This window comes from Clostridium subterminale (assembly GCF_039521425.1).
In the GTDB taxonomy this organism is placed as follows: Bacteria; Bacillota; Clostridia; order Clostridiales; family Clostridiaceae; genus Clostridium_J; species Clostridium_J subterminale.
Genome location: NZ_BAAACI010000006.1, coordinates 376,722 through 492,064, shown reverse-complemented (window position 1 = coordinate 492,064; position 115,343 = coordinate 376,722). Strand labels below are relative to the sequence as shown.

Below are 115,343 nucleotides of genomic sequence, written 5' to 3'. Positions count from 1 at the left end.
ACTTCCTCTATTTGAAGTTCAGCTTTATTTTGATCTGTAAGAACCATATCTTTATGTGCTGAATCAACACCAGTATCAATAACTGCTACTACTGTACCTTCCCCATTATATCCACTAGCCCAAGTTTGCTCTGTTTTTATAATTTCACCACTATTATTCATCATAGGCTCTGGTCTTTTATATTCATTTGCAATAGTAACAGACTTAACCCCATCCATACCTTCAAGTTTTTTAGCTTGTCCTAGTGTAGTTTCCATACTAAATCCATTAGCTACATTAGTGAAGCTGTTTATTATCTCAAATTTAATTCCGTTAGAATTCATCTTGCTTTGTATTGAGCTCTGTTCTTTCAAAATTTGATTTTGAAGTTTACCAACTTCTGATTTACTCATTTCATCAAGTTTTATACCCTTTTTAGTAGCCTTTTCAAGTACAGCCTCACTGTCTAGTTCTACTATAACTCTAACTTGATCAGAATCTTTAACTGTTTGAAGATTTGTGTCTTGTTGTATCTGAGCCTGCAACACCATTTGTTTTTCTTTGTTTTCTCCTAAAGACTTAATTAATTCATTAGGAGATGCGAAAGCTGTCATGTTTGAACCTAACACTAAAGATAGAGCTAGTCCAACAGATATACCCTTTTTAAAGTTCATTAAATTACCCCCTTAGTATATAATTCTTTTAATTATACATGCATACAAATTTCTTAGCTTATGCTAATTTATCTATATACTTTTAAGAATATATTAACAATTTAACAATATATTTCAAGGGAAAAATTAACTTATTTTTCGCTACACTATCTTATCTTATGTCAACTTTCATGATATTTACATTTTATTGCATAGAAATTTTTTATTATTTCAACCTTTTTAGTCATAGTACCTTTAAAAATTACATTTTTTTCATCATATAATTTTAAAAATTTTTTCTAATTTTTTTTATTTTATATTTAATTTATTAATAATTTAAATATATGTATATACTTTATTAATCTGTGCAATCACTAATCTCATAACTTCTATGTTATATATCTTATTGCTGCATCTCACAATACTTTCTTACTTAAAAAAGTGATTAGAATTTCTTCTAATCACTTTTTATTTCAGAATTTGTACGGTTTATTAAAATATATACTTAAATTAAACCTATTTAATATTTAAAATTGATATTACCTCTTCTACAGATATTAGCTGTTGATCTCCGCTTTCCATATTCTTTAAAAGTACTCTATTAGTTGCCTTCTCATCTTCTCCAATTATAATAACATATGGTATAGCTAATTTATTTGCATATTTCATCTTCTTAGCAAACTTTCCACCTTCCAGATAAATATCAACTTTGATCTCTGATTGTCTTAATTTATTACAAACCTGAATTCCATAATCAAAGTCTTCATCCATTGGTATCACTAAAACATCTATTAATGAGTTACTATCTAAGTCTATGATATTACTTTCCATAAAACTCCAGAACAATCTTGTTAGCCCAATAGATATTCCAACTCCAGGAAGCTTTTTATCAGTATAGAACTGGGCTAAATCATCATATCTTCCACCTGAACACACTGAACCAAATTCTTGATAATCATCTAGGAATGTTTCATAAACCGTTCCAGTGTAATAATCTAATCCTCTAGTTATTTTAAAGTCAATTACATAATTTTTATCTGGAATTCCAAAGGCTTTTATATATTTATTTACAGTTTCTAATTCTTCAACACCTTCTAAAAATCTTTCGTGAGCCACTGTACTATTTTTTAAGAACTGAATTTTCTCCTCATTGCTACCTTCTACGGTTATAAATTTAATAACCTTATCTATTCCTTCGCTAGTTTTTATATATTCCTCTAGTTCTTCTCTGACCTTTGCCTCTCCAATTTTTTCAATTTTATCTACAACTCTTAATACCTCAATATAATTATCTATATCTAAGCTTCTTAAAAACCCATCTAGGATTTTTCTATTATTAATTCTTATTTTAAAATTATCAAAACCTAACTCTTTAAATATTTTATATATAGTACTAGGAATTTGAGCATCATTGACTATACTTAATGCTCCATTACCAATGACATCTACATCACATTGATAAAATTCTCTAAATCTACCCCTTTGATTCCTCTCACCTCTATAAACTTTTCCAATTTGATATCTTTTAAAGGGAAAAGCTATTTCTTCCATGTGTTGAGCTACATAACGTGCCAGAGGTACTGTTAAGTCAAATCTTAATGCCATCTCTGTGCTACCCTTAGTTAAAGTATAAATTTGTTTTTCTGTATCTCCACCAGTTTTAGCAAGTAATACTTCACTTTTTTCAATTATAGGAGTGTCAATAGGTAGAAATCCAAAGGACTCATAATTTCTTCTAATGACATCATAAACATTATTAAAGGCTACTTGCTCTCTTGGAGTAAGCTCCATAAATCCTGGCAATATACTAGGCTTTGTTATTTTTGTACTCATATCAATCTCTCCTTAATTTATATAACTTATATGATATTCATCCGAAAATCTGAAACTTTCATATTATAAAAAAATCTCTAAAGACAACTAGTATCCTTAGAGATATAAAACTCAATAACTCCATAGATACATTTGCCTTCGCGCAAATAGGCCTTATCTATGGCTTAATTTTAAAACCATAATTATAAGACCTTGCATCTATGATGATGTTCATATTTTCTATTTGATAAGTATTTCACTACAACCATCTCCTGTATAAATAAATCTTATTATAAACAATTTATCATTTTATATATTTCATGTCAATAATTTTAGATGACTTATACTTTGATTCTAATCTGATCCCCTCATTATAATCCTAATGACTTGGATAATCCTTCTATTCTATTTCCCTTTCTACCAACAACAGTTTCAGCAGTAATTAGAGAGTTTAGAACTGACTCCTCTACGGCTTCTGCAGATGCTCTAAAAAAGAAATCAATATAATTTTCATTAATCATTTTAACTTCACTAGCTACACTTTCCTCATAATGTTTAATTTTATTTGCTGTACTAAAAGCAATTACTACATCCCCGCTTCCATTGCCAAGATAAGATCCTAATCTAGTTATTCCTACAACACTTCTCTTAGCTACTCTTTTTAACTGTCTTGGGGATAGTGGAGCATCTGTAGCTAAAATCATCATAATAGATCCTTTTTCTAAATTGTCTATATCACAGCTTTTATTATTTATACTTAAACTTTTGCTATTCTCATATAACATAGCTTTAATATCATTGTTATTAAGTATAAAATCTTCCTTTATTCCAAAATTCGATAGTACCAATGCACCTAATGTATATTCTTCATCTTTAATATTTATCTTTCTAGAAGAAGATCCTATACCGCCCTTATACCCAAAGCAACTCATTCCAGTTCCAGCTCCTACTGCTCCTTCCAAAAAATCTACAGATGCATTATTAATACTTTCAAATACGTGTTCTTCTTTAACATGAAGTCCTCTAATATCATTTAAAAATCCATCATTACATTCTCCAACTATAGGGTTAATAGTTCCAGTTTCGACACCTATATCAGTATTTAATGAAAGCATATATCTAACTAATCCTTGACTTACTATTCCTACATTTAAAGTATTTGTAAGCATAATTGGTGTTTCGATTGTTCCAAGCTCCTCTAATTGCATGGTTCCTACAGTTTTTCCAAACCCATTTATTACATGAACAGCTCCATATACTTTATCTTTGAACATATTTCCATCATGAGGTAATATGGCTGTTACTCCTGTGTTTACGTCTCCATCTCTTAATGTGACATGACCTACCTTTACTCCTTTTACATCAGTAATTTTATTCCTTTCGCCTGTTTGTAATTTTCCTACAGTGACTCCATAATCTCTAATTCTCTTCATTATTTCCTCCTAAATTTAAACAACTTACAATTAATAAATCTCTATACTTATCTATATATTTTTAGATTGTGGCTTATAAAATATTCATCTTCTTAATCTTACTATAATATCTTCTTAAATTTCAAAAACTTTATAAATATTTTCCACTTTTATCTTCAATAATATATATGTTCTTTGAAAGGGGTTGATACTATGGCAATAACAAATACTAAAAATAATACAACCTTAGTTATTAAATATATAAAGGGTCAAAACCAGGATGGTAGTCCTAAAATTCAAAGTCAAAAGTTTTCAAAAGTAAGTGGAACTGCTACTGATGAAGAAATCTATAATTTAGGTGTAGTTATTGGATCTGTACTAATAAGTGAACCTACAGAAATTAAAAAACTAAATGATTATACTTTAAATGAAGGCTAAGGATAAAAATTGTCTATTCACTTATAATTATAATTCTAAAAAATAAGGAGGACTAATAATGGAAAAGAAATTAGTTATGACATTTAAAGATGAAACAGAAAATAAATTTAACCTTACAGTAAACTCTGTTAAGAATAGCATATCACTTACAGAAATTAACGATATAATGGACTATATTATATCAACTGGAATATTTAAAAGTAAAAATGGAAAATTAGTTTCTAAAACCGCTGCTATAACTGTAGATACTAACACCACTGAACACGAAATAGGAAACTAGAAAGGGAGTGATAAACACTCCCTTTTTATATTTTCCTTTCACCTATATATCTTTTTATAAGCTAAAATTTATTACTATATAATATATAAATCTAATTCATTTCTTAACATATCTTCGTAGGTTTCTCTTTTACATATGAGCCTTGGTCCTAATTTTCCTACTAATACTACTGGTGCTTTGGGAATTTTATTATAATTACTACTCATAGAATAGCAATAAGCTCCCGTAGAAAGCACTGCTAATATATCACCTTTTTTAACCATTGGAAGACTTATATCATTTATTAGTACATCCCCAGATTCACAGCATTTACCAGAAATCGTAACTAAAGTTTCTTCGTTATTTTCTACATTATTAGCTATTAACCCCTGATACTGTGCACTATATAGTGATGGTCTTATATTATCTGTCATTCCCCCATCTACAGATACATATTTTTTTATATTAGGAATTTCTTTGACTCCTCCAATAGTATATAAAGTAATTCCACTATTTCCCACCACGCTTCTACCTGGTTCTATTATTATATTTGGAGTTTTCATTTGTAGTTTTCTACTACAAATTTCTACTTCATTTAAAATTCCATAGCAGTATTCCTCTATAGTTTTTGGATCGTCACCTTCACCATAATATATACCAAAACCTCCACCTAGGTTAAGTTCTGTCATATTGATTTCAAAATGATTATTAATGCTATTCATTAAATTCATCATAACCCTTACAGCTTCTTTATACGGTTCTATATCAAATATTTGTGAACCTATATGACAATGAAGTCCTTTTAAATTAATATTTTCAAGTTCACTTATTGTCTTTACTACTCTAAATATATTGTCTTCTAAAAGAGTAAATCCAAACTTAGAATCAATCTGTCCAGTTTTGATATATTCATGAGTATGTGCCTCAATTCCTGGAATTATTCTAAGTAATATATCTTGAGTTTTTCCATAAACTTCACATATATTATTAATATTCTCTAACTCTATCATATTATCCACAATAAAGGTCCCAACCCCTGCTTTTATTCCTAGTTTTATCTCTTCAATAGTTTTATTATTTCCATGAAAATATACCTTATCCATAGGGAATTCACTGACTATAGCAGTGTAAACTTCTCCTCCTGATACTACATCAAGGCATAAACCTTCATTCTTCATAATTTGAACGATAGCCTTAGTTAAAAATGCCTTTCCAGCATAGGCTACTTTGTTATTGCTTCCTTTAGTCTCCATAGCTTTCATATATCTTCTACAGTTATCTCTAATTTGCTCTTCATCCATGACATAAAGAGGAGTTCCAAATTTCTTAACTAGCTCTAAAGTATTAATTTCACCCACAAAAAGATTGTTTTCTCTAACGTTTATTGTTCCAAATAAGTTCATAGTAAATTCTCCTTTCAGCTCCCCACTATAAGTTTATGAGAGTAATATTTATTTGGGTACTTATGTACCAAAATAAAAAAGGCGGACAAAGGAACACCCTTGTCACGCCCAGATTAATTCACTATGAACATAACAGGTGTTACTTTGTAGCTCTCCACTATTTTTCATAGTGGCAGTATAGCACATATTTTGTACTATCCCAGAGAATATCCTTGCCAGGTTATTCTCTTCGGCTTTTCTCCCCTTTCTTCTTGTATCAACGTGTACCCACTACTCAAGAATACTATTGGTAAAAGCTCCTCTACCCTAAATAACATCTCTAAATTATCTAAATTTAATTTTAATACTTATTGGGATAAATATTTTGATTTTCTTAATGATATAATACTAAACAAACATAGTCAATATTTATTTGATATATTTTTATAATGTAACGTATACATCTAAAATACTAAAACTTGTTTCTAGTATACTTCTTTATTTTTGTAATTATTACTTTATTTTCTTGATAAAATTCATAACTAATCATATAATTTGTATATAATATTATATAGCCTATATTAAAATTAGGAGGTATCTCTATGGGAATAAATATTGTCCTTTTAATTATTGCATCTTTATTCTTTGCTGTTGGAATATGCATTAATAAGTTAAAATGGTATTGGTTAATCTCAGGATACAACACTATGAGTAAAGAGGAAAAATCAAATGTAGAAATTGAATCCTTAGGAAAGTATATGAGCAAAATATTCTTCTTAATATCAATTATAAACATTATAGGATTTCTATTAAATTGTTTTTTTAATATTTCTTTAGCTATTTTTATAGTTCTAACTGTAATTATACTGCTGTATTCTATTCATTATTGCCAACGCTTTGACCATAATCCTGGCTCTAGCAAAGAAACAAAAATCGTATTAGCAGTAGTAATATTTATTATGCTTATAACTACTATACCTATAATATCTATTAGCTACTCACCTACTAAAATTACCATAACTGATACTTCTATAAAAATCTCTAGTGGAGCTAACGCTTCCATTTCGAGAGATAAGGTAAAAAGTATTTCCTTAGTAGATAAAATGCCTAAAATTCTTATCAGGACTGGTGGCATAGGTATGGGAAGAATTCAAAAGGGAAATTATAATCTAGAAGGAGATATAGGTGCTAAATTATTTTTAGCTAGTAAAGAAGGTCCTTTCATTGAAATTACTGTAGACTCAAAGCCTTCTATTTACTATATTAATTATAAAGATAAAGAAATCACTAAAACAACCTATGAGGATATCATAAAAAAATTGGATTTAGATAAATAAAAGGAGGTCTTTCAACGAACCTCCTTTTCTATGTCATATTAAACTATTTATAGCCTCTTCAATATTTATAGATTCTCCTTTAATTCTTGACTCTTCTGCTAACAAGGCTATAACATGACTTTCTATAGATACTCTTCCTGTAGTATATCTTTTTTCTACCTTATCAGTTTTAACCAAGTCTAAGAAATCTCTCATTATACCACTATCTCCACCGCCATGTCCACTGCCTGGCTCCTTTACATCAATTACTTTTATACTATCATTTCTAAAATCATAGATTTCAATTTTATTAGTTTCAGTGTTAGCTCTAACTTCTCCATGGGTTCCCATAAATCTTGTAATTCTAGAAACCTTTCCTGTGAAAGCAGTCATAGTAAAGGCTACTGTAACACCATTTTTAAAATTCAAACTAATTACTTGATTATCTACTACATTATTATCACAGTAGTAAACGCATCTTCCATAAGGACCTTCCTTTAATGCTCTTGTGATGCCTTCTCTTGATAAGTCTTCTGTTATAGTACTAGCTGGCCAATGTCTTGTAGATGTAGTATTAGCGTCTTGTTTAGCTGTATCTTGGATACATTTAAAATAAATCTTTCTTGCATCGTATGGACAATCTTCAATATCACAGTCTAAACATTTCTTAGCTGCTCCCTTTGGTGCACACTCTGATTTAAAGTGTTTTATACTACCATAAGATACAAGAGATTCACAGGTGCTATTTGCATACCAATACATAAGGTCTAAATCATGACAACATTTAGCAAGAATCATTGGAGCAGATTCTTCTTTATTTCTCCAATTTCCTCTTACAAAACTATGAGCTTGATGGTAATATCCAACATTTTCTATATGCTGAATTGTAACAAGTTCGCCTATTTCTTTACTATCTAGAATTCTTTTTAATTCATTAAAAAACTCAGTATATCTAAGGACATGACATACTAACAGATGACAGTTCTTTTCCTTTGATTTATTTACCATATCTATACATTCTTTTAAATCTGGTGACATAGGCTTTTCTAAAAGAACATGATATCCAAGTTCTAAAGCCTTCATCGTTGGTTCATAATGCATTCTATCCTGTGTTGAAACAATTGCCACATCTCCAACTTTACCAATATTTAAAGCTTGTTCCCATGATAGAAATACGAGTTCGTCTTCTAGTGCAAACATTCTTTTAATATTTTCTCTTCTCTCTTTAATAGGCTCTGCTATAGCAACAATTTCTACTTCATCTTTATGATTTTTTATGTAGTTAGCATAAATTGTTCCCCTATCTCCCGCACCTAATAACACAACTTTAATCTTTTCTTTCATTGACATATCCCCCTTATGTATAATTAAAGAAATTATTATATATAACAATAATAAATCAACTTCTTACTACTGTCTACAAGTAGCAATATCTAATATTTATACCTAATATTAGATATTATTATTTAACATTTTATTATGTATTTTTATAAATATTAAACTTGATTGAGTTAGAAATCTAATTTTAAATTTATTTGTTTAAAAATTAAGTATTAGGTAATAATACCAGTCTACTCGATTAATAGCTCCATATTAATTAACTCTCTCCCCCCCTCCAAATATAAGAAAGATAGACTAGGTATCACATTGTATAACCTAGTCTATTTATTGTTATAATACTTATTAATAAATATAGAGTATATTACCAGTATTATTTTATATACTCCTACAAATAATAATATTACTTATATTAAGGAGGTATAATTATGTCTAAAAATTGTTATAAAACTAAAAATAAGAAAACCACTTCCCTTAAATCTGATGCAACATCTTCTAAATATCAAGAAGGTGTTAAAAATAAAGCTAATGAACATTCTCCATATGGAGAAAATGAACCTTCTACTCATACTACATATAGATAGTTTTAAAGAAACTATCTATAAATAATTTAATATATTTTATAAAATGTTGAGCATGCACTTATAAGTGTATGCTCAACATTAATTCTTAGCTTATTTTAAAATAGTTTCTACTTTATAAATAAAAAAATTTATATATTATTTTCTTCTACTTCATTATTTGATAAAAGATTATTATTTAAAGTCCTCTTGTAGAATATAGTAAAACATATTATAGTAGTTACTGATGCAATTATATCTGCTACAGGCTCTGCTGTAAGTACTCCTTGAAGCTTGCCTGCGTCCCCTTCAAAAAACATAGGAAGTATAAATATTAATGGTATTAGCAAAATTATCTTTCTAAGTAAAGCAAGAACAAGAGATATTTTTGCTTTACCAAGAGCAAGGAATGTTTGTTGACAAGCACTTTGTGCACCAAAAATAAATATCCCAGCAAAAAATATTCTAATACTCCATGCAGTAATGGCTACAAGTTCGGGTTTATTGTTAAATATACCTACAAAAACTGTAGGGAATAGTAGTAAAGACGCCCACATTATTGTAGTATATGTTAGACAGCTAGTAATCAGTAATTTAAATGTTTTTTTAACTCTATCCATTTGTTTACTACCATAATTATAGCTTATAATTGGTTGCGCACCTTGAGTTAATCCCATAAGTGGCAAAAATATAATTTGCATTATACTACTCATTATAGTCATAGCTCCTACCGCTAAATCTCCACCATAAATTTTAAGTTTATTATTTAAGGATATTAAAACTAAGCTTTCCGTAGCTTGCATTATAAATGGAGATACTCCAAGTGCCATTATTCCAAGAACCACTTTAATATCTGGAACTATATACTTCTTTCTTATTTTAAGAATGCTTTTCTTACCAAATAAAAAGTATAATACCCATATTGCTGATACTGCTTGGGCAAGTATCGTAGCAAGAGCTGCTCCCTCAACTCCCATATTAAAACCAAATATTAATATGGGGTCAAGAACAATATTTATTACTGCACCTACCATTACTGTAATCATACCAGTTTTAGCAAAACCTTGGGTATTTATAAAAGGATTCATTCCAAGAGCTATTTGCACACATACAGTTCCTATAAGATATATAGTTAAATAGTCATTGGCAAACCCAATAGTATTTTTACTCGCACCAAAGGCCCAAAGTATAGGTTCTTTAAATATTAAAAATCCAATAGTTAAAATGATACCAATTATGACTAGAGTAGAAAAACTATTACTTAATATTTTTTCAGCACCCTCATTATCTTTCTCTCCCATTTTAATAGCAGCTATAGGTGCTCCTCCCATTCCTATAAGAGCGCTGAATGCTGATATAATCATAATTATAGGAAATGCAACTCCAACACCAGCCATAGCTAAATCTCCATTTGGAATTCTTCCAATAAAAATTCTATCTACCATGTTATATAAAACATTCACAAGTTGAGCAATGATAGCTGGGAGTGCTAGCTTAAATAACAAACTTCCAACCTTATCTTTTCCTAAATCTACATTGTTTTTTGACATCTAATCATCCCTTCTTGACTCATTAAACTTTAGCTCTTAATTCTCTAACACTTTATTCAAAATAAGTTATTATACCTCTTTGTACTTGTAATTATTTTTAGTCCCTTAATGCAATATAATACTACTTTCCTACATAATTATTAAAGTTTAATTAAGTATTTTAATACTTTTTTAAAATCTAACTATGTATTTATGACACATATAATAAATAAGCTACCTAAGAATATTTTTACGAAATTTTATTCTTAGGTAACCTTAAATCTATAATTACACTATATTATTTTTCATTATTAAATATGGTAAATAAATCTTTTATTTTAAGTCTATTTCCTGTATGAAGTATTACTACAGAGTAAACTCTAGCTGTAAATAGAGTCAATACTACGATTGTTGCTATTAATATTAATAATGAGACTCCCATCTGTACTATTCCAACAGTCTCTGATAAAATCATGGACGGTATATAAAATGGTGCTGCGAACGGTACATAGGTTGCAATTTTTGCTATCACTGAGTCTGGAGACATTATTGCTGCATATGCTAAGTAAAAACCTATTATCGAAATAAATGATACTGGCATTATAGCTGTATTTAAATCTTCTAACTTACTTATGGTTGCACCAACTAAAGCATTTATAACAGCATATAGTACATATCCTAATATAAAGAATAAAATTATTAATATCACTTGCAATACTGGAATTTTTCCAAGCACTGCTGATATATCAAATATATTTGCAGAAGTATCTATAAATTTCTTAACTATAGCTCCACTTCCTACAAAGGATATATACGCAGTTAGTAATATAGATGCAAACTGAGTTATTGCTAAGAATCCCATACCAACACACTTACCTACAACAAGTTCCATTGGTTTAGTTGAAGTAAGTAATAATTCCATTACTCTTGAAGTTTTTTCTGCGACTATAGAACTGGCAACCCAATATCCATAAAAATAAATTATATAGAATAATAGCATACATGCTACCATAGGAAATACCATTTTTACTATCATATCTTCTAAGGTATCTTCCTCATCTCCAGCAGTAAATACTTGAGTGTTTATAGGTGTAGATAATTTCCCTAGCTCTTCTTGTGATACTCCAGCATTAATTAATCTACTATTATTTAAAACACTAGATATAGTTTCTGCTAGTATTTGTCCATCCTCTGAAGATACAGCATCACCAGTTGGTGTAATTACCTCCACGTAATACCCTACACTTTCATTACTAATGGATACTAAAACCATCTTATCTTCTGAAGTTTTAAGTTTTTCTAATATAGCCCCTCTACTTTCTGTAGCCTTCTTTAAATTCAAATTTGGAAAAGCTATTTTTAAACCTGACTCTAAATCTACTTTTAGGTCAGAATCATCCATATAATAGGCAGTCTCTATTCCAATTTCTTTGCCACCATTATCTGTTTTTTTACTATCATCATTCTTACCCCAAATAGCAGGAATAAAGTTTATTAATGATGTTAATATAAGCACCGCAATTAGTATAATAGTGGTAGAAATCTTAAATGCCTTTCCTTTAACTTGTTGAGCTACAGTAAATTTAGTAACTTTCCAAAAATTATCCATATTCATTCTACTCACCTACCTTTTCAATAAATATTTCATGAAGAGTTGGTTCTCTAAGTTCAAATCTTATAACTTGAATATCTCTACTTAATATTTCTTTAAGTAAACTTGTAGCTTCATCTTCACTACTAACACTTAACTCTATATAATCTTGATTTGCATTCAAAATTTTCATATTAGACTTTTCTAGCAGTTCTTTTACATCTCCATCACATTTTAAAATTAAGTGATTTCTTCCATAAGATTTTTTAATATCTTTTAAGTTACCACTTAACACAGTTTTGCCTTTATTAAGTATAACAAGATTCTCACAAAATTCTTCTATAGTACTCATTTGGTGACTTGACATTATTATATATTTACCTCTTGATATTTCTTCCTTAATTACCTCTTTAAATAAATCCGTATTTACTGGATCTAATCCACTCAAAGGTTCATCTAAAATTAGTACTTCTGGATTAGATATTAAGGCTGCAATAAATTGTATCTTTTGCTGATTCCCCTTAGATAATTGCTCCGCTCTTTTATTTTTATATTCAGTAGCCTCTAATCTTTCAAGCCAAAAATCAATACTTTTTAGAGCCTCATTACGAGTCATTCCTTTTAACTCTCCAAAATATATTAATTGATCTAACACAGTAAATTTTGAATATATACCACGTTCTTCCGCTAAGTATCCTGTTGAAACTTTATTTGAATTATAGGTACTCTCATTCCAAGTAATTGTTCCACTATCTTTTTTCAACATACCTAGCATCATTCTTATAGTAGTAGTTTTTCCAGCTCCATTAGTTCCTAATAGCCCGAAAACTCCAGGCTCTTCTATGGAAAAACTCAAATTATCAACTACCAATTTATCACCATAGCTCTTAGCCAGATTATTTACCTTTAACGCCATATTTCCTACCCCTTATCAATTTTTTAATTAAATTATGTATAATTTTATTTAGAGCCTTTAAACCCTTGGTATAAATATATATTATTGTTAATTTATAGTCAATACACTTCCTTATTTAAGGCTAACTCAAATTACCCTTAAATCTATTATAAACTTATACATAATTTTATTCTTCAATAATTATATTTTATTACTTTATGTAATATGTAAAAAACACCTCAAAGGTGTTCTCTAAACATTAAATATATGATTTTCAATGTATACTTATTTTTAATCTACTCTAAGCTTCATTCCCTTTACTATAATACCAATTACACCTATAGCTAATATGATATCTCCAATACTAGCTATCCCACCATATTTCCATAGCTTATATGGTATTATATCTGCTAGAAATTTAAACCTTGTTTCTGTACTAAGAATAGAATATAGACCTTTAGTTTCAACTGATCCACTTACATTTAATATATTCATAGCCTTCGTGCTAATAGGCATAACACATCCATTTCCAAATATGACTACCATATTTAATAAAAAGCCTAAACCAATCACTAAAATCATCTTATATTTTCTATTGATATATATAAATGCCATTATGCAACTATACATTATTATATTTAAAACATAGGTTAAATTTCCAATTTGAAGGTGCCCTGATTTAAGAAAAACTTTCATTATAAATTCCACTAAAAACCCTAGGACTATAAGCCACCATCCTTTTATTTCTAGATTATTTAAGTTTTCTAAATTTCCTTTTAATAAATATCCTAATACAACTCCAAGAATTACTGAAAATAAGAACATGGCTATCCCCCACATATGTGAAATCTTTTTAAGTTAATTTATTTTTTAATTATTATATTAAGGCAACTTTCCATCATTTTTTTCTACAATCCTTAAATAAGTTTCCGCCACCTTCGGATGAAATTGAGTACCTGAATACTTATTAATTTCCTCCAAAATAACACTTTCCGAAAGTCCTTTCCTATAAGGTCTATCAGAAGCCATAGCATCCACCGTATCTGCCAGCTGCACTATATAAACATTTAGAGGTAATTCATCACCCTTTTTACCATCTGGATATCCTTTTCCATCATATCTTTCATGATGATTTCTAACTACAGGATAAACATAGTCAATATTTTTAATATCCTTAATTATTTTAATTCCTATCTCTGGATGCCCTTTTATTGCATCAAACTCTTCATCTGTTAATTTTCCTGGTTTATTTAATATAGCATCACTAACTCCAATTTTACCCACATCATGAAGCATAGCTGCAATACCTAATTGTTCAATATTCCATTGATTATATTTCAATTCCTTTGCAATAGCTACAGATATCTCTGCAACTCTCCTAGAATGTCCTTCTGTATATTGATCCCTTGCATCAATGGCGTTCATTAAGGCTTCTACAGTGTCTATAAATTGTGATTTTGAACTTGTATATAATAATAGAGTATATCTAATTAATAATAATGGAAATGCTATGAATACTATACCTAAATACCCATACTTTATAAATACTAGTGCTAACAAAATTCCTATCGGAATCATAACTACAGAATTTAATATTCCCATTCTTATATTCCCAATAAAACAGAATAATATATTCTTATTTGTAACTATAGACATTAATATAGACATTATTAAACTATTTACTATTATGAAAGCAAAACAAAATACTATCAATGGCCCTATATTGCTAAATATAAAGCTTAGACTAAATTGTCCTCCTAAAAGCTTATAAAAAAAACTCCCAGCTACAACTGGTAATATTAATGCACAACAATTGAATAATGTTCCATATAAGGGAGTATTAAATATATGTTTATATTTACCGTTATCTATTTTCATAACTCTAAATAAAAATCCTAATACTAATATTATAATGCATTGAAAAGGGCCAAATAATATATAAGATGCTATAGTTACAGCAAAACTTGTACTAAAAGACATATTTCTAAAATATACAGTAAACGATTCTGTAATTGCTGTTAGAATTATAAATACTATGATGTTTGCATAATTACTAACTTGTATCTTTATTTGTCCTTCAATTATAGGTACTATAAAAGAGATTATAGTGACTATATAAATCAAAATAAAAAATCTTTTTTGTTTTGAAGGTATACTATTCATCTTATTCCTCCGTTATATATTTAAGGCCGATTATTTACTTATTTTAACTATTAGAATACCCAAGTAATAGTTGATCCACCAGCCATTGCTAAAGCTAGTAAAGCTACTAGAGCAGGCATAACTTTTTTCATGTTTTTCATTATAAAATCCCCCTTATATGCAAATTAACAAAGATCCGCTAAAAATCTGTCATAATTTCCACTCCGCTAAGGAAAGATAAATAAATTAAAATTAAATAAAATATAAATATAATCGGCCATTAAACCAGTTTAACTATTTTTCTATTCTTCTGTTTATCGCATCAAGAGTAGCCTTTGCTATTGCTTCATTCATATCATTTCTTACAATGGCAGTTCCTATTAGAACCTCTTCTGCAATGTCATTTATCATATTTACAATAACGGTTACATAGGATATATCTCGAATTGAATTTATAACTATATCTTCTACATCAAATGCATAGACTTGTCCAATCATTTCTTCTACAGCTGATACAGTAGCTTTAGCTACTACTCTACGTCTATTAATACTTGTTCCAATTGCAGTTTCTGTAGACATATAAACATCATCATCCATAGTCAATCTAACTTCACATCTTACATTATTATCTTTAACTTCTAAAGAAATACCTTCATATCTAATTCTTTTTATAGACTTTGTTTCTCCAGTATCTATTTGAGCTATACTAATTAATTTTCTATCTATTCTATAATCAAATATTGCAAGAAGTGCTGATTCGATGTCTCTTACAATTTGTTTAGGTGATCTTATAGTATTAGCAATAATATGAACCTCTTCTACTTCTTCATCATTGTACAATACTTTACTATGAGTTACACCTTGAATTTTCGTTATAACATCTTCAAAGGATATAAAATCCATAATTAACACCTCATTCTTATATTTTCAGTTAAATTATACATCATATTTCCTTTATTAACAATATTAATATCTGTAATTATTTTGAAATATGTTGCTTTATATCAAATTATCTTAAAATAAAGATAATTTTATACAATATATGTAATAAATCCATATTTATAATATAAATCTACTTACATATTAAAATATATTGAGCTATAGATTTATCCTATACCTCAATATATATTGTACATTATCTAAAATTTTATTTCATTTTCTGGAGCTGCGTATTCCTTAGTTTCTACAGGCAAACACTTTTCCTTAAGTGCATTGTTAACTACACTTACTATAATTGAGTAAATTACAGCAAATGTTGGAACACCTAATATCATTCCTACAAAACCAAATAATCCATTTCCTAGAAGTATAGCAAACATTACCCAAAATGCAGTTAACCCTGTGGAGTTTCCTAAAATCTTAGGTCCTAATATATTTCCATCAAACTGTTGAAGTACTAAAATAAATAATATAAACCATAGTGCCTCAATTGGACTAGCAATAAATATAATTATGACGCTAGGAATTGCTCCTATAAATGGTCCAAATACTGGAACAATATTAGTTATTCCTATGATAAAGCTCACAAGCAGTGGATATGGCATTTTAAATATCTTCATGCCTCCAAAGCATATTATACCTATAATTAATGAATCTAACAGCTTTCCACCTAAGAACCCTATAAAGGTTTTATGACTAGACCTAGTAAGTTCTATTATATATTTTACAGGCTTTTCTGGTAATATAGCATATAAGAATTTTTTAATCTGTGCAAAAAACTTTTCTTTTGATGCTAACAAGTAAATAGATATAATGGTTCCTATAAATATGTTTAGTATATATTGTGTAATGTTAGCAGAGAATTGAAATAAATCTAACACTGCTGTTCCTGCAATACTTGTTATATGTTTAGATATACTACTAAAATCTTTTACTAACTCTTCCACCAGATTAGCATCTAAATTTAAAGTTACAACTAGGTTATTTATATATTTTTCTAAAGCACTAATGTATCCTGGTATATTTTCTAGTAGTGTATATATACTACGACTTAGTTCTGGAATCAGTATAGAAAATATAATACTAATTAATATAGCTGCAACTATATATGTAATAGTTATTGAAATAAATCTTTTTGCTTTATATTGCTTTTTCTTGTCCATAAAGTTAAGAACCTTATCTTCTAAAAACTTTAATGGTATAGCTAATAAATAAGCTATAGAAAAACCATATATAAATGGCATTAATAGATTAATAATTTCTCCTACTTTATTAAAAATACCACTTAGATTTTTTATTGTAAAAAATAGTATAATGCCTACTGAAACTACAATAACGTTAGATATGGTTCTTTTAGCAATACTGGAGTTTAGCTTTACTTTCATAATCTTCCCCTTATTTACACTATAAATTTAACTAAGTTCTAAATTATAATCAATATTACTTAGGCAACATAATTATACTATTTTTAAATCTAAATTACTACAATAAACACAAGAGCAAAAGAAGTTCTTACATATTACAATAAATAAGAACTTCTTTATAATATATTTATCTATAAAGTTAATCTACCTTATACTAGAAATAGCCCATTTATTATCATTGTACATTATAGTTAACGTATTATATGCTGGCTTCTCCTGGCCCTCTTCAGTAGCTAAGTTAAATTTTATCTTATACAATTTAACCTTGCTACTCACATCAATTTCGTCTATCATTTCATAGCTAGTAATCCATGGACTTGAAGTCCCTGTCACCCATGATGTAATATTTGCATTAGAAAGATGTTTTTTAAATTCTTTCTGAAGTTCCTTATTCATAACAGAATATTGAAGTACTCCATTTCTAGTCATAATTCCCTTTGCCCAAAGATTTGCAGCTTCTTCGCTACTTGTAGCACCGAACTCCTTTAAAGCCTCTTCTGCTAATCCCATATGTTCAATGATTCTATTATTAATTAATAAATTGTTATTTACTGTAGCTTCTACAAAGGGTTCATTTTCTTTTCTTTCAATAATATTAAAAAAACATACCATAGACATAGTTGAAATAATTAAACTCCAACTTACCACTGTTATCATAGATCTTTTCATTTACCATATCCCTACCTTTATGAGTATTAATAAAAGATTAAGAATATGATACCCATGTTTTAAGTAATAAATACCTCATATTGAAACATATTATTTACCTGTACTACCAAAGCCTCCAACTCTTTCCTCTTCAGTATTACAGTTATCACTTACTAAAAAAGGTATAAACATAGCTTGAGCTATTCTATCACCTTTTTTAATTATATAAGGTTCTTTTCCTAGATTTAAAAGATTTATTCCCAAATTTCCATCATTCTTAGGATTATTATAATAGTCACACTCTACCCACCCTTGAGCATTAGCCATTAAAACTGGATGACTTCCCATAGAACTTCTAACATTAATAATCAAAGCTTCTCCTGGTTGAAAATATGACTTTACATCTGTCCATATTAACTGCTTCTCCATAGGCCCTATTACAACATCTATAGGTGAATATAAATCATAAGCTATAGCATGCTTACTACCTCTTGTTGGCAACTGTATATCTACCTGTGGATGTTTTCTTTTTTCATTTATAACTATTTCAAATCCTCTTGTTCTCATTATATATCTCCTCTTCCTAATGCATTATATTAACTTTAAACTCTTTAACCTTATTTTCCTTGAGGCTTTCTTTAACATCTATAATTCTTTGAGATTTACTTCCTCTAAATTTAAGAGTTACATCTCTTTCATCTATTTCAAATCTTCCATCTACCATTACATCTACATAATTTAAAACTTCCGATTTGTTTAATTGAAATAATTGCTCCCAAGTATATCCTGTATATAACCATATATTCTTATTAGATTTTTCTTTTATTCTCTTAAGTAGTTCTAATGTGTTTTTGTATTGAACAGTTAACCCATCTCCACCACTTATAGTTATATCTGTAATTGGATTTTTTGTAAGCTTATCTACAACCTCATCTATTTTATATAAATCCCCTTTTTCATACCAATACTTTTCGTTATGACATCCGTGACATTTATGAGTACACTCTGCTATATAACATACTTCCCTAAGACCTATTCCTTCATTTAAAGAACAAGGATTATATCCTATTAATCTTATAGTATCAATCACTTTTATTTTCCTTCCTATAGCTTAGTTATAGTACTATGCTTAAATCTTTCTTTAACTTCAGCTTGTTTAGCCTTATTAAAGTTACGATAATCTGTAGTTAAATATCCTGTAACTCTTCTAAGTTGCTCTATTTCTTCACTATCACAAATTGGACATCTATCATTAAATTCTCCCTGATATCCACACTTTAAGCAAGTATCTATAGGGAAGTTAAATGCTAAGTAAGGAATATCTAAGCTAAAGGCATAATCTATGATTTGCTCTATTGCTTTAGGATTTTCTACTACAGAACTATCTAACTCTACATAAGTTATACATCCAGAAGTAGGATACTGAGTAAATGGAGCCTCAAGTTGTAACTTAGTAAATACATCCACATTTTTCCAAACCGGTATATGATGTGAATTAGTTATCCACTCTCTGTCAGTTACATTCTTTATAATTCCAAATTCATCTCGTAATCCTTTAATTTCTCTATTTCCGGTTATTATAGTTCCACAAGTAGACTCAATTGGTGCTGCATAACAACCAAAGTTTAAATCATATCTTTCTGAAGCTTCCTCTGCAAACTTTGAAATTCTTTCTACCACTGATAAAGCAAACTTATGAACATCTTTATCATCACCATGATCTTTTCCAAATAGAGCTTGGCACATTTCCGCAATACCTGCATATCCTATAGCTTGGCTTCCATGTTTCATTACATCATAAATGCAAGTGTCTGAATCATATTCTCCACCTAACATACTTTTATTTCTATACATAAAAGGAGCTGATTTAGCACTTTGTGAACATATGTATTTAAATCTATCTACTAAAGCTGTAGCTGAAAGTTCTAAAAGCTCATTAAGTTCATTCCAGAAACCTTCAAGATCAGCTTCTTCTCTTTCGCCTAAACATATTCCATGTTTTATACCTATTTTGACTAAATTAATTGTTACTGGAGTAACATTTCCTCTTCCTACCTTTGAATATCCCATACCATGTCTATCAAATCCAACTAAAGTTCTACATCCCATAGTTGCCATAGCTGTATCTGGGTTACTTAAGTCTTCTACATTCTTGCTCCAATCACAATTTACCCAGTTAGGATATATTCTTTTAGACATAGATTCTATAGCTAACTTCTTTAAGTCATAGTTTGGAGTTTCCTCTGTATCGTTCACCCCTTTTTTGTATTGGAATATAGCTATTGGGAATATACTTGTTTTATGATGTTTTCCTATTCCATCTATACTAGCAAGCATAAGCCATCTAGTAAGCATTCTACCAGCCACTGTAGTTCTTCTTCCTAAATTTATAGATGTAAATGGAACTTGAGACCCTGGTCTTGATTCTAGTGTATTTAGATTATGGTATAAACCTTGTGCTGATTGCATACCCTCTCTATCTAACTCTCTTAATGCAAAGGCTGTTAGCTTAGAGTATTTTTTCTTTAGCTCTTCTTTATTTTCCACGCAAATTTCAGCATCTAACTCTCTCCAACTTACTTCTTTATCTTCAAAATAAAAAAGTGCATCAGAAAAATGCTTTTTGAAAGATATATCTACCTGCTCTTCTAAATCATAATCTATGTGACAGCTTCCTGTACCTCCAAATTGCTCTTGACTTTGTATTTGAAATATTACTGCTACTAATTGAAATGCTGTAGATAATCCATTAGCTCCTCTTACATCGCCATTTCTAGTAATAAATCCATTGTTAACTAATTTCTTTATATCCGGAAAACTACAATTATGCATTCCTGTAGCATAGCTATCTAAGTCATGAATGTATAATCTATTTTCTATATGTGCCTTCGCTATTTCAGGTTTTATCACCTTATCTAAGGTATATCTTTTTAATATCACATTTGCACTTTCAAATTTACGACCACCAAAACTGTGCTCGTCCACATTAGCATTGGAGTTCATAATATCAGAACATTGAAGTACCTTATCTAATTTTTTATATGTATCTCCATTCGTATCTCTTGCAATTCTACGCTTTTCACGATAATCTTCATAAGCCTTTGATACAGTTTTATCTTTATTATTTAAAGCCTTAACGACTATATCTTGAATTTCTTCAATTAACAACTCTTCTTTTCCTAACTCTAAAATAGTTTTTTCTATGCTAGTTTCTAAGTCACTCCAATGACACTTAAACACAACATCATTACCATGGACTTCTTCATAAGCCTTTTTAATAGCTATATGTATTCTCTCCATATCAAAGTCTTTGACTCTTGAATCCCTTTTAATAATACTTAATTTCATATTATTCCTACCTTCCCTGAAATCTTTAATTACTACTTTTGTCCCCCCAGTAGTAAATTTTTCATATTTTCATGGGCTATGAAAATATAAAACCACAGATAGATTTATTATATCTTTCACTCTATTTTAAATCAATGTCTATAAATTGAAGTAATCTACATGTACCTACTGTATTAACATTTAATTCTACCTCATACTCATTTTATCTTTATTAGATTCTTAGTACATATTATTTCAATTTATATAATATAGCTCCATCAATTTTCTCGTATCAATTTAACTATTGCTTTAATCTACTTTTAAAAGTTATGAATAAAATTACTTTGTTTTTGGGAACTTAATAATAAGATTTAAAAATTTGGAGGTAATAGAAATGAATTTTAAAGATAGTGAAACCCGCGTTAATCTAATGAGATCCTTTGCTGGTGAAAGTCAAGCGAGAAATAGATATACCATTGCTGCAAGTGTTGCAAAAAAAGAGGGTCTTTATATAGTTGAGCAAGTATTTAATTATACTGCAAATCAAGAAATGGCTCACGCTAACCAATTCTATCAAAGACTAAAAGAAGAGGCTGGAAATAATATTGAAATAGGAAATGGTGCATACCCCGTAGACTTATATGATTCAACTGCCAAACTTTTAAAAGCTGCTCATCACAATGAGTACGAAGAATATGATGATGTTTATAGTAATTTTTCAAAAATTGCTAAGGAAGAAGGATTTAATGCTATTTCTACATTATTTGGTAACATAGCTTCTGTAGAAAAAATCCATGGAGATAGATTTAATTACTTTGCCAAGCAACTAGAAGAAGAAACCTTATTTAGACGTGATGAATCAATTCAATGGTTTTGTACTAATTGTGGATATATCTATGAAGGAAAAGAGGCTTCTAAAGCTTGTCCTGTATGCCAACATCCTCAAGGTTACTTCATAGAATTCTCTCGTTCACAATTTGGTTCTAACTACTTTACAAAGTAATTTTTTATAGTTTTAAAAAAACTTACAATGAATAATTATAACTATTAGAGCCATACTAATTTTGTAGTTAATACAATATAAAATTTTAAGGAGTGAATTGAAATGGAAAAAAATGAATCTATTAAATGTACAATTAATAGTTGCAAGTACAACAACTCTAACGAAAGTTACTGTACATTAAACCAAATTAAGGTAGGAACTCATGAACAAAATCCTACAGTAGTTGAATGTACTGACTGTGAATCTTTTGAACTTAAATAGAATGTAACTAATATAACCCCTTACTAATGAAATACTCTAAGCAATATAACTTTATATCGCTTAGAGCATTTCTACGTTATACATTGATTTAAGTTTAATCTATTAGTGATTTAATTAATGTTTATGCTAGTTTTTATTCATAAGGTTTAATATGAACCATACAGTGCTTCACATATTCATTTTCTTCTACACCTTCATGTATATTCATTGCTATGTCGTGACCTTCCTTCACTGTAAGCTTTGAATCTACAGATACCTCTACATCTACATATATCCTATTAGCATGTTGTCTAGTCTTTATACTGTCAATATGTCTTATTCCCTCAATTATATGAATCCTTTCATTGATATCACTTATAATTTTTTCATCTGCCGAAGCATCTATTAATTGGTTTATACTTTGTTTTAATACCTCATAGGCTACCTTCATAATTACAATGCAAATAATTATAGCAGCTACCGAATCTAAAACTGGCAATCCCATTCTTGCTCCAACTATTCCAATTAAAGCTCCAATAGATGAAAAAGAGTCAGATCTATGATGCCAAGCATCTGCCTTTAAGGAAGAGCTATTTATCTTATTCGCATATTTCATAGTATAAAAATACATCCATTCTTTAACTACAATAGATAATATAGCAGCCCAAACAGCAAGAACTCCAGGATTTTTGATTTGTCCTACAACAATATTTCTAACTCCTGAATATCCTATAACTATGGCAACTCCAAAGAGCATTATAGCTAGGAAAAGAGAAGACATACTTTCGAATTTCTCGTGGCCATAAGGATGACATTTGTCTTCTGGTTTATTAGAAAGTTTTAATCCTATTATTACTCCTATAGTAGTAATTACGTCAGAAAAAGAATGAATACCATCTGCAATCATGGCATTACTACTAGCTACAATGCCAGCTATCACCTTAATTGCTCCCAAAATAGTATTGACTACAATTGTGTTTTTACTAACTTCTACACCTATGCTTGTTCTTTCTTCCATAAACTTCCTCCATTATCAATTGACTTTAATTTTATAATTAATAATAAAATATATTATTATAATACGTTGTTATTTTGACTTTGTGAGTTTTCTCAATAATTTACTCATACAATGTATTATCAATTGATAATAGATATTATATTTGTATTCATTGTAAAAGGGCTTTCAAAAAATATTTCACTAATTTTTACCCAATATTGAGTTTGCACTTTATTTCAAACCGACTGAACGGTAATAATATAAGTGAAGACTCAACATTAATTTAAAATTGGATCACTTTTCCAAAAGCCTACAAATTTCTCTATTCCTTATTTAATTTTTAAATAAATTCCATCTTCCAATTAGAGTAACCAGTTTCTTCATTTTTCTCATATCTAAAATAGGCAGCAAAGGTATTTCCTTTTTTACTTCTTAAATTTCTAAAGCCTACCTTACCATTTTTAAGAAGTATTTCCACCATATCTTTTGTTACTTTCTTTCCATAGGATTCAATGTACTTATCATTCTTCCAGATGGTGAATTTGCAACCATTCTTCCAATTACTACAGCCAAAACTTTTTTCACTTTCTACTACAGGATTTCCGCATATAGGACAACTTCCCAAACTAGTAGCACCTGGTGGCAGTTCAACCTTTATTTTAGATAGCATAGATGTATCCTTTTTTATAATCTCAACAGATTCACTAGTAAAGTCACAAATATGCTTTATAAATACGTCTTTTTCTACAGTACCCTTTTCTATATCTGATAGAGTTTTTTCTAGCTTACCTGTGTATTCCAAGTCAAATAAATCTCTAACGGGAAACATCTCTACCATTGTACTACCTAACTCTGTGCAAGTTAAGTTTTTTCCCTTAGTAGTAATATACCCTATATCTTTAAGCTTTTTAATTGTTTCTGCTCTAGTAGCTGGTGTTCCAATACTAAAACCACTTAATATAGATTTCATTAATTCTTCTGAAGTTTCCTCTAAATTATCTTCTGTAGAGTTTTCATCCTCATCATTATTTTCTTCTTTCCCCAAACTCTTACCACAGGTTTCCATAACTCTTAGCAGGGTTTTTTCTGTATGATTTTTAGGTGGCTTCTTTGTCACCGTATTAACCTTATTTCCTACAACGTCTACTATCTCATTTTCCATCACTAATGGAAGGATAGTATCCTTAGTTTCTATCTTTTCTACAACACGCCAGCCTTCAACAATTTGAACTTTACCCTTTGAAATAAATACACCCTTTATATTTTCATCATAGACCTTAGCAGTAATTTTTGTTTCCTCAAATTCAGCTATAGGCATAAATTGCATTATAAATCTATTTTTCACTGCATTATAAACAATGGCTTCATCGGCACTAAGATTGCTTGGTTTTATATAAGTAGGAACTATAGCACTATGGCTTTCTACCTTAGAATTATCAAAGACTCTTTTAGTTTTAGTAAACTTTATTTGATTTTCATAAGGCAGTCCCTTTTTAAGACTCTCTAAAACCTTTCTAGTTCTATCCTCTAAGCTTTCTTCTAGCACAACACTAGCAGTTCTAGGATAGGTAATAAACTTTTTCTCATATAGAGATTGTGCTACCTTTAAAACCTTGTCTGAAGTCCATCCTTTAAATTTACTAGTAACATGACCTTGAAGATTTGATAAATTAAATAGATAAGGTGGATATTCCCTTTTCTTCTCTGTTTGCTTATCAACTATCTCTGTAGCTTTATCTTGTAGTAATTTTCCTATATTATTTAAGTAAGATTTCTCTTCAAATTTCTCTGAATCATTCTCATAATATATTCCTTCATACTCTTCATTTTTCTTAGTCTTAAAGGTAGCTGATAATTTATAATAAGTTGTAGCCACAAAGTTTTCAATTTCCTTATCTCTATCGTAGATTATCTTTAAGGTTGGTAATAATACTCTTCCTATGTTTAGCATCTTAACATCCTCAAATTTATATCTTAAAGTTGCTACAGAGGTAAGGTTTATTCCTATAACCCAATCTGCCCATTGCCTTCCTATTCCAGCATCTTGTAAGGACTTCATTTCTTCATTAGGCTTTAAAGCTTCCATACCTTTTTTAACTTCATCTGGAGTCCACTCATTTAAAAGAAGTCTATATACAGGTTTTTCTTCGTTGAAATATATAAATAGCTCATCTGCTATTACCTGCCCTTCTCTATCAAAGTCTGTAGCAGATATTATTCCATCTACATTTTCTCTATCTATAAGAGATTTAATAATACTAAGTTGCTTCTCAGCCCCCTTATCCGCGATATTTCTATTAATGGAGTCGCTCTTTATCTTGTATTTAAACTTACCAGGTATAAATGGAAATTTAGAAAATTCCCATCCCTTCATACTCTCATCATAATCCTTAGCATCATATAGTTGTAGCAAGTGACCAAATGCCCATGTAACTAAATAATCTTCACCCTCAAAGTATCCATCTTTTCTAGTTTTTATATTTAAAGCTTCTGCAATATTTTTTGCTACGGATGGCTTTTCCGCAATAATAACTTTAGCCACTTCTCTCACACCTTACTTGTTTTATACTAATTAATAACTTTTCTTATACTATAATCTCATTTAATTCTTTGAACTTTACTTCTAATTATACAATAAAATAAAAATTTATTAAAACTAGACATTTATTTTACAATATAAACTTTTTCTTGACTAGTCCCTAAGGGATTATTCAATATGATTTATATAATATATACCGTGATTCTAGCTATATAGTGCTTAAGCCACCGTTTCTTCAGTCATTTCAACTTTATCAGAATTTTATCTATGAAAATATATAAATATTTATATAGATAAATATTTAACTTTTTTTAATTTTAAATAGTCCTCTAGAAAACTTTTTAACATTTTAAAAAGTTCCTTTGTTTATGAATATTTGAAGGTTATTTCCATTGAAATAATCTATTTAAGTATTAATAAATATTGTTAATATTTTCAACTAACCTCCTAAGTCAGGGCTAATCAAAATAATTCTCTAATCTTTGTAAAATATTGAGATTGAAATTGTTTTGAGGTATTCACTCTAAATCTATATTAAGCAACTAGGTTCTAAATCAAGTAAGAACCCAAACTTCTGTGATGCTGTAAAAAAGCAAATTAGAGCAAATAGCTCAGAGATTTCTTTCGCACTAAATAATTCATTTAAATCTCTAAAAGTCCCCTCTGATAAAGATATATTCTTTGAAATCATATCTGCAACCTTAGTTGCCATTATTATCTTTCTATCTTCTATATCTTCTGAAGGCTTTCCCTTTGCCATACAGTATTTGCATCCATTGTTATGGGCAAGAGTTCGTCTTACCTCTTCTTTTAACTTATAATCAAAGGTGGTAGATTGTAAAAAATCTATCTCTAGGTTACTCCAACTTTTCATGATTTCCTTATTATATCCAAGTAATTGTTCAAAGGGTGTTGTTCCTTCATTTGAAAAATTTATTTTTGCCATATTAATTCTCCTTTATTAATCAAGTTTTATCTACTACATATTATATATAGGTAAAAGTGGATTTTGTATTTCATATGATATATAATAAAAGTTAAGTATATATTATATACAATAATAAAAAGGAGAAAACATTTCAAATGAAATTTGATGAAATTGATGTAACGATTCTATCTGAATTAGAAAAAAATAGTAGATTATCCATAAGAGAATTATCAAAAAGAATTAATCTATCTCCCCCCTCTGTCACAGAGAGAGTAAAAAGGCTTGAAGATAACGGAGTCATAGAAGGCTACACTATTTCCATAAATAAAAAGAAGCTTGGAATATCTATTGATTGTATAATAAAAGTTACCATGAGAAATGGTGAATATGAAAAATTTAAAAATTTCATAAAAACCTATAACCGTAGTGAATGGTGTTATAGAATTGCTGGAGATGGTTGCTTTCTAGTTAAGCTTTCAGTTAAAGATTTAAGTGAGATTGAAGAATTTATTAATGAAGTATCTCCCTATGCAATAACTAATACTAATATTGTATTCTCAGAAGTAGCCATAGACAATTCTATAAATAAGTTTTTATTATAAATTAAATTTTACTCTATCTATAGTTTTCATGTTAAAATAATAGTAAGTTATTTATTTTAAGGAGGCTTATATGGGAAAAAAGATATTTAAAGTATCAATATCTATAATTTTAACCCTTGTAGTTATAGTTGCTGCATATATAAGTTTTATGATAGTTGCTGATTATAAACCCAAAGAAAAAATCGTTATTGATATAGAAAATAACAAAGATGAAATTATTAAAGCTAATTCATCTCTAAGTATAACTACCTTTAATATCGGATATGGTACTATGGACGATACAGTGGATTTCTTTATGGATGGTGGAGTTATGTCTAGAGGAGCAAGTGAAGAAAAGGTTTTACAAAATCTAGATGGTATAGAAAGTATAATTAAAGATTTAAATTCTGACATAGTATTTTTACAAGAAGTAGACGTAAAAGCTACTAGGAGCTACAAAATTAATCAGCTAGAAAGAATCAAGAAAAGTTTTAGTGATTATAGTACAAACTTTGCTATAAACTTTAAAGTTCCATGGGTGCCTATACCTCTATTTAAGCCTCATGGACAAGTTCTTGCTGGACTTACAACACTTTCTAAATTCAACATAGAATCTGCTACTAGACATGATTTGCCTGGTAAGTCTTCATTCTTTGTTCAATTAGCTGATTTAGATAGATCTATGGTAATAAACAGATTTACCGTAGATAATGGTAAGGAGTTAGTTGCTATAAATGCTCATCTTTCTGCCTATGACAAAGGTGGTGCTATACGTAAAGTACAACTTGGATATATTAAATCTATTTTAGAAGAAGAATATTTAAAAGGGAACTATGTAATCATAGGTGGCGATTGGAACCAACAAATTCCAGGTACTAATGCCTTTAATTTTCCTACTACTGAAGAATGGCCTGATTGGTTACAAGATATTCCCGAAGATTTTGTTCCTAAAGGATACTCTTGGGCCTATGACTCTACCGTAGCTACTTCTAGAACTGTGGCTACTCCTTATATTAAGGGTGAAAATCTAACTTCCATTATTGATGGTTTTCTAGTATCTGATAATATTGAAGTTGTTTCTACTAAAGGTACTGATCAAGATTTTAAATACTCTGATCATAATCCTGTTACCTTAGAGTTTAGGTTAAAATAAGAAAAGAAAACTTACATGAACTACATATAATTCATGTAAGTTTCCTTTTTGTAGTGTTAATTGTAATTTATATCTTTTTAAAGAATTCAGATTTTAAACTCATAGCTCCAAAACCATCAATTTTACAATCAATCTTTCCAATACTTGATTACAGAAATCTCATCTCCAGATTCTATCCATCCTTCTTCTAATACTATAGCAAAAATTCCTTCTCTAGGCATAACACATTCCCCTGTGGTCTTCATTATTTCACAGTCCTTGTTACATTCTTTCCCAATCTGTGTCACCTCCATAATAACTTCTCCTATGGAAAGCTTTGTTCCTATAGGTAGTTCATATAAAGTTATTCCTTCTGTGGTTATATTTTCTGCAAATATTCCTGGCACAAGTTCCTTACTTACTTTTCCTCTAAGCTTATCTATACTTTCATCTCCTAGCAAGCTAACTTGTCTATGCCAATTTCCACCATGAGCATCTCCTTTTAATCCAAAGTCTACATTAAAGAATCCTCTTTCTATGGGTGTTTTTATGACACCCTTCTCCTTACTGATATTTATACTAATAACCTTTGCCATAGCCATATTCTCCTAACTTTAAAAATTATTAATCTCTCCAGATTTCCCACCAATCTTTCTAAGTAGCCTAATATCACTTATAACCATTGATTTATCTAGTGCCTTACACATATCATATATAGTTAATGCGGTTATAGATACTGCTGTTAAAGCTTCCATTTCTATTCCCGTTTCCCCTATTGTTTTAGTTGTAACTATTATGTCTACCTTACTTTTCTCATAATCTAGCTGAAAGGTAATATCACATCCTGTCATCATGATTTGATGGCACATAGGAATTATATCGGCTGTTTTCTTTGCACCCATAATCCCACCAACTTGAGCTACTGAAAGTACATCCCCTTTTATAATTTCTCCTTTATCTATTTTCTCTAAAGTAGATTTCTTCATATAAATAGATCCGCAAGCGATTGCTTCTCTAACAGTCTTTTTTTTTTCACTAACATCTACCATTTTAGCTCTACCTTGCCGATTTATATGTGTAAACCTTCCATCAATTTGACTATCTTTAATCATAAGTTATCCTCCTATTTGAAACATACTTTTATTAGCTTTGCTTTTTCCATCCTTAGATAAACTGTGTTCTAATGGCTTTTCGTACATTGTATTTAAAATTTTATTCTTAACTCGTTTATAGTCTAAAGTTTCTTTAAAGCTTGCATTCAGCGAACTGTATTTTCTTAATAACTCTCGTATATCTGATAATATATTAGTCTCTTCTTCACCATGTAAACAAGGTTTAATACTTCCTTCATTAGTTAACCTAACTCTATTGCACTCATCACAAAACTTACAACTTAGAGGTGTAATAAATCCAACATTGCCTTTACCTTTATTAGTTTTATAAAGCTCCGCTGTTGAAGATATTCCATGATCTTGAGGTATAAGATTAGGATGTGATGCTATTATATCCTTAGAAGATATAAAATGATTTTGAAATAGCTCTATACCTGCTCCTATAGGCATCAATTCTATAAATCGTATATCTACAGGGATTTCTTCTGTCATTCTAATAAATTCATCCACTTCATCGAAGTTGATATCCTTCATTAATACCACATTTATTTTTACTGGAACAATTCCCTCATTTAAACATTCTACAATACCACTCTGCACCTTTTTAAGATATGGTTTTCCTGTTATAGCTTGATATTTATCTTGTTTTAATGTGTCCATACTTATATTTACTCTATTCAATCCAGCTTTCTTTAATTCTTTTACTTTATCCTCTAAAAACACTCCATTAGTAGTTAATGATATATCTTTAATGCCCTTAATCTGCGATGTATTATATATAATCTTTGAAATATTTTCTACTATTAATGGTTCGCCACCTGTAAATCGAACTTTTTCTACTCCAATTTCAGCGAATATTCTAATAATTAATTCTATCTCTTCTATAGACATTTTTGAACTAACAAAATTTTGATTACACTTTCCTTCTGGCATACAATACGTACATCTCAAATTGCATTTATCCGTAAGAGAAACCCTCAAATAATTTATGTTACGTCCATGGGAATCTTCCATAAATACTCCTCCCTTTTATACTTCCTATAAATCAACTCCACTCCTAGCACATTCTGAAGTTTCTCCAGATAAAATCTTTAGTCCATGATCTAAAGATGGTAAAATAAATTCTATATTTTCTTTAGCACCTCTAGGACTGCCTGGTAGATTTATAATTAAAGAATTCTTTCTGATACCTGCAATTCCCCTAGACAGCATAGCTCTTGGTGTAATTTCCATAGACTTCATTCTCATAAATTCTCCAATACCAGGTACATGCTTTTCTATAACTTGTAAAGTTACTTCTGGAGTGACATCCCTCTTTGAAAATCCAGTTCCTCCATTAGTTATTACCAAAGGTATAGTTAATTCATCACATATATATATAAGCTCTTTTTTTATATCTTCAACTTCATCTGGTATAACTTTATAATAATGGACTATATATTTATTTTTTTCTAAATACTCCTTTAATACTTGTCCTGTTTCATCTATACGTTGTCCCTTAGAGCCTTTATCGCTTATGGTTAAAATTGCAGCTTTTTTCATATTTTGGCCTCCATAAAGTTATTGGGTAATTCAAATATTTAGATAAACATAATTTTTTATATTAAACACAAAATCATATCCTGACTATCTTATCAGTTTTGTATTAATATAAATTATATCACATTTATCCTATTTTATGTAAAAATAGTAAATTATTTTTACATTATATAATCTAAAAATAATTAAATTGACAGCTTTTATTTTCTATAACACATCTTTTAATTCATAAATTCAATTCTGCCTTTGATAAAGGTATAACCGTTAGGTAGTATACATGTTTTATGATGAAAAAATAATACTTGGGTTGCAGAGGAACTTATGTCTGGTAGTAAACCAGATGAAAGCTGGTGTAATACTATTTATGGTTGTTAATACTAATATTATAAAGCCAATAAGTAGAGACTAATCTCTACTTATTGGCTCATTTGCTTTCTCGTATAAAGTTATAACATCCTCACTATTTTTTCCTTCAGTAATATTATAATCTTCATCAACTTCATCTTCTTTTTCTTTTTTCATAAACCTTATTCTCCACTTTGTATCTTTTTGTATAACTCTATCAGCTTTTTTAAATAAACTTAGTATTATAAATACAATGAAAGCTCCTGTCAAAGACAATGCAAAAAGTCCTCTTCCTACAGCTAAACCTAAACATGCTACTGTCCAAAGAGTTGCAGCAGTAGTTAAACCTCGTACTGATCCTTTATCCCTTAAGATAGTACCTGCACCTAAAAATCCCACACCACTTACGACCTGAGCTCCTAATCTAGCTATATCAACTTTTATAACTTCTGCATACATAGGATTTTGAGCTATAATCATCATTTTTTGTATATCATACTCTGTTATTAAAGAAATAATTGTAGCTCCTAAGCATACTAATATGTGGGTTCTAAATCCTGCTGGACTATTTTTGAATTCCCTTTCATATCCAACAAGACCACCTACTATAACGCCTACTATAAGTCTTTCTAACACTACTATATAATCCATATTTCACTCCCCATTTTAGTATAATTACTTATATTATATTCATAGGTTTAATATTGTTTTAAAAAATGTTATAATTATTTTACAACTAAAGGCAAGGAGGATTTTAGATAATAATTTAAATTTATCTAAATAATCGTTACATGAAAAGAAAAGAAAAGTTAATTCGTATAATTACCGGAATAATCTGCGGTTTATCTGTATTATCTCTAATAGTTACCATTGTCTCATCTATTTCTATGCTTTTAGGATTTGATGTTAATATTCAATCGAAATTATTAACTCTAATAAGCACCTCTGATATTGTATCTACTGAGATATCCTCTTTACTCATACTAATCTGTATGTCCATCGGAATTATTGTATGCCTGAATATAAATAAAAATTCAACTAATTAGAACATTATATAAAAAGTTAATCCCAATTAAGAACTTCTATATCTTCATTGGGATTATATATTTTTTACTATCTAAAATAAATATCTATTAATTCTGGAAACTTACCTATCTTATAATCATAATCTTCTACTTTTCCAAATCCATAAGCTGCATATACAAAAGGGATTCCTGCTATCCTAGCTGCATTTCTATCACCTTGTGTATCTCCAACATACATGGGATTCTTTAAATTATTTCTATTAATTATGAGTTTTATATTTTCACCCTTTGTAAGTCCCGTTCTTCCTGGATGTTCAAAATCTATAAAATACTTTTTCATGTTATGAGCATGAAAAAAAGCTTCTATATAACCATGGTGACAGTTGCTAACTATAAACAACTTATATTTCTGTGAAAGCTTCTTTAAGGTTTCTTCTAACTCCGAAAAAAGTATACCTCCTCTAATAGGTAAATACTCATTTTCCTTCTTACAACAATAATTCATAAATTCAATAGCTCTTTCTTCTTTTAAATACGGAAAAAGTGTTTTCACTATCTCTATAACTGGTACTCCTACTACCGCTTTTAACTCTTCCTTAGTGATAGACTTATCTATGTCTTTAAATTCCCTTATGGCTTCATTCCATATTTCCACAATTGCATCTGATGAATCCCACATAGTCCCATCTAAATCAAATATAATGCTATCTACCGTTTCTGATAACATAAAACCACCCCTTATACTTAATTATTAATTATTCTCAGTAATTATTTATCTATTATTTGGCTCTAAGTAAACTATTTCCTTACCATGTTGCTTTGCATATTCAATTTCACTTCTTGTGCTAGAACCTATATATCCATCCTTATTTATAACAAATATTCCATCTGCCATATCAATTTTTCTTTTATGAATATCATCCAGCATGATTTTCACCTCATCCGTAATTATAGTTCCAAATTCCCCATCAGCATGACCAAATAATCCTACTGATATCACAATTTTCCCCTGAAGAGTTAATTCTTTTTGAGCTTTTATAAAATCATTCTTAAACTTTGTACTTCCACAAAGAGTTACCACTTTATATTTATCAACCATTTTATCCTCCATTTACCAACTATAAAATATAAGATTCTTAAAAATTATAAGTGACACATTCTTACACAAAGAATGTGTCATTAAACTTTAATAATTGACTAATATCTCAATTATATCACAAGTATATAATTTATTTTTAAAATATTTTATTTATGGAAATTAATTCAATTTAACATCTTTGCTATCTTTCTCTAATTTACTTAATTCTTCATCAATAATACTCTTATCTAATCTTTCAAATAAAACATGAAAATCCCCTATATTTACTCCTGAATTTAATTGAATCTCTCTCCATCTATTTTCTTTGCAAAAAAACCAGCTTTTAATCCTCTCTGAGGATTCTGGCAAAAATGGATTTAGAAGATTTGCTATGTTTACAATGGCATATAAACAATTATAAATAGTGTTGCCACACTTTTCATTATCTTCTTTTATAGTGATCCACGGAGTTTCTTCATCAAAATACTTATTTATACTTCGTATAAAAGTAAATATTCTCTCTATAGCAACTTTCAAATTTCCTTCTTCAATATTTTTTCCAGTACTTTTATATAATTCTTCTATATCAGCTTTAATTGATTCTTCCACTTTTCCTTTTGGGACATTACTATTAAAATATTTCTTAGCAAATACTAATGTTCTATTAACTAGATTTCCATAGGCTCCTAATAACTCTCCATTATTTTTATTTATAAACTCTCTCCATGAAAAGTCACTATCTCTTTTTTCAGGCCCATTTGCAATAAAGAAATATCTTATTAAATCGCTATTATATCTCTCTACTATATCAGGTATCCATACTGCCCAATTATTACTAGTAGATATCTTCTTTCCTTCTAAAGTCACGTATTCACTAGAAATAACCTTATCTGGATTTCTTTCTGGTCCTGTTCCTCTTAATAATGCTGGAAGTATAATGGTATGAAATGGTATATTATCTTTTCCATGAATATAATAGGAAATACTGCTACTATTCCAATAATCGCTACACTTTTTATTATTTTCTTCTCCCCATTTCTCACTTACAGTTAGATATCCTAATACTGCATCAATCCACACATATACTTTCTTATCTTCGAACCCTTTAATTGGTATATCTATCCCTATATCTAAGTCCCTAGAAATAGCTCTATCCTTTAAGCCTTCATTTAAGTATCTTTCTGTACTATTTACTGCATTTATTCTCCAATTTTTTCTAGACTTCTCTAAATGTTTTCTAAGTCCTTTTTCAAAAGTAGATAATGCAAAGTATAATTGTTTAGTAGATTTTACTACTGGCTTACTACCACATAATTTACAATGTCGATCCTTTAGCTCTAAAGGATCTAAAAGCGTTGAACAATTTTCACATTGATCTCCTCTTGCAATACTATTACAATGTGGACATCCTCCCTCTACATATCTGTCAGGTAAAAATTGCTTACACTCCTCACAGTAAACTTGTTTTACTTTTTTTTCATATACTAATCCTTTTTCATATAAAGTTGTAATTATCCTTCTTACTTCTTCTTTATGCTGATTATCATCAGTTCTTGAATAACAATCATAGCTGAAATTTAACTTATTGAAACAATACTTAAATTCCTCATGATATCTATTAGCTATAACTTCTGATAAGACACCTTCTTTTTTCGCTCTAATAGAAATAGGTGTTCCGTGACAATCACTTCCCGAAATATATAGTACATCATCCCCTTTTGCTCTATAGTACCTAGCTATAACATCTCCTGGCAATAGTGCTGCAATATGCCCTATGTGCAATGAGCCATTGGCATATGGCCATGCTCCTCCAATTAAAACATTCATTCTTTTCTCCTCCTCTTATACTACTTAATTTTATCTACTTCGCTAAATCATAGATTTAGAGTCATGTTGCTAAAGCAACTTTTCGCTTTGCTCTCGAGGAAACTCCTTTTCACATACGCTCTAAGGAGTAAGTTCACATGATTAAATCATAGATTTAGATATTCACTTAAGTTTCACTTAACCAAATATAAAATTTGGAGTGAAATTTAAAAACTCTCGCTCCTAAGAAATTAATCTTAGGAACGAGAGTTAAAACTTCGTGTTACCATCCTACTTCATTTATATTTCACAATATAAACCTCTTCAAGTACGCTATAATTCAAATTACTTATATAGAATTTACTCCATGACTAGTACATAGATAAAACTTCTCATCATAATTCTGTTTATAGTTATACTCCATCACTATTACGGGTGAACCCGTTGCAGCCTTAATCTTAAAATCTCGGTGCACTGCTCCAAGGCCATTTTCTCTTTAATATCCTTTGCTTCTTCTCACCAATGAAAGCTCTCTGTATAAGTATTCTTAAAGTTACTTTCCTTTTCTTTGCATTTAACTATTATACTTCTAATTATATGTGTATTTATTAGATTGTCAATTAAACTTTTAAAATATTAATACTTAATAGTTTTTATTCTAAAGAAGAAATAATAATATTTAACTATTATAATAATAACAATCATTCCCTTTACAACTAAACTATCTATAATTATCAATGGAAAAACCATCATAAAATCTGCAAATAATAATATAGTAATCTTTTGTTTTAATGTCATTGCTTTTTTCTTTATAAAACTATCTAAGTGTCTTTTATATATCTTTGTACTCTTAAACCAAGCATCAAATCTCTCAGACCCTTTTACAAAGAAAAAGGATGCTAAGAGCAAAAATGGTGTTGTAGGGAGTATAGGCAATATAATTCCTATAGCCCCTAATGTAAAACATATCAACCCTATAGATACACATATGAACTTTTTACACTTATTCATAGTAACACCCTCTCTAACTCCTAATACAGATAATACTTTTCATATGTATACTCTATAATAACCAACAATTATTTTCGATATACCTCATTTATTAACTTCTTCTATTTCAATGATTTAAATCTTTATCTTTTATAACAAATATATGAGCAGAAAAAGCCTACCATCTTTATGGTAGACTTTTTCTGTCTGCGTCTTTGTTTAATGTCTAGTTCTTTTAAAATTATAGGGAAATTTTAAATGAAACTAATTATATATATTAAATTGTTAATATATAGCATAAAAAATTTGTTCTATAATGTTATTATAATACAAAATACTAAAATTTCAAATTATATTTTTCTACAAAATTTTATTATTTTTTTAATTATCGTTTTTTATTCAGACTCACTAGAATATACACTATTAATATCGTCTTTAGACATATTGAAATTAATTTCAGTATATTCTTTGATATGTTACTACTTTCAAATAGAAGCTTATCTCTTATAAGTGTAAACGTTTATGGAGGATGTTAATTAAAGTATATCATTATTACATTCTATGTCAATTCATTATAATAAAGTGAAATGTTAATTTTATTTGTACTAATATATACTAATTTAAAATTAGATATGGTATATTTAATTTTGTTATCAATATAGTTATAGGAGAATTATTATGGAAAATAAATTTAAAATAACAAGTCCTAGATATCAACAAATAGCTGCCGATGTTGCAGCAAAAATCGTTGATGGTCATTATAAAGTTGGTGATAAGATTTATGCAAGATCTTCTCTTGCAAGTCAATATGGTGTCTCATCTGAAACAGCGAGACGTGCTATTTGTGTATTATCAGACTTAAATATTGTGGATACTTCAAAGGGTAGTGGAGTTACTATAAAGTCCTACGAAAATGCTATAAAATTTATTAAACAATATAATGATATTAGTACTATAAGTAATTTAAAGCAAGATATTATTGATAGTGTTGACAGACAAAAAAAAGAAATAAAGTTTCTATATGGATGTCTTTCTGATTTAATAGATAAAACTGATAGATTTCGCTCTGTAAATCCATTTACACCATTTCAAATAGAAATAACATCTGCTACACCTTATATTAACAAATCTGTGTCAGATATAAACTTTTGGCATAACACTTCAGCAACAATAATTGCAATCAGAAGAAATGATTCTTTACTTATGTCGCCTGGTCCATATGCAACCTTTCAAGAAAATGATATATTTTATTTTGTTGGAGATGAAAATTGTATGGAGCGTGTTAAAAAATATTTATATCCATAAATTAAATTGTTTGTATAAACTTAATAGAAATTACTTAGGCTATTTCAAAATAATTCATTAATCTTTGTCAGAATGTAAACTAAGATTAATGTAATTTTGAGATAGTCTTTTTTATATTTACTCTTCAAATTTGACAAAGTAACAACTTAACATTATAATTAAGTTGTTACTTTTACAAAGGAGGATTCGTTTTGATAAAATTTAAGAACATTTCAAAAAAGTTTAAAAACACTACTGTTCTTTCAGATATCTCTTTTGAGATTGAAAAAGGACAATTAGTAGCCATTATAGGTGAAAGTGGTTGTGGAAAAACAACTACACTTAAAATGATTAATAGACTTATAAAACCAACATCAGGTAAAATTCACATTAATGGTGAAGATATTAGTATGAAAAATGTAATAGATCTTCGAAGAAACATTGGTTATGTTATTCAACAAACAGGTCTATTTCCACATATGACCATAAGAGAAAATATTGAACTAATCCCTAAAGTTCAAAACAAAAGTGCTGAAGATATAACTCAAAGAACTTATGATTTGATGGATATGGTAGGTCTTGACTGCAATGAATTTCTTGATAGATACCCAACAGAACTTAGTGGTGGTCAACAACAAAGAGTAGGTGTTGCAAGAGCATTCGCTACAAATCCAGATATAATATTAATGGACGAACCATTTTCAGCTTTAGACCCAATTACTCGTTCAAGTTTACAAGATGAACTTGTTAGTTTGCAATCAAAGTTAAAAAAGACAATTGTGTTTGTAACTCATGATATGGACGAGGCTGTAAAAATATCTGATAAAATATGTATAATGGATAAAGGTGAGATTATTCAATATGACACTCCTGAAAATATACTAAAAAATCCTGTGAACGATTTTGTTTCAGAGTTTGTTGGTAAAAAAAGAATATGGACATCCCCTGAATTTATTAAAGCTGAAGATATTATGATAGAAAACCCTATAACTTGCTCTGAGGACCTATCAATATTTAAATGCATAGAAAAGATGCGTTCATATAAAGTTGACAGTTTAATGGTTATTGACAACAAATCTAAAAAACTACGTGGTGTTGCAAAGGGAAAACAAATACGATTAATTGATGATAAGTCAATTAAGGTTAGTTCTGTTCTTAAGGATAATTATACTTATGTTTCTCCCAATGATACTATCATCGATGTTTTAAAAAGCGTAAATGAAAATAACATTTCAACAATCCCCGTTTTAAATGATAAGGGTGGCCTTATTGGATTAATCACAGAAAGTAGTCTTGTTACAACGCTTAGCCAGCAATATATAGAAGTGGAGGCGTAGTGATATGAATATTTTTGAATACTTTTTACAAAACAAAACTCAAATTATCTCATTATTGATTGAACATATCGAACTTACTACAATTTCAGTTGGACTAGCTATTTTAATCGGTGTTCCCTTAGGAATTCTTATTTCTTATGTAAAAAAGCTAAATAAACCTATTCTTGGAATAACAAATATTATTCAAGCTATTCCTAGCATGGCTTTATTAGGACTCTTCATACCACTTTTAGGTATAGGAACTATTCCCGCAGTTGCAACTGTAGTTCTATATTCTTTATTACCTATAATTAAAAACACATATACCGGGATTTCTAACATTAATCCACAGACCATTGAAGCAGCAAAAGGAATTGGGTTAACCAAATTTCAAATACTAACAAAGATTCAAATTCCACTAGCACTACCTATTATAATGGCTGGAGTTCGTATTTCTTCCGTTACTGCTGTAGGATTAATGACAATTGCTGCCTTTATAGGTGCAGGTGGTTTAGGATATCTTGTGTTCTCAGGAATAAGAACTGTAAATAATAATCAAATCCTAGCCGGTGCAATCCCAGCCTGTTTACTTGCTTTAGTTGTAGACTTTTTAGCTGGAGTTGTTGAAAAACTAGTAACTCCTATAAGCTTGCAAAAGGTTAAATCCACTACTAAAAAAGATTTGATTAAAACTCGTAAATTTCAAAAAAGATTATTAGTAATTTCAAGTATTTTCATTATTTTAGTATTTGTATTTTCTTCAATTACCAAAGTTAATACTAACTCAAAATCTATTACTATAGGAAGTAAAGATTATAGTGAACAAATTATATTAGGTCACATGGTTGCTGATTTAATAGAAGAAAAAACTGATATTTCAGTAAATCGTAAAGTAAATCTTGGTGGAACTCAAGTATGCTTTTCTGCTTTAAAATCTGGTGATATAGATTTATACATTGAATATAGTGGGACAGCTTATGGAGATACTTTAGGATATCCACCTATAAGTGATATGGAAAAAGTCTATGATACTGTAAAAAATGATTTCAAAGAAAAATATAATATTGAAGTTTTAAACCAAATGGGATTCAACAATACTTATGCTCTAGCTGTTAAAAAAGAAACAGCTAAGAAATATAATTTAGAAAGCATCAGTGATCTCGCACTTGTTGCAAGTAATTTAAAGTCTGGAACTACTCTTGAATTTTTAAATCGTGATGATGGACTTCCTGGATTAACTAAAGAATATAATTTTACATTTAATGATTCCATAGGGCTTGATGGCTCCTCTCGATATACTGCTCTTGTCAATGACAAAGTAGATGTAGCAGACGCCTTTGCAACAGATGGTTTATTGAAAAAGTTTGAATTAAAAACATTAAAGGATGATAAAAACTTTTTCCCACCTTATTATGCAATGCCTATAGTTAGAGGTGAAATTGTTAAAGAGTTTCCAGAAATAGTTCCTATATTAGAAGAACTATCAACTGTTCTTAACAATGATATTATGATGGAACTTAATTATAAAGTTGACGAACTGCAGATGAAACCTGAGGATGTAGCAAGTGAATTCTTAGAGGCACAAGGACTAATATAAATATAATAACTTCTAATTATATTTATATATTATTTAATGAGCTATAGATTAGATTTCAAATACAAGAGACTGTGCAGAATAGATTAAAAATCACTCAGCAACAGTCTCTTTTTCTCATTAAAGTTATTTTACTTTATCTAATCTTCAATATTTGGCCTGGATATATTAAATTGGGATTAGATATATTGTTAAGCCTAACTATAGTTGAAGTTGTAGTACCATATCGCTGTGCTATCTCACTTAAAGTATCCCCTGATTTTACTGTATAGTATGACGAACTACTAGTATTGCCTTCTGATGAAGAACTACCTGATGGCAATATTATTTTTTGTCCTGGATATATTAAGTTTGGATTTGATATATTATTAGTACTAGCTAAAACTTGAGTTGTAGTTCCATATCTTTGTGCTATACCACTTAAAGTATCTCCTGACTTTACAATATAATATGATGAACTACTGGTACTACCCCCTGTTGAAGATCCACTTAATGGCAATATTATTTTCTGTCCTAGATATATTAAATTAGGATTTGTTATACCATTAATAGATGCCAATACTTGATAGGTTGTACTATACTTTTCAGCTATTCCACTTAAAGTATCTCCTGACTGTACGATATAATATTTATCGTCTTTCCTATCTTCATCTGTACTTGGACTTTCTGGTACACTTTGTCCATTTAATAATATCCCCATATTGAACTCGTTTAAGTCACAATTTCCACTTATACCCGGAACTTGTCCAGTACTTGAAAATTGGAAACCGACCCATTGATTCCATATTTGATTACTAGCAGGTCTACTTACCCCATATTCAGCAATCCATAAAGGATATATCCCTAACCTGCTATCTAAACTAGTTCTTGCAAAATTAGTATAGGTATAAACTACAATACCTTTACTAGTTAATTTCTTAACCTCTTCTAAAAAGATTATTGCTGCACTTGTTAAAGATGTCTTATCTAAACCATTAGTCTGCTCTATATCTATAGCTAGTCTACAATCAAATTCTCTATTTCCAATGGTATTTACAAAATGTCTAGCTTGAGATTTAGGATCTATTCCCCCTAGAAAGAAGTGATAAAATCCAACCTTCAAACCCTGAGCTTTAGCATTTTCATAGGATGATAAAAAATAATTATTAACATAGCTTATACCTTCCGTTACTTTAATATAAACTATTTCTATTCCACTATCTTTTACCTTTTTAAAATTCACATTTCCTTGCCAACTACTTATATCAATCCCCTTATAATTACTACTATTTCTACTTTCCATAGAAACACCCCCTCTCTATATAAATATGTAGTTTATGAATTTTTTCTACTATGAAATTACAATATTATATAACTAATTTTAATAAGCTCAGAGTGTTCTAGTAAATAGTAATACTATGGAAAATAGCTATTTGACCTTTAAGATGTCAAATAGCTATTTCTATTTTTATAATTTATTATTTTGTGATAACTTCCATATCAGTTATCATTAAATCTGCTGCTTGAAGCCCAGCTCCACCAACATACCAAGCTTGGGCATTTAAATATACTATATTCCCATTCTTGTATGTTTCAGCAGTCTTAACCAGATCATTTTCTATTACTTCTTTAGCTGCTGAATAATCTTCTGATCCACTTGTTCCTGCTGCTTTATCAACTACTAAAAGATAGTTTGGATTTTTAGCTAATAAATATTCATAAGTTATATTTTGGCCATGGTTTGACACTTCTATATTATCATCTGTTGGTACAAATCCAAATTCATTAAATATAATTGAAAATCTTGATCCTGCACCATATACACTCATAGATCCATCTGTCACGATAGTCGCTAAAGCATTTAATCCTTTATCCTTTACTTTTTTTCCGACAACTTCAACTCTTTCATTAAGTTCTTTTAATTTAGATGTTGCTACATCTTCTTTATCAAATATTTTTCCTATTCTATTTACATTTGATTCTAAAGATTTTAAGTAGTTTTCAGAATCTGTTCCCAATTGTATTGTTGGAGCTATAGCAGAAAGCTCATCATAATAATCAGCTTGTCTACCTTCTATAATTATTAAATCTGGATCTAACTCATTAATTTTTTCTAAATTAAATTCCTTTAAGCCTCCTAAGTCCTCATATTTATCACTTTTATAATCTGATAAATATGTTGGTAAGCTCTTTAGTGGTAATCCTACTACTCCTTCTATCTCCATTGAATCCATAATATCTAAAGATGCATAATCTAATACTACTACCTTCTTTGGATTTTTAGGTACTTCTGTTTTTCCTGCTGTATGAGTTATTGTTATAGTTTCTCCTTTCTTTTCTCCTGTTTCCTTACTTCCTAGCTTTGTAGCTGCAAATACACCAATCAATGCAACTATTGCAATCCCAACTATTATACCAACTTTTTTCTTGTTCATTTATTTCACCTATCCCTTTCATTTATACCTAATTACTACTTTTCCTTATATCCTAAATATTTATTTTTATTTATAAATAAATTTCCTTAATTACTTAATTATAAGAAATTATATTTTTACTATGTCATGATTTCACACTTTCTTCTCAATGATATTCCTTCTCACCTTGTTTAAAAAAGTAATTTCACTGAATTGAACAAACTAAATCCTAGATTTTATTTTTTCGCTTTGCTCGCGATAACACTACTTCTCACATACCTGTGTGAAATGAAGCTCTTTTTCCCTACATTTTTAAAATGAAACTCCTTTTCACTTCGTTCAAACGAGTAAGTTCGACCAACCAAATCATAGATTTTATTTTTCTCGCTTTGCTCGTAGGGACACTCCTTGTCACATACGTTCCAATGAGTAAGTTCTACTAACAAAATATAAAATTTTGAGTATCACTTAGAAATATACACAGATGTTGTTTCCGTTTATATTTTTAATATCAAAGTCAATTTCGTATACATCTTCTAAAACATCCTTTGAAATTATAGCTTCAGTAACATCATCCTTAACTATCTTTCCATCCTTAAGAATAACTATTTTATCTGAGTAAACTGACGCAAAGTTTATATCGTGCATAACTATTACTACAGTTTTCCCAAGATCATCAGCTAGACCTCTTAGAACTTTCATCATTTGAACTGAATGTTTCATATCTAGGTTGTTTAGTGGTTCATCCAGTAATACATATTCAGTATTTTGGGAAATTACCATGGCTATATACGCTCTTTGTCTTTGACCACCACTAAGCTCATCCAAATATCTATTTTCTATATCTTTAAGTTGCATATATTCTATAGCTTCATCTACATACTTCATATCTTCCTTTGTAAGTCTGCCTTCACAGTGAGGATAGCGTCCGAAGCTAACTATTTCCTTTATAGTCAGTCTTACATTTATATTGTTGGACTGTTTAAGTATAGATATTTTTTTAGCAAGTTCCTTAGTGTCCCACTTTTCTAATTCTGTACCATCTATTATGACTTGACCTTCATCTTTTTTCATAATACGAGATATCATTGATAATAAGGTACTCTTCCCTGCTCCATTAGGCCCTATGAAAGAAGTAATTTTTCCTTTTTCTATATTTAAAGACACCTTGTCTACTACTGCCTTATCTCCGTATTTTTTAACTATCTCTCTAACTTCTATCATCTATTTCCCCTCCTTCATTAAAAGATATATAAAGTATATTCCACCAATAAAATTAATTATTATGCTCACTGTACTTCCAAAGTTTAGTATTCTCTCTACTACAAATTGCCCTCCTACTAAAGCAATTATGCTTATCAATATGCTTCCTATTATTTGATAACTATGCTTATATGTATTAAATAACTGATAAGATAGATTTACTACTAGTAGTCCAAGGAAAGTTATTTGACCAACTAAAGCTGTAGAAATAGATACTAATATAGCAACAATTAGTAATATTTTTCTAGAGAACTTATCAAAATCTATTCCTAAGTTTATTGCTTGATCTCTTCCTAGAAGCATCACATCTAACTTTTTAATATCATCATAAACTAATACAAAAATTACAAGTATAGCTATTATAGATATTAATAATATGTCTGTATTAACATTAGCAAAGCTAGCAAACATTTTGCTCTGTAACGCTTCAAATTCGTTAGGATCAATCATAACCTGTATAAAGGATGTCATACTCTTGAATAAAGTCCCTAAAACTGTTCCAACTAGTAATAAAAAGAAGATATTATTTCTTCCATTCTTTTTAAACAGCAATTTATATAAGATTAGAGTTCCAATTAACATTACTCCTACAGATAATAAGAAGTTTACATTTTTATTTGTCATAAATATGCTTGATACACCAAATAAAAATACTGATATTGTTTGAACAAACATATATAGTGAATCAAGTCCTAATATGCTTGGTGTTAAAATCCTATTGTTGGTTACAGTTTGAAATATCATAGATGAAAATGCAATGGATCCTCCAGTAATTGCTATAGCTATAACTTTAGGAATTCTCTTTGATAAGTTATAATCCCAATTTCGTGCATTTAATCCTTGGAATAAAAATAATCCGATAACAGCTATTGCAATTGCTCCAAGTATGTACAGTTTCTTTTTATCTCTATTATCTTTCATTTCTATTCCTCCTAAATATCAGGTAAAGGAATATGACACTTCCTATAACTCCAACTGTAAGACTTATAGGTACTTCATATGGATAAATAATAAGTCTACCTATAATGTCGCAAGCTAGTACAAATATAGCTCCAAATAAAGCTGTCTCCCATATATTTTTACTAAGGTTGTCCCCTTTAAATATTGATACTATATTAGGAACTATAAGTCCTATAAACGGTATATTTCCAACTGTTATTACTACTAAAGCTGAAATTAACGCAACTATTACAACTCCAATATTAGAAACTCTATTATAGTTAAGCCCTAAATTAGAAGAAATATCTTCTCCCATTCCTATAATTGTAAACTTATTAGCATATAATAAAGCTATTATTAGTAGAGGTATTGTTAAATACAATAGTTCATAATTCCCTTTTATAATCATAGAGAAATCTCCCTGCAGGAAAGTTCCCATACTTTGTACTAGGTTGTTTTTATATGCAAAGAAATCAGTCATAGAACCTATAACATTTCCTACCATTATTCCTACTAAAGGAATAAATATAACATTTTTCATTTTTATAGTTTTAAGTATTTTCATGAAAACAAAAGTTCCAAGAAGAGCAAATATAAATGCTGTTATCATCTTTTGCATTAAAGTCGCTGATGAAAATAGTAACATAGATACTAGTACTCCTAACTTTGCAGAGTCCACCGTAGCTGCTGTGCCTGGAGAAACAAATTTATTATTACTAATTTGTTGCATTATAACTCCACCAACACTCATTCCAACTCCTGCTACGACTATACTTATAAGACGTGGTAATCTAGCTAAAATTATTATATTCATTTCATCTTGATTCCATTGTAGTATATCCGTAAATGCTATATTTTGAACTCCTATAAATATTGAAGCTATTGTCAGTATTATAAATATAGGAATTAAGTATTTCTTTTTCATAGTTCCTCCAAAAACTTTATTATGTATTCTTAAGTCTCTATATGTATAAAAATTTTATGGCATTCTCAAACACTTATACACACTTGACGTAATAATTAATTTTATTATCAATTAAATTTACATTTCAATTGATAATATTTATCGCCATTTCATAGTAACTTAATTGATAATCATTTTCAACCTCTTCAAACTTGAATACACTCGATTAAATTACTCAAAATTCTCCGTTCTTCACTTTTCTGTACTTTCCTTATATACTTGTATTGAATTTTTATACTATAATTTAACTTTTAATTTTAGATAAGATGAATTTTATTGCTAAAAACAATAAATAATAAAGCTCATTTACATTGGTTGCATATAATAGTAAAATTCTAATTGAGATAATTAGATATTTTAAAATACATTCACAAGAAATATAAATTAATTTGTAATTATTTAAGTTTTAAATGTATAAAGGGGATTATTTAAATTATGAGTAAAAAAGATATTTTTCAAAAAAATGGTGTGATTTTATTATTAGCTTTACTATGTACCTTACTTTGGGGAAGTGCCTATCCATCTATAAAGATTGGCTATTCTTTATTTTCTATAGGTGAAAATGATATTTTTGGCAAGCTTCTCTTTGCAGGCAATCGATTTGCTTTAGCAGGTATTCTAGTAATTTTATTGATTTGGATAATTCAAAAGAAATTTCCTACTCCTAAAAAGGAGGCCTTAAGTCATATTGCACTACTTGGATTTGTTCAAACTACTTTGGAATATTTGTTTTTTTACATAGGACTTTCTCATACTACCGGCGTTAAGGGGTCCATACTAAATGGTACTGCAACCTTTATGGCTGTAATTCTTGCTCATTTTATATATTTAGATGATAAATTAAATTCTCAAAAAGTTTTAGGATGTATTGTTGGATTTATGGGAGTAGTTATAATTAACTTAGGTGGTGAAATTGGAAGTGGTTTTACCCTTACTGGTGAAGGATTTATTATTCTTGCTGCTGCTTCCTTTGCAATAGGTTCTCTTATAAGTAAAGAAGCTGCTAAAAGAGAAGATAGTATGATAGTCACAGGATGGCAACTTCTCTTTGGAGGGGCTTTACTTATAATTGTAGGTGTCCTTGGAGGTGCCCGAGCTTCTATACCTTCTACTGAAGCTATGCTATTACTTTTATATCTCGCCCTTCTTTCTTCAGTGGCTTTTACAATATGGACTATCCTATTAAAGCATAATAATGTTGGTAAAGTTTCTATATACAACTTTTTAACTCCTGTGTTTGGTGTTTTTCTTTCTGCAATATTCTTAAAAGAATCTATTTGGCATTGGAAAAATCTTTTAGCTCTTGTATTAGTATGCATTGGAATTTATATTGTAAATAAGCCTAAAGTTAAAAATAGTTAACTAAAATTAATAGACTCTACGAACTAATTATTCATAGAGTCTATATTATTAATAATTTCCCATTTACATTAATATTGTATTTAATCATAATAAAAATAAGAAGATTGTTAATCCCAATCTTCTTTATCCGTTTTCCAATTATAAAATTTTAAATATTTTTATTGTAATACTCCCTTTTAGTTATAGAGTAACAAACATCATCATATATTCTTCCATCATAAATTTCACTAGCCATCCTTAATGTTCCCTCATATTTAAATCCACACTTTTCTATAACCCTTTTGGACTTCTTGTTAACATCATAATGATAACAAGATATTAATTCATATTCCATTTCTTCAAATAAATATTTTATTACTCTTCTCACCGCTTCAGCCATAATTCCTTTTCCCCAATATTCTTCAGAAAGTACATATCCTATCATTCTTGCCCTTAACAAATTTCTTTTCACATCTCTATGATTGCCAATTGAACCAATTACCCTATTATTTTTCTTATATACAATTGCCCATACCTCGTCATTCTTTATAAATGACTGAAGTATCCCCTTAGATATTTCTTTATTCTTATGTGGTTTCCACCCTGCCATAGGACCAACATTTGGATTTTTAGAATACTCATAAAAATCATCTAAATCTGTGATTTTCCAACTTCTTAAAATTAATCTTTCTGTTTCTAACAACTTCATATTCACACCTCTTAACTATTTTAATTTATTCTTTACCCTTACCATCTTATTATTATATGTAAATAATAGGTTTTGGTAGTTATTTCTTAAAATAAATATACCATAAGTGGATCTTAATTCCTCTAACTTATGCACCTAATTCCTTAATACCTTCCTAAAAATAAAAGAGAACTTTGAAATCTCAAAGTTCTCTTTTATATTGATAAAACTATATACCTTCAAAATTTAGTTCCTAAATTATATTTTGCTACTAAATTCTTCAATAAATTATATACCCTTTTTCCAAGCATTAACATAATAAAATAATTACCTACCATATGAATTAAATCATAGGGTATTCCATTTATCCAATAAGTTAAAGCAAAGGTTGTAGACACTGTAAAGATATATGGAATTGAATACAGTGCACCAAATAACATTCCAAACACACCAGATACAATACTCCACCCTAAAAAATTTTCTTTAATTATTTTTCTAAATAACAGCACTACTAGTACTAACACAGGCCAAACAACCCAGTATCCAAACCACCAAGTTCCCATTCCACTAACAAGTCCTAATAAAAAGTTAAATACTACTACAACTACCAATGCTCTTCTACCTAGTACTAAAGTATATATTATAAGTAAAAAAGATACTGGTTCTATATTAGGTATTCCACTCATCATAACTTGTAACACAAGCATTAGCGCTCCAAGTAATGCCAATATTATCAAATCCTTAGTTTTATACATATTACCAACCTATTGTAAGTATAAGTTCTATCTTATCGCCATCTTTTATAGCAGTATCATCTATACCAGTTTGAGAATTTTCTCCATTTATTTTTAGATTCCACCACTCTTGCTTACTTGCATCCGCATTTAGACCATCTACTCCTGTTATAAATCTAGTAGCTTGAGATGCATCAGTTACAACTATCTTCATTTCATCTAATGCTTTTCCTAGAGTTTCTGAACTAGTAGCATGTGTATAGGTTTTTTCATGCTTATCCTTTTCACTTATAACAGTAATTTCTATAGTTTTATCTCCTTCAACTTTTTGTTTTGCATTAAAGTTTTTGTAGATAAAAAATCCACTAATTGCAATAATTATGACTATTAAAGAAATTATTATTGACTTCATATTCTTTTTCATAGCTTCTCCTCCTAATAAATAAAATAACTCTCCTTCATTAGAGAAAGAGAGGTTTCCGTGACTACTATTAGCCTTATCTCTATGTAAAAACTCCATTTCCATGCTATCATATATATTTTATAAAATCAATGTATTCTAATTCAAATTCTATTATGCACATAAAATATTTAATATGCATAATAGAATTTGATATTTTATAATTCCTTCATATTCTTAAAACTTTTCATAAATATACATGTATCACTTAATTAAGTACTTTATTATTCCATTCAGATTACATAATTATTATGATAAAAGCTTTATTATAATTATACTTTTATATTTTTTTAAAATAGTTTTTAACAGAAACTTAACATTTATCATATCTTATACATACCTGAGTAAACTGAACAATTATAAATTTGCTTAGGCATCTGAAAATAAATAATAAGTCAAATATACGAGCATTCTGACTTATTTATTTTTTGAAGATGCCTTATACTAAATTCTGTTCTATATTATTTAATATATTTTTACATAACCACATGATTATAAAAGATATAAATATATTCCATATGAACGTAGTTATTATAGAGATTGTGCCTAGCTCCAATACTATAGCTAAGACTACCGCGCCTATAACTCCTGGCAAGGCAAGTATTATTAATGCCAATATGGTTAAAAGCATTAGTAAGCCTTTACCTGTAACCTGTTTGAATATTTTTTGAGACAATACATCTCCTGCTATAAATAACATTCCAAACCCAAATCTTGCTACTATACATACTAATATTTCTATAGGTGATGAACCTAATATTATTCCTGCAATAATAAATATTATAATTCCATCTATGACACATTTTATTAAGCTTTCAGAAACTATATATAGAAGTTTTTTAAGTGGACTTTCAGGAATTAAATAAATATAGTGCATTTTTAGTTCCCTTACCCATCGACCTGTAAAAGTCAAAAATAATTGAATATATGTGGCCATAGCAAAGGTAGCTACTATGCTTCCTACTTCCTTCATAGTTAGTGTAAATATAGCCACAATTACTATTTGAATTAAAGTAGTATTATCTAAAAATAATTTTCCCGCTCTCTTATTTTCCAACATATGCTTAAAGAAGAATACTGAAGCTCCTCTTCCTTTATTTATTCCAACATTTTTTAATTTTATTTTCTTAGTATCTTTAGCATCTACTATTCTACCTTCTTTTGCATCTTCTTTACGTTTATACATAGTTTCTGTGGCCTCAAGTACATCTTCATAATATTCATTCTTACTTTTCATAAGAATAAATATAGTTAAACCTATACCTAGAATTGTTAATATTATATATATTAGCGCATTAGAATTTTCCCCTATCAAAAATCCATAAATTAAAGCCTTTAGCCATCCTACAAATGGAATATACTCTAGATAGCCCTCATTTATTCCATTAGCTATAGCCTCTATTCCTCTTCCACCGCCTTTTATGTTAAGTAAAATAGATATTACTACAGGTAACACTAGAAGATAAATTAGTACCTTTACTATTTTCTTTTTCTTTTCACTACCACTAGTAATTGAATAAATAGCCATAGACATAATGCTACTTATAAAAGTTAATACAAAGTAACCTATAAATATCATTATTACACCTATAATATTTACCCCATACGTCTGATTAAGTATACTGGCTTGGAAAAGTATAAATATAGAAATAAGTAAAGACATTCCTAGCTGTCTTACAAGTCCATATATCAATATTTTTTTAGATGATATAGGAGAAACAAAAAGTAAGTTCACATCAGCCATTTTAAAAAATGTAGCTCCTGAAGATAAACCTTGGATAATTTGACTTATAAACAAGAACATAAATAGTGCATATATAATTGCTCCTAATTCTGACATTGATCTTAAACTTTTTCCATCAGCACTATTAGAAGTCTTAGCTGAACTTATAAGCACAAAGGCCATTAAAGCTATTATAATTATATATCCTATTAATTTACCAGGATGATTCTTTAAGTCCTTTATTTGATTTTTTAAGGTTGTTCTCCATAGATAAATAATTCCCTTCACTACTGATCACCCTTTCCTTCAGTGATGTGAAAGAATAATTCTTCTAATCCTTCATTAGATTTCTCAGCATCTTCTTTTATCTTTGTCGCAGCAATCTTTCCATTCATCATGATATGTGCCACATCCCAAAATTCTTTCACACTGTCAATCATATGAGTACTTATTATCATTGCTATTCCTTGGCTTTTTAATTCCATTATTAGTCCTTTTAATGCCTTAATTCCATGAGGATCAAGACCTACTAAGGGTTCATCAAAAATTATGACCTTAGGCTTTGGAAGTAGTGCACAACATATACTTACCTTCTGCTGCATTCCTTTAGAAAGCTCTTTGCCAAATTTTTTTCTTTTATCATCTAGTTCAAATATCCTTAACAGTTCTTCAGCATATTCCTTCCAATCTGTAAGCTTGTATCCTCTAGCAATAAACTCTAAATGTTCTTCAACAGTTAACATGTCATAAAGTACAGGGACTTCTGGTATATATCCAATTCTTTTCTTAGCTTCTATGGATTTATTCTCAAAACCTTCTATAGATATATCTCCTTGAAATCTTAAAAGCCCACATATACATTTAATAATAGTAGATTTTCCAGCACCATTAGGTCCTAAGAGTACTGCTATCTCGCCATCTCCAACTTGAAAATTTATATTGTCATTAGCAATAAATTTTCCATATTTCTTCGTTACATTATTTACAACTAACACTTAAATCACCGTCCCCTAAAGTTTTAAAATAATACCAGTATTATTACCAAGAAGAATTGTCCACATTTCTCCCCTAATTTAATTACTAATATTAACATTTTATACATAAACATTTATAATTACAAGGATAAATGATAAAATACTAACAATTTAAAATAGTATTATCTTAATAAAATAAGAGGTTTTAAGAACAAAGCTCCTAAAGCCTCTTATTTATAAATATTATATTGATATAGTTAAATATGTTACATAGCTAACCACTATGGCCATACTAGCTAATACATATGGTAAAGGACTTGATGTCTTATGTATCTCTTTGCCTTGTTCTTTTTTTATCTTTAACATACCATAAGCAACTACAGTAGATATAAATCCAAATATTATTAATAAGTATCCTTGGTTTGATGGTTGATAAATAGATCCTTTTATGTATAGTATATCAGCTAAGAATAGTATGCAGAAATTAAATAAATTACTTCCTACAATGTTTCCAATCATAGCATTAAAATTACCTTTTTTAGCTAAAGATATAGAAGATGTTAATTCTGGAAGAGAAGTTGCAACTCCAAGGAACAACGCTCCCGCTAAGGTAACCCCTAGGTTTAACTCCTTTGCAATCATATCTGTTACTATAGTTATACCTATACTAAACACAATTAATCCTATACTCAAAAATACAAATCTCACATATATTTGCTTTACTGTAAGATTACAATTACTTTCTCCACTATCTTCTGCAGATTCATCCCCTGACATAGCCTTAACTCCAAAAACATATAATAGCATAATTACTATAGAAAATATGCTTACACTAAAAAATGAAAAATCTCTTCCAATATAATTAGCAACAAACACTATTACATAAATTACCATTAAAAGTTTCAATGTATTCCTATGACTTGATGTAACTACAGAGTTTTGAAATTTCTTAACTCCTACTAAAACTAATACTGCTAAAATAGTTAAGTTAAATACATTACTACCAAGAATATTACCTGAAACTAATTGTACCTCATTCAAAAATATAGTAGATGAAATACTTGTAAATAATTCTGGGAGTGAAGTTACTGCTGCTAACATAACACCCCCAATAAAAGCTCCCGATAAATTTGTTTTTTTATCAAGCTCGTCTACATAATAAGACAATTTAATGGAAAAACCAATTACAAATGCAGCAAAAATTGCGTATAAAGTGTATATCATTTTTATTCCTCCTATGTATTTAAACAAAATTAAAAAGACTTATATTCTAATATCAGAATATAAGTCTCGTCTTTTAATATTAAACCAGAATATTCAATATCCAGTATGTTGACCTAATCCCATGATGTCTATTATACTTCCTGCTAACTATTCCATTAATATATAAATTATTATATATTAATCTATATAATGCCTTAATCATACCATCTTTTTAATGTTATATCAATAAAATAATTTTATTGATTTTGTAAATTAAATTAAAATATAAATTAAATTTAACCTTTCATAAATATTTTTATTGAATTAAGTAGTAAATTACTTCTTCTAATGCAACGCCATTATAAGACTTTTTAATATTTTCAAATTTTTTTCTTAGATTTCCCTTCATATTTTCAATATATTGTATGGTGAAAGGTAGATACTTAGAAACTTCTTTTACATATTTCTTTGAAAAATAATTTTTGTTCATGACAACTGCAAAAATTATCATTAAAATACAGTTATCTTTTATTAATTTTTTTAACTCCCTAATATTTTCCCCTTTAAAACAAGTTGCATCATCTAATACATTTATAGTTAGATTTATAAGCTTATTAACAATATTATCCAAGCTATACTTTTCTGCTAGTTGAGACATTATAGTCATATGTTTATTCTCATAATCTATCCCTACATCTTGCAAATCATCACATAACTGAAGTAAAAATCCATACCCATATGTGAAAATCTCCTCATCCTTAGTTAAGTTTCCATTGATAAGATATCCATCCACAATAACAGATGCTCCACCCTTTTCGATAGATATATCTAGCATATCTCTTTCATAAGGATTACTTATTCCTTCTTGTTGGGAAAGACTTTTTACTTGACCTTCATGGATTAGTAATAATCCTTGAAAAACCTTTAGATAATCATTTCTATTAAAAACAGATTCTATACATTCAACTAACTTAAACACTTGCTTTTCATGAATATTTCTACCATCTATCTCTTCACCACATAGTCTTTTATAAAACCTGTCATTGAATTCATTCTTTTCTTCTATGGATATATCTATATTATCTAAATAATTGTCAGTATATGGATATAACATACTGTAGCCAAAAACAGCCATATTAAATGAAATATCTATATCCTTCATCTTCTGAAGAAGACTTACAATCCACACATTTCTCATAGCTTGCCCAATATCTTCATAATTCATTTTTCTATCAAAAGCTTTACACTGATTTATAAATACTTTAGTGCTGGCAAAAAATTGATTCTTCATTTTTGCATCTATGGTTCCTAGCTTAAATAATTCTTCTCCTAATATCATATTTTCAAGATAAGAGTTACTATTTTTCTTCCATAATTCTCTATTTTCTTCTTCTAGAGGAAACATTTCAATAATTTTAATAAATTCATCAATAAATTTCTCAAACTTTTTTTCATACTTTTTCTTCTTAATATATCCATTAGCTTCTAAGGGAATATCCACACATGTAGGCATACTCCACCAAATTTCTCTATATAAATTTTTTAAAGCTTTAATGTTTTCCATATAGCTTTCACCTGCATTACTATTCATGATAATCATCTCCTTAGAAACCATTTACTCTATAAATACTACACTATAGTACCTATGATTGTTAAGTTTATAATATTCTTTAAATCAATCTCATAGGGACTAATTTTATTATTGTATTCATCCTTCACAATTCTTACTACAGGTCTATCTGGGAACCCATTATTTTGACTTACCACGTAACCAAATAGATTATTTGATAGATATACGGGACATCCTAATGGATAAACTGCAAATGTATCTCTAAATAACTTAATTATTTCGGGGTCAAAACTTGTATATGTCTCTGCTAAAATTAATTCATAAGCTTCTCTAGGATCAAATTTTTTTCTATAGCATCTATCTGATGTAATAGCCGTATACACATCGCATATAGATATAATTTTTGCAAATTCTGATATTTCATTTTCCTTTAATCCATAAGGATAGCCTGTACCATTGTATTTTTCATGATGTTCTATTACTCCACCTATTATCTCTTCATTTATTATAGGATTACCAAGTAATATATCTCTTCCGTATAACGGATGCATTTTTATTTGCTTGAATTCATCCTCAGTTAATTTATCTGGTTTATTTATGATTTTACTAGATATTTTTGTTTTTCCTATATCATGAAATAAAGATGATATAGCTAAATCACGTAATCTTGATTTTGAAAGGTTCATATTTACTCCTAGAAAAATTGCCATAATACTAGTATCCACAGAATGTATATATGTATAATCATCATATAATTTTACTTCATACAAATTTAGATTTATGTAGTTTTCACTCTGTATATATTCAACTAAATCATCAACCATAGTTATAGATTTACTTAAAGATTTATTATCATAATTTATTAAGTCATTAAACATATTAGGTATGGTTTGAAGTATATTCTTTTTTAAATTTATAAGTTCACTATTATCTTTTATGTCTTTTAAGTCATCATCTTGTACGTATACAAAGAATATTCCCTGCTGCTCAATACTATTTTTTACTTGATCAGTAATTATAATACCTTTTTTTAACAAAGTCTTACCCGAGCCTGTAATAATGTCTTTAGCAAGGATTTCACTTCCTTGCAAATCCTTAAGCAATGTTAATTTCATATAATCCCTCTCCATAAACATAATTATATGTATTTTCTTACCTTATCATATCATATCAATAAATTATATGATACTAAAATTTGATTATTTATACATATACTATATATTATGGAATAACTTCATAAATCGACCTTATTAGCATAAAAATAAATAAGACTACATCATAAAATTTTGACATAGTCTTAATCTCTATTATATTTAATCATATATTCTTTCAATTATAGGGTTATAGGATGTAACCACTACAAATTATAGTGGTTACATCCCTGTGTGAAACTAGTTGGTTTTATAAAAACCACTAAGAGGGACATAAGTAGAAAAATTTTTTATATATTGACTAAAGTTTTGAGAGCAAAACTTTAAGTTAATAACTAAAGTAAAAATTAAAATATAGTTATTATATTTGTATATTTTATATAGGAGAAAGCCACTCCTTTGTAGCTTCATAGTTTATATTAAAACTTTAAAACAGCTTATATAAGCTACAATCTACTTCCTTGTAGATTCTCCTAGACATATAAACAGAATTCTTAGTATCAGTATTTTGATACTTAGAAGTCGTTGTCCTTTAGGGAAAATCGTTATCCAGGGACGTAGCAGCTCTTTACTCCCATTTTGAAGAAGATGGGAGTATTAGAGCTGGTAGTCATCGGATAAAATGAAATAAAAAAAGATAGATATCATTGATACCTATCTTGGAATATACTAAATTTAAATAAGTGAAGGTTTTTACAATTTAGTTCATAGTTAAGATTTAAACCTATGAATATAAATACTACTTTTTACCTAAGACCATCACTGGATAAATTTTTTAACTCTTCCTCAGAAAGCATCAAATTTCATAATCCAATGGCAGGTCTCCTGGCTTGTGAATCATACTCCTTAGCGCCTTCCCAAAATAAATTAGTGGCTTTTGCTAAGTCGTCCTCACTTACAGTTACTGGGATAGCTTTGGATTTTTACCAAATTCCCTATTAAGTACTTAGTACACCTATCGGACTCTATATATTAAATTGTATTTTTAATCTAATAATTTTAGAATGTAAGTATTTAATCCTTTTACCAAGTTAACTTTCCATTCCCTTTACAACTATTATTCTACTGAACTAGCTTAATATTGTCAACCCCACCTTTTTTAAAATTAATCTAAAAATCTTTTTAATTAAAATTTCATAATATAAATTAATTCTTTACATCCCTTTTTTGGAACACTATAAATGAGGCTATAATTAATATAGCAGCAAAGACAAGCAATTGAATTGCTCCCATAGTCGGATTTAATACTATATTATATTCACTTTTAAACATCTCAGCATAATGAGGTCTTGTAACGAAAGTTGATAAATTCATATATGGTAATATAGTTTTTCCTACCCACTTCATGCCTAAGCTTGCCATAATCATTGTAGCTACTGAGCTTCCTAAATATGCAACAGTAGTAAGACCAACTGCTAAAGCTGTATTTTTTATAATAGTAGATATTGCAAATACTAACGCTATTATAAATATTAAACTAATGCTTGAAAATAAAAGCTTAGGTATAATAGAAATTATAAAGTTTTGTTCAACAATCTTATCCCCACTAAATGCTATAACATTTGTAGCAAGGCCTTCAAATCCATTTATAATACCGCTAGAAATGATATTTAATGCAACTGTAGTTAGCAGTACTCCATATCCTATAATAAATACTGATATTAATTTTGAAAGTAGAATTTTCCATCTAGATACAGGTCTTATCATAAGCAGTCTAACAGTACCTGTAGAATATTCTGAAGAAACTATTCCTCCACCAATGATTATGCATAGTATAATTGCAATACTTACATATATTAAATATGTAGTATCCACAGAATTTCTAATGTTTTGTTGAAACTCAACTTGAGGAATATTATTTTCAAGGCTATACCAATCGAGAGCTATAGCTTGTTCTACAGATTTGATTTTCTTATCATAATCTTTTTTATACTCCTCATAAGTATATCCTTTTGCAGCCTTTTCACTATTGTATTGTGTAAATTCGGTTTCGCTAAGTAGTCTCTCACCCTTCTCATCAATCTTATATGCAATGTCCCTTATAGTATTGTTTTTCCAATTCTTATTGTCATAAGGAATTTTATTATTATACCTATATTCGGTAGCTGCAAGTCTTTCCTCTAAAGCCTTTAGTTGAACTTTTGAATTTTCTAATTCTGTAACTAAATTTTTGTTATTAGAATTTTTCTTAACTTCTTCTTCTGAAGTCTTAATAGTTGACTTTAAATTTTTGATCTCTTCCTTAGAGGTTTTAATATTTTTTTCTAAATAAACTAAATAATCATTTTTTATAACAGAATCATATAATTCCTTACTTTCTTTATTTTTAGAATCTATAGCTTTTTGACGCTCTTCTTTACTCATCTCCATATATTTATTAAACATACTTACATCAAATTCATTTAGATTAAAAAATAATTCTTCACCGGATAACCCTTCAACTATCCCTGACAATATAATTGCCTCTTTTGATTTAGTAGCAGCTTGTCTAGCCACTTCAAGTCTCCAATCATCCCAAGAAACATTATTATCTATTAAAGTCTGTGACATCTTAATGTCTTCTTCATACAATTTTTTCTGAATATCTTTATTTTTCTTACTTGTATCAATATTAGTTATTTCTGTTTGCTTCCACTGAATATCTTGGTTGTAGTTATCTATATACCACTTTTCCTGATCTCTATTCCTTAAAAAGTTTAAAGCAACAGGCAGCATTATACTAGCTAAAAGTATTAAAACAACTATTACCTTAACACTAATTTTTTTATACTGCTTTATTAATTCATTTTTTATTAGTCCACATACTTTCCTCATTAAAACCTTCTCCTTTTCTAAGATATTACACTATTTGTGTTTTAGAACCTTTTGTAATCTTCATAAATTCATCTTCAAGTGTGTTATTAATAGGAGTAATAGTGTAAACTAATATATTCTCCATAATTAAGGCTTTATTAACATTAGCAATTTCATCACGGCAACAAGAAATTAATATTTTATTTCCTTTAAAGTCTACAGTAATCTCTTCAGATATTTTCTTGTAATCATTCTCTATAATCTTTCTCGCTAAGTTAAAATTACTTACTTCTACTTCGTAAGTTATCAAACTTTTCATATCTTGCTTTTTAATATCCTTTAAGGTTTTCATATCTATAATTTTTCCGTTATCTATTATTCCAACTCTATCACACATAAGCTCCATCTCACTAAGTAGATGACTTGACACTAGAACTGCTAGTCCATCCTTTTCTGCCAAATCTCTTAGTGTATCACGTAACTCTTTAATCCCCATAGGGTCTAATCCATTGGTAGGTTCATCTAAAATCAAAAGCTTGGGATTGTGTAGTAATGCTTGAGCAACTCCAAGTCTTTGACGCATTCCAAGAGAATATTTTTTTACTTTATCATCAATTCGATTTTCAAGTTTCACTAATTTAATAATTTCATCAATTCGTTCTTTAGAAATATTTCCATGCATTCTACCATATATCTCCAAATTAGTACGTCCTGTAAGATATCCATACATCTCTGGATTTTCAATAATTCCACCTACTTGAGAAAGAGCTTTTTCAAAATTTTTCTTTACATCATTATTACTAATTAAAATATCTCCCTCATCAATTTTTAAAAGTCCTGTAATCATTTTAATAGTAGTAGTTTTACCTGCTCCATTTGGCCCTAAAAATCCAAATATTTCTCCTGAGTTTATTTCAAAGCTGATACTGTCAACTATTTTACGATTACCCATAACCTTAGTAACATTTTTTAATTCTAGAACTTTAGACATTTCCTCACCTCATAATCTTTGATGATGTTAGCATACAATACCTTTAATCATTTGAATATAATTTCTATCCAATTGTAATAAATATGTAATAATCACCTTAATTTTTCAATTAAAAGTAATAATTTCTTAAGAATTTAGTTCTTATATAATGAACATTTAACATTGAAAATAGAGCATTTCATAAAATGTTAAAAATCTTTCCTGATAAATCTCTTTAAATAAGTTGTCCTTTTGTACTATAATATAGTACAAGAGGTATGTAGAACTTATGTATTAAAAACATATTTAAAATTTTATTGTTCCAGTAAATATTTAGTTATAATCATATTTTAAGAGGTGATCAAATGAATTTTTTCAATGAATCCTATGGAATTGACTTGTTTTCAATATTTCTTATTCTAGTATCATCTATATTAAATTTATTTTCTATTACTCGTCTTTTAGCAGGAGTTATTATATTTTATGCACTATATAGAGTTTTCTCAAGAAATGTCGAAAAACGCGAGCAAGAACATAGAAGATTTTGTATGTATGCCAATAGAATTTTAAGTAAATTTAATAAGGCAATTCCTAGCAATCTCCCTGTGTTTCACTTTGGTGATTGTGCTCCTATTTTTAGTAATATCAAAAGATGGTTTAATGAAAAGAAAAAATATAAAATAGTAAAATGTCCAAAATGTGGACAAAAACTTAGATTACCTAGAGGTAAAGGAAAAATAACTGTTACTTGTAAGCGATGTTTGCATGAGTTTAAAATGAAAAGTTAAAACTAAATACAATTATGTAGACTACTAGCATCATTATGTGCTGGTAGTTTTTTCTTATGCTTAAACTTCTATACATATATATTTAATTAAATTTAATTTTTTAACAAACCTTATTGATTTTTTTTGCAATTCCATATAATATATAAATAATACGCTAAATTATTCAGAATCTTGATTCCCTACTATCTTTACATTTCAAGAATTATCGTAATTTTTTATTACTTTTTAAATTAAATAAAAAATCAATTAGATAAGGAGATGAGTTATGGATTTTTTAACTTCTATAAAAAACGTATTAATTGCTTTTATGAACTTTTTAGCTGATAAAGTTAATGTTATTAACACCCTTATGTGGTCTCGCGTACTTATTGTTTTGCTGATTGGAGTAGGTATCTACTTCTCATTTAGAACAAAATTTGTTCAATTTAGATTTTTCAAAGAAATGTTTAGACTTTTAATGCCTGATGATAAAAAGAATAAAGATGGTGTTTCATCCTTTCAAGCCTTTTGTATAAGTACAGCTTCTAGAGTTGGTACTGGTAATATTGCTGGAGTTGCCATGGCTGTTGCCGCTGGTGGTCCTGGTTCAGTATTCTGGATGTGGCTTATTGCCTTAATTGGTGGTGCCTCTAGTTTTGTAGAAAGTACCCTTGCTCAGATTTATAAAACTAAAGACAAAGATGGAAACTTTTTAGGAGGACCTGCCTACTACATCGAAAGAGGACTTGGTAAGCGCTGGCTTGGTATAATTTTTGCTATCTTAACCACTTTATGCTTTGGACTAGTATTTAATGCAGCTCAATCTAATACAACAACTTTAGCCTTTACAAATGCCTTTGGTATTAACCCTGCGGTAATGGGTATAATTTTATCAGTTTTAACTGCCTTAGTAATTTTTGGTGGAGTTAAGAGAATTGCAAAGGTTTCAGAAGTTATAGTTCCAATATTTGCCACCGCATATATTTTAATTGCAATTATAGTAATAGTACTTAATTTCAAAACTATTCCTAGTATATTTGTATTAATATTTGAAAATGCTTTTGGCATAAAAGAATTTGCGGCTGGTGGCCTTGGATTCACTATAATGCAAGGTATTAAAAGAGGACTATTCTCTAATGAGGCCGGTATGGGTAGTGCTCCTAATGCAGCAGCTACAGCAACAGTTTCTCACCCTGTAAAGCAAGGACTTACTCAGACCCTAGGTGTTTTTACTGATACAATAGTAATTTGCACCTGTACAGCCTTTATTGTATTAATTTCTGGTGATTATGCTGGAACTACTTTAACAGGTATTGAGCTTACTCAAACTGCACTTACCTCTCAAATTGGAGTAGTTGGAACTTACTTTTTAGCTATTTGTACTTTCTTATTTGCTTTTAGTTCTATAGTTGGTAACTATTACTATGGACAAACTAACATTGAATTTATAAGTGATAATAAAGCTATCCTTAATATATTTAGATCCTTTGTTGTTTTTACTGTATTTATTGGTTCTTTAGCTTCTATAGACTTGGTTTGGAATCTAGCTGATCTATTCATGGCTTTCATGGCAGTTATAAATCTAATAGCTATATTATTCCTTGGAAAATATGCCTTTGCTGCTCTTGAAGACTACTCCCGTCAGAAAAAAGCTGGCAAAGATCCTATTTTTAAAGCATCAACAATTCCAGGACTTGAAAATACTGAGGCTTGGGAAGATAACAATGATCATACTGAAGAAATAGCTTAATATAAATTTAATATATTCTTTAATTAGAAAAAATTAGACCTTGATAGTTCTTTTAAGGGAATTTAAAAGAATTATCAAGGTATTTTTATATATTATTTAAAACTTGGAACTCTTATTGTCTTTTCAGCTGTCTTTAGTACACTATATAAAACTATAGTTTCTATAGGTAACAGAATAAGACTTTTTACTATACGTACTGAGTAGGCTACAAATATTCCTTTTCCATATATAATGGATAACCATATTGGTGTAAGTACTAGGTTTATTATAATCATTATTACTAATCTAGTAATAAAAATTCGCTTTATACTTACAGGCTTTTTATATAATATTAACCCTGTTATAAAACCACCTAAGAATTCATTGAATGTAAATCCAATAAAAAACGGACCATTAGGACGTATCATATACTTAATTACATCTGTAACTATTCCTACAAATCCAGTAGCAACAGGTCCATAAAGTAAAGCACTTATACCTACTGCAATAAAGGAAAATCCAATCTTAAGAGTAGGACTTAATTGAATAGATAATGATCCAAGAATAATGTTAAGGGCTGCAATCAATGCTAGTCCAGTTAGCGATGAAGTCTTTTTTAAATGTGCTGAGGACTCCTTTAACAAACTCAGCATTCCATCTTTTTTTTCTGAAAAAATCATAAAAAACCTCCTTTTTATAATAGCTACATAAAAAAGGAGAAATCCTATTAATATGTAGCAGTGGGAATCAAAGTAAGTACCGCAAGTTTCCTTTTCGTCTGTTGACAATTCCCTGTTCACCCAGCACTTAACGCACAAACTTCTAATCTGCCTCATAGTCATAGTATATCATACTTAAATTCTTTTTCACATATATAAATCAAATTAATATATACAAATATACAAATATTATCCATATAAATATATAGTTCTAACTTTAACTACTCAACCTAAATAAAGCCGAGATTAACTCTCGGCACTTTTGTTCTCATAAGCTATTAGAACTATTTTACTACTTTCATCCTTTGACATACTTTGTTCAAGATTAGTTAGCATTTGTCTTTCTTCATCTGTTACATTTGCAAATTTATATTCATTAAATGATTGCATAATATCACCTCCTGTGCAGATAGTATTAGCATTTGTATAAGAAATATGTGTACCTTGTTTAACATTTTCTATAATTAAATTAAGTTCTATTGGTAATTGTAATACTTTTCTATAACTGTTTTATTTTTTGAAATTTACGACTATAATAATCTTATATTTAATGAGAATTTTATTCCCAACTAAGTTATTTTATAGGGGTATCGCCAAGCGGTAAGGCACTGGACTCTGACTCCTGTATCGTAGGTTCGAATCCTACTACCCCTGCCACTAAAATTTTAATTTATTTATTTAACCTCCATTTTTTCTTTAGTATTCACACTAATATCAATTTATAATATATTAACTATATATCAATAATAGGATAGATGTAAAATGCCAACTGAATTATTTGCACCAATATATCTAAATCAAGATGCAATTCAAGATCTATCCTCAATATTAATTGATGGATATTTTGAAAGTATTACCATTAAACAAATTAGTGACAATACTGTTACTGGAAGATATCAAAATAATAATAAAAGTCAATGTACTAATGACTATAAGAATACTAAAGGTGATAAAGATGATAACACTGTTATAGGAAATAGCTGCTACAATTATGGAGATATTTGTAGGTATTTAGAGGGTAGAAATTTTGATAGGAATGATATAACTCTAAAAAGAGTATATGCTTCCTTTAGCATTTATAATAATTTAAGAAATAAAATGAACAGTCTAGGACTAATAAAGTATATTAATGATTCTAATCCTTCAATTAGTAATGTTTATCCTGGAGATTATGTAGATATAACAGGATGTTTAGAAGTAAATACTATTTCTAACTGCATAGATAACTGTATACTTATATTAAATAATTATGGAACCTCAAATTTGGATAAGCTATTCGATAATAAACATATAGGACCTTTATCTTATACAATAATATGTGAATTACTTAAAACTATACAGAAAGAATTAAATAAAGGATCTACCTTTGATATAACAATTAATAGCTTAGGAGTTACTTGTATTTTGCCTATAAACTCCACATATATATCGAAACATTCTTATATATACGATGATGCCTCTTGTGATTGTTGTATTCTTGGTAAAGTATCTAATGTTGCCTATACTCCTACTGAAAGTATCGGAATGCTTAGAAAAACAGGATTAGATTCCTATTATACAAAGCTTCTTAATTCATTTATTCCATATTTTCAAGTCTTAAATGATAATGGTTTTTTAATTCCCGGGGAATTTATAACTAGTTTCAATGGTCCTGCTCTCGAAATCATTCCATTAAGCATTTGCATGTAAAAGTGTGATATTACTACAAATAGAGTTCTTAATGTTTTGATAATATTAACAAATTTTCTTAGACTCTTGATCCTTGAAGATTGTTGTCTTTTATAACAAATATAATAGTATTTCACGCTATACATAATTATTGTATAAATTCTACTAAAATAAAATCTCATGTATATATACATGAGATTTTTGCATTAAATACTATTTATTTTTTATAAAAAATATGGCTAAAGCACCTTCACCTGAATGTGTCCCTACTGCTGTTCCAATTTCATTAATAAGTATTTTATTTATACCTAGTTCAATTTCCATTAACTTTGCTGTTTGGATGGCAGCTTCAAAATTATTTGCATGGGAGACAACTATTTGATATTTAGGATCTAGCTCTCTAGTTTTCATTATGTCTATTACATGCTTTAAAGCCTTATTCATTCCTCTTGCCTTTCCATAAGGTTCAAGCGCTCCATCTATCACTGTTATAATTGGTTTAATGCCAAGAACATGACTTACAATAGCTTTTCCTGAAGATATTCTTCCTCCCCGCTTTAGCATGTCTACTGTTTCCATTACAATTAAAGTTTCTAATCTTCTTACTAAATCATTTATTTCATATAATATTTTCTCAACTGTATAGCCCTTATCTCTCATTTCTGCTGCTGCAGTGGCTAAGCATCCAAAACCTCCAGACGCTACAAGAGTATCTACAATGAAAATATTTTCGCTTCCCTCTTCTAAATGCATCTTTGCTATATTAGCAGAACTATTTGTACCAGATAACTTTCCAGAACAAGTAAGACAAATAACTTTATTTCCCCATTCTAATTCTTTCTTAAAAAACTTTTCAAACTCATAAGGAGTAACTTGTGAAGTTTTAACTGTAGTGTCCTTATGTTTTATAGCCTCATAAAATTCCTTATTTGATAAATCTATCTTATCCTTATATACATGTCCATTTAAATCAACCAACAATGGTAGAAATTCTATATTTCTTTCTCTCATAAATTCTACAGTTAGATCTACAGAACTATCGCATACTATTGTTATATTATTTTTCATGCTATCCCCCTCCTGAATGCACTTTAATAATAAAAGTGTATTCGGATTATATCATCTATTTTATCCTAATACAACAAAAATATTTAAAACTTATGAACATAATTATCATGTAATTTATGGCTATATATCCTTAAAAAATTCTTTTTTTAATAGCCTCAACGCATCTTCAAAATTTTCCTCTGCAACTCCCGAGCAGGATAGCAATAATCGAGGATAATTCTCTTCATCTGTTTCAAAGGTACGTAATAAAACCCCTACTTCTACACCTCGTTTTGCTAGTTCTTCAGAAGACAAGCTACTTTTCACTTCTAGTTGTAATAAAACTCCTCCTGAACCTGGTATGGCTGTTGCTTTCTCTTCAAATACATTATTAATTGCTATACAAAGTTGTTGACTTTTAGCCATATACAACTTTCTAGCTTTCCTAATTTGTCTATAAAGATGACCATCACTAATAAATTTACCTAAAGCAATTTGTTCAGTTTTTGATGCTGTTTGATTGTAAACTCTCCCTCTTCTTTCATATGCTTCTGTCAATTCTTTAGAAAGTACCATAAAACTAATTCTTAAGGAAGGCATTAGTAATCGTGAAAAAGTTCCCATATATACTACCTTATCACCTCCGTCTAAGCCTTGTAGAGATGGCACTGGACGAGTATAATATCTAAACTCACTATCATAATCATCTTCAATTATTAAGCAATCTTCGCTTTGTGCAAAGGCTAATAGTGCTAATCTAGTCTGTATTGGCATTACATCTCCCCAAGGTGTTATATGAGAAGGTGATGTATAAATCATTTTAATTTTATCCTTTTTAAATTTAGATAAATCTCTATTTATATTCTTATAGGTTAAAGTTTTAAATCCTCTATCTTCAAATACAGCTTTTCCCTGTTCAAAACTAGCACCTGTAAAAGATACAGGTGACCTTAATCCTGTTAAAGAACATAATATTTGTAATAAGCTTTGCACACCTGCTCCAACTACTATCTGCTCCGGAGTACAGATTACTCCTCTTCTCTCCGCTACATATTTAGATAATGATACTCTTAAATCATATTCTCCTTGTGGATCACCATATGATAAAAGCCTTTCTTCATTACGAAGTGCACTTTTTATGTACCTACTCCATAAATCGAAATCAAAACTCTTATAATCTACTGCATAGGTAGCAAAGTCGTATAGTGGTTTCTTTTGTACAATGAATTTATTATTATGTAATGTCTCTACTTTCTGGATATCCTTATAATTTAATTCACTTACATAAAACCCACTGCCCGGACGAGATGTAACATAACCTTCAGCTACTAATTGTAAATAAGCAGCTTCAACTGTTGTCCGACTTATCATTCGCTCTTTTGCACATCTACGTATAGATGGAAGTTTACCTTCAGCCTTTAACGTCCCTGAAGAAATAAGATTTTTATAATGGTTATATAGCTGAATATATAAAGGTGTATTTGGTGAATCCTTTGGATTAATTATATTTGTTTTAACTTCATTCATAAAATTCTCCTTAAAACTGTCCCTATTAAAATTATATATTTTGTGTATTTCAACAACGACAAATGCAATGTATATTATATATAAAGACACCAAAATATTCAAGTAATTCTAAAAGAATGTAGTAACTTTAAATTGCTTACTTTTTAAATTTGTTATGTTAGAAATTATTTATAATAATTAGATTCAAATCACTAATATGGAGGTATATTAATGGAAACTAAAACACATCAAAAATTTTCTACTCGTACCATGGTTCTAATTGGACTTTTTGCTGCTTTATGCTATGTGGCATTATTTTTTAAGATACCTATTCCTTCTCCTGTAGGAAAGCCTTTCCTACACATGGGAAACATGTTTGTTATATTAGCAGCATTATTATTCACTGGTACCATTGGTGGTCTTTCTGGATCTATAGGTATGGGCTTATTTGACTTAATGAATGGTTATGCATCTAGTGTTCCTAAAACTATGATTTTAAAATTTGGTATAGGAGCAATTGTAGGATGCATTGCTACAAAAGGGAAAAATGAAAATGCGAAATCACCTATAATGTGGATAAGCGTTGCTTCTGGAGTTTTAATCTTAATTGGTATAATACTTTTCTTTACTGCCTCTTCTCTTGGTAATGAAATTACAGTAACAGGTATAGAGAAGAAACTAGTAATAAATCCAGTATTATATATTTTTTCTCTTATTCTTGGGTTATGTCTAGCGGTGGTATGTACCTTTGGTAAAAAATTATCTATTGAAATTCAATATGCAGTATTAGGTGCTGTAGCCGGTATTGCCTTTAATTTAGTTGGTGAATTTTTCTTTGGAGTATTTAAATTACTACTTGCAGGAAGTGGATTTTTACCTGCTGCATTAAGTTCTGCAGTGAGCTTACCTGCAACGCTTATAAATGGCTCATTCTCAATTTTTGTAGCTGTTGCCTTATATGTTCCATTATCTAAATCAATAGCAAATACAAAATTTGATTTATAAATTTTTCAACCCATAATTTCACATATGGACTCTGGTAATTAATTATCAGGGTTCTTTTTTTATTGTATATAAAAACAAAGAAGCCAAGGCCTATGCTAAGCCTTGGCTATATTATAGAGTAGATGGGGATTATTCATACTACCTATAAAACATAATAAATATTATAATTGCAATCACTGCAAATACAATTAACAATACTGGGACAATCACTGATGCTGTGGCTAAAACTAGGGCTAGCATATCATTTTTTTCCAGCTCAATTTTACCAATCATCTCTGGATTTACTTCTCTTTTCTTAAATACAGCTTTATATGCCTCTTTCATCTTCATAGGATATTCATCTCCTTTTATGTCGTTTACTATATCTCTCCTGCAAAGTGGCAAGCACAGAAGTGTCCCTTTTCTACCTCTTTAGTTTCTGGTACCTGTTCCTTACATATTTCCTTAGCATAAGGACACCTAGTATTAAACTTGCAACCCTTTGGAAGGTTAACATTGCTTGGAATTTCTCCTTTTACAATACTCATATTGCTTTTGTAATCTGGATTTGCTACAGGTATAGCTGCTAGTAATGCTCTTGTATATGGATGTACAGGGTTTTTATATAAATCTTCCTTATCTGCTAGTTCTACTATAGAACCCAAATACATTACTCCAACTCTATCACTAATATGTTTTACAACACTTAAATCATGGGATATAAATAAATATGCCAATCCCATTTTTTGTTGTAAATCCATCATCAGGTTAAGTATCTGTGATTGAATAGAAACGTCAAGGGCTGATACTGGCTCATCACATACTACAAATTTGGGTTGTAGTGCTAAGGCTCTTGCTATTCCTATACGCTGTCTTTGTCCACCAGAAAACTGGTGAGGATATCTATATATATGGTATGGAGAAAGTCCACACTGTTCAACTATTTCTAACACTCTTTTATTAAGCTCTTCACCTTTCTTATAGAGCTTATGCTCTACTAAAGCTTCACTAACAATTGAATGTACATTCAATCTTGGGTTTAAAGAACTATAGGGGTCTTGAAATATAATTTGCATATCCTGTCTTAAAGGCTTCATCTTTTTTTCATTATACTTTATAATATTTTGGTTTTTATATAAAATTTCTCCTCCAGTTGGATCATAGAGTTTTATTAAAGTTCTACCTAATGTAGATTTTCCACATCCCGATTCTCCAACTAGACCTAAAGTCTCCCCTTCATATATTTCAAAGGAAACATCATCCACAGCTTTTACACAGAGTTTCTCTCCAGTGGCAGATTTACCCTTAACAGGGAAATATTTCTTAAGATTTCTTATTTCAATAATCTTATTTCTTTCCTTTTCCATCATGGATTCCCTCCTCTTTATGATGTTTTTCATCTATTGCTTCATTATATAGGAAGCATCTTACCTGATGTTCATCTGAAATATTAGTTATAGCAGGCATCTTGCACTTACATTCAGCCTTCGCAAATTCACATCTTGGTTCAAAATAACATCCCACAGGAAGGTGAAATGGATTTGGAACTACTCCATCTATAGAGTATAATCTTTCCTTATCTTGATCTAGACTTGGTATTGAAGCTAAAAGTCCTTTAGTATAAGGATGCTTTGGATTATCAAAAAGCTCTTTAATTGGAGCTGATTCAACCACTTTTCCAGAATACATTACAATTACATGATCTGCCATTTGAGCTATTACTCCCAAGTCATGGGTAATTAGCATTATGGCTGTATTTGTTTTTTCCTTTAAATCATTCATTAATGTTAATATCTGAGCTTGTATAGTTACATCAAGAGCAGTGGTAGGCTCATCAGCAATAAGTAATTTAGGCCTACATGCAAGAGCCATAGCTATCATAACTCTTTGACGCATTCCACCACTTAACTGATGTGGGTAATCTCTTGCTACTTGTTCTGGTCTAGGAATTCCAACAAAGGCAAGCATATCAATAGCAATCTTCCTTGCTTCCTTTTTATCTAATCCTTGGTGAAGCATTACGGCTTCCATTATCTGATCTTCAATTCTAAATACAGGATTTAAAGAAGTCATAGGCTCTTGGAAAATCATAGATATATCATTTCCTCTAACCTTCCTTATATCACTATCATCCATAGGTACTATATCTTTATTATCAAATTTAATGGTACCATCTACAATCTTACCTGGTTTATCTATAAGCTTTAAAATAGACATAGAAGTTATACTTTTACCACAACCTGATTCTCCAACTATACCAAGGGTTTTTCCTGGTTCTACATCAAAGGAAACTCCATCTACCGCTTTTACAATACCATTATCTGTATAAAAATATGTTTTTAAATCTCTTACTTCTAATAAATTTTCCATATATCACACCTACCTTATCTCTTTTGGATCAAAGGCATCTCTTAAGCCCTCACCAAGAAGATTTATACTAACAACGGTTAATACAATTAAAATTCCAGGTGGTATCCAAAGCCATGGATTACTTGTAAATATAAATGAGTCTCTAGCTCTTTCAATCATATTCCCCCAAGTTGGCGTTGGTGGAATTACTCCTAATCCTAGAAAAGAAAGTCCTGCTTCTGTCAATATAGCACCTGCCATTCCAAGGGTAGCATTAACTATAATATATGCAAGAGTATTAGGCAAAAGGTGTCTTACTATCTTAGATCTATTAGATATTCCTAGTGCTTTAGTAGCCACTATAAAATCTTGTTCTCTAAGGGATAAAATTTGTCCTCTAACCATTCTAGCAAGGCCTGGCCAAGATATTATGGCAAGAATAAACATAACCACATACATCTTCTGGGTACTACTTACCCTCCACATCAATGCAAAGGATAATGATATCATTAAAGGCATAAATGGAAGGGAGCTAATTATTTCTGTGAAACGCATCAGAATGTTGTCTACCCATCCACCATAGTAACCTGCAATGCCACCTATGGTAGCACCAATAAGTACAGTTATACCTGCCGTCATAACTCCAATAAATATAGATATCCTTCCACCATAAAATACTCTCATAAGTACATCTCTACCTTGTTCATCAGTTCCAAGCCAGTGCTTTGCTGACGGTGCTTGAACCTTATTAACAAGTTCAAATTCATTTAAATCATAAGGTGATATTATAGGAACTAATATTACTAATAAAACTATAATCCCAAATACTATACCACCTGTAAGTGCTATTTTATTCTTTCTAAATCTCTCCCATGCAACCCTCCATGGTCCCATAGATTGGAGGTCTTGTTTCTTTTTTTCTGCTTTAGCCTTTTTTACTTCTAACATAATAAACTAACCTCCTATTCTACCTTTACTCTAGGATCTACTAATGCATAAGACATGTCTGATACTAGATTTCCTAAAACCATTAAAACTGCATAGAATGTATTAGCTGCCATTACAATCCAAATATCTCTACCCATAACTGATGTGTACAGTATATTTCCAATTCCTGGCCAAAGAAGTACTGTTTCTAGTAATATAGCCCCTCCAAATAGAGACGGAATATACATTCCTAAAAGGGTTACAATTGGTATTAGTGCATTTCTAAAGGCATGACGATAAATAACAACTTTTTCTTTTAAACCTTTAGAACGTGCTGTTCTAATATAATCTTGATTAATTACTTCAATAACACTATTTCTAACATATCTTATAAGTCCAGCAAGACTTAAAATAGTTAAAATTATTACTGGTAAAATCATATGTTTAGCTACGTCTATTACTTCAGCCATAAAGCTATCATAACCAACTGCCGCCATTACAGGAGTTCTCATACCATTAAGTGGTATTGCTCCATTGCTTGGTACTGCTATAAAGAAAATCATGAGCAGTGCAAAGAAAAATGATGGCATTCCTACTCCAACTAGAGAGAACACAGTCCAAAAGTTATCAAAAACTCCATATTTCTTTACTGCAGATTTTATTCCTACTGGGATAGCAATCGCAAATGCTAAAACCATGGATATTATATTTAGTAAAAAAGTATTCCAAATATAATCCCCTATAACTTCACTTACAGGTTTTCTAAATTTTAATGAGGAACCAAAGTCCCCTTTTAAAGTTCTTCCCAGCCAATTAAAATACTGAGTAACCGGTCCTTTATCTAACCCTAATTGCTCTCTAATTTGCTGTTGCTGCTCTGGAGTAGTCTTTGATCCTTGTCCTAAATATGCACTAACTGGATCTCCAGGCATAAGTTGTAACAAACCAAAAAGTATGATTGTTATTATTATCATAACAGGGATTAAATTAAGTAATCTTTTGCCTAAAAACTTTAACATTTCATCACCCCTAAACTTATTTTAATAACGCCCTGCGATCTTAGGCAGGGCGCCAATAGCCTATATGAAATTTAAAATTATTCTTCTATATAAGCATGTCTTAATGCTTTTACCCAATCACAGAATGGGCTTGTTTCTAGGCCTTTTATTTTTTTGTTATACATATCAAAATAAGTATTTGCATATACAGGAACTATAGGTGCATCCTCATTAAGGATTTTAGCTATTTTGTTATAATAAGGTTTTGCTTCTTCCTTATCTATAATACTCTTAGCTTCATCTAATAACTTGTCAACTTCTGGATTACTATATCTAGCTGAATTATCTTTACCTGAACCAATATAATCTGAGTGGATTTCAGAATATAAACTATCTGGGTCTGGGCTAGTTATAGATGTTGCCATAAAGTATATACTCCATTTATCTACATTTTCATCAGAGTTGTATTGAACATAATCTAATAAAGTATTAAATTCAAGATATGCTATATTAAGTTTAATTTTTAAACCTTCTCCCCAGTCTCTTTGCCACATTGGAATAAGGGTATTTAAAATATCATGGTCTGGCATAGCAGCTACATTAAGCTCCATAACCTTTCCATCCTTTTCACGGAATCCACTTGAACCAACTTTCCAGCCTGCTTCATCTAATAGAGCCTTAGCTTTTTCTAAATCAAAATCATACTCTGTCATTTCACTAACTAATTTATCATCAATACCCCAAGAAACTTGAGAGAATGGGTGATATTGAACTGATGCAAGTACATCTCCAGTTGCCTCATCTTTATAATAACTATTTACAAATTCTTTAATGTTAAAGCCATAATATAATGCTTGACGTACTTTTTTATCAGCTGTTGGACCTGATTCACAGTTAAATTTAGTATAGCCATATCCACTTCTATCATATTGATTAAAAGTTATAAAATCTTTTGCTTTAGCTTCATTGATTTTTTCAGGATCAATAACGCCTGGAAGTAAATCTACATTTTGAGCTGCTAATTCAACTATATCAGTAGTTTGGTCAACAAACTTACATACTATATTTTCAATTAAATATCCTTCACCATAGTAGTTTGGATTTCTCTTAAGAGATACGAATTCCTTTTCCTGGAATTTCTCTAAAGTATATGGTCCTGAACCAATTGGTTTTGTTGTTATAGCTTCTACAGATGATGTATCTCCAACCTTCCAATTTGCTCCATAGTAATGCTTTGGCATAATTTCAAGAGCACAGTTAGCAAGATTTGTTCTTAGTGGCTCTACAAATGAAAATTTAACTGTATATTCATCTACTGCTACTACACCTTTAAACTCTTCAGTCTCTCCCTTTGAATATTCCTTATATCCAACTAAATCCTTAACAACAGATCCATATCTACCGGTATAAGTCTTATCTGATAAAAGTTGGTAACTAAAAACAACGTCTTCAGCTGTAACCTTTTCACCATCAGAGAAAGTCATATCCTTCTTCAATTTAAAGGTAATTTCCTTCGCATCGTCTGAAAACTCCCAACTTTCTGCTGCTGATGGTTGATATTCTCCATTAACATCCATTTCTATAAGCTTATCAAATACCATATTAATTACATAAGCATCTTGAACTGATGAGTAATAAGCTGGGTTAAAGTTACCAGACATCTCATCTGCTCCAGCAACTAAAGTACCCCCAATTTTCTTCCCAGCTTCTTCAGATTTAGGTGTATCCTTTGATGTCTCTTCCTTTTTTTCTTTGTCACCACATCCAACTAATGAAAAAGCTAAAATACTTGACAACATTAACGCCATTAATCTTCTTTTCTTCAAAATCTATTCCCCCTTAAAATAATTAAGTTATAAATAAATACAATGATATATTTTTTTAAATATATACTTGTATAAATTCCTATCCCCATAGATAATACAATTTAAAGTTCTAATTTTTACCATTCTGTTGTATATTTATTACTTTTTAATATATTTATTACTTTTTAATATATTTATTACAATTTTGTAAATTCATTATCCTAATAATACATATATTTTCTTCTTTTGTAAATACTTTTTTTGAAATTTTCAGAATTTTCTTTATATTGTTTAGTGCTTAAAAATATTCGGTATACTAATATTTCGAGAGTTATAATATTAATCCTAGCTTATACATGTAAAATTTAAATGCTATTACTTATATATATATATTAAAAAAAGAGACTATTATATTAAAATAATCTCCTTTTTCATATATTATTCATATATTTAAATCCAATATTGATTGGAATTTCTTCAAAGCAATTTAATAAGTATATACCAACTTGATTTATAAACTCCAACAATGATTAAGAGGTCCATTGCCTTTTCCAAGATTTAAATTAGCCCTTAAAGCGCCAGTTATATATTTTTTCCCCCTTGAAATACTTTCATTGATACTATAACCTGCTGCCAAATTACAAGCTATAGCAGATGATAAGGTGCAACCTGTTCCATGGGTATTTGAATTATCTATTTTTTCTTCATAATACCAAGTTATTTCTCCATCTTTATATAATAAATCGTCAGCACAACCTTCTAAGTGACCTCCTTTAATAATAATTTTTCCTTTATACTCCCTTGAAATTTTTTTAGCTGCTTCTATCATATTTTCTTTACTGAAAATTTTAAATCCACAAATACATTCTGCTTCTGGAATATTTGGAGTAATTACATCAGCTATAGGCAAAAGCTTTATAATTAAAGCTTCCATGGCATCCTCTGAAAGAAGTCTACTTCCACTAGTAGATATCATAACTGGATCAACTACAATATTTTTAGCCTTATACTCCAGTAATCTTTCTACAATTTCTTCAATAATCTCCTTAGATGATACCATCCCTATCTTAATGGCATCTGGGAAAATATCTTTCATAATGCAATGGATTTCTTTACTTAAAAACTCTCTTGGTACGTTTATAACATCATAAACTCCAGTGGTATTTTGCGCTGTTAAAGCTGTTATAGCACTCATTGCATACATTTTATGTGCCACAATAGTTTTTATATCTGCTTGTATTCCAGCTCCTCCACTGCAATCTGATCCTGCTATTGTAAGTATCTTCTTCATTACAAATCAATCCCCTCTATTCAATGTGTATATTACACAAAATATTGTGCATCTAAAATACATATCTATTTTTCCTGTGTATTCTATTGAGTTAGTATTCTTTCAGTTAACCCTAACATTTGTTTTGTGGCTACCAACACATCTTCTTTGGAAAATATAGCAGATACTAAAGCTACTCCATCTATTCCTAAACCTTTTAGGTTCATAATATTATTCTCATCTATGCCTCCAATAGCTACTACTGGTATAGATACAGCTTTGCATATATTTTTAATGGTTTCAAAAGTTATCACTCTAGTATCTAATTTAGTTGAAGTGGAAAAAGCTGCTCCAACTCCAATGTAGCTTGCCCCATCTTTCTCTGCTTTAATAGCTTGCTCCACAGTTTTTGCTGTAACTCCTAAAATTTTATCTTTACCTATTAATTTTCTTACTTCTGCTCCATCCATATCACCTTGACCTATATGAACCCCGGAAGCATCAATCTTTATAGCTATTTCTACATTATCATTAATAATTAAAGGAATATTATATTTATCTGTAATTTTCTTTATGTCTTTTCCTTCTGTAAGAAATTCATTATAGGCTAATTGCTTTTCTCTTAGCTGAATTAATGTAGCTCCACCTTGTAAAGTTTTTTCTATTTCTTTGGTAAATGACTTTCCATTTAACCAACTTCTATCAGTTACCACATATAACTTCATTTGATTTTTACTAATACTCATTTTATACACTTCCTTAACATAATTTTCGTAGAATCTAAAAAAATATGGGACATACCAAATAGCATGCCCCATTAATATTCTTAATGTAATTCCCTACGTTGGCATTATCCAAATCAGGTTATAGGTCGAAGCTACCTTTTGCTTCCTCTCAGCCTGTTGTTACAAGCTCCCTAAATATTCAATTTTCTTAAAGCATAGCATTGATTACATCTATTGTCAATTTTCTCCGAATTATATGTAATTTAATTACACTGTTTAAATGCGAAATCACCTAAAACCTGCATGAACAGAACAACTATTTAAATAGTTTTATATTTAAATAGTTTTATATTTAAATATAAAAATATATAACTATTTATACATTTTTATAGGGAAAATTGTATTATATAGTATGCTTAGATGCTTATTATCTTTGCACTATTAAATTTTATATTAAAAATTCTTTAATAAATTTGCCATTTCTATAGCTGTTACTGCTGCATCATAACCTTTATTACCTGCTTTAGTCCCAGCTCTTTCTATAGCTTGCTCTATAGTATCTGTTGTTAGAACCCCGAAAATAACCGGTTTCTCTGTGCTAAGGGATACTGATGCTATTCCCTTTGAAGCTTCAGCACAAACATAATCAAAATGTGGTGTAGAGCCCTTAATAACTGCTCCAAGGCATATAATTGCATCATAATTTTCATTTTGAGCCATCTTCTTTGCTACTAATGGTAATTCAAAAGCTCCTGGTACCCATGCCACTTCAATACTGTCTTCTTCTACTCCATGTCTTTTAAGTCCATCAATGGCTCCACCTAAAAGTTTAGATACAATAAACTCATTAAATCTTCCTACTACTATTCCAACTCTTAATCCTTGTGCAACTAAATTTCCTTCAAATATTTTCATCATTATTCCTCCTAAATTATATTTTAATTTATAACTAAATCATAGATTTAGAGTCTTATATGAGGCTTCGCTCATATTAATTTCAAAATGAAACTCCTTCTCATATGCATTCGAATGAGTAAGTGCGACTAACTAAATCATAGATTTAGAGTCTAATATGAGACTTCACTCATACTAATCTCAAAATTAAACTCCTTCTCATATGCATTCGAATGAGTAAGTGCGACTAGCTAAATCATAGATTTAGAGTCTTACTTATAGTTAAGCATGTGCTCCATTTTATTTTGTTTAGTTTTTAAATAAAATTCATTATCCTTATTATAATTAATTTGGATTGGCACTCTTTCTACTACCTCAATATCATATCCATCTAACCCTTTAATTTTCTTTGGATTATTAGTCATAAGTCTAAGTTTTTTAGCTCCTAGTTCTTTCAGCATTTGAGCTCCTATTCCATAATCTCTAAGATCTGCTGGAAATCCAAGTTTAATGTTTGCCTCTACTGTATCATATCCATGGTCTTGTAAATCGTATGCTTTTAATTTATTTATAAGCCCTATGCCTCTTCCCTCTTGCCTCATATATAAAAGTATTCCACAGCCTTCTTCTTCAATTCTTCTTAAAGCTTCTGCTAATTGTTCTCCACAATCACATCTATTAGAGCCAAGGACATCTCCAGTTAGACATTCAGAGTGCAGTCTTGTTAAAATTGGTTTATTCTCATCAATTTCTCCTTTAACTAATGCCACATGATGTTCACCATTTAATTTATTTATAAAACCATACATCTTAAAATTTCCATATTTTGTAGGCATGTCTACCTCTGCTGCCTTTTCTATTAGTACTTCTGTCTTTCTCCTGTACCTAACTAAATCTGCTATAGTAATTACTTTAATATTATGTAGTTTACCGAATTCTAAAAGTTCCTCAGTTCTAGCCATAGTTCCATCTTCACTCATAATTTCACAAATTACTCCCGCTGGCTTTAACCCTGCCATTTTTGATAAATCTACCGCCGCTTCAGTGTGCCCTACTCTTTTTAATACGCCACCCTCTCTAGCTTCTAAAGGAAATACATGACCTGGTTTTCTAAAGTCTTTTGCTATGCTATCTCCATCTAAAATCTTCTGAATAGTTAAAGCTCTCTCGTGTGCAGATATTCCTGTAGTGGTCCCAATATGATCCACAGATACTGTAAATGCAGTTTCATGATTATCTGTATTTTTTTCAACCATAGGTTCTATTTTTAAATCTCTAAGTCTTTCTCCTTCCAATGGCATACATATAAGCCCTCTTCCAAACTTAGCCATAAAGTTTATAGCTTCTGGGGTAACCTTTTCAGCAGCCATTAATAAATCTCCCTCATTTTCTCTATCTGGGTCATCAATAACTATAACCATCTTTCCTTCTTTAATATCCTTAATTGCTTCTTCAATAGTATAAAATTCTAACATTTTTAACCCTCCCTATTTTATTTAACTTAAAAGAATCCATTTTCTTTAAGAAATTCTTCACTAATGGAATTTTTATTCTCTACTTTTTTACTATCTTTAAATGTTAAAAGCTTTTCTACATATTTCCCTATAACATCACACTCAAGATTCACTGTATCTTCATTAGTTTTAGATAATAATATTGTTTCTTTTCCAGTGTGTGGAATTATGGAAACTTTAAATACCTTATCATCTACATATGCTACAGTAAGACTTATTCCATCTATGGCTATGGAGCCTTTTTCAACTACATACTGTAAAATACTTTCCTTAGCCTCTATGGTAACCCATACTGCGTTATCTTCCTTTTCTAAAGAAATTATTCTCCCAACACCATCTATATGCCCACTTACTATATGCCCTCCAAATCTACCTTTAGCACTTAAGGCTCTTTCTAAATTCACTTTACTTCCAACCTTTAATCCACCTAAATTACTTCTTCTTAAGGTTTCAGCCATAACATCAGCATCAAATACATTTCCATATATATTTGTTACTGTTAAGCACACTCCATTGGTACAAATGCTATCTCCTAACTTTATATCCTCAATAACTTTATTAGCCTTAATTGAAAGTATAGAGGATTTCTCTCTCTTTTTTAGTCCTCTAATTTCTCCTACCTCTTCAACTATTCCTGTAAACAAGGTATCCATCTCTCCTTCATGTATCCTTCTATTAAAATATCTTCTCCTATAGTAACTACTGTTATACTCTCTATTCCATAGGCTTCTTCTAGATTTGTTATTCCCATCCCCTCTACTGGGGTCTTGGACCTTTCTCCTCCAATAAATTTAGGTGCAATATACATTTGAACTTTATCTACTATCCCAGCCTTTAGAGCTTCAAAGTTCAAGGTTCCCCCTCCCTCAAGAAGAATACTATCAATGTTCATTTCACCTAAAGTTTCCATTAACTTCTCCAAATTAACTTTTCCCTCTTTAGATGGAATAACTACTACCTCTACACCACTCTCAGTATAAATAGATATTTTTTCTTTTGTAGCTTTTTCCGTAGTTACTATAATAGTTCTTGCCTTCCTATCCGCTATAACTTTAGAATTTAAAGGAATTCTAAGAGAGCTATCCAAAATTATTCTTATAGGATTTTTCCCTCCCGGTACTCTACAAGTTAATTCCGGATCATCTTTTATAACGGTATTTGATCCAACCATTATTCCCATAAGATTATGTCTCAAGTTATGAACATTTTTTCTTGAGGCTTCTCCAGTTATCCACTTTGACTCCCCATATTGAGTAGCTAGCTTACCATCTAGTGACATGGCAGTTTTCATAATTACAAAGGGTTTCTTTGTAGAAATATACTTCATAAATATTTCATTTAAAGCAATACACTCCTTTTCCAAAACTCCTATATCTACAACTATTCCAGAGTCTCTAAGCTTTTTAACTCCTCTACCCGCCACTAATGGGTTTGGATCTAAAGAACCAATTACCACTCTTTTAATCTTTTTCTCTATGATTTTATCTACGCAAGGTGGTGTTTTCCCATGATGAGAACAAGGCTCTAAGGTCACATAAAGAGTTGCTCCACAGATATCCTCTTTAGCATCTTTAAAGGCATTAACCTCCGCATGATTATGTCCATAGACCTGATGATAACCTTCACCAATAATAGTTCCATTATTAACAATTACAGCACCTACCATTGGATTAGGATTAACCTTTCCCCTTCCCTTCTCTGCTAATGTCAAAGCCAATCTCATATAATTTTCATCCATAAAATCACATCCTTATTTAAATAAAATAAAAGCCCCAAGTATAGTACCCTGGGGCTAAATTTTTATTCATACATTATAGTAAAATTTAGTTTATATTATAATTTTCATATTAAAAATATAATACTTATTATAAAATAAAAAATCTCTGAAATATTATAAATACTTCAGAGCACATAAACTAAAAATTATAGTTATACAAAATAACTATAGTAATTACTATACTTACAAATAATTTTCTCACATCCAGACTTTACTGTCGGCCTTGGAATCTCACCAAGTCATGCCAAATTGGCTCGCGGGCTATACCGCCGGTAGGGAATTTCACCCTGCCCCGAAAATTTTCTTATTAACTTATCAAAGTAATAATATCATCTTCCAAAAATAATTTCAATATATTCTTACAAATCTTCTTAATTAACATTTTATAAACAATAATTAATTTTATTTACCCAATAATATTTCTCAGAAAATAAACCAGAGACATTATGATATCTCTGGCTTATTTTATTAAGTAGTTTGTTATTTAATTTAAAGTACTACATATTTAGTAAATTTATTATTTCTTGAACAGCTTGCTTAGCTTCTCTAGGTAATCTTTCTATTGCTGCGTCTTGAGCCTTTGGATCGTTTATTTGGGCTATTCTCATTATCTCTTGTTGTAGCCCTGGTATATTATTTACTACATTTGAAGCATTATTAAATCTAGTTGCAAAATTAGGGTCCTTCATTTTTCCCTTAATCTTTGTTATTAACTCATAAGGATTCATTAAACTTTCCTCCCACCATCGAAATAATTCATTATAATTACATAATATTCAATAGTAGCTTAAAAGTTCTTATTTTTACTTATAACTTAATTTAGGCATCTGAAAATAAATAATAAGTCAAAGATGAAAAGTATATTTTGAGTTAGACAAGGAAACAGGTTCCGCAGATAGTAGCACTATCTAAGGGTTCTGTTGACGCAGTATAAACAGAGTTCTTTGCTTCAGAGGGGGTTTTTACTCCCACTGAAGGTTAGAAATCGTTATCTAGGGACGTAGCCGCTCTTTACTCCCACTTTGAAGAAGATGGGAGTATTAGAGCGGGTAGTCATCAGATAACACAAAATAGACGAACATTCTGACTTATTTATTTTTTGAAGATGCCTTATCTAATATAAAATTCTATATATTTTTACGTACAGGATGTAATAGGAAATAACCATTCCTTTAATAAATTCTTTCCTTTTAAAATAAAAAGTGCCTCATCATCATTCTTCAAAGTTCCTTCAATAGGCTTATACTTATGGGTATTAGGTATGAAGTGAAATTGAACTTTTTCTTCTTCTTTAAATATACTTTCTATTAGACAATCAACCTCTATTAATTTATTGCTTATAATATCATATATATGAAGTGTTTCTTCTTCTCTTCTTAAAATTATAATGGTATCCCTCTCTGGAATATAATACAAATCATCCTTAAACTCATATAAACAGTACACTAAAAGTGGCCATTTATCATTAATAGCCCCTAATTTCTTAGATGTAGGAAACCTGTTTGCAGTGAGTATATTTATAAGTTCTTTATGATTTTCATTACTTATATCAAGCTTTTCTATAGTAGATATCTTCTTATTTATGTATTTGCCATCTATTATATATGTTTTCTCTAAAGTTCTTTCAAAGCCAAATTTAGGATAAAAATCTAACACAGTATTATTCGCAAAAAGATAAATTAAATCATAGTTCTTTTCATATTTATCTATAACATATTTCATCAAAATTGCACATAATCCTCTATTTCTGAAGTTTTCATCAGTCATAACAGTTCCAATTTGAATAGCTTTTTTTAATTCTCCCTCTATTACAAATTCAAATTTATTTATAGATATATTTGAAACAACTTGGTCTTCATCTATAATAGCATATGGTATATATCCGCTTTTTAAATATCCTTTTTTATACCAATCTTCAAAATCTAATCCAAAGGTCTTATATGCTAGATTATTAAAGCTTTTTCTATATTGCTCTTTATCCAAGAAATTACCTACTATGGTGACTTGCGTATTCATAATCCTATCTCCTATTCCATAGTTTATTTAATATTTATATAACTCTTTTCTAATACTCCATAGACTCTTATATGTGTTAAATCTATAATCTTCATAATATCACCTTTCATAATTATTAAATACTTATTTCTTTTAATATACCCCTAGCACTTTTAGAAATCATTATTTTATTTCTATACAGCTCTATATCCTTCAAAAGTTTGTCTTTATCTTTTTCATATCCATTACTCCATTTATACATTTTTTTCAGCATATTTACTGTAGGTTTGTAATTTGCCCTCTCCATCTTTAAATTTTGAAATATCCACCTTTTTAAAATGCGATACTTTTTCCTTTTAGCTGGAGTATCAAGCAAAATAATTAAATCAGCTGCTTCGAATCCAAAGTCAAAATATTCCCTTCTAACTCCTTCAATAATCCATTTATCCTCGTTTAAAATCTTATGAAATTCTAAATTTCTTTCTTCTACTGTTCTCTTTCTATCTACATTTTTACTTCTTATATGAACTACATTGTCTAGCTCATACCAAGGAATATTTAGTTTCTTAGACATTCTCCTAGCCATAGTGGTTTTACCACTGGCTACCGAACCTATTATATACTTTTGAAACTTCATTAATGTGCATATGATTATACATCCTAACTAATATATTTTACTTTAATAATTTCTACTATTACCTATTTTAACTAGTATTACTAAACGCTCATTTCACATAAATATTGTATTAGATTTCAAATTAATTCTTATTTAAATATTACAATAAAATATATTCCATAAATACTATTAGAATCCTTTAAATATAATTAGGTTTATAAAAAAAACACTAACCCCATTTAAAGATTAGTGTTTTTTTATTTGATAAGATATATTTTATAAAGTTAATTTATCTTTTCCTGTCCACTTTCTTAATACCTCAGGCACTATAACACTTCCGTCAGCTTGCTGATACTGTTCTAGTATAGCTGGTAATAATCTACTTGTAGCTAGCCCTGATGCATTTAAGGTATTTAGATATTCTACCTTATTACCATCTTCTCTTCTAAATCTTATCATGCCTCTTCTTGCTTGATAATCTCTTGCATTAGAAGCTGAACTTATCTCTTTATATTCATTCATGCTTGGTATCCAAACTTCTATATCGTAAGTCTTTGCCATAGATGCGCTACAGTCTTTAGCTGCCAGCTTTACTAGCCTATAATGCAATCCTAACCCTTTTACCAAAGCTTCAGCCTTTTGAATTAATTCTTCTAGTGCTTTATCTGAATCCTCTGGCTTTGTATATTGGAACATTTCTATTTTATTAAATTGATGTCCCCTTATCATACCTCTTTCAGATTTTCTATAACTTCCAGCTTCAACACGATAGCAAGGAGTATATGCAAATAATTTCTTAGGCAATTCTTCTTCTTTTAAAATCTCTCCTCTATAAAGGTTAATTAAAGCAGTTTCTGCTGTAGGAAGCATAAATTGCATATTTTCTTTATCTTTTTTATCTCCAACTGTGAATACTTCATCAATGAATTTAGGAAACTGTCCTGCTGAAAGACCACATTGATAGTTTAATATATGTGGAGGTAAGATAAATTCATATCCATCTTTTGTATGCTCTTCTATAAAGTAATTAAGTAGAGCCCATTCTAACATAGCTCCTACACCTTTATATATCCAAAAACCATTGCCTCCAAGCTTAACTCCTCTTTCATAATCAATAAGATCATGGACTTTCGCAAGTTCTACATGGTCTTTAATTTGGAAATCGAAATTAGGCTTTTCTCCAAATTCTCTAACTACCTTGTTATTTTCTTTTCCACCTGCTACTACATCCTCATCAGGTATATTCGGAAGGCTTTCCATAAATATATTAATCTTTTCTTCTATCTCTTGAAGTTTTTCATCATACTCTTTTATTTCCCTACTAACTACTTTCATCTCTTCATATAAAGCTTCTACATTCTCACCTCTCTTTTTAAGAATAGGGATTTCTTTAGAAACCTTATTTTTCTTACTTTTAAGTTCTTCTACTTGAATTAATGTTTTTCTTCTCTCTTCATCCCATTGTAGAAGTTCTGAAAAATCTACACCGTCCATTCTCTTTGAAAGAGCAGCCTTAACCTTCTCAGGATTTTTTCTAATTAAATAAATATCTATCATTTTTATTCCTCCTCAATGAAATTTTTAATACTAAATCTTTTTATTTTACTATAAATTAAAAACTCCCGCCTCTATAAATATAGAGACGAGAGCTATTATATCCCGTGGTACCACTCTAGTTGTCACCTTAGTGACCTCTTTACTGTGCTTTAAGGAGCACCTTCCTCTGATTCATCATCAGTAACTCCGAAGTGGAAAGACTATGTAATGTACTGATTTACACCTACCATCAGCTCTCTAAAACATTACAATAGTCGTAGTTTCATCATTGTTATTTTGTATTTAATATATATTAACCATTATATTAACACTTTATTCTTAGGATGTAAATATTTTAAAAACTAATTCTAATAAATTTAGTTAATCATTAATATGTACTTCAAGTTAATACTTATTTCTTCTCTTTTCTTTTTACTTATATTTTTTCAATATCACATTTTTATTTTTCATAAGATAATACTAAATATGTTATAATTGTTTAAATAAAATAATTATGTGGTTTTAGCTATTTTTATAAATACATAATTAATTTTAAGATAATATACAGAGGTGCAAAATGAAAAAACTAAAGATATACTTTACATCAGATCTACACGGATATGTATATCCTACAGATTATAGAGATGATAATGAAAAAATATGGGCATATTGAATATAATTAATCAATTTAATAAAGATGGAAATACATTAATTATAGACGGTGGAGATACAATTCAAGGTTCTCCATTTACTAATTATCTAAGTAATAGTGAATTTGATATACACCCACTAGCTACTATAATGAATGAGGGTCAATATGATTATGTAACTCTTGGTAATCATGATTTTAATTATGGTTATAACTATTTGAAAAAATACCTTAATAATCTAAATGGAAAATGTATATGTACTAATGTAGATAACAAAGCAAATGAATTATCTATTTTACCTTATGATATTAAAACTATGGAAAATGGCTTAAAGGTAGGAATGATTGGATTTACTACTGATTTTATAAATAGATGGGAAAGACCTAGCAATATTGAGAACTTCACCATATCTGATACTTTTAACACCGTAAAAAAATATTATGAAGAATTAAAAAATCAATGCGATTTATTAATCGGAATTTATCATGGTGGATTTGAAAATGATTTGGAATCTCATGAAAAATTAAGTGATACAAGTGAAAATATAGCCTATAAACTCTGTAAAGAATTTGATTTTCACATTCTTCTAACTGGACATCAACATATGGAAATTCCAGGGCATTATCTCCATAATACCTATATAGCTCAAACTCCACCTAATGGCACAAAGTTTTTAGAGCTTAACCTAGAACTTCACGAAGATTTAAGCTTATATATAAATTCATCCTTAAGAAATGTTGAACTTAATCCTAACAACGCTATGTATGATAAATTCTTAAGTCTAGAAAACCAAGTTCAGAAATGGCTAGATACTCCAGTTGGATTTTTAGATGTAGAACTTCAACCTAGTACTCATATAGATATGGCTGTGAATGGTTCCTATTTAGCTAATTTTATAAATCAAGTTCAATTAGATGCCAGCGGTGCAGATATTTCAGTTACTTCCTTTGCTAACTCTATAAAAGGTTTTAACAAAGACGTAACGGTAAGGGATATAACTTCTACTTATATGTTTCCAAATACCTTATCCATTCTTGAAGTAGATGGAAAAACTTTAAAACTTGCCCTTGAAAGATGTGCTAGTTACTTTGAATCTGCAGATGATAAATTACAAGTTTCTAATCGTTTCTTAAAGCCTAAGATAGAACACTATAACTACGACTATTTTGCAAATTTAAATTATACCTTTGACTTAACTAAAGAAGTAGGTAATCGTGTTAGTTCAATAAAATTTAAAGGAAAAGAAGTTAATGATAAACTTGCTCTTGCCATGAATAACTATAGAGCAACTGGGGCTGGTGGCTATGACTTCTATAGAGATTGTAAAGTAGTAGGTGAAGTTTTAAAGGAAATGCCTGACATTATAATTGACTATTTCATAGGTCATAAACAAGTTATAGTTGATAAAAATCAATATTTAACTATTATCAAATAATTTATAAAGAAGAGTATATAAGATTGTATAACAACAACTTTATATACTCTTCTAATTTTTATAAATTAAACTATTCCTTTATCCACGTTATAATATATTTTAAATCTACAGGTGTTGAAGGTAATTCAGGATTACTATCTATAAATCTTCCATCTACACCATGCTCTTTACATGTTAGCTCAAAGTGACACATGGCTATTCCTATATCTATTCTGTGGTTATCCCTCCCTGTATCCTTAGAATGACTGCTATATTTTTCTTCTTTATAAAAATGAAACTTATTTTCATCTTTTATAATTCGCCATGGCTGTTTATTTATAGCTGATGGTGCTAACCTTACGTTTTCTAAGGCCTCCTCAATAATTCCAAGCTCCTTATTTATAGGAATTGGTTCTGTAAAGTTCTTTAATTTAAATAATTCACTCCAATCCTTTCTTCTACCTGACCTTCCTTGAAATTTAATAATCCTCTCTATAAAACTCTTCTTATCAGCCCTATAACCTATAGGAGATATAGCTGCAAAAATTTCATTTTCCTTTACATCCATTACCTTGCTAAATTCACTCTTTTTAAAGGTACCAGCAATCCAGCAAGTTCCTAACCCTAGGCTAGTAGCATAAAGAATAATTTCTTCCATCTCATAGCCTAGTTCCTCTAAATCCATATATCCTGCTTCTACAGCAACCCCTATGTAGGTTGAAGCTCCCTTTATAATGCCATAGGTACCAAGTTTTCCTCCATTAATTTCTTCTTTAGAATTTATAATTTTAAATTTTACCTTAGCCTTAAATGGCCCCTCTATATCTGAAATGAATTTATTTAATTTAATAAGTATATCTTTATTTATAGAAGTATTATCATAGGTTCTTATAGAAGTTCTAGTTTTTACCAACTCTGTAATTGATTTATTGTACTTTATATTATCCATACTTTTCTCCAATCTTTATATCTATATAGCTTTATATAATTATATTAAAAAAACAAATTATATTTACTAGATTAACTTATATTTTAAACTTGTATCAATATATAATCCTTAAATAATAAAATTATTCATCTTTTTTATATTAATATTGTTGCTACTCAGCTATCATAAAAATCCTTCTTTAACAAAAAAGTATTTTTCACTTTTTTGTCGAATATAATTACTAGAGAAACTAAATTTTAAGGATTGATGGTGAATATTAATGAAAGAGTCTAAAATTATTGAACGCTATAATGAGACATCTGAAATCATTACATTGATGAAAGAATTAAAAGAAGTAAGTATAGATTGTTATCTCAAATTAGCCAATTAAATCAAGAAATACAAGCTCTTAGAGAAGTAAATCTTAGGTTAAACTCACAATGCAGAATTAGAAGCTAAGATTAAAAAACAGCAAAAATAGTAGTAAACCACCATCAACTGATAATCATAAAAGCCTCCACTTGTGTTGTATTCAATTGACGTGGGGTCTATAGACCATTTTCTTATAATAACATAGGTATTCCACTTGTGGAATGCCTGAGTAGTAACCTTCATTTTATGCAACTTATTAAATCTTTGCCTGATACTCCTAGTCCATTCTCACTGTAAACATATTTTAAAACTTCTTGATATACATACTTCCATTGGCTCCATTTAGATGTATTATCAAAGGATGAATTATGCCATAATAAAGTAAAAACTCCATTAACATCCTTAACCCTATCAATTAATTCCTTGGCATATAAAAGTCCTTCTTCTGGGTTTAAGCCCATATACTCTTTTTCTGCTAATGTACCATCCATCAATATTAATGGTATTTCATAAATATCTATGATTTTATTACTTATTAAATCATAAGGCTTAAAGGGACTGCAAATCCCACCCCTAAACCCAGCTACTTGAGCATATCCTAATGTAGTATCATAAGTAATTTTATTGTTTTCTTGAACCCTCCATGTATATGGAACTTTAAAACGTAAATAATGCTGCCTAATTCCACAAATTTTATTAATCTTACTAAGTAACTTTATTTCTTTATTTAATGTGCTAACATTATTGTAAGAGTTATAACTTCCATGTAGTCCAATTTCGCTATTACATTCCTTTATATCCTTGAAAATTGGTTCTAATTTTTTATTAGTAATCTTATATATGTTATCATGCTTGGTTTGACCACCAGCCATAAAATAGTAAGAGGCCGTAAAACCATATTTTTTCTCTAAGCCTAATAAATAAGGAAATGTCCAAAATGGATCACATAGTATATCCTTATTCACACGAAAATAGTGTTTAACTCTTTCTATGGCACCTTTTATATTCTTTTCCTTAAGGATTTTAACCGCAATAATTTTAATAAACTTATCTTTATATTTAAAAATAGTATCTATATCGTGACTTAAGCAAAAAGCAAAGTCTTTATTTCCCCAAGCTTTTCTTTTCACAAGGGTTGAGTCAATTCGTTGTAGTTCTCTCCATAATAATTCTATTTGTTCATTTACTACTGGTCTATTAATAAAATCTTCTTTATAAGCTATAGACTCAGAAGGATTAAATCTATCATGAATATCTTTATCTTTTAATAAAACTTCTTCATATCTTGTTACTAAAAAGAATATATCCGAAATAATGTCAATATTTATTTTCGTGTTGCACCCTTCTCTAGAAATACCAATTTTATCTTTTGAGAATAAAGATATTATTTCTGTAATATATTTAATAGGCTCGTCCATACAATACCTATTAATCATAATTGGTGGCATTGTTTTTAAATAGTTTTTATTAAACAGTTCAGCTGAGTCCTTAATGAAAATACCTCTACAACTGCTCAACTTTTCGGGAAATTTTTCCCCATAACTAATTATAACATCCCCATCGCCACTTTTTTCATCGTATATCTCATACTTTAATCCTAAAGTAGAAAATATTAAACCGAAAACATATAATTTCTGCCTTAAAAACTCTTTATTTATGATATTTACTAAAATCATAATCCACCTCTAAAACACTATTTATTATTTAGTAATAATTTCAACCTTCTTTTTAACTTGGGAGAACTTGAAACTATAAACATTAAAGTATCCCTTAAATTAAATTTAAATGACTTACTTATAGTAAAATACTGAATTTGTTTTCCACCAAAAGGACTGAAAAATGATTCAATATCTCGGTTCATAGTGCCCTCAAAGTCAAATTTCAAATTCATTCCACCTGCTAATTCTATAGCTACTTTTAATAATAATGACGTTGCGTTAGAATTCTTATAGTTAGGATTTATACCTCCTAATAAATAATATATGCTTGTTTTATCCCATACTAAATATATTGCAGCATGTATATTTTCTTCTGCATCAACTGCATATAAAATTTTTCTACAATGTCTTTTTTTGCATTCCTCGTCAATTCTACTTAATAACTCATAACTATAAGGAATCTGCATACCTTTTCTTTCAAAGGTCATTTTATTTATTTCATAAAAGCTATGAATATCTAAATCTTCTTTAACTTTCACTAGCTTTTCCGCTTTCCTAATTATATTTTTTGTTGATGAATCTACATTGCTATAAATTTTCTCCAGATCACTTGTATCTTCTATAATATATGTGTATCTACTTGTCTGATTATATCCATTCCAATAAAATGGCAACCAATTAGTTACTGTATAATCAAAGTTTTGTGTATATTTACACAAATTACATTCTTCCAACTTTGTTATTATTTCTTTCATAACTTTCTTTTCATAGGATAATCTAGATGTATATTTTTGTTTAGGAGGATATTTGATAAATATACCGTTTTTTTGTGTCAATTTGTCCTGATAAATTTCTATTCCTTTTCTAAATCTAGTAAATGAATAAGGTAATGCAGCTAATATAGCTCCCCCCTTTTCACATAAAATTACGTCCCATCCATCGCTTTGAGATACTGCATCCAACCACCAATATTGCGAAAATATGCATATATTTTCGGCATTACAGAACTCAATGTATTTTTCTTTATTATTCATATTCATCATCCTTTATATGTATATATATTATATTTTCACCATTGCACATAGACTATCTCATTTTCAAAATTTAATTTTAATTTCCTGTTTTTTTATAAACTTCCCCTAATATTTATATATTCAATTTTATTACTTTTATTCCTTTTTTTATAAATAAATTATATCATGTTTTGATGACACGATACAATAAAACCTATAAAGTAGTAGCCATTTAGTTACATATTTAATTATTTAATTATTTAGTTATTTTTATAATATATAAAATTTATTCATGCAAAAATAATGCCTTATTGTAAAATAATTCATATATTTTACAATAAGGCATTATTATCAAATTTATATATACTAAAAAATACAAAATGCTTAAATTAGCTATGCTGTTAAATTACAGTTTAATAAAAGTGTTAAATTAATAACTTTTCTTAAAATTTAGCTTCGCATTTATCAATAGAAATATTATTCTTATTGGTTTAAAAAATATACTTAATCCTCCACCAATTATTAAATACAATACAAATAATAATGGTATAAGATGTCTTATAGCCGCTGGCTTTTTATGTTTTTGTATAACACTTACCTTCCAGAATCCATATTGAAAATATTGTTTCCATAGTTTTTGAAAAGATGCCCTTGCATAATAAGTTGATTTTCCCTTTGGCGTAAGAAGTATTTTCTTATTAGCATTTAAAACTCTTAAGTTTAATTCGTCATCTTAATTTCTTGTGAGTTCTTCATCAAATAAACCTGTTTCTTCTAAAACTTCTCTTCTATAAGCTACAAATGCTACCGTATCTACAAAAGTTTCTTTGTCAGCATACCTAAATAACGCATTTTCAACACCAAAAGGACAACTCATCGCAAGTCCTATAGCATCCCCCTTATCACTATCATTAATAGTTTCAATTGGGCCTCCACAACATCCAATCTCTTCACTTTCTAATCCTTTAACATTTTCTAATATAAAGTCTTCATGGGCAAATGAATGAGCTCCAAAATAATAACTATATCACTATCTGTGGCTCTTATACCTAGATTCATCCCTTTAGGTGCTGTAAGCTCTAAATTATCAACTAAAATAATATTGCCATATTTACTTTTGTACTCATCTATAATTTTTCTTGTATTGTCAGTAGACATTCCATCTGCTATTACAATTGTAATTAATTCTCCAGGATAACTTTGTTTTATAAATGAATCATACATTTACCAATAAGATTTTTCTCATTCCTACATGGAATAATTATTGAAACTGTTTTAGTCATTATTTCATATCCTAATTAAATTTAATAGAGATATATCCTAATTTTTTAATTAACACTATTAAATACCTCTACAAGTGACTTAGTTAAGTTTTCTCTACTAAATTCCTCACAAATTTGAGAGGCTTTAGTATTTAAAGATTTTTCATTTTTCCATAAATTATATATCTTCTCAATATATGATTTAGCTATATCTAAATCATCATATTCAACTGCTATTCCAATATTATTGTTATTAATTAAATTCCATGCTACTCCATCCTTAGGCATTACACCTAAAATTGGTCGTTCACTTAATATATAATCAAATATTTTACCACTATATACACCTTTACTTTCTTCTGTATTTAGCAATAATAATAAATTTATTGATGCAACTTTCATTTCTTTTAATATTTCACCATGAGGTACATATTCATTTATTTTTACATTATCTTTAATAATTTCGTCCTCAAATAATTTTAAATATTTTTCATGAACATATCCTGTGAAGTTTATTAATACGTCTTTTTTAAATTCAGCATTTTCTTTTATAATAATCTTTACTGCTTCTAACACCATCTCTGGACTTCTACCCTCAGTAACTATACCTGAGTAGTTAATAATGAATTTATCACTCCTAGGTAATTCTGCAATCTTATCGTTTGTATCAAACCCATTAGTAATGGTAACAAATTTTTCTTTAAATTCAGGATATCTACTTATATATTCTTTGGTTATTGATTCTGTAACATTAATTATCTTATCAGCATATGTAATAACCTCTTTTTCTAACTCTCTTTCCTTAGCTTTTCTTTTTTCATCATATCTACCATATATAAGTTCATTTCCTACCCAAGGATCTCTAAAATCAGCAATCCATGGTTTATTGATAGTCTTTTTAATTTCTAATGCGATTAAATGATCTGTGTATGGATATGAAGTTGAAAAAATCATATCTATGTTTTCATTGGTTAAGATTCTTTTTTTTATATCTTTAACTGCATGTTTATACCATCTAACCTTACTATCCGGAACATAGTAGTTATACTCTAAATATTTAAATACTTTATCTTTAATTGTATATTTAACTTCGTCTTTTGATGATTGTGTATCCTGATATTCTTCTTTTTTACCTTTATATTTATTCTTAAATTTTATTAATTTCTTTGTTTTTATAATAACTTTATTTGCATCTTCTATTTGTTTTCGTAACCAAAGTTTTTCTCCTGAATTTGATCTGTATATCTTTACACTACTAGGTACTTCTTTAATCATTTCTGTATCATATGCAAAATTATGTCCTTCCTTAACTGTGGATACTATAGGATTTACGCCATAGGATGGAAGATATTTTATGAATTTTAAACTTCTTTGGATTCCACTTCCTCCAATTGGTGGGAAAAAATAAACTATACATAATACATTTTTCATATTTACACCTCTATTAATTTTATCATTTTGTTTCAATGTTATTTTATGGAAGCCACATATTTACTATTCTTACTTACTGAAATTTTATGAATTATCTTATATCCAGTGGCAGTCCAATATTTAAAAGGATTTTTTGCAGCTTTTTCCCATCTTGTATAAATGTCTTTATATATAGGTTTTTTGGTAATATTATGCATAGCCTTTAGTTGTTCTACATGTAATTTATGATAGAATATACTTGCAATATTATTTATTTTAAATGGATATAAATCATACTTAGACCAACATATTCCCTTAATATTATATAAATATAGATTATTTTCCAAAGTTTGAAGACCTTTGTTATATAATTCTTCTACACATTTATTATTTTCAACTATATATAAATCTAATAATCCCCACAAAGAAAATATAAAACCATTAAGTACAAAGGATGGTTCCTTTGATGGATATTCTTCGTAAAAGTAATTATTATTTAGTGAAGCTAAAACTCCCCCATTTTCTACATCCTTTTCAAATGAACTTAAATATTTCATAGAACTATCTATATATCTTTTTTCTTTTGAATAACTATAATATCTAGCTAATACTGAAATAGCTTGACCTTGGGCTAGAGCTGATATCCATGGTTTTGGTAAATCATAAATATAATTATCCCATCCAATTGTTACCCCAAATATATCATCTTTAACATTTATAGTATTTTCAACAAACCAATCTGCACACTTTTTTACCACATCTATGTACTTTTCTTCATTTGTATCTGTATACATATCAAAATTACCAAGGGCATATTGTGCAATAGTTACTGGAGAATAGTGCATTTTTCCATCTATTTCCACCAATGGTATTCCTTCTTTATCTACTATACCTGGATAATTGGATTTTGGTCTTGTATCTACATAATAATCTTTTATTAATTTACCATCAGCTTTTTTATTTACCTTCATATTTGGATGCCAATAATCCTCTTTACCAAATATCATTCCACTATAAGCACTTATCATTTCTTTAATATTCATATTATCCCTCCGTATAACCTAGCTACTATATTCATCAATAATTTTATACTTACAAATTGTATAATTCGATAATATTTAATAAAAATCTATTTTTTATCACAAGTTTAACAGTAATAATTTCCCATAATAACATTTTAAACTTATTATACTACTGATAGATTTTTTTGTCTATTGTAGATTATCAACTACTTTTGACCCACTTTGTCACACAAAATTAACCCACCTTTAAAACTAATCTATTAGTTGAATATCATATCCGCTATCGCGTAGCTGATTTATATCAATGTTAATTGTTTTAGAGCTGACACTAATTTTTATGAATTTTGTGAGTTCTAAAAGTCTGTCTTGTAATAAATCTATGGTCAATGAATCCATAGGATTTGAGTAATAAACCTTTTCAGGTATTGAGGCTACAACTTTTGTAGCCTTTGCATTATTTTGTTCGCATAATTGCTCCATACTTATAAACTCTGAGCCTTCATCATGACGCAGCTCATATTTTTTTATATCTCGATTATATCTATAGTTAGTAGATTGCTTTAATAATCTGATAGTATTAGGATATTTAGCACCGTAGGTGGTAGCTAAGAATTCTTCTGATGCTTCTTTACTTTCGGTATTAAATATATGCACGAATTTTTCGAAATCTATAGTTATTTCTTTAGCCATATATTAAGCCCCCTTTGATTTTCCCTTTACTCTAAAACTATCACCTGTTATATTTATTAAGTGACAGTGATGCATTAATCTATCGAGTATTGCTGTTGCAGCTAATTTGCTAGTAAATATTTGATCCCAATTACTTAATGATACATTGGTGGTTATTATTAGAGAGTGTTTTTCGTATCGTTGGCGGATGATTTGAAAAAATATGCTCTCTTTTTCTTTATCCATTTTGAAATGTCCTAGTTCATCAATAATTAGTAAATCTATTTTTTCAAGTTTCTTAAATTTACTTTTTAAAGTACCATCTAAATAACATTTATGCAGACTTTCTATAAACTCCTGAGCAGTTGTAAATAAAACTTTATATCCACTTTGACATGCTTTCATACCTATTGCGGTAGCAATATGACTTTTACCAACACCGGGTGGACCAAGTAAAATAATATTTTCTTTATGACTTAGAAATGATAAAGTCTCTAAATCTCTAATCTTTGACTCATTTATTTTATCTGGAAATTTAAAATCAAATGAATCTAATGTACGTAAGGATTCAAATTTAGCTATTTTTATATTACGCTCAGCATTACGAGCTCTTTTCCCTGCATATTCTAACTCTAGTAATCGGCATAGAAACTCTCTGTGACCAAGGTTATTTTCAATAGCATATGCTATCTCTGATTCAAATTCTTCGCGTATATCTAACAACTTAAATTGTTTCAATAAAGTTTGAATGTGGTCTGTTGATGTGTTAATTATAGGTTTAATATTCAAATTTGACCCTCCTCATAATAAGTTAAGGCCCTGCAAGTATCTTCGATTGTTAGCATATCATTAGTTAAATTTTCTCCACTGATTATTTCAAGATACTTAGTTTTCAACACCTCTTTTATATTTTTTATTTCATATATATCATTGGCCATACAATATTCTAAAATCAAATCTAATGATGATATATCATATAGTCTTTGAGTTTTATCAACTCTCTTAAATGGTAGCTGGGCTGCTTTAAGTGAGTAATAGACTTTTTATAAAATCCCTTACCATTAGTAAACATCTCTTCAAATTGTCTTATTATTTGTGGAATAGATTTTGGTGCTATATCATTTAAACTACCATAATGCTTGTCTACAGTTACCATTCGGCCTTTATCATTAATAATTTCATGGACTGCTATTATGTCTAACGACTTATTAAAAACCTCCAATTTATAACCTAGCGTAATTCTAAAAGTAACCTTCTTCCCAACATACTCAACAGGGACACTATATTTTACAGCATCTACTGATATATATGAATCTAAACTTACTTTTCTTTAAGTTCACATGAAATAAAAGGCTCTCGCCTTACTGTATTTAGGTGTGGCAGCTCTTCAGCAAAGAATTCATTTGTAATCCTTAGGGTAGTTCTATGTATCTCATTATTAGCCTCTTCAATAAATAAGTCGGCAGACTCATTTAACTCTGTCATACTTCTAAATTTATTTCCTTTTACAAATTGCTCCTCAATGTATTGAAATGGTTTTTCTACCTTTCCTTTTGTTTTAGCCCGATAGGGGTTACATTCATTTAAACTTATACCCAAATAGTGAACTAACCTTAAATCATTAGTATTAAAATTGACTTCTTCACCTGATTTATTAGATTCTACTAACACCTTAGGATTATCAATTAAGATTTCTTTTGTAACTCCACCTACCTTTTTAAATAATAGATGAATTGCTTCATAAATGGCTTCGCCATCGCAAGACTTTGAAATCAATATAGCCTTCTTCCTAGATTCTGCTAGAACTAAGGAATAACAATATACCATTATTCTTTCACCACCGATCTCCATGGTGTAGTGAGTCCAATCGAATTGAGATTGTTCTCCTAACGGAATTTCTATTCTTTTGGTGGCTTTAAGTGGAATATTATTTTTTTCCTCTTTTAACTTATTAAGATATCTATAAATGGGAGAAATACTACCGTTATATCCTAATTTCTTTAATTCACGATGTATCCTTGTTCCAATAAAGTTGAACTTTGGACTTAAATACCATATATTTATCTGTTCTTGATATTGGTCTATCTTAGTATCATATGACCTGCTTTTATAATGAGGTTCTTCATCATACCTTACTAATCTTCTTACAGTATTTCGAGATATTTTTAACTCCCTTGCAATCTTTCTTATAGGAATCTCTCTTTCATGCATTCTCTTTACTGTAATCGATTATGTCACATCTTTTACCTATGTCTTTCCTCCTAATCTTAAGCATAAGACTAGAGGATATTATAAGAACATTGGTGGTCAGTTTTAAGTATAAATCAACAGTCTATAATCCTACTATAGCCATCTTCAAATATAACTATATATATATTGTATTATTTAAAACTATGTTAAAATATAATTATTGCAGAAGTTTCATAATCAAAAGGAGGACTATAAAATGAAAATCTTGACTGTTATTGGTGCTAGACCACAATTTATAAAGGCATCCGTTGTATCTACAAAATTAAGGGAAAACCATACAGAAATATTAGTTCATACAGGTCAACATTATGACTCCAATATGTCCGATATATTTTTTGAAGAATTAGGAATACCTAAACCCGATTATAATCTTGAAATTGGTTCAGGTGGACATGGTATTCAAACTGGTAAGATGTTACAATATTTAGATAAAATATGTACTGATGAAAAACCTGATCTAGTTCTTGTTTACGGGGATACTAATTCAACTTTAGCAGGTGCTCTTGCTGCAAGTAAATTACTTATCCCTGTTGTTCATATAGAGGCTGGACTTAGAAGCTTTAATAAAAGTATGCCTGAAGAGCAAAACCGTATACTTACAGATCATATTTCTGACCTACTATTTGTTCCATCAGATACTGCTATTATTAATCTCCGAAATGAAGGTATAACTAATGGTGTTTACAATACTGGTGATGTTATGTATGATACTATTAATCATTTCAAAGAAAAAGCTGAAGTTAAATCTTCAATTTTAAATGATTTAAATATTACTAAGAAGAATTATATTCTGTCTACAATTCATAGAGCTGAAAATACAAATGATATTAATCGATTGAGTAATATCTTAACTGCATTAAACAGTGCTAATGAAGATATTATCTTACCCCTACATCCAAGAACAAAAAAATTTATAAAAGATTATGGCCTAAAAATAGGAGATAAAGTTCATATAATTGATCCTGTTGGTTATCTTGATATGATTAAACTTATGAATAATTCTAAAAAAATCGTAACTGATAGCGGTGGAATACAAAAGGAAGCCTATTTCTTAGAAGTTCCATGTATAACTATGCGTGATGAGACAGAATGGATTGAAACAGTAAACAATGGTTGGAATATAATTGTAGGTAGTAATACTGAAAAAATTCTTCATGCTATAAAGAATTTTAATCCTATTACCATCCCAGAAAAAGTATTTGGGAATGGAAATGCTTCTGAAATAATCACAAATATAATTTCAGAATATATTTGTAAATAATTATTTAATTAAAAATATTACTAGAAATATTCTTTCTAGTAATATTTTTAATGTTATAAACTAGTATCCCACTAAATAAACAGTAAAAATTTAATGATTACTAATTTATATATTTCACAGTGTACTTTCATTTAATTATTTCTAAATACCTGCTATTAACTAAATCCATATTATCATTCCAAAGAGCTCTTTCTTCAATGATAATTTTATTTCTTTTAATAGCTGATTCAAATAACCCATCTTTCTCTAAAGAATTAATCATAGCTTTAAATAAACATGTTTCAGATAATTCGTCTAAAATATATCCATTCTCACCATCTACTATCCATTCTTTATTGGCTGGTAAATTTGATACTATAGGAAATATCCCACTAGCCATACCCTCCAATAGATTAACAGATGTAGAATCTGAAGTTGGTATAGATATATATGTTCTACATTTTTTTAATAGTTCTTTAACTTGATCCCTATTAACAAACCCCTTAAACTCAACACTACTTTTAATATTTAGCTCTTCTATTAAATTCAAAACTTCTTTTTCCTTATCACCTGAATTTGTTAAAATCAACTTTGAGTCTGGATATACTGAGAGTAAACTTTTAAATGCTTTTAATATAATATCAATATTAGAATTATCACATAATGTTCTCATACTCAAAAATGTTTTTGAGTCTATATTTTTATCTTTAGAATTAAACTCTTCAATATTAATTCCCATAGGCACAGTAACTATTTTGCTTTCTTTCCCACCTAATTTTTTAATCTCATCACTCATATGTTTAGAATCTGATGTTATTAGATCGCATCTTTTAATCACAAACTCAGTTATTTTTTTATACATGCCATTAATTTTGGGCGTCACTAAAATATCACTTCCCCAAGTCGAAACTACCAATGGTCTTATGTTAATAAGAGTGCCTATAAGCCCATAACTAGTTAAGTAATGAGCATTGACTATATCAGGATTAATTTTTTTTATTATTTTTTTTATCCTAAATATTTTTTTTAAATATCCTATATTACCACCTTCACTACTTACATTTAAGTTTTCACAAAGGCAATAAACATTAACTCCCTTAATATTAGAGTTTCTAAAAGATATTATAGAAACTTCATGACCTCTATCTCTAAAATATTCACACCATCGTATAATATGAATACTAGCAGCATCTCCTAAAAAACATATTTTCATATATGTCACCTCTAAATTTAAAATTCTTCTACATAATCCACATAAAATAATCCAAATAAAATTATAAATGTCGGCGTAAAACTATATATTTCACTAGTAGTTTGAAATGATATTCCTGTTAAATTTCCATATAGAATAAATACGGTTATTATGCACATAATTGCAATATTATTAACTTTAACTCTTCTATTTTTGCATCTAAAATAATCTATGAGAGCTCTAATACCTATTGTGATTGTTAATATTATTGATAATACCATGAATGGTACTCCAATCTCAGATGACATGTTGAATATGACACTATGTGCATCTGAATACTCTCTTGGGCTCCCTGAATATTCTTGAAAAAAGTATTTAAAGTTACCGATTCCAACACCTGTATATGGATGATCTTTAGTCATTCCAATGGCAGATTTCCTATAATTTGTCTACTTTTACTTTGACTTTCAATTAACTTTTTTAGAAGTTTATTTTGTCCTCTTTCCCCTAAGTCGACATCTTTAACTTTATTGCCTACAATTACATCCTGAATTTCTTGTAAATTACTATCTGATTTCACGTCTGGTCTATCCATTACATTATAGGTTAATATAGCGCCAAAAACCAATAGCAATGGTAAATATTTTTTCAATTCTTAACATCAAAAGTTAAATATATTACAAATATTGCAATAAAATTAATCCATGCTCCTCTTGATAATTGCATAGACATAATAAAACACATAGAAAGTATAAGTATAGTCCAAACATTTTTTACAGTTTTCTCATTAATCCATTTTGCAATTAATACTGGTAATATTATCAAATCATAAATTAAGATAAAATTTGAACCTATAGGTCCAAAAATTCTAATGTCTTTATTTCCGCCATCCAAGTCATAAAGAAATATAAAATATCTGGTATAGATGATACAATACAACCTAGACAAACTGCAAAAAGAACATCATTTAAAAATTTCTTTTTATCCCTAACCTCTATAGACTTTAGTATCAGTATATACAATCCAAACGGTGTGAATGAAAGTAATATTATTTTAAAACTTAATAATTTGTCAAATGCTAAGGTTGAACTAATTATTAACAATATTAATAGAATACTTCTTATTATTTTATTTTTAACGACAGGTTGTAATATTAAGTGCGACACATAAAAACACCCATAAGTAAATAACATAGTGTAAAATGAAGTTACCACACAACAACTTACCTACGAAAGGATTCACTTATGAGTTATAAACATATTACACATTTGAAAGAAGCGTATAGAGGTACTTCATAAACAAGGCCATTCTGCACGTGAAATTGCCAAATAGATTTTAATAGTCCATTTTTTACTAACGCTATAGCTGATATTATATAAAATCCAGCATGTACAACCCATTGAAGTTGTAATAATCCAAGTCTTATCATCACATAACCAATAATAGGTAACATAGGTATTAAAAATCCTATGGATAAAATAGCTCTTTTAAATTACAAAAACATAAAATTGATTAATCCCAAAACACATAGAATTCCAATTACACCCAAAATTAATATTAGTTTTCCATCACTATTTCCCATGCAATTATACACATTCCAATGTAGGCAATTTTACGCTTATTCAAATTCAGTTTCCTATTTCTATACCTTACATTTATTATTTACTATATTTGCAATCCTAACAGCTACTTTACCATCTATTTTATAAAAATTCTTACTTACAAATTCTTCATATCTTCTTTCTTTTAATATATTCATATTATATAAAATATTAAATAATTCATCATAATTGTCTACGCCTAAACTTAATCCATCTTTCACAAAGTTACCTTCGTCATTATATTTAGATAATAATATACATATTGATGGCTTTCCTAATATAGCGCCTTCTAATACCACTGTAGAATGCACACTAATAATTACATTACACCATAATAAACAATCATATAAATCTTTATCTTTAGTAACTTCATAATTTTTTAAGTTGAACTTTTTAATAGTTTCATCGTAAAATTGATAATTGCTATCTCCAGGATGCATTTTTACAATTAAATTATAATTTTCAAGATTACATAAAGCCTTGCATAATATATTAAATGAATCCTCACTTAAATCTTTTATTGGTTGTGTAGCAAATAATATATTTATTTGCTTTTCATTATTTTCTAACTTATATTCTTTACTTTTTTCATATAAATAGTCTGTTCTTGGCTGTCCTACAACTTTTAACATTTCTGTTTTATAAACTTTGGTATTTTCAATCAAAGTATTCTTAAACTCTTCTCCCCATAAGAATGTATTTTTAGGAATTAATATTTTTTGATTAGATGGAATCATGTATGCTATTGAAGTCGTATTTATTAAACCATGTTGAAGTGCAAAGGTATCAATGTTTAACATATTCCCTGCAACGATAGCACATCTTGGTCTATCAGCTTCATCTACCACTAAAACCTTTTTAATGTTTAAACTTTTTATTATTCTCCTCAATACGAAAATTTCTTTTACATAATTTATATATGTAGCTTCCAAATCTCCAAATACGTATTTATCTATATATGTATATAAATCAAAATTCTTATATTTAAAATTAAATAAACTTAAATTTGTCAAATGATTTTCTATTTTATCTTTACTTATGAATAATTTTCCGCATAACTTTCTCCATATTTTAACCAATTCAAAAGGGAAGTATTTTTCTTCCAAACTGTCTGCTTTATGTATCCTGACTTTAAAATTTAATGTTTGTATGCTAAAAACATCACAATCAGATTTCAATTTCTGTATTGTTTTTCCATATAAAGAATCATAATAACATAATTTATTATTGATTTTCATTGAATTAATTGATTCAGCTTGAGTATATATCAATATTCTATTATCACTATCTTTAAATTTAGTTTTTATAAAATAATGTATCCCTTTTAACCATCTTTTTAAAAACAAACATGATATTTTTATTTGGCTAAAACTAATAATTTTCTTATCATTTTCTATTTCATTTTCCAATTTTACATCTTTTATTTGAAATAATTTTGAAGATAAATCCGCTAAAATAGGATCATCAGTTATTATTAAAATTTCATCCATCCGGTTATTCGATATATTTATGTATTTAATAGTCTCCTCTAACATGATAATCTTACTAATAAGTTCTTTTAATTTTTCATAAATAGTTCCTCTATTGAAATTATACATTTCTATATTATCATATATATATAATTCATTTATTTTTTTACCATTTATTTTTTCAGATTCCATTCTTTTAAAAAATTTAAAACTTTCATCTTCTATGTTTATATTTTTTAATATATCCGAAACTTCTAATTTACTTTCATCTGGAAATGAAATTATATTTTTACCATTCTTTATAATAACTTTTATCATCTCATCACCTTTTCATCTATTTTAAGTTTATAGTTAAATATTATCCCTAATAACTCTTCCTGGTACACCATAAACTATCTTATTATTCTCAATAGATTTTGTTATTACTGAACCTGCTCCCACTATACATTTCTTTCCAATAGTACTGCCTAATGTTACTACAACTCCATCATCTATTAGAGTGTCATCTCCAATAATAACAGTGCCACTTAATGTTACACCACTAGCAATATACACATTTTCACCTAATATGTTATCGTGATTTACTCCACTCATAGTGTTTACTACACAATGGTCCCCGATGATAGGATTTGGCGTTATTAGACAACCACATTCTATCAATGTTCCTTTTCCAATAATTGCATTAGGCGCAATTACTGCTTGAGGATGTATAATTGTAACCGGTTCTATATCCAATTTGGAAAATTTATTAATAATTTTTCTTCTTATTTTAATATTACCTACGCCTAAAATATATCCTTTAATATTATATTTATATATCAATTCTTCTATTTCATTATCTGTACCTATTATAGGTACATTATCAATCATCATTCCTAAATTCTCTTCATTTTCTCCTATAAAACCTACAACATTGTATTTACTCTGCTCCAATGCATTGTATAATACAACCCTTGCATGTTGACCACAACCAATTATTGCAATATTATCCTTCATACCACACCTCCTATGTACTCTTCAAAATAACTGTTAACCTATAAATATTAACAGTTATTCTATTATCCAAAATAATTCAAAATTAATATTTTCTTCTATTACTTTTTCTTAAGTCCTTCTCTTTATTTAAAGTTAATCATACTATTTAAATTTCATTAGATATTATCTAAATTGTATTATACTATTCTACATAAAAAATGTCTATAAAATAACTTAATAACCTATTTAAGTATATTACTACCTTTTTTTAATTTACTTAATGTATCCATTATGTCTTTTTTGTATATTATAAATAATATTAAAAATACAATGACTACTATCAATACTTTAATTAATATACTTATCCAGAAACTTAAATCTGTCAATAAAAACGAACTCATTCCAATTATTAAAAATATAAATGATATAGAAAATAATTTTATGATGTTAAATTCAATCGGTTCTATCTTTCTTGAGATATAATAAACTAAACTACAGGATAACATACTAGCAACCAGGCTAGCTATACTAGCTCCAATAATATCAAATTTAGGTATGAGAATGACATTAAGTATGCAATTTAGTATAGCTCCTGTAAAAGTTCCTATTGCTATAAATTTAACTCCTTTTTTATTAAAGAATAATGGATTAACAAAAAAATAGTATATTCCATTAAATACAAATGCAAAGCTCAAAAACGGAATAACCATCCAACCACTATAATACTCTTCATTTACCATTATCTTGAATATTTCTGGTCCAAATAAAGACATTCCCATTGCTAGTACACTATATATAATAGTTAGTATCTCAGACATCTTTACTATTTCATTTTGATTTTTTTCTTTATCTTCCATTCTTTCAAAAAACCAAGGCACATAGGCTTGATTAACTGCTTGCGTTAATACATTTATTATGTTTCCAAATTGAGCACCATTACTATAAATAGCAGGTGAAGATAACCCATTAAAGTTAGCCAAGAAAAGTTTATCTATCATAGCTACTGCCCAACCTGATAGACTATGTGGTAGTAAAGGTAATGAATATTTCAATGCTTGAACAATATAACACTTTTTTATATTTAGTGAGATAGTTGGAATAAACACAATAACGGTATATATGAAAAATATTATATCCGTTATAGCTAGGGCTAATAAAATCCCTAGTGATCCTCTTTTAAATCCCACTACAAATAATAGATTTAAGGATAAGTTTACTAAGAAATAAGCTAGATTATTTAATGCATATTTTCTACTTTCTTCTTTAGCTTGTAGTGTAGTTTGAAATATAGTATAAATAGCATTTAATGTTATAGAAATCATTCCTAAAAATATGAATGGGAAAAATTCTATTCCTCTAGCAAAGGGTTCTATGAGCACTCTTCTAAATATAATAAAAACACTACTCATTATGATACAATTTAAAGCTACAAATGCTATACACGAACCCCAGAATTCTTTTAGTTTCTTATTATCCTCTTTATAATCAACGTAAAATCTCATGATTGCTGCATTTAATGATAAAGAAAATAGTATACTTAAAAATGAAACTAATGCTACTACTGTATCAGAAATTCCTTTCTCAGCTGGTACCATCAACCCAGTGTATATAGGTATCAAAATCAATCCTATACTTTTTTGTAATATCTGAACCAAGGCATATACTCCTGAGTTTTTCAATAATCTTCTACCACTAGACATATTTAACTCCTTACTTAGGCATTGTCATTTCATTCTCATTTATGAAACTTGCACTACTATATTTCATCATAATTAATCCTTTTTTATAATTACTTAATTTTACTTAATTTTACTTCATTTACTTTTCCATTTAAATTTTTCACTAACATATCAATAAAGTTTACTCCTGCACTATAGGCATGAGGATATCCTCCTCCAAATCCAGGATTCATTTCATTTATATATAAATTTCCATCTTTATCTTCAAATACATCTACATCAATTGGGCCTCTAAAATTAATTTGTTGTAACTTCATCATTTCATTTATAATATCGTCTATATATAGAAACGGATTTGTCTGTTTCTCCCGCTCTCATATATAATTTTTCTTATCAATGTATCCTTTTAATTCTTCTTTATTATCAACTTTACCTATTCCTGTGCTTCCACTTTCATCTCCAATTTTTGCAAATATAAGAAATCTTATTTCATCATTTATAATAGCATAATTAACTTCATCGTATCGACTAAATGTAGGTATTACTTTTAATTTATCTTGTATAAGTATATCAAAGGTTAAATATATTCTATAATATTATTTAAAAACAATTTCTATATACATGTATTTAATTAAAGACATATGAATTCATTAAATATTCATCAGCAGTCCAAGGCTTTCGTACCATTAGTATTTCTTCATTATACATCCTTAACCTAGATCCTCCCAAGTGATTAATTCATCTGCATGTATATCTCTTTTTAGAATTCTACCAGCCACTACATCAGCTAACTCTGGTTTAATTCCACTTCCAGGTCTCTTATATGCTAGCATAGTCTTTTCAATAACTGTTCCCTTTGCTAGGTCTATTTTCGCAACTATACTCCTTCTAACATCTTTCATTATTAAAACTTCTCTAGCTGTTGGTCTCTTTATTCCATCTCCTAACACCTTCTCAGCGTTTCTTATAGCTGTAATATAAGATTTAAACTCCATTGGTTCCATAGATGCCTTATGATCTGGACCATCCATTTTATTATCTAGAGTTATGTGCTTTTCTACAAATTCTGCACCTAGCGCTACTGCAGTAACAGCAGCTTCATTTCCAATTGTATGATCAGATAGTCCAACTGGAACTTTAAACGCTTCTCTCATTGTCACCATCGCTCTAACATTAACATCTTCCTCTGCCGTCGGGTAATCTGTAGTACAATGCATTATTTTTATATTTTTATTTCCTGTAGATTTTAAAATATTAATTGCCTGTTCAACTTCACCCAAAGTACTCATTCCAGTGGATAAAATGATTTCTTTTCCCGTGTTTCCTATTTCCTTTAAATATTCCACATTCGAAACTTCTGTAGAGCCAATTTTAATTATAGGTACACCTAAACTCACTAAAAAATTCAAACTTTCAGTACCATCTGGTGTAGAAATAAATAGAATTTCTTTTTCCTTACAATAACTTTGAAGTTTTCTAAACTCCTCAAAAGGTAACTCCAATTTTCTTACCATATCTAGTTGAGACTCTTTAACTGGCATATTCTCCATCTGATATTCAGCTTTATCAGCATAAGCTCCCACACATTCTTCAGCTTTAAAAGTTTGAAATTTAATAGCATCTGCTCCACACTCAACTGCCATATCAACTAATTTTTTAGCTATTTCTATACTACCATTGTGATTAACACCTGCTTCTGCAATTACAAATACTGACATATTATTATCAACTCCATATTAATTTCTTCTTTAATAGTTTTTCATTAATCTCTATCCTTTTTAATACATTTAGTATTTCTTTACTCGTATTACCTTCTCCATATAAACTATCTACATTTTTAACAAAATCATTAAACTCTCTAGATAACGCTTTCTCTATTGCTTTATGTATATTCTCAGCTAAATAATCTGTTTGAATTATATTTTCAGCCATTAGTCTACCCTTTTGTCTATTTCCTATATTAACTACTGGTTTCTTTAGATAAGGTGCTTCAACTAATGCACTAGATGAATTACCAACTATAGCTCCACATAATTTCATTACGCTTAAATATTTCAAACTTCCCAAACTCTTATATATATGGACATTAGAGTTTCTCATTGCAAAATCGTCTAATGCTTTGATAATTTTATCACCACCATTATCTGAATTGGGATAAGTGATAATCATCTTTTTATCAATTTTATTTAAAGCTTCTATAACATTATTAATTTGTGCTTCAACGGCATTTACCTCTAAAGTTACAGGATGATATGTAACTAATAATGTATCTTTATCTACACAAACTCCTAAAGTATTCTCTAATTCTTTAGAAGACATTAATTTTGTGAGTTTAATATTTTCTATGCCTGAATCTCCAACATTAAAAATTCTCCAAGATTCCTCTCCCATATTTCTAATGTTATCAGCATAACATTCCACACCTGGAAAATGAATATGTGCCATTTTCGTTATACTATGCCTTATCTGTTCATCCATAGCTCCTTCAGTTATTTCTCCACCTGAAATATGAGCTATTGGTATGTTCATCGCCATAGCTGTTGTTGCAGCTGCAAAAGCTTCATATCTATCCCCCAATACCAATACTATATCAGGTTTCAATCTATTAAAAGCTCCTACAAACTCGCCAATTGCTAAACCAATTTCACGAGCATTTTTTCCCTTTTCATTTGAATCTAATAATATTGGACATTCTTCGTCTATTTTAAAGCCGTCTTCCAAAATATCATTTTTCGTCATACCAAACTTAGGAGAGAGGTGCATGCCAGTTACAACTAACTGTAATTTTAACTCTTTATCTTCATCTATTTCTCTAATTATATGTTTTAATAGACCATATTCTGCTCTAGTTCCTGTTATCACTGCAATTTTTCGCATTTAAACATCACCACATTCCTTTATTATCGCCTCTGCTATTTTAAAATCCATTTCAGTATCTATATCAACTGATGAATATGAATCCATTATATACCCCATAACTTCTTCTGGCTCAAAAGTTTTTTGTTTTTTTAAAACCTCTGTCTTAATTAAATATATTGCACCATTCATTCTATAGACATTAGGAAGTTCCTGTCTTCTTGTAATTTTTCTTCCTTCTTCAATGAAATATTTTAGTTTATCACCTTCAAAAATATTAGCCCAATAAGGATTTACTTCTGCCTCACATACTGAAACAATAGAATCATAGTCGCTATTTAATAATTTATCTATAGCCTCATCGATATGACTATGATTCCTTAAAGGTGATGTGCATTGTAATAATAACACATAATCAGATACATACCCTTCTGTCTTCTCTAAATAATTCAACATATGTAAAACACATTCCATAGTTGGTGAATTATCTTGTGATAACTCATCGGGTCTTAAATAAGGAACCTCAGCTTTATATTCTCTAGATACTGTTGCAATCTCGATATCTTCTGTAGTTACTACTACTCTTGATACTCTGTTAGACTTTTTAGCTGCTTCAATAGTATATCCTATCAAAGGCTTTCCATTTAACTCTCTTACATTTTTTCTAGGAACTCCTTTTGAGCCTCCCCTAGCTGGAATTATAGCTAATATTTCTTTATTCATCATTATATCTCCTCATATAGCTAATATTTATATTATACTTAGTTTTTAAATTTGAATCTTTAATAAAATATTTAGGTCTTCTCTTTGTTTCCATATAAGTTCTTGCAACGTACTCTCCTAATATCCCCATTGCTATTAATTGCATTCCACCTAGAAATGTTATTATGCATATTGTAGATGCATATCCTGGTATATCTTTTCCCTGTATTAAAGTTCTAAAATAGCTGATTCTTTACCAAAATTTCTTGAAAAAGAAACATATTTTACTCTTTCATCTAATATAGACAATTGTTTAATTACTTCTAACGTAGAATCTGCACTGCCATCGTTTATAAATATAAAATCAAAGTAATATTTTTCTATTTTACTTATCCAAAAATACACACTCATTGTAGAATAAATCCAAACCGAGTTCTTCATTATAACAAGGTACTATTATGCTTACTTTCTTCATATTTTTCTCCCTACATATTAATAACTGTTTAAGTATACATTTATTAATTAAACTTTTTAAAATATTTTTTCATACATATAAATAGTATTATTATTAAAGTTATACTTGAACACCCTATCCCTATAAACAAACTCTTATTTACATATGTCATATTTATTTCATGATGACCTTTATCCAACTTAAGAGCCATAAAACCACCATCAACTAAATAAGGCTCAATGTTAGTATCATTATCTGTTATCCTCCAATTGTGATCATATATTATTGGGAATAATACATATCCTTCTTCTTGTAATTCAAACCCACTAGTAAAATTCCTATTAGTTCTAACTATATCTTCTATTTTTATTGAGTTCATACTCTCTATAGAGTCTTGTATATATTCTCCATCAACAATTACAAATTTACCATTTAGAGCTAAATCATTTTTAAATTTAATTATATCATCTTTATTTAAATAGCCTAAATAAAATACATCATTAGACTCCTTATCATTTTTTATGATATCGATACACTCTACACCTCTAGCATCATTATCATTTACAGAGAATTGTATGCTAATCTCAGAATACTTCTCTGCATCTGTAATTACTATGTAATATTCTCCCGACTCTTCAACATAATATTCATTATTATCAATGGATTTTTCTTTTACTATTTCATCAATTGATTTCTTATTCTTTTCTTTATCTTCTTTACTATCCTCTATAACTGAATGCTCACTTGTATAAATATTACTATATAGTAGAGCATCCTTTTCTATTAAGTTATCTGATAACTTTTCATTTTCAATATCCTCAATACTAAAATATTTTAATTCAGCATTACTTATTTTAAATATATAAAATTCATTAACTTTTTCAATTAATTCTGAATTAATATAAGGACAATAATTATAATAACTTATATAGTATTGAGTACCTATTAATTGTGCTATGACATTTCTTCCTTTTATGTTATTTCTAACACTACTATTATTAGTATTTGTAAATACCTTACCTAAATTTTTATAATTTGAATTAATTAGCGAATGATAAGATGATACCCCCATTATATTTTGAGATGTATATAAATTAAGCAAATCATTTTCACTAAGTTCAATCCTACTATATTCTCCATATTTGTCTTTTACATATTCCAATATATAAGAATATTCTGACCTTACATCCGTAGCTTGTAAACTAGTATCCTTATATATATAGTAACAATTGAAAGCCACCTCAAATATCAAAATTATGGCAATTAAATTTACTGCACCTCTTTTTGCTATTTTTCTTGACGATAAAACATATAAATATAGTATTATAAATAATATATTTATATACTTCACATAAACATTGTTGTCATTAACAAAAATCAGTATTAAAGCCATTGCTATACTTATTATAAACAATTCTTTTTTTACACTTCTATCTCGTACATATACTCGATTCATTAGATAGTTACAAGTAATTATCGCTACATAAATATTAAAAAACAAATTATATCTATAGTTCCCCCCTACTGGTATGTATGCAAAATTAAATATATAATTAATTTTATCACTAAATATAGCTAATATTAATAATCCTATATGCCAAAAATATATTTTTTCTCTTCCACCTTTTCTATGTAACATATAAGAAAGAATACATATCATTCCAATAATACTTATATAACTATTGCTATCAATTGTAACACTCCCTATAAAATTAAATTTTAATATATTTAACACCCTACTAATGCTCGTAGTAAATTCAGGTATTACATTGATTTCTTTTGCTGATGATAGTGTAATATCAATAGCTGGTATAAGAACAACTCCAGCTAAAAGAACTGATACTAGAGATACTAGTACCATTTTCTTTATAAATTTTACAATACCTCTTTTGTCATTAATAATTATATATCTAATAATTCCGTATATCGCTATATGTGGAATTATTAATGCTGCTAAATAATAATCTGTTATAATAAACATAAATAATGATACAATATATGTCCAATAACTTTCCTTATTTAAGACTTTTTCTATTCCTAATAAAACTAGTGGTAAAAAAATAAAAGTATCCATCCACATTATTTGATAATTTCCATATACCATTATATTATAATTTGATATGTATATAAGGGTTCCAATCCATTTATACCTTTTAGGTACAACTTTCTCAAAATATAAAGAAGAAAAATAAATCATAAATACAATCTTTATAGTTAAAAATACAGGTAATATATCTACCATTTCAAAATTCTTCATACATTTAAGTATAATATTAAATGGACTAAGTAAATAATATATTATAAGAGAAAAATTATTATCTCCTATACCTATACTCCAATTATATATCCAATCACCACTTAGTATATTAAACTCATTTTTATAATACTCTAAAAAGTCCAATCCTTGATTATATAGATCTCCATGTAACACACTTCCATTAATAAGATATACCATATAAAATGTTATAATTGCTATTATAATTGATATACCTAAATCTTTTAATACCTTTTTCATATATATTACCTCTATAATTTCTAAATCTATTAAAAATATTCATATTCAAGTTAATTGAAATAATTATTTATGTAGACAATTCATTTACATAAAATCCAATCATAATTGATTTTAGTTTAAATCAAAATCATATATTTACTAATTTTTTATTGAGAGCCTTTTTCACCATAAAAAAATTCAAGGGAACACAAATAAAATACACTAAAATTGGAGCTAATTCTTTTGCTATACCCAATTTTACAAATATATTTAAAAACACTATTTGAAGTCCATAATTTATACTATGGGCTAAAATAAATTTAACACCTTTTTCTTTAGATGGTTTTGTTCTAAAAGTAAAATAATTGGATAATATAAAATTAAATATAAAACTTATACAATATCCTATTGTATAAGAAATATTTACTCCTAATGAAGATTGTAAAAGCAGATAAATTATATACTGTATTACTGTAGCTATACAACCTACAAATCCAAATCTTAAAAATTGCCAAAATATCTTCAAGTTCATGAATAAACTAATCTCCTTTATGTATAAGGACTCTACAAAATAGTATACTATACCATATGATACTTATAAATACTATTTTTATATGATTTATATTAAATATCACATTTTGATTTCAGTTTTTATTGAAAATATTTCTGAAAATATAATCTTTTGCTCAAATAAAAAATGCAGATTCCGAAGAAGTTGCATTACGGTTATAATTTTAATATGCCGAAAAAATAATAACCGATAAAAATTATATTAGAATTAGTGGAGATTATCAACTGTCCTTACCACTAAATTTTGATAAAATTATTCCTAAAAATGATTCGGTTAGACCGCTTAGCCATATACTGGAGGGCTTAGATTATACATGGCGTAAAGCTATAAATAAAAATGAAGAAAAGATGTTTGAAAAGATTGTAGCTCTCGTAGAGGAAATAAATAAAACCGAATTTCAAAATTTTATTATAGGTAAAGAATCTACACTAATTGATATTAATAAAGCACTTGAATTTCTTAATATAAAAAAGAGTGAAAGTGGATTAGAGTTTGTACATGATATAGGAAAAAGAAAAAGTAAATTTCAAAAATTCATAGAGCAACTTGCTGAGTTTAGATATAGACAGTTAAAATATGATGAAAACAAAAGAAATTTTAATGATAGAAACAGTTACTCTAAAACAGATGTTGATGCTACTTTTATGCATATGAAAGATGACCATATGCGTAAAAGTAGCTAAAATCAGGATATAATGTTCAAATAGCTGTAAACAGTGAATATATAGTTGGTATTGGAATTTTTTCAGACAGAAATGACCTTGGAACTCTTAAACCTATGCTTGAAAATATGAAGCAATGTTCAGGGAAAAAGTTTGAAAATATCGTAACCGATTCAGGCAAGATGCATCTAAAAATAAACAACCGAAGGTTTTGAATGTAGAAAAACATAAAAACCTTCGGTTATTTTTAATTATTAACAGAAAAGGAGCATCGCTCCATAACTAATTAGTTATTTTGCGACGCCCTCTTTATTGATCAAAATTGCCCAGCAACAGCAGATGCCAATGCTTCTGCGACTTTCTGTTGAATAGCTTGATTTGCTGTTTTTGCTGCCTCGGTTGGATTAGATATAAATCCACACTCTACCAATACAGATGGCATCAATGTATTCTTTACAACATAAAAACCATTATCTTTAGCTCCTCTATTATAATAACCAATTCTAGAGGATAAGTTATTAACCATATTTGTAGCAAGAGTTCTGCTTGCAGAAACCTTACTCACATTCCTAGTACTAATCATTGCACTTTTAGATTGTATAGATACTTCTTCACCGCTTGTCAAAAGAACTCCTCTTGCCCCTGGTGTTTCAGTACTATAATACACTTCCACACCATTTGCAGATGGATCACTAAAACTGTTATGATGTATACTAATAAATAAATCTGCATTTAAGTTATTAGCTAAATCCACCCTTCTTTTTAAACTCTCAGGTAAGTCTAGTGTACTTACCTCACCTTGATTCCTTGTCATCACTACTTGATAACCTCTTTTTTCAAGTTCGGATTTAAGTTTAACTGAAACTTCCATATTTAAGTCAGTTTCTGAATATTTAATTCCATTATGTGTAGAAACTGCTCCATAGTCTCCACCTTGATTATGTCCTGGATCAATTACAATAAGTTTATCACCTTTAATATTAATATCCTTTGATAAATAATCATCTTCATCTTTATTGGTGCTATTCTTATGTTTAAAATGTACTACCACACTAAATACTCCAAAACTTTCCGGTGTATATGTAGCTGTCCTATTAGCACTCCAATCACTTAATACAGTCCAGCTTCCTGTTGTTCTATCACATATCCAAATTTTATATAGTGTGTCATTTTCTGGAGCTGCAAAAGAAGATATATTAATAGCTTTTCCCTTTTTCATTTCCCCAGTAACATCTAAAGATACAGCCATAGACTTATTCTTCTCTGTAATATAAAAATCTTTTCCCTGAGCTGCATCTTCTACTGTTCCACTTTTACTCTTATGCTTTACATGTACTACAAATGAATATTTACCAACCTTAGTTGGTTTAAATTCTACACTGTTTTTAGTACTATAATCACTTAGTACTGTCCATTGGCCAGTACTTCTATCACATACCCATAACTTATACAGTGTATCCGCTGCTGGTGTTCCTTCTGCCTTCATAGTTAAAGTTGAACCCACAAATTTGTCTCCTGTTACATTTAATGATGTAACCTGTGATTTTGGTTCTGTAACTTGTACATCTACAGACCTATAATCATCTTCTACTGTTCCACTTTTACTCTTATGCTTTGCATGTACTACAAATGAATAGTTACCAGCCTTAGTTGGT

110 protein-coding genes, 1 tRNA gene, 1 pseudogene, 5 riboswitches and 1 other annotated feature (1 of these 118 only partly in view) are annotated in these 115,343 nt (G+C 29.0%); of the genes and pseudogenes, 20 read left to right on the top strand and 92 right to left on the bottom strand.

The genetic code is table 11. From position 1 onward, the window contains the following. From ABDZ93_RS11245 to ABDZ93_RS11235, 3 genes are all read right to left on the bottom strand, one after another. Window positions 1-653 carry the start of a S8 family serine peptidase gene (locus ABDZ93_RS11245; protein WP_343826433.1) on the bottom strand. Its footprint begins 4,135 nt before the window's first position, so 653 of the gene's 4,788 nt are visible here — the first part of the coding sequence; it begins with the start codon at window positions 651-653; the stop codon falls past the left edge of the window. A 495-nt stretch (window positions 654-1,148) separates the two neighbouring features. Beyond that, entirely contained in the window at window positions 1,149-2,465 is a 1,317-nt protein-coding gene (gene hisS / locus ABDZ93_RS11240) for a histidine--tRNA ligase (protein ID WP_343826432.1), read from the bottom strand. Window positions 2,466-2,815: 350 nt separating this feature from the next. After that, complete coding sequence (locus ABDZ93_RS11235; protein ID WP_343826430.1) at window positions 2,816-3,877, bottom strand: DmpA family aminopeptidase; 1,062 nt, start codon at window positions 3,875-3,877, stop codon at window positions 2,816-2,818. A 192-nt stretch (window positions 3,878-4,069) separates the two neighbouring features. On the opposite strand from ABDZ93_RS11235, the gene ABDZ93_RS11230 reads away from it, so the two are divergent. Both ABDZ93_RS11230 and ABDZ93_RS11225 read left to right on the top strand, forming a co-directional pair. Next, window positions 4,070-4,294 (top strand): DUF1659 domain-containing protein, encoded by a 225-nt coding sequence (locus ABDZ93_RS11230; RefSeq protein ID WP_343826428.1) that lies wholly within the window; start codon window positions 4,070-4,072, stop codon window positions 4,292-4,294. A gap of 58 nt (window positions 4,295-4,352) precedes the next feature. Then, window positions 4,353-4,574, top strand: a complete 222-nt coding sequence (locus ABDZ93_RS11225) for a DUF2922 domain-containing protein (RefSeq protein WP_343826425.1) — start codon at window positions 4,353-4,355, stop codon at window positions 4,572-4,574. 74 nt (window positions 4,575-4,648) lie between these two features. Here ABDZ93_RS11225 and lysA read toward each other — a convergent pair whose 3' ends face one another. Further along, window positions 4,649-5,956 (bottom strand): diaminopimelate decarboxylase, encoded by a 1,308-nt coding sequence (lysA, locus tag ABDZ93_RS11220; protein ID WP_343826423.1) that lies wholly within the window; start codon window positions 5,954-5,956, stop codon window positions 4,649-4,651. A gap of 139 nt (window positions 5,957-6,095) precedes the next feature. Further along, window positions 6,096-6,268: riboswitch (Lysine riboswitch) on the bottom strand. A gap of 269 nt (window positions 6,269-6,537) precedes the next feature. Here lysA and ABDZ93_RS11215 point away from each other — a divergent pair. Further along, window positions 6,538-7,272 carry a DUF3784 domain-containing protein gene (locus ABDZ93_RS11215; protein WP_343826420.1) on the top strand — a complete coding sequence of 245 codons (735 nt, stop codon included), beginning with the start codon at window positions 6,538-6,540 and terminating at the stop codon, window positions 7,270-7,272. 33 nt (window positions 7,273-7,305) lie between these two features. Here ABDZ93_RS11215 and ABDZ93_RS11210 read toward each other — a convergent pair whose 3' ends face one another. Then, window positions 7,306-8,595, bottom strand: coding sequence for a Gfo/Idh/MocA family protein (locus ABDZ93_RS11210; RefSeq protein ID WP_343826419.1), 1,290 nt, complete (start codon window positions 8,593-8,595; stop codon window positions 7,306-7,308). A 422-nt stretch (window positions 8,596-9,017) separates the two neighbouring features. Between ABDZ93_RS11210 and ABDZ93_RS11205 the strand changes: the two genes are divergently transcribed. Beyond that, window positions 9,018-9,173, top strand: coding sequence for a hypothetical protein (locus ABDZ93_RS11205; protein ID WP_343826417.1), 156 nt, complete (start codon window positions 9,018-9,020; stop codon window positions 9,171-9,173). Between the two features lie 128 nt (window positions 9,174-9,301). On the opposite strand, the gene ABDZ93_RS11200 is transcribed toward ABDZ93_RS11205, so the two are convergent. The 11 genes from ABDZ93_RS11200 to nrdD form a co-directional block, all read right to left on the bottom strand. Further along, window positions 9,302-10,699 carry an MATE family efflux transporter gene (locus tag ABDZ93_RS11200; protein WP_343826415.1) on the bottom strand — a complete coding sequence of 466 codons (1,398 nt, stop codon included), beginning with the start codon at window positions 10,697-10,699 and terminating at the stop codon, window positions 9,302-9,304. Window positions 10,700-10,976: 277 nt separating this feature from the next. Then, the gene (locus tag ABDZ93_RS11195; protein ID WP_343826413.1) at window positions 10,977-12,293 is read right to left on the bottom strand and encodes an ABC transporter permease; all 1,317 of its coding nucleotides are present in this window, start codon (window positions 12,291-12,293) and stop codon (window positions 10,977-10,979) included. 1 nt (window position 12,294) lies between these two features. Beyond that, window positions 12,295-13,185, bottom strand: coding sequence for an ABC transporter ATP-binding protein (locus tag ABDZ93_RS11190; protein WP_343826412.1), 891 nt, complete (start codon window positions 13,183-13,185; stop codon window positions 12,295-12,297). A 270-nt stretch (window positions 13,186-13,455) separates the two neighbouring features. Then, on the bottom strand, window positions 13,456-13,989 hold the full coding sequence (locus ABDZ93_RS11185; protein ID WP_343826411.1) for a DUF5317 family protein: 534 nt from the start codon (window positions 13,987-13,989) through the stop codon (window positions 13,456-13,458). 57 nt (window positions 13,990-14,046) lie between these two features. Further along, window positions 14,047-15,327, bottom strand: coding sequence for an HD domain-containing phosphohydrolase (locus ABDZ93_RS11180; RefSeq protein WP_343826410.1), 1,281 nt, complete (start codon window positions 15,325-15,327; stop codon window positions 14,047-14,049). A 273-nt stretch (window positions 15,328-15,600) separates the two neighbouring features. Then, window positions 15,601-16,209 (bottom strand): hypothetical protein, encoded by a 609-nt coding sequence (locus tag ABDZ93_RS11175; protein WP_343826409.1) that lies wholly within the window; start codon window positions 16,207-16,209, stop codon window positions 15,601-15,603. A 236-nt stretch (window positions 16,210-16,445) separates the two neighbouring features. Then, window positions 16,446-17,630, bottom strand: coding sequence for an AI-2E family transporter (locus tag ABDZ93_RS11170; RefSeq protein ID WP_343826408.1), 1,185 nt, complete (start codon window positions 17,628-17,630; stop codon window positions 16,446-16,448). 183 nt (window positions 17,631-17,813) lie between these two features. Next, the gene (locus tag ABDZ93_RS11165) at window positions 17,814-18,338 is read right to left on the bottom strand and encodes a hypothetical protein (RefSeq protein WP_343826407.1); all 525 of its coding nucleotides are present in this window, start codon (window positions 18,336-18,338) and stop codon (window positions 17,814-17,816) included. A 90-nt stretch (window positions 18,339-18,428) separates the two neighbouring features. Further along, the gene (locus tag ABDZ93_RS11160; RefSeq protein ID WP_343826405.1) at window positions 18,429-18,884 is read right to left on the bottom strand and encodes a dCTP deaminase/dUTPase family protein; all 456 of its coding nucleotides are present in this window, start codon (window positions 18,882-18,884) and stop codon (window positions 18,429-18,431) included. A 16-nt stretch (window positions 18,885-18,900) separates the two neighbouring features. Then, on the bottom strand, window positions 18,901-19,407 hold the full coding sequence (nrdG, locus tag ABDZ93_RS11155) for an anaerobic ribonucleoside-triphosphate reductase activating protein (protein ID WP_343826403.1): 507 nt from the start codon (window positions 19,405-19,407) through the stop codon (window positions 18,901-18,903). Window positions 19,408-19,421: 14 nt separating this feature from the next. Next, a complete protein-coding gene (gene nrdD / locus ABDZ93_RS11150; RefSeq protein WP_343826401.1) occupies window positions 19,422-21,665 on the bottom strand; it encodes an anaerobic ribonucleoside-triphosphate reductase in 2,244 nt (747 codons plus the stop codon). 373 nt (window positions 21,666-22,038) lie between these two features. Here nrdD and rbr point away from each other — a divergent pair, with 373 nt between their 5' ends. Further along, window positions 22,039-22,647 (top strand): rubrerythrin, encoded by a 609-nt coding sequence (rbr, locus tag ABDZ93_RS11145; RefSeq protein WP_343826399.1) that lies wholly within the window; start codon window positions 22,039-22,041, stop codon window positions 22,645-22,647. A 102-nt stretch (window positions 22,648-22,749) separates the two neighbouring features. After that, entirely contained in the window at window positions 22,750-22,908 is a 159-nt protein-coding gene (locus tag ABDZ93_RS11140; RefSeq protein ID WP_343826396.1) for a DUF1540 domain-containing protein, read from the top strand. Window positions 22,909-23,041: 133 nt separating this feature from the next. On the opposite strand, the gene ABDZ93_RS11135 is transcribed toward ABDZ93_RS11140, so the two are convergent. The 3 genes from ABDZ93_RS11135 to ABDZ93_RS11125 all read right to left on the bottom strand — a co-directional run bounded on the left by ABDZ93_RS11135 (window position 23,042) and on the right by ABDZ93_RS11125 (window position 27,369). Next, complete coding sequence (locus ABDZ93_RS11135; protein ID WP_343826394.1) at window positions 23,042-23,905, bottom strand: cation diffusion facilitator family transporter; 864 nt, start codon at window positions 23,903-23,905, stop codon at window positions 23,042-23,044. Between the two features lie 319 nt (window positions 23,906-24,224). Further along, a complete protein-coding gene (locus tag ABDZ93_RS11130; RefSeq protein ID WP_343826393.1) occupies window positions 24,225-26,426 on the bottom strand; it encodes a type IA DNA topoisomerase in 2,202 nt (733 codons plus the stop codon). Window positions 26,427-26,952: 526 nt separating this feature from the next. After that, window positions 26,953-27,369 (bottom strand): carboxymuconolactone decarboxylase family protein, encoded by a 417-nt coding sequence (locus ABDZ93_RS11125; RefSeq protein WP_343826391.1) that lies wholly within the window; start codon window positions 27,367-27,369, stop codon window positions 26,953-26,955. A gap of 137 nt (window positions 27,370-27,506) precedes the next feature. Between ABDZ93_RS11125 and ABDZ93_RS11120 the strand changes: the two genes are divergently transcribed. Continuing rightward, window positions 27,507-27,953: an Lrp/AsnC family transcriptional regulator gene (locus ABDZ93_RS11120; protein ID WP_343826390.1), complete on the top strand. Its 447-nt coding sequence runs from the start codon at window positions 27,507-27,509 to the stop codon at window positions 27,951-27,953. A gap of 70 nt (window positions 27,954-28,023) precedes the next feature. After that, window positions 28,024-29,085 (top strand): endonuclease/exonuclease/phosphatase family protein, encoded by a 1,062-nt coding sequence (locus ABDZ93_RS11115; protein ID WP_343826388.1) that lies wholly within the window; start codon window positions 28,024-28,026, stop codon window positions 29,083-29,085. Between the two features lie 67 nt (window positions 29,086-29,152). Here the strand turns inward: ABDZ93_RS11115 and ABDZ93_RS11110 are convergent. The 10 genes and pseudogenes from ABDZ93_RS11110 to ABDZ93_RS11065 form a co-directional block, all read right to left on the bottom strand. After that, window positions 29,153-29,218, bottom strand: a pseudogene (locus ABDZ93_RS11110) (PhnA domain-containing protein); the annotation flags it as partial. Further along, complete coding sequence (locus ABDZ93_RS11105; protein WP_343826386.1) at window positions 29,214-29,660, bottom strand: MOSC domain-containing protein; 447 nt, start codon at window positions 29,658-29,660, stop codon at window positions 29,214-29,216. The pseudogene ABDZ93_RS11110 and the gene ABDZ93_RS11105, both read right to left, overlap by 5 nt. A gap of 18 nt (window positions 29,661-29,678) precedes the next feature. Beyond that, complete coding sequence (gene moaC, locus ABDZ93_RS11100; protein ID WP_425544773.1) at window positions 29,679-30,176, bottom strand: cyclic pyranopterin monophosphate synthase MoaC; 498 nt, start codon at window positions 30,174-30,176, stop codon at window positions 29,679-29,681. A gap of 3 nt (window positions 30,177-30,179) precedes the next feature. Next, complete coding sequence (gene moaA, locus ABDZ93_RS11095) at window positions 30,180-31,190, bottom strand: GTP 3',8-cyclase MoaA (RefSeq protein ID WP_343826384.1); 1,011 nt, start codon at window positions 31,188-31,190, stop codon at window positions 30,180-30,182. Window positions 31,191-31,214: 24 nt separating this feature from the next. Further along, window positions 31,215-31,718 (bottom strand): MogA/MoaB family molybdenum cofactor biosynthesis protein, encoded by a 504-nt coding sequence (locus ABDZ93_RS11090; RefSeq protein WP_343826382.1) that lies wholly within the window; start codon window positions 31,716-31,718, stop codon window positions 31,215-31,217. A gap of 402 nt (window positions 31,719-32,120) precedes the next feature. Continuing rightward, window positions 32,121-32,711 (bottom strand): MgtC/SapB family protein, encoded by a 591-nt coding sequence (locus ABDZ93_RS11085; RefSeq protein ID WP_343826380.1) that lies wholly within the window; start codon window positions 32,709-32,711, stop codon window positions 32,121-32,123. Between the two features lie 462 nt (window positions 32,712-33,173). Further along, the gene (locus ABDZ93_RS11080) at window positions 33,174-33,812 is read right to left on the bottom strand and encodes an HAD family hydrolase (protein ID WP_343826378.1); all 639 of its coding nucleotides are present in this window, start codon (window positions 33,810-33,812) and stop codon (window positions 33,174-33,176) included. Window positions 33,813-33,857: 45 nt separating this feature from the next. Continuing rightward, entirely contained in the window at window positions 33,858-34,184 is a 327-nt protein-coding gene (locus ABDZ93_RS11075; protein ID WP_343826376.1) for a hypothetical protein, read from the bottom strand. Between the two features lie 159 nt (window positions 34,185-34,343). After that, window positions 34,344-35,990 carry a methionine--tRNA ligase gene (metG, locus tag ABDZ93_RS11070; protein ID WP_343826374.1) on the bottom strand — a complete coding sequence of 549 codons (1,647 nt, stop codon included), beginning with the start codon at window positions 35,988-35,990 and terminating at the stop codon, window positions 34,344-34,346. Between the two features lie 615 nt (window positions 35,991-36,605). After that, a complete protein-coding gene (locus ABDZ93_RS11065; RefSeq protein WP_343826372.1) occupies window positions 36,606-36,980 on the bottom strand; it encodes a YbaN family protein in 375 nt (124 codons plus the stop codon). A gap of 657 nt (window positions 36,981-37,637) precedes the next feature. Between ABDZ93_RS11065 and ABDZ93_RS11060 the strand changes: the two genes are divergently transcribed. From ABDZ93_RS11060 to ABDZ93_RS11050, 3 genes are all read left to right on the top strand, one after another. Further along, window positions 37,638-38,264 carry a GntR family transcriptional regulator gene (locus ABDZ93_RS11060; RefSeq protein ID WP_343826370.1) on the top strand — a complete coding sequence of 209 codons (627 nt, stop codon included), beginning with the start codon at window positions 37,638-37,640 and terminating at the stop codon, window positions 38,262-38,264. 191 nt (window positions 38,265-38,455) lie between these two features. Continuing rightward, window positions 38,456-39,580 (top strand): ABC transporter ATP-binding protein, encoded by a 1,125-nt coding sequence (locus tag ABDZ93_RS11055; protein ID WP_343826368.1) that lies wholly within the window; start codon window positions 38,456-38,458, stop codon window positions 39,578-39,580. 4 nt (window positions 39,581-39,584) lie between these two features. Beyond that, window positions 39,585-41,156, top strand: a complete 1,572-nt coding sequence (locus ABDZ93_RS11050; protein ID WP_343826366.1) for an ABC transporter permease/substrate-binding protein — start codon at window positions 39,585-39,587, stop codon at window positions 41,154-41,156. A gap of 133 nt (window positions 41,157-41,289) precedes the next feature. Here ABDZ93_RS11050 and ABDZ93_RS11045 read toward each other — a convergent pair whose 3' ends face one another. From ABDZ93_RS11045 to ABDZ93_RS11025, 5 genes are all read right to left on the bottom strand, one after another. Further along, a complete protein-coding gene (locus tag ABDZ93_RS11045) occupies window positions 41,290-42,435 on the bottom strand; it encodes a LysM peptidoglycan-binding domain-containing protein (RefSeq protein WP_343826364.1) in 1,146 nt (381 codons plus the stop codon). Between the two features lie 175 nt (window positions 42,436-42,610). Then, the gene (locus ABDZ93_RS11040) at window positions 42,611-43,567 is read right to left on the bottom strand and encodes a siderophore ABC transporter substrate-binding protein (protein WP_343826362.1); all 957 of its coding nucleotides are present in this window, start codon (window positions 43,565-43,567) and stop codon (window positions 42,611-42,613) included. A 447-nt stretch (window positions 43,568-44,014) separates the two neighbouring features. Next, a complete protein-coding gene (locus tag ABDZ93_RS11035) occupies window positions 44,015-44,770 on the bottom strand; it encodes an iron ABC transporter ATP-binding protein (protein WP_343826359.1) in 756 nt (251 codons plus the stop codon). After that, entirely contained in the window at window positions 44,771-45,730 is a 960-nt protein-coding gene (locus ABDZ93_RS11030) for an iron chelate uptake ABC transporter family permease subunit (RefSeq protein ID WP_343826357.1), read from the bottom strand. Beyond that, window positions 45,720-46,673: an ABC transporter permease gene (locus tag ABDZ93_RS11025; RefSeq protein ID WP_343826356.1), complete on the bottom strand. Its 954-nt coding sequence runs from the start codon at window positions 46,671-46,673 to the stop codon at window positions 45,720-45,722. The genes ABDZ93_RS11030 and ABDZ93_RS11025 overlap by 11 nt, the downstream gene beginning before the upstream one ends. Window positions 46,674-47,147: 474 nt before the next feature. On the opposite strand from ABDZ93_RS11025, the gene ABDZ93_RS11020 reads away from it, so the two are divergent. After that, entirely contained in the window at window positions 47,148-48,074 is a 927-nt protein-coding gene (locus ABDZ93_RS11020; protein ID WP_343826354.1) for a DMT family transporter, read from the top strand. A 148-nt stretch (window positions 48,075-48,222) separates the two neighbouring features. Here the strand turns inward: ABDZ93_RS11020 and ABDZ93_RS11015 are convergent, their stop codons facing one another. The 10 genes from ABDZ93_RS11015 to ABDZ93_RS10970 form a co-directional block, all read right to left on the bottom strand. Continuing rightward, window positions 48,223-48,762 (bottom strand): GNAT family N-acetyltransferase, encoded by a 540-nt coding sequence (locus ABDZ93_RS11015; RefSeq protein WP_343826352.1) that lies wholly within the window; start codon window positions 48,760-48,762, stop codon window positions 48,223-48,225. A gap of 218 nt (window positions 48,763-48,980) precedes the next feature. Then, complete coding sequence (locus ABDZ93_RS11010; RefSeq protein ID WP_343826350.1) at window positions 48,981-49,496, bottom strand: hypothetical protein; 516 nt, start codon at window positions 49,494-49,496, stop codon at window positions 48,981-48,983. 1 nt (window position 49,497) lies between these two features. Next, window positions 49,498-49,899 (bottom strand): DUF4430 domain-containing protein, encoded by a 402-nt coding sequence (locus ABDZ93_RS11005; RefSeq protein WP_343826348.1) that lies wholly within the window; start codon window positions 49,897-49,899, stop codon window positions 49,498-49,500. Window positions 49,900-50,374: 475 nt separating this feature from the next. Further along, the gene (locus ABDZ93_RS11000) at window positions 50,375-51,946 is read right to left on the bottom strand and encodes a putative ABC exporter domain-containing protein (protein WP_343826345.1); all 1,572 of its coding nucleotides are present in this window, start codon (window positions 51,944-51,946) and stop codon (window positions 50,375-50,377) included. Beyond that, window positions 51,946-52,653: an ABC transporter ATP-binding protein gene (locus ABDZ93_RS10995; RefSeq protein ID WP_343826344.1), complete on the bottom strand. Its 708-nt coding sequence runs from the start codon at window positions 52,651-52,653 to the stop codon at window positions 51,946-51,948. The genes ABDZ93_RS11000 and ABDZ93_RS10995 overlap by 1 nt, the downstream gene beginning before the upstream one ends. A 222-nt stretch (window positions 52,654-52,875) precedes the next feature. Continuing rightward, window positions 52,876-53,856, bottom strand: a complete 981-nt coding sequence (locus tag ABDZ93_RS10990) for a sodium:calcium antiporter (RefSeq protein WP_343826342.1) — start codon at window positions 53,854-53,856, stop codon at window positions 52,876-52,878. A gap of 295 nt (window positions 53,857-54,151) precedes the next feature. Beyond that, window positions 54,152-55,426: a hypothetical protein gene (locus ABDZ93_RS10985; protein ID WP_343826340.1), complete on the bottom strand. Its 1,275-nt coding sequence runs from the start codon at window positions 55,424-55,426 to the stop codon at window positions 54,152-54,154. Between the two features lie 38 nt (window positions 55,427-55,464). Next, window positions 55,465-56,520 carry an HD-GYP domain-containing protein gene (locus tag ABDZ93_RS10980; RefSeq protein WP_343826338.1) on the bottom strand — a complete coding sequence of 352 codons (1,056 nt, stop codon included), beginning with the start codon at window positions 56,518-56,520 and terminating at the stop codon, window positions 55,465-55,467. A gap of 834 nt (window positions 56,521-57,354) precedes the next feature. After that, a riboswitch (cobalamin riboswitch) is annotated at window positions 57,355-57,531 on the bottom strand. 171 nt (window positions 57,532-57,702) lie between these two features. Continuing rightward, complete coding sequence (locus ABDZ93_RS10975; protein ID WP_343826336.1) at window positions 57,703-59,370, bottom strand: ABC transporter permease; 1,668 nt, start codon at window positions 59,368-59,370, stop codon at window positions 57,703-57,705. A gap of 25 nt (window positions 59,371-59,395) precedes the next feature. Then, window positions 59,396-60,340, bottom strand: coding sequence for an ABC transporter ATP-binding protein (locus ABDZ93_RS10970; protein ID WP_343826334.1), 945 nt, complete (start codon window positions 60,338-60,340; stop codon window positions 59,396-59,398). Between the two features lie 344 nt (window positions 60,341-60,684). Here ABDZ93_RS10970 and ABDZ93_RS10965 point away from each other — a divergent pair, with 344 nt between their 5' ends. Next, window positions 60,685-61,107, top strand: coding sequence for a hypothetical protein (locus tag ABDZ93_RS10965; protein ID WP_343826332.1), 423 nt, complete (start codon window positions 60,685-60,687; stop codon window positions 61,105-61,107). A 307-nt stretch (window positions 61,108-61,414) separates the two neighbouring features. After that, window positions 61,415-62,836, top strand: a complete 1,422-nt coding sequence (locus tag ABDZ93_RS10960; RefSeq protein ID WP_343826993.1) for an alanine/glycine:cation symporter family protein — start codon at window positions 61,415-61,417, stop codon at window positions 62,834-62,836. A gap of 92 nt (window positions 62,837-62,928) precedes the next feature. On the opposite strand, the gene ABDZ93_RS10955 is transcribed toward ABDZ93_RS10960, so the two are convergent. Both ABDZ93_RS10955 and ABDZ93_RS10950 read right to left on the bottom strand, forming a co-directional pair. Then, window positions 62,929-63,495, bottom strand: a complete 567-nt coding sequence (locus ABDZ93_RS10955; RefSeq protein WP_343826330.1) for a folate family ECF transporter S component — start codon at window positions 63,493-63,495, stop codon at window positions 62,929-62,931. A gap of 56 nt (window positions 63,496-63,551) precedes the next feature. Next, window positions 63,552-63,647, bottom strand: a riboswitch (THF riboswitch). 133 nt (window positions 63,648-63,780) lie between these two features. Further along, on the bottom strand, window positions 63,781-63,924 hold the full coding sequence (locus tag ABDZ93_RS10950) for a hypothetical protein (protein WP_343826328.1): 144 nt from the start codon (window positions 63,922-63,924) through the stop codon (window positions 63,781-63,783). 193 nt (window positions 63,925-64,117) lie between these two features. Between ABDZ93_RS10950 and ABDZ93_RS10945 the strand changes: the two genes are divergently transcribed. Further along, window positions 64,118-64,191: transfer RNA gene (locus ABDZ93_RS10945), tRNA-Gln, on the top strand. Between the two features lie 105 nt (window positions 64,192-64,296). Continuing rightward, on the top strand, window positions 64,297-65,223 hold the full coding sequence (locus tag ABDZ93_RS10940) for a hypothetical protein (RefSeq protein ID WP_343826326.1): 927 nt from the start codon (window positions 64,297-64,299) through the stop codon (window positions 65,221-65,223). Window positions 65,224-65,415: 192 nt separating this feature from the next. Here the strand turns inward: ABDZ93_RS10940 and ABDZ93_RS10935 are convergent, their stop codons facing one another. Together ABDZ93_RS10935 and pdxR are read right to left on the bottom strand one after the other, a co-directional pair. Next, the gene (locus ABDZ93_RS10935; RefSeq protein ID WP_343826324.1) at window positions 65,416-66,270 is read right to left on the bottom strand and encodes a DegV family protein; all 855 of its coding nucleotides are present in this window, start codon (window positions 66,268-66,270) and stop codon (window positions 65,416-65,418) included. Window positions 66,271-66,390: 120 nt separating this feature from the next. Further along, entirely contained in the window at window positions 66,391-67,776 is a 1,386-nt protein-coding gene (gene pdxR / locus ABDZ93_RS10930; RefSeq protein WP_343826322.1) for a MocR-like pyridoxine biosynthesis transcription factor PdxR, read from the bottom strand. Between the two features lie 210 nt (window positions 67,777-67,986). On the opposite strand from pdxR, the gene ABDZ93_RS10925 reads away from it, so the two are divergent. Further along, the gene (locus ABDZ93_RS10925; RefSeq protein ID WP_343826321.1) at window positions 67,987-68,760 is read left to right on the top strand and encodes an ECF transporter S component; all 774 of its coding nucleotides are present in this window, start codon (window positions 67,987-67,989) and stop codon (window positions 68,758-68,760) included. Window positions 68,761-68,898: 138 nt separating this feature from the next. Here the strand turns inward: ABDZ93_RS10925 and ABDZ93_RS10920 are convergent, their stop codons facing one another. The 16 genes from ABDZ93_RS10920 to serS all read right to left on the bottom strand — a co-directional run bounded on the left by ABDZ93_RS10920 (window position 68,899) and on the right by serS (window position 85,166). Further along, on the bottom strand, window positions 68,899-69,090 hold the full coding sequence (locus ABDZ93_RS10920) for a hypothetical protein (protein ID WP_343826318.1): 192 nt from the start codon (window positions 69,088-69,090) through the stop codon (window positions 68,899-68,901). A gap of 29 nt (window positions 69,091-69,119) precedes the next feature. Next, entirely contained in the window at window positions 69,120-70,109 is a 990-nt protein-coding gene (locus ABDZ93_RS10915; RefSeq protein WP_343826316.1) for an ABC transporter ATP-binding protein, read from the bottom strand. After that, entirely contained in the window at window positions 70,087-71,109 is a 1,023-nt protein-coding gene (locus tag ABDZ93_RS10910) for an ABC transporter ATP-binding protein (protein ID WP_343826314.1), read from the bottom strand. The genes ABDZ93_RS10915 and ABDZ93_RS10910 overlap by 23 nt, the downstream gene beginning before the upstream one ends. Window positions 71,110-71,118: 9 nt before the next feature. Next, window positions 71,119-72,036, bottom strand: a complete 918-nt coding sequence (gene opp4C / locus ABDZ93_RS10905) for an oligopeptide ABC transporter permease (RefSeq protein ID WP_343826312.1) — start codon at window positions 72,034-72,036, stop codon at window positions 71,119-71,121. 14 nt (window positions 72,037-72,050) lie between these two features. Beyond that, window positions 72,051-73,034, bottom strand: a complete 984-nt coding sequence (locus tag ABDZ93_RS10900; RefSeq protein WP_343826311.1) for an ABC transporter permease — start codon at window positions 73,032-73,034, stop codon at window positions 72,051-72,053. A gap of 77 nt (window positions 73,035-73,111) precedes the next feature. Further along, window positions 73,112-74,839 carry an ABC transporter substrate-binding protein gene (locus ABDZ93_RS10895; RefSeq protein WP_343826309.1) on the bottom strand — a complete coding sequence of 576 codons (1,728 nt, stop codon included), beginning with the start codon at window positions 74,837-74,839 and terminating at the stop codon, window positions 73,112-73,114. A 490-nt stretch (window positions 74,840-75,329) separates the two neighbouring features. Then, window positions 75,330-76,109, bottom strand: a complete 780-nt coding sequence (gene thiD, locus ABDZ93_RS10890) for a bifunctional hydroxymethylpyrimidine kinase/phosphomethylpyrimidine kinase (RefSeq protein ID WP_343826307.1) — start codon at window positions 76,107-76,109, stop codon at window positions 75,330-75,332. Window positions 76,110-76,192: 83 nt separating this feature from the next. After that, window positions 76,193-76,834 carry a thiamine phosphate synthase gene (gene thiE, locus ABDZ93_RS10885; protein ID WP_343826305.1) on the bottom strand — a complete coding sequence of 214 codons (642 nt, stop codon included), beginning with the start codon at window positions 76,832-76,834 and terminating at the stop codon, window positions 76,193-76,195. 73 nt (window positions 76,835-76,907) lie between these two features. Continuing rightward, a riboswitch (TPP riboswitch) is annotated at window positions 76,908-77,017 on the bottom strand. Window positions 77,018-77,266: 249 nt separating this feature from the next. Then, entirely contained in the window at window positions 77,267-77,728 is a 462-nt protein-coding gene (ribH, locus tag ABDZ93_RS10880; protein WP_343826303.1) for a 6,7-dimethyl-8-ribityllumazine synthase, read from the bottom strand. A gap of 251 nt (window positions 77,729-77,979) precedes the next feature. Next, entirely contained in the window at window positions 77,980-79,182 is a 1,203-nt protein-coding gene (locus ABDZ93_RS10875) for a bifunctional 3,4-dihydroxy-2-butanone-4-phosphate synthase/GTP cyclohydrolase II (protein WP_343826301.1), read from the bottom strand. A 26-nt stretch (window positions 79,183-79,208) separates the two neighbouring features. Continuing rightward, the gene (locus tag ABDZ93_RS10870) at window positions 79,209-79,865 is read right to left on the bottom strand and encodes a riboflavin synthase (RefSeq protein ID WP_343826992.1); all 657 of its coding nucleotides are present in this window, start codon (window positions 79,863-79,865) and stop codon (window positions 79,209-79,211) included. After that, entirely contained in the window at window positions 79,850-80,959 is a 1,110-nt protein-coding gene (gene ribD, locus ABDZ93_RS10865) for a bifunctional diaminohydroxyphosphoribosylaminopyrimidine deaminase/5-amino-6-(5-phosphoribosylamino)uracil reductase RibD (protein ID WP_343826299.1), read from the bottom strand. Before ribD ends, ABDZ93_RS10870 begins: the two co-directional genes overlap by 16 nt. A gap of 227 nt (window positions 80,960-81,186) precedes the next feature. After that, window positions 81,187-81,302, bottom strand: a riboswitch (FMN riboswitch). Between the two features lie 193 nt (window positions 81,303-81,495). Next, the gene (locus tag ABDZ93_RS10860) at window positions 81,496-81,726 is read right to left on the bottom strand and encodes a hypothetical protein (protein WP_343826297.1); all 231 of its coding nucleotides are present in this window, start codon (window positions 81,724-81,726) and stop codon (window positions 81,496-81,498) included. Between the two features lie 409 nt (window positions 81,727-82,135). Then, the gene (locus ABDZ93_RS10855; protein ID WP_343826295.1) at window positions 82,136-83,014 is read right to left on the bottom strand and encodes a GNAT family N-acetyltransferase; all 879 of its coding nucleotides are present in this window, start codon (window positions 83,012-83,014) and stop codon (window positions 82,136-82,138) included. 115 nt (window positions 83,015-83,129) lie between these two features. Beyond that, window positions 83,130-83,630, bottom strand: coding sequence for a P-loop NTPase family protein (locus ABDZ93_RS10850; RefSeq protein ID WP_343826293.1), 501 nt, complete (start codon window positions 83,628-83,630; stop codon window positions 83,130-83,132). A gap of 255 nt (window positions 83,631-83,885) precedes the next feature. Next, the gene (serS, locus tag ABDZ93_RS10845; RefSeq protein WP_343826291.1) at window positions 83,886-85,166 is read right to left on the bottom strand and encodes a serine--tRNA ligase; all 1,281 of its coding nucleotides are present in this window, start codon (window positions 85,164-85,166) and stop codon (window positions 83,886-83,888) included. A gap of 78 nt (window positions 85,167-85,244) precedes the next feature. Further along, window positions 85,245-85,444, bottom strand: a binding site (T-box leader). Window positions 85,445-85,805: 361 nt separating this feature from the next. Here serS and ABDZ93_RS10840 point away from each other — a divergent pair. After that, the gene (locus ABDZ93_RS10840; protein WP_343826289.1) at window positions 85,806-87,230 is read left to right on the top strand and encodes a bifunctional metallophosphatase/5'-nucleotidase; all 1,425 of its coding nucleotides are present in this window, start codon (window positions 85,806-85,808) and stop codon (window positions 87,228-87,230) included. 70 nt (window positions 87,231-87,300) lie between these two features. Here the strand turns inward: ABDZ93_RS10840 and ABDZ93_RS10835 are convergent, their stop codons facing one another. The 11 genes from ABDZ93_RS10835 to istA form a co-directional block, all read right to left on the bottom strand. Next, the gene (locus ABDZ93_RS10835) at window positions 87,301-88,158 is read right to left on the bottom strand and encodes a nitroreductase family protein (protein WP_343826287.1); all 858 of its coding nucleotides are present in this window, start codon (window positions 88,156-88,158) and stop codon (window positions 87,301-87,303) included. 590 nt (window positions 88,159-88,748) lie between these two features. Then, complete coding sequence (locus ABDZ93_RS10830) at window positions 88,749-90,185, bottom strand: polysaccharide deacetylase family protein (protein ID WP_343826285.1); 1,437 nt, start codon at window positions 90,183-90,185, stop codon at window positions 88,749-88,751. 17 nt (window positions 90,186-90,202) lie between these two features. Beyond that, window positions 90,203-91,201, bottom strand: a complete 999-nt coding sequence (locus ABDZ93_RS10825) for a GNAT family N-acetyltransferase (protein ID WP_343826282.1) — start codon at window positions 91,199-91,201, stop codon at window positions 90,203-90,205. Window positions 91,202-91,913: 712 nt separating this feature from the next. Further along, a complete protein-coding gene (locus tag ABDZ93_RS10820) occupies window positions 91,914-92,057 on the bottom strand; it encodes a hypothetical protein (protein ID WP_343826280.1) in 144 nt (47 codons plus the stop codon). A gap of 98 nt (window positions 92,058-92,155) precedes the next feature. Beyond that, window positions 92,156-92,404: a glycosyltransferase gene (locus ABDZ93_RS10815; RefSeq protein ID WP_343826278.1), complete on the bottom strand. Its 249-nt coding sequence runs from the start codon at window positions 92,402-92,404 to the stop codon at window positions 92,156-92,158. 104 nt (window positions 92,405-92,508) lie between these two features. Beyond that, on the bottom strand, window positions 92,509-93,873 hold the full coding sequence (locus ABDZ93_RS10810; RefSeq protein ID WP_343826276.1) for a glycosyltransferase: 1,365 nt from the start codon (window positions 93,871-93,873) through the stop codon (window positions 92,509-92,511). 38 nt (window positions 93,874-93,911) lie between these two features. Continuing rightward, window positions 93,912-94,895, bottom strand: a complete 984-nt coding sequence (locus ABDZ93_RS10805) for a D-glucuronyl C5-epimerase family protein (RefSeq protein ID WP_343826275.1) — start codon at window positions 94,893-94,895, stop codon at window positions 93,912-93,914. 231 nt (window positions 94,896-95,126) lie between these two features. Next, complete coding sequence (locus ABDZ93_RS10800) at window positions 95,127-95,564, bottom strand: hypothetical protein (protein ID WP_343826271.1); 438 nt, start codon at window positions 95,562-95,564, stop codon at window positions 95,127-95,129. 3 nt (window positions 95,565-95,567) lie between these two features. Further along, window positions 95,568-96,332: an IS21-like element helper ATPase IstB gene (gene istB / locus ABDZ93_RS10795; protein ID WP_343826269.1), complete on the bottom strand. Its 765-nt coding sequence runs from the start codon at window positions 96,330-96,332 to the stop codon at window positions 95,568-95,570. A 169-nt stretch (window positions 96,333-96,501) separates the two neighbouring features. Beyond that, the gene (locus ABDZ93_RS10790; protein WP_425544787.1) at window positions 96,502-96,849 is read right to left on the bottom strand and encodes a Mu transposase domain-containing protein; all 348 of its coding nucleotides are present in this window, start codon (window positions 96,847-96,849) and stop codon (window positions 96,502-96,504) included. A gap of 14 nt (window positions 96,850-96,863) precedes the next feature. Further along, window positions 96,864-97,754 (bottom strand): IS21 family transposase, encoded by an 891-nt coding sequence (gene istA / locus ABDZ93_RS10785; RefSeq protein ID WP_343826266.1) that lies wholly within the window; start codon window positions 97,752-97,754, stop codon window positions 96,864-96,866. A gap of 235 nt (window positions 97,755-97,989) precedes the next feature. Between istA and wecB the strand changes: the two genes are divergently transcribed. Next, on the top strand, window positions 97,990-99,054 hold the full coding sequence (gene wecB / locus ABDZ93_RS10780) for a non-hydrolyzing UDP-N-acetylglucosamine 2-epimerase (protein ID WP_343826264.1): 1,065 nt from the start codon (window positions 97,990-97,992) through the stop codon (window positions 99,052-99,054). 127 nt (window positions 99,055-99,181) lie between these two features. Here wecB and ABDZ93_RS10775 read toward each other — a convergent pair whose 3' ends face one another. The 16 genes from ABDZ93_RS10775 to ABDZ93_RS10700 all read right to left on the bottom strand — a co-directional run bounded on the left by ABDZ93_RS10775 (window position 99,182) and on the right by ABDZ93_RS10700 (window position 112,987). Then, entirely contained in the window at window positions 99,182-100,246 is a 1,065-nt protein-coding gene (locus ABDZ93_RS10775; RefSeq protein WP_343826262.1) for a glycosyltransferase family 4 protein, read from the bottom strand. A 17-nt stretch (window positions 100,247-100,263) separates the two neighbouring features. Beyond that, on the bottom strand, window positions 100,264-100,647 hold the full coding sequence (locus tag ABDZ93_RS10770) for an O-antigen ligase family protein (protein ID WP_343826260.1): 384 nt from the start codon (window positions 100,645-100,647) through the stop codon (window positions 100,264-100,266). Beyond that, window positions 100,644-100,877, bottom strand: coding sequence for a hypothetical protein (locus ABDZ93_RS10765; RefSeq protein WP_343826259.1), 234 nt, complete (start codon window positions 100,875-100,877; stop codon window positions 100,644-100,646). The genes ABDZ93_RS10770 and ABDZ93_RS10765 overlap by 4 nt, the downstream gene beginning before the upstream one ends. Continuing rightward, window positions 100,874-101,173, bottom strand: coding sequence for a hypothetical protein (locus tag ABDZ93_RS10760; protein ID WP_343826257.1), 300 nt, complete (start codon window positions 101,171-101,173; stop codon window positions 100,874-100,876). Before ABDZ93_RS10760 ends, ABDZ93_RS10765 begins: the two co-directional genes overlap by 4 nt. A gap of 301 nt (window positions 101,174-101,474) precedes the next feature. After that, the gene (locus ABDZ93_RS10755; protein ID WP_343826256.1) at window positions 101,475-101,678 is read right to left on the bottom strand and encodes a hypothetical protein; all 204 of its coding nucleotides are present in this window, start codon (window positions 101,676-101,678) and stop codon (window positions 101,475-101,477) included. A gap of 189 nt (window positions 101,679-101,867) precedes the next feature. Continuing rightward, window positions 101,868-103,613: a hypothetical protein gene (locus tag ABDZ93_RS10750; RefSeq protein WP_343826253.1), complete on the bottom strand. Its 1,746-nt coding sequence runs from the start codon at window positions 103,611-103,613 to the stop codon at window positions 101,868-101,870. A gap of 33 nt (window positions 103,614-103,646) precedes the next feature. Then, window positions 103,647-104,291 (bottom strand): acetyltransferase, encoded by a 645-nt coding sequence (locus ABDZ93_RS10745; protein ID WP_343826252.1) that lies wholly within the window; start codon window positions 104,289-104,291, stop codon window positions 103,647-103,649. A 221-nt stretch (window positions 104,292-104,512) separates the two neighbouring features. Beyond that, window positions 104,513-105,970, bottom strand: coding sequence for a lipopolysaccharide biosynthesis protein (locus ABDZ93_RS10740; protein WP_343826251.1), 1,458 nt, complete (start codon window positions 105,968-105,970; stop codon window positions 104,513-104,515). A gap of 89 nt (window positions 105,971-106,059) precedes the next feature. Continuing rightward, on the bottom strand, window positions 106,060-106,269 hold the full coding sequence (locus ABDZ93_RS10735; RefSeq protein WP_343826249.1) for a hypothetical protein: 210 nt from the start codon (window positions 106,267-106,269) through the stop codon (window positions 106,060-106,062). A gap of 390 nt (window positions 106,270-106,659) precedes the next feature. Beyond that, window positions 106,660-107,667: an N-acetylneuraminate synthase gene (gene neuB, locus ABDZ93_RS10730; protein ID WP_343826247.1), complete on the bottom strand. Its 1,008-nt coding sequence runs from the start codon at window positions 107,665-107,667 to the stop codon at window positions 106,660-106,662. Between the two features lie 7 nt (window positions 107,668-107,674). After that, entirely contained in the window at window positions 107,675-108,826 is a 1,152-nt protein-coding gene (gene neuC / locus ABDZ93_RS10725; protein WP_343826245.1) for a UDP-N-acetylglucosamine 2-epimerase, read from the bottom strand. Beyond that, window positions 108,827-109,528 (bottom strand): acylneuraminate cytidylyltransferase family protein, encoded by a 702-nt coding sequence (locus ABDZ93_RS10720; protein WP_343826243.1) that lies wholly within the window; start codon window positions 109,526-109,528, stop codon window positions 108,827-108,829. Further along, entirely contained in the window at window positions 109,521-109,673 is a 153-nt protein-coding gene (locus ABDZ93_RS10715) for a hypothetical protein (RefSeq protein ID WP_343826241.1), read from the bottom strand. The genes ABDZ93_RS10720 and ABDZ93_RS10715 overlap by 8 nt, the downstream gene beginning before the upstream one ends. 62 nt (window positions 109,674-109,735) lie before the next feature. Continuing rightward, on the bottom strand, window positions 109,736-109,918 hold the full coding sequence (locus ABDZ93_RS10710; RefSeq protein WP_343826239.1) for a glycosyltransferase: 183 nt from the start codon (window positions 109,916-109,918) through the stop codon (window positions 109,736-109,738). A gap of 107 nt (window positions 109,919-110,025) precedes the next feature. Continuing rightward, a complete protein-coding gene (locus tag ABDZ93_RS10705; protein WP_343826237.1) occupies window positions 110,026-112,476 on the bottom strand; it encodes a YfhO family protein in 2,451 nt (816 codons plus the stop codon). A 127-nt stretch (window positions 112,477-112,603) separates the two neighbouring features. Further along, window positions 112,604-112,987: a GtrA family protein gene (locus ABDZ93_RS10700; RefSeq protein WP_343826235.1), complete on the bottom strand. Its 384-nt coding sequence runs from the start codon at window positions 112,985-112,987 to the stop codon at window positions 112,604-112,606. 386 nt (window positions 112,988-113,373) lie between these two features. Between ABDZ93_RS10700 and ABDZ93_RS10695 the strand changes: the two genes are divergently transcribed. Continuing rightward, window positions 113,374-113,709 carry a hypothetical protein gene (locus tag ABDZ93_RS10695; RefSeq protein WP_343826233.1) on the top strand — a complete coding sequence of 112 codons (336 nt, stop codon included), beginning with the start codon at window positions 113,374-113,376 and terminating at the stop codon, window positions 113,707-113,709. 295 nt (window positions 113,710-114,004) lie between these two features. Here the strand turns inward: ABDZ93_RS10695 and ABDZ93_RS10690 are convergent. Beyond that, the coding region (locus ABDZ93_RS10690) for an N-acetylmuramoyl-L-alanine amidase (protein WP_343826231.1) at window positions 114,005-115,343 on the bottom strand (1,339 nt) is incomplete at its 5' end.

Bases quoted from the DNA above. Each gene is read 5' to 3' on its own strand.
- hisS (WP_343826432.1), bottom strand. From the start codon at position 2,465: ATGAGTACAAAAATAACAAAGCCTAGTATATTGCCAGGATTTATGGAG.
- ABDZ93_RS11235 (WP_343826430.1), bottom strand. From the start codon at position 3,877: ATGAAGAGAATTAGAGATTATGGAGTCACTGTAGGAAAATTACAAACA.
- ABDZ93_RS11230 (WP_343826428.1), top strand. From the start codon at position 4,070: ATGGCAATAACAAATACTAAAAATAATACAACCTTAGTTATTAAATAT.
- ABDZ93_RS11225 (WP_343826425.1), top strand. From the start codon at position 4,353: ATGGAAAAGAAATTAGTTATGACATTTAAAGATGAAACAGAAAATAAA.
- lysA (WP_343826423.1), bottom strand. From the start codon at position 5,956: ATGAACTTATTTGGAACAATAAACGTTAGAGAAAACAATCTTTTTGTG.
- ABDZ93_RS11215 (WP_343826420.1), top strand. From the start codon at position 6,538: ATGGGAATAAATATTGTCCTTTTAATTATTGCATCTTTATTCTTTGCT.
- ABDZ93_RS11210 (WP_343826419.1), bottom strand. From the start codon at position 8,595: ATGAAAGAAAAGATTAAAGTTGTGTTATTAGGTGCGGGAGATAGGGGA.
- ABDZ93_RS11205 (WP_343826417.1), top strand. From the start codon at position 9,018: ATGTCTAAAAATTGTTATAAAACTAAAAATAAGAAAACCACTTCCCTT.
- ABDZ93_RS11200 (WP_343826415.1), bottom strand. From the start codon at position 10,699: ATGTCAAAAAACAATGTAGATTTAGGAAAAGATAAGGTTGGAAGTTTG.
- ABDZ93_RS11195 (WP_343826413.1), bottom strand. From the start codon at position 12,293: ATGAATATGGATAATTTTTGGAAAGTTACTAAATTTACTGTAGCTCAA.
- ABDZ93_RS11190 (WP_343826412.1), bottom strand. From the start codon at position 13,185: ATGGCGTTAAAGGTAAATAATCTGGCTAAGAGCTATGGTGATAAATTG.
- ABDZ93_RS11185 (WP_343826411.1), bottom strand. From the start codon at position 13,989: ATGTTCTTATTTTCAGTAATTCTTGGAGTTGTATTAGGATATTTATTA.
- ABDZ93_RS11180 (WP_343826410.1), bottom strand. From the start codon at position 15,327: ATGAATAGTATACCTTCAAAACAAAAAAGATTTTTTATTTTGATTTAT.
- ABDZ93_RS11175 (WP_343826409.1), bottom strand. From the start codon at position 16,209: ATGGATTTTATATCCTTTGAAGATGTTATAACGAAAATTCAAGGTGTA.
- ABDZ93_RS11170 (WP_343826408.1), bottom strand. From the start codon at position 17,630: ATGAAAGTAAAGCTAAACTCCAGTATTGCTAAAAGAACCATATCTAAC.
- ABDZ93_RS11165 (WP_343826407.1), bottom strand. From the start codon at position 18,338: ATGAAAAGATCTATGATAACAGTGGTAAGTTGGAGTTTAATTATTTCA.
- ABDZ93_RS11160 (WP_343826405.1), bottom strand. From the start codon at position 18,884: ATGAGAACAAGAGGATTTGAAATAGTTATAAATGAAAAAAGAAAACAT.
- nrdD (WP_343826401.1), bottom strand. From the start codon at position 21,665: ATGAAATTAAGTATTATTAAAAGGGATTCAAGAGTCAAAGACTTTGAT.
- rbr (WP_343826399.1), top strand. From the start codon at position 22,039: ATGAATTTTAAAGATAGTGAAACCCGCGTTAATCTAATGAGATCCTTT.
- ABDZ93_RS11140 (WP_343826396.1), top strand. From the start codon at position 22,750: ATGGAAAAAAATGAATCTATTAAATGTACAATTAATAGTTGCAAGTAC.
- ABDZ93_RS11135 (WP_343826394.1), bottom strand. From the start codon at position 23,905: ATGGAAGAAAGAACAAGCATAGGTGTAGAAGTTAGTAAAAACACAATT.
- ABDZ93_RS11125 (WP_343826391.1), bottom strand. From the start codon at position 27,369: ATGGCAAAAATAAATTTTTCAAATGAAGGAACAACACCCTTTGAACAA.
- ABDZ93_RS11120 (WP_343826390.1), top strand. From the start codon at position 27,507: ATGAAATTTGATGAAATTGATGTAACGATTCTATCTGAATTAGAAAAA.
- ABDZ93_RS11115 (WP_343826388.1), top strand. From the start codon at position 28,024: ATGGGAAAAAAGATATTTAAAGTATCAATATCTATAATTTTAACCCTT.
- ABDZ93_RS11105 (WP_343826386.1), bottom strand. From the start codon at position 29,660: ATGGCAAAGGTTATTAGTATAAATATCAGTAAGGAGAAGGGTGTCATA.
- moaC (WP_425544773.1), bottom strand. From the start codon at position 30,176: ATGATTAAAGATAGTCAAATTGATGGAAGGTTTACACATATAAATCGG.
- moaA (WP_343826384.1), bottom strand. From the start codon at position 31,190: ATGGAAGATTCCCATGGACGTAACATAAATTATTTGAGGGTTTCTCTT.
- ABDZ93_RS11090 (WP_343826382.1), bottom strand. From the start codon at position 31,718: ATGAAAAAAGCTGCAATTTTAACCATAAGCGATAAAGGCTCTAAGGGA.
- ABDZ93_RS11085 (WP_343826380.1), bottom strand. From the start codon at position 32,711: ATGGATTATATAGTAGTGTTAGAAAGACTTATAGTAGGCGTTATAGTA.
- ABDZ93_RS11080 (WP_343826378.1), bottom strand. From the start codon at position 33,812: ATGTTATCAGAAACGGTAGATAGCATTATATTTGATTTAGATGGGACT.
- ABDZ93_RS11075 (WP_343826376.1), bottom strand. From the start codon at position 34,184: ATGGTTGATAAATATAAAGTGGTAACTCTTTGTGGAAGTACAAAGTTT.
- metG (WP_343826374.1), bottom strand. From the start codon at position 35,990: ATGAATGTTTTAATTGGAGGAGCATGGCCATATGCCAATGGCTCATTG.
- ABDZ93_RS11065 (WP_343826372.1), bottom strand. From the start codon at position 36,980: ATGAATAAGTGTAAAAAGTTCATATGTGTATCTATAGGGTTGATATGT.
- ABDZ93_RS11060 (WP_343826370.1), top strand. From the start codon at position 37,638: ATGGAAAATAAATTTAAAATAACAAGTCCTAGATATCAACAAATAGCT.
- ABDZ93_RS11050 (WP_343826366.1), top strand. From the start codon at position 39,585: ATGAATATTTTTGAATACTTTTTACAAAACAAAACTCAAATTATCTCA.
- ABDZ93_RS11045 (WP_343826364.1), bottom strand. From the start codon at position 42,435: ATGGAAAGTAGAAATAGTAGTAATTATAAGGGGATTGATATAAGTAGT.
- ABDZ93_RS11040 (WP_343826362.1), bottom strand. From the start codon at position 43,567: ATGAACAAGAAAAAAGTTGGTATAATAGTTGGGATTGCAATAGTTGCA.
- ABDZ93_RS11035 (WP_343826359.1), bottom strand. From the start codon at position 44,770: ATGATAGAAGTTAGAGAGATAGTTAAAAAATACGGAGATAAGGCAGTA.
- ABDZ93_RS11030 (WP_343826357.1), bottom strand. From the start codon at position 45,730: ATGAAAGATAATAGAGATAAAAAGAAACTGTACATACTTGGAGCAATT.
- ABDZ93_RS11025 (WP_343826356.1), bottom strand. From the start codon at position 46,673: ATGAAAAAGAAATACTTAATTCCTATATTTATAATACTGACAATAGCT.
- ABDZ93_RS11020 (WP_343826354.1), top strand. From the start codon at position 47,148: ATGAGTAAAAAAGATATTTTTCAAAAAAATGGTGTGATTTTATTATTA.
- ABDZ93_RS11015 (WP_343826352.1), bottom strand. From the start codon at position 48,762: ATGAAGTTGTTAGAAACAGAAAGATTAATTTTAAGAAGTTGGAAAATC.
- ABDZ93_RS11010 (WP_343826350.1), bottom strand. From the start codon at position 49,496: ATGTATAAAACTAAGGATTTGATAATATTGGCATTACTTGGAGCGCTA.
- ABDZ93_RS11005 (WP_343826348.1), bottom strand. From the start codon at position 49,899: ATGAAAAAGAATATGAAGTCAATAATAATTTCTTTAATAGTCATAATT.
- ABDZ93_RS10990 (WP_343826342.1), bottom strand. From the start codon at position 53,856: ATGATATACACTTTATACGCAATTTTTGCTGCATTTGTAATTGGTTTT.
- ABDZ93_RS10985 (WP_343826340.1), bottom strand. From the start codon at position 55,426: ATGAATAGTAATGCAGGTGAAAGCTATATGGAAAACATTAAAGCTTTA.
- ABDZ93_RS10980 (WP_343826338.1), bottom strand. From the start codon at position 56,520: ATGAAATTAACATTGCTTAAGGATTTGCAAGGAAGTGAAATCCTTGCT.
- ABDZ93_RS10975 (WP_343826336.1), bottom strand. From the start codon at position 59,370: ATGAGGAAAGTATGTGGACTAATAAAAAATGAATTAATAAAGCAGTAT.
- ABDZ93_RS10970 (WP_343826334.1), bottom strand. From the start codon at position 60,340: ATGTCTAAAGTTCTAGAATTAAAAAATGTTACTAAGGTTATGGGTAAT.
- ABDZ93_RS10965 (WP_343826332.1), top strand. From the start codon at position 60,685: ATGAATTTTTTCAATGAATCCTATGGAATTGACTTGTTTTCAATATTT.
- ABDZ93_RS10960 (WP_343826993.1), top strand. From the start codon at position 61,415: ATGAACTTTTTAGCTGATAAAGTTAATGTTATTAACACCCTTATGTGG.
- ABDZ93_RS10955 (WP_343826330.1), bottom strand. From the start codon at position 63,495: ATGATTTTTTCAGAAAAAAAAGATGGAATGCTGAGTTTGTTAAAGGAG.
- ABDZ93_RS10950 (WP_343826328.1), bottom strand. From the start codon at position 63,924: ATGCAATCATTTAATGAATATAAATTTGCAAATGTAACAGATGAAGAA.
- ABDZ93_RS10940 (WP_343826326.1), top strand. From the start codon at position 64,297: ATGCCAACTGAATTATTTGCACCAATATATCTAAATCAAGATGCAATT.
- ABDZ93_RS10935 (WP_343826324.1), bottom strand. From the start codon at position 66,270: ATGAAAAATAATATAACAATAGTATGCGATAGTTCTGTAGATCTAACT.
- pdxR (WP_343826322.1), bottom strand. From the start codon at position 67,776: ATGAATGAAGTTAAAACAAATATAATTAATCCAAAGGATTCACCAAAT.
- ABDZ93_RS10925 (WP_343826321.1), top strand. From the start codon at position 67,987: ATGGAAACTAAAACACATCAAAAATTTTCTACTCGTACCATGGTTCTA.
- ABDZ93_RS10920 (WP_343826318.1), bottom strand. From the start codon at position 69,090: ATGAAGATGAAAGAGGCATATAAAGCTGTATTTAAGAAAAGAGAAGTA.
- ABDZ93_RS10915 (WP_343826316.1), bottom strand. From the start codon at position 70,109: ATGATGGAAAAGGAAAGAAATAAGATTATTGAAATAAGAAATCTTAAG.
- ABDZ93_RS10910 (WP_343826314.1), bottom strand. From the start codon at position 71,109: ATGGAAAATTTATTAGAAGTAAGAGATTTAAAAACATATTTTTATACA.
- opp4C (WP_343826312.1), bottom strand. From the start codon at position 72,036: ATGTTAGAAGTAAAAAAGGCTAAAGCAGAAAAAAAGAAACAAGACCTC.
- ABDZ93_RS10900 (WP_343826311.1), bottom strand. From the start codon at position 73,034: ATGTTAAAGTTTTTAGGCAAAAGATTACTTAATTTAATCCCTGTTATG.
- thiD (WP_343826307.1), bottom strand. From the start codon at position 76,109: ATGAAGAAGATACTTACAATAGCAGGATCAGATTGCAGTGGAGGAGCT.
- thiE (WP_343826305.1), bottom strand. From the start codon at position 76,834: ATGAGTATTAGTAAAAATCAAATGAAGTTATATGTGGTAACTGATAGA.
- ribH (WP_343826303.1), bottom strand. From the start codon at position 77,728: ATGAAAATATTTGAAGGAAATTTAGTTGCACAAGGATTAAGAGTTGGA.
- ABDZ93_RS10875 (WP_343826301.1), bottom strand. From the start codon at position 79,182: ATGTTAGAATTTTATACTATTGAAGAAGCAATTAAGGATATTAAAGAA.
- ribD (WP_343826299.1), bottom strand. From the start codon at position 80,959: ATGGATGAAAATTATATGAGATTGGCTTTGACATTAGCAGAGAAGGGA.
- ABDZ93_RS10860 (WP_343826297.1), bottom strand. From the start codon at position 81,726: ATGAATCCTTATGAGTTAATAACAAAGATTAAGGGAAAAATGAAGGAC.
- ABDZ93_RS10855 (WP_343826295.1), bottom strand. From the start codon at position 83,014: ATGAATACGCAAGTCACCATAGTAGGTAATTTCTTGGATAAAGAGCAA.
- ABDZ93_RS10850 (WP_343826293.1), bottom strand. From the start codon at position 83,630: ATGAAGTTTCAAAAGTATATAATAGGTTCGGTAGCCAGTGGTAAAACC.
- serS (WP_343826291.1), bottom strand. From the start codon at position 85,166: ATGATAGATATTTATTTAATTAGAAAAAATCCTGAGAAGGTTAAGGCT.
- ABDZ93_RS10840 (WP_343826289.1), top strand. From the start codon at position 85,806: ATGGGCATATTGAATATAATTAATCAATTTAATAAAGATGGAAATACA.
- ABDZ93_RS10835 (WP_343826287.1), bottom strand. From the start codon at position 88,158: ATGGATAATATAAAGTACAATAAATCAATTACAGAGTTGGTAAAAACT.
- ABDZ93_RS10830 (WP_343826285.1), bottom strand. From the start codon at position 90,185: ATGATTTTAGTAAATATCATAAATAAAGAGTTTTTAAGGCAGAAATTA.
- ABDZ93_RS10825 (WP_343826282.1), bottom strand. From the start codon at position 91,201: ATGAATAATAAAGAAAAATACATTGAGTTCTGTAATGCCGAAAATATA.
- ABDZ93_RS10820 (WP_343826280.1), bottom strand. From the start codon at position 92,057: ATGAGTTGTCCTTTTGGTGTTGAAAATGCGTTATTTAGGTATGCTGAC.
- ABDZ93_RS10815 (WP_343826278.1), bottom strand. From the start codon at position 92,404: ATGTATGATTCATTTATAAAACAAAGTTATCCTGGAGAATTAATTACA.
- ABDZ93_RS10810 (WP_343826276.1), bottom strand. From the start codon at position 93,873: ATGAAAAATGTATTATGTATAGTTTATTTTTTCCCACCAATTGGAGGA.
- ABDZ93_RS10805 (WP_343826275.1), bottom strand. From the start codon at position 94,895: ATGAATATTAAAGAAATGATAAGTGCTTATAGTGGAATGATATTTGGT.
- ABDZ93_RS10800 (WP_343826271.1), bottom strand. From the start codon at position 95,564: ATGGCTAAAGAAATAACTATAGATTTCGAAAAATTCGTGCATATATTT.
- istA (WP_343826266.1), bottom strand. From the start codon at position 97,754: ATGCATGAAAGAGAGATTCCTATAAGAAAGATTGCAAGGGAGTTAAAA.
- wecB (WP_343826264.1), top strand. From the start codon at position 97,990: ATGAAAATCTTGACTGTTATTGGTGCTAGACCACAATTTATAAAGGCA.
- ABDZ93_RS10775 (WP_343826262.1), bottom strand. From the start codon at position 100,246: ATGAAAATATGTTTTTTAGGAGATGCTGCTAGTATTCATATTATACGA.
- ABDZ93_RS10770 (WP_343826260.1), bottom strand. From the start codon at position 100,647: ATGACTAAAGATCATCCATATACAGGTGTTGGAATCGGTAACTTTAAA.
- ABDZ93_RS10755 (WP_343826256.1), bottom strand. From the start codon at position 101,678: ATGTTACCTATTATTGGTTATGTGATGATAAGACTTGGATTATTACAA.
- ABDZ93_RS10750 (WP_343826253.1), bottom strand. From the start codon at position 103,613: ATGATAAAAGTTATTATAAAGAATGGTAAAAATATAATTTCATTTCCA.
- ABDZ93_RS10745 (WP_343826252.1), bottom strand. From the start codon at position 104,291: ATGAAGGATAATATTGCAATAATTGGTTGTGGTCAACATGCAAGGGTT.
- ABDZ93_RS10740 (WP_343826251.1), bottom strand. From the start codon at position 105,970: ATGTCTAGTGGTAGAAGATTATTGAAAAACTCAGGAGTATATGCCTTG.
- ABDZ93_RS10735 (WP_343826249.1), bottom strand. From the start codon at position 106,269: ATGATGAAGTTACAACAAATTAATTTTAGAGGCCCAATTGATGTAGAT.
- neuB (WP_343826247.1), bottom strand. From the start codon at position 107,667: ATGTCAGTATTTGTAATTGCAGAAGCAGGTGTTAATCACAATGGTAGT.
- neuC (WP_343826245.1), bottom strand. From the start codon at position 108,826: ATGCGAAAAATTGCAGTGATAACAGGAACTAGAGCAGAATATGGTCTA.
- ABDZ93_RS10720 (WP_343826243.1), bottom strand. From the start codon at position 109,528: ATGAATAAAGAAATATTAGCTATAATTCCAGCTAGGGGAGGCTCAAAA.
- ABDZ93_RS10715 (WP_343826241.1), bottom strand. From the start codon at position 109,673: ATGCAATTAATAGCAATGGGGATATTAGGAGAGTACGTTGCAAGAACT.
- ABDZ93_RS10710 (WP_343826239.1), bottom strand. From the start codon at position 109,918: ATGAGTGTGTATTTTTGGATAAGTAAAATAGAAAAATATTACTTTGAT.
- ABDZ93_RS10705 (WP_343826237.1), bottom strand. From the start codon at position 112,476: ATGAAAAAGGTATTAAAAGATTTAGGTATATCAATTATAATAGCAATT.
- ABDZ93_RS10700 (WP_343826235.1), bottom strand. From the start codon at position 112,987: ATGAACTTGAAGATATTTTGGCAATTTTTAAGATTTGGATTTGTAGGT.
- ABDZ93_RS10695 (WP_343826233.1), top strand. From the start codon at position 113,374: ATGTTTGAAAAGATTGTAGCTCTCGTAGAGGAAATAAATAAAACCGAA.